86 protein-coding genes and 9 pseudogenes (2 of these 95 only partly in view) are annotated in these 115,343 nt (G+C 57.6%); 28 read left to right on the plus strand and 67 right to left on the minus strand.

What is annotated here, in order from left to right; translation table 11 throughout:
* The 22 genes and pseudogenes from GGD66_RS11540 to GGD66_RS11635 all read right to left on the minus strand — a co-directional run.
* Nucleotides 1–281, minus strand: partial view of an SDR family NAD(P)-dependent oxidoreductase gene (locus GGD66_RS11540; RefSeq protein WP_183257778.1) — the start only. It extends 466 nt beyond the left edge of the window; 281 of the gene's 747 nt are visible here — the first part of the coding sequence; it begins with the start codon at nt 279–281; the stop codon falls past the left edge of the window.
* A gap of 647 nt (nt 282–928) precedes the next feature.
* The gene (locus GGD66_RS11545; RefSeq protein WP_183257779.1) at nt 929–1,930 is read right to left on the minus strand and encodes an ABC transporter ATP-binding protein; all 1,002 of its coding nucleotides are present in this window, start codon (nt 1,928–1,930) and stop codon (nt 929–931) included.
* Nucleotides 1,927–2,940: an ABC transporter ATP-binding protein gene (locus tag GGD66_RS11550; RefSeq protein WP_183257780.1), complete on the minus strand. Its 1,014-nt coding sequence runs from the start codon at nt 2,938–2,940 to the stop codon at nt 1,927–1,929. The genes GGD66_RS11545 and GGD66_RS11550 overlap by 4 nt, the downstream gene beginning before the upstream one ends.
* 8 nt (nt 2,941–2,948) lie before the next feature.
* Entirely contained in the window at nt 2,949–3,782 is an 834-nt protein-coding gene (locus GGD66_RS11555) for an ABC transporter permease (RefSeq protein ID WP_312014109.1), read from the minus strand.
* Between the two features lie 41 nt (nt 3,783–3,823).
* Nucleotides 3,824–4,765, minus strand: coding sequence for an ABC transporter permease (locus tag GGD66_RS11560; protein WP_183257782.1), 942 nt, complete (start codon nt 4,763–4,765; stop codon nt 3,824–3,826).
* A gap of 72 nt (nt 4,766–4,837) precedes the next feature.
* Nucleotides 4,838–6,088 (minus strand): serine hydrolase, encoded by a 1,251-nt coding sequence (locus GGD66_RS11565; protein ID WP_312014110.1) that lies wholly within the window; start codon nt 6,086–6,088, stop codon nt 4,838–4,840.
* A gap of 20 nt (nt 6,089–6,108) precedes the next feature.
* The gene (locus tag GGD66_RS11570) at nt 6,109–7,683 is read right to left on the minus strand and encodes an ABC transporter substrate-binding protein (protein ID WP_183257783.1); all 1,575 of its coding nucleotides are present in this window, start codon (nt 7,681–7,683) and stop codon (nt 6,109–6,111) included.
* A 1,252-nt stretch (nt 7,684–8,935) separates the two neighbouring features.
* Entirely contained in the window at nt 8,936–10,006 is a 1,071-nt protein-coding gene (locus tag GGD66_RS11575) for a dipeptidase (RefSeq protein ID WP_183257784.1), read from the minus strand.
* On the minus strand, nt 10,003–10,380 hold the full coding sequence (locus tag GGD66_RS11580; RefSeq protein WP_183257785.1) for a RidA family protein: 378 nt from the start codon (nt 10,378–10,380) through the stop codon (nt 10,003–10,005). Before GGD66_RS11580 ends, GGD66_RS11575 begins: the two co-directional genes overlap by 4 nt.
* A 436-nt stretch (nt 10,381–10,816) precedes the next feature.
* Nucleotides 10,817–11,752, minus strand: coding sequence for a serine hydrolase (locus GGD66_RS11585; RefSeq protein WP_246788840.1), 936 nt, complete (start codon nt 11,750–11,752; stop codon nt 10,817–10,819).
* 566 nt (nt 11,753–12,318) lie between these two features.
* Complete coding sequence (locus tag GGD66_RS11590) at nt 12,319–13,149, minus strand: ABC transporter permease (protein ID WP_183257786.1); 831 nt, start codon at nt 13,147–13,149, stop codon at nt 12,319–12,321.
* A gap of 4 nt (nt 13,150–13,153) precedes the next feature.
* On the minus strand, nt 13,154–14,404 hold the full coding sequence (locus GGD66_RS11595; protein ID WP_183257787.1) for an ABC transporter permease: 1,251 nt from the start codon (nt 14,402–14,404) through the stop codon (nt 13,154–13,156).
* 78 nt (nt 14,405–14,482) lie between these two features.
* The gene (locus tag GGD66_RS11600; protein WP_183257788.1) at nt 14,483–15,541 is read right to left on the minus strand and encodes an ABC transporter substrate-binding protein; all 1,059 of its coding nucleotides are present in this window, start codon (nt 15,539–15,541) and stop codon (nt 14,483–14,485) included.
* An 86-nt stretch (nt 15,542–15,627) separates the two neighbouring features.
* Complete coding sequence (locus GGD66_RS11605) at nt 15,628–16,722, minus strand: ABC transporter ATP-binding protein (RefSeq protein ID WP_183258058.1); 1,095 nt, start codon at nt 16,720–16,722, stop codon at nt 15,628–15,630.
* Nucleotides 16,723–17,852: 1,130 nt separating this feature from the next.
* Nucleotides 17,853–19,010: an ABC transporter substrate-binding protein gene (locus GGD66_RS11610; RefSeq protein ID WP_210321544.1), complete on the minus strand. Its 1,158-nt coding sequence runs from the start codon at nt 19,008–19,010 to the stop codon at nt 17,853–17,855.
* A 660-nt stretch (nt 19,011–19,670) separates the two neighbouring features.
* On the minus strand, nt 19,671–20,012 hold the full coding sequence (locus GGD66_RS42385; protein WP_409362363.1) for an NAD(P)-dependent oxidoreductase: 342 nt from the start codon (nt 20,010–20,012) through the stop codon (nt 19,671–19,673).
* Nucleotides 20,013–20,035: 23 nt separating this feature from the next.
* Nucleotides 20,036–20,179 (minus strand): hypothetical protein, encoded by a 144-nt coding sequence (locus tag GGD66_RS41370; RefSeq protein WP_246788841.1) that lies wholly within the window; start codon nt 20,177–20,179, stop codon nt 20,036–20,038.
* Nucleotides 20,180–20,387: 208 nt separating this feature from the next.
* The gene (locus GGD66_RS41375) at nt 20,388–20,801 is read right to left on the minus strand and encodes a hypothetical protein (protein ID WP_246788842.1); all 414 of its coding nucleotides are present in this window, start codon (nt 20,799–20,801) and stop codon (nt 20,388–20,390) included.
* A gap of 378 nt (nt 20,802–21,179) precedes the next feature.
* Nucleotides 21,180–21,518, minus strand: a pseudogene (locus tag GGD66_RS42390) (succinylglutamate desuccinylase/aspartoacylase family protein); the annotation flags it as partial.
* A 98-nt stretch (nt 21,519–21,616) separates the two neighbouring features.
* On the minus strand, nt 21,617–23,395 hold the full coding sequence (locus tag GGD66_RS11625; RefSeq protein ID WP_183257792.1) for an ABC transporter permease subunit: 1,779 nt from the start codon (nt 23,393–23,395) through the stop codon (nt 21,617–21,619).
* 21 nt (nt 23,396–23,416) lie between these two features.
* Nucleotides 23,417–24,415, minus strand: coding sequence for an ABC transporter ATP-binding protein (locus GGD66_RS11630; protein WP_183258059.1), 999 nt, complete (start codon nt 24,413–24,415; stop codon nt 23,417–23,419).
* Between the two features lie 219 nt (nt 24,416–24,634).
* Complete coding sequence (locus GGD66_RS11635) at nt 24,635–25,774, minus strand: ABC transporter substrate-binding protein (protein ID WP_183257793.1); 1,140 nt, start codon at nt 25,772–25,774, stop codon at nt 24,635–24,637.
* Between the two features lie 383 nt (nt 25,775–26,157).
* Here GGD66_RS11635 and GGD66_RS11640 point away from each other — a divergent pair, with 383 nt between their 5' ends.
* Together GGD66_RS11640 and GGD66_RS11645 are read left to right on the plus strand one after the other, a co-directional pair.
* The gene (locus GGD66_RS11640; protein WP_183257794.1) at nt 26,158–26,964 is read left to right on the plus strand and encodes an HNH endonuclease; all 807 of its coding nucleotides are present in this window, start codon (nt 26,158–26,160) and stop codon (nt 26,962–26,964) included.
* Nucleotides 26,961–28,181, plus strand: a complete 1,221-nt coding sequence (locus GGD66_RS11645) for a DGQHR domain-containing protein (RefSeq protein ID WP_183257795.1) — start codon at nt 26,961–26,963, stop codon at nt 28,179–28,181. The genes GGD66_RS11640 and GGD66_RS11645 overlap by 4 nt, the downstream gene beginning before the upstream one ends.
* Nucleotides 28,182–28,541: 360 nt before the next feature.
* Here the strand turns inward: GGD66_RS11645 and GGD66_RS11650 are convergent, their stop codons facing one another.
* Together GGD66_RS11650 and GGD66_RS11655 are read right to left on the minus strand one after the other, a co-directional pair.
* Entirely contained in the window at nt 28,542–29,282 is a 741-nt protein-coding gene (locus GGD66_RS11650; protein ID WP_183257796.1) for an HAD family hydrolase, read from the minus strand.
* A gap of 5 nt (nt 29,283–29,287) precedes the next feature.
* Nucleotides 29,288–30,202 (minus strand): hypothetical protein, encoded by a 915-nt coding sequence (locus GGD66_RS11655; RefSeq protein WP_183257797.1) that lies wholly within the window; start codon nt 30,200–30,202, stop codon nt 29,288–29,290.
* A gap of 1,082 nt (nt 30,203–31,284) precedes the next feature.
* On the opposite strand from GGD66_RS11655, the gene GGD66_RS11660 reads away from it, so the two are divergent.
* The 8 genes from GGD66_RS11660 (at nt 31,285) to queD (ending at nt 37,479) form a co-directional block, all read left to right on the plus strand.
* The gene (locus GGD66_RS11660) at nt 31,285–31,767 is read left to right on the plus strand and encodes a hypothetical protein (protein WP_183257798.1); all 483 of its coding nucleotides are present in this window, start codon (nt 31,285–31,287) and stop codon (nt 31,765–31,767) included.
* Nucleotides 31,767–32,906, plus strand: a complete 1,140-nt coding sequence (gene dbpB, locus GGD66_RS11665) for a DGQHR domain-containing protein DpdB (protein WP_183257799.1) — start codon at nt 31,767–31,769, stop codon at nt 32,904–32,906. Before GGD66_RS11660 ends, dbpB (GGD66_RS11665) begins: the two co-directional genes overlap by 1 nt.
* Nucleotides 32,906–34,195 (plus strand): tRNA-guanine transglycosylase DpdA, encoded by a 1,290-nt coding sequence (gene dpdA, locus GGD66_RS11670; protein ID WP_183257800.1) that lies wholly within the window; start codon nt 32,906–32,908, stop codon nt 34,193–34,195. The genes dbpB (GGD66_RS11665) and dpdA overlap by 1 nt, the downstream gene beginning before the upstream one ends.
* Nucleotides 34,192–35,277 carry a DGQHR domain-containing protein DpdB gene (gene dbpB, locus GGD66_RS11675; RefSeq protein ID WP_183258060.1) on the plus strand — a complete coding sequence of 362 codons (1,086 nt, stop codon included), beginning with the start codon at nt 34,192–34,194 and terminating at the stop codon, nt 35,275–35,277. The genes dpdA and dbpB (GGD66_RS11675) overlap by 4 nt, the downstream gene beginning before the upstream one ends.
* Before the next feature lie 4 nt (nt 35,278–35,281).
* On the plus strand, nt 35,282–35,914 hold the full coding sequence (queE, locus tag GGD66_RS11680) for a 7-carboxy-7-deazaguanine synthase (protein WP_183257801.1): 633 nt from the start codon (nt 35,282–35,284) through the stop codon (nt 35,912–35,914).
* Nucleotides 35,911–36,285, plus strand: coding sequence for a 6-carboxytetrahydropterin synthase (locus GGD66_RS11685; RefSeq protein WP_183257802.1), 375 nt, complete (start codon nt 35,911–35,913; stop codon nt 36,283–36,285). Before queE ends, GGD66_RS11685 begins: the two co-directional genes overlap by 4 nt.
* Entirely contained in the window at nt 36,285–36,992 is a 708-nt protein-coding gene (gene queC / locus GGD66_RS11690) for a 7-cyano-7-deazaguanine synthase QueC (RefSeq protein WP_183257803.1), read from the plus strand. Before GGD66_RS11685 ends, queC begins: the two co-directional genes overlap by 1 nt.
* A 61-nt stretch (nt 36,993–37,053) precedes the next feature.
* Nucleotides 37,054–37,479, plus strand: a complete 426-nt coding sequence (gene queD / locus GGD66_RS11695) for a 6-carboxytetrahydropterin synthase QueD (protein ID WP_183257804.1) — start codon at nt 37,054–37,056, stop codon at nt 37,477–37,479.
* Here queD and dpdD read toward each other — a convergent pair whose 3' ends face one another.
* From dpdD to GGD66_RS11750, 11 genes are all read right to left on the minus strand, one after another.
* Nucleotides 37,480–39,729, minus strand: a complete 2,250-nt coding sequence (dpdD, locus tag GGD66_RS11700) for a protein DpdD (protein ID WP_183257805.1) — start codon at nt 39,727–39,729, stop codon at nt 37,480–37,482.
* Nucleotides 39,726–40,265 carry a phospholipase D-like domain-containing protein DpdK gene (dpdK, locus tag GGD66_RS11705; protein ID WP_183257806.1) on the minus strand — a complete coding sequence of 180 codons (540 nt, stop codon included), beginning with the start codon at nt 40,263–40,265 and terminating at the stop codon, nt 39,726–39,728. The genes dpdD and dpdK overlap by 4 nt, the downstream gene beginning before the upstream one ends.
* Nucleotides 40,262–44,812, minus strand: a complete 4,551-nt coding sequence (gene dpdJ / locus GGD66_RS11710; protein WP_183257807.1) for a protein DpdJ — start codon at nt 44,810–44,812, stop codon at nt 40,262–40,264. The genes dpdK and dpdJ overlap by 4 nt, the downstream gene beginning before the upstream one ends.
* Nucleotides 44,809–45,537, minus strand: a complete 729-nt coding sequence (locus GGD66_RS11715) for a hypothetical protein (protein ID WP_183257808.1) — start codon at nt 45,535–45,537, stop codon at nt 44,809–44,811. The genes dpdJ and GGD66_RS11715 overlap by 4 nt, the downstream gene beginning before the upstream one ends.
* Complete coding sequence (gene dpdH / locus GGD66_RS11720; RefSeq protein ID WP_312014111.1) at nt 45,534–47,807, minus strand: protein DpdH; 2,274 nt, start codon at nt 47,805–47,807, stop codon at nt 45,534–45,536. The genes GGD66_RS11715 and dpdH overlap by 4 nt, the downstream gene beginning before the upstream one ends.
* Before the next feature lie 8 nt (nt 47,808–47,815).
* Nucleotides 47,816–48,637, minus strand: a complete 822-nt coding sequence (locus GGD66_RS11725) for an ATP-binding protein (RefSeq protein ID WP_183257810.1) — start codon at nt 48,635–48,637, stop codon at nt 47,816–47,818.
* Nucleotides 48,634–49,536 carry a protein DpdG gene (dpdG, locus tag GGD66_RS11730; RefSeq protein WP_183257811.1) on the minus strand — a complete coding sequence of 301 codons (903 nt, stop codon included), beginning with the start codon at nt 49,534–49,536 and terminating at the stop codon, nt 48,634–48,636. The genes GGD66_RS11725 and dpdG overlap by 4 nt, the downstream gene beginning before the upstream one ends.
* Before the next feature lie 10 nt (nt 49,537–49,546).
* The gene (gene dpdF / locus GGD66_RS11735; RefSeq protein ID WP_183257812.1) at nt 49,547–52,099 is read right to left on the minus strand and encodes a protein DpdF; all 2,553 of its coding nucleotides are present in this window, start codon (nt 52,097–52,099) and stop codon (nt 49,547–49,549) included.
* A complete protein-coding gene (locus GGD66_RS11740; protein WP_183257813.1) occupies nt 52,086–52,757 on the minus strand; it encodes a hypothetical protein in 672 nt (223 codons plus the stop codon). Before GGD66_RS11740 ends, dpdF begins: the two co-directional genes overlap by 14 nt.
* Before the next feature lie 396 nt (nt 52,758–53,153).
* On the minus strand, nt 53,154–55,343 hold the full coding sequence (gene dpdE / locus GGD66_RS11745) for a protein DpdE (protein WP_183257814.1): 2,190 nt from the start codon (nt 55,341–55,343) through the stop codon (nt 53,154–53,156).
* A gap of 277 nt (nt 55,344–55,620) precedes the next feature.
* Nucleotides 55,621–55,905 carry a PilZ domain-containing protein gene (locus GGD66_RS11750; protein ID WP_183258061.1) on the minus strand — a complete coding sequence of 95 codons (285 nt, stop codon included), beginning with the start codon at nt 55,903–55,905 and terminating at the stop codon, nt 55,621–55,623.
* Between the two features lie 766 nt (nt 55,906–56,671).
* On the opposite strand from GGD66_RS11750, the gene GGD66_RS11755 reads away from it, so the two are divergent.
* The 5 genes from GGD66_RS11755 to GGD66_RS42200 all read left to right on the plus strand — a co-directional run bounded on the left by GGD66_RS11755 (nt 56,672) and on the right by GGD66_RS42200 (nt 61,806).
* Entirely contained in the window at nt 56,672–58,075 is a 1,404-nt protein-coding gene (locus GGD66_RS11755) for a glycoside hydrolase family 75 protein (protein ID WP_183257815.1), read from the plus strand.
* A gap of 78 nt (nt 58,076–58,153) precedes the next feature.
* The gene (locus tag GGD66_RS11760; protein ID WP_183257816.1) at nt 58,154–59,191 is read left to right on the plus strand and encodes a hypothetical protein; all 1,038 of its coding nucleotides are present in this window, start codon (nt 58,154–58,156) and stop codon (nt 59,189–59,191) included.
* Nucleotides 59,192–59,199: 8 nt separating this feature from the next.
* Nucleotides 59,200–60,201: a caspase family protein gene (locus GGD66_RS11765; RefSeq protein WP_183257817.1), complete on the plus strand. Its 1,002-nt coding sequence runs from the start codon at nt 59,200–59,202 to the stop codon at nt 60,199–60,201.
* An 86-nt stretch (nt 60,202–60,287) separates the two neighbouring features.
* Complete coding sequence (locus GGD66_RS11770) at nt 60,288–61,031, plus strand: serine protease (RefSeq protein WP_183257818.1); 744 nt, start codon at nt 60,288–60,290, stop codon at nt 61,029–61,031.
* Between the two features lie 55 nt (nt 61,032–61,086).
* Nucleotides 61,087–61,806, plus strand: a complete 720-nt coding sequence (locus GGD66_RS42200) for a CHAP domain-containing protein (RefSeq protein WP_183257819.1) — start codon at nt 61,087–61,089, stop codon at nt 61,804–61,806.
* 2,105 nt (nt 61,807–63,911) lie between these two features.
* Here GGD66_RS42200 and GGD66_RS42395 read toward each other — a convergent pair.
* A pseudogene (locus tag GGD66_RS42395) lies at nt 63,912–64,186 on the minus strand (hypothetical protein); the annotation flags it as partial.
* Between the two features lie 953 nt (nt 64,187–65,139).
* Between GGD66_RS42395 and GGD66_RS11780 the strand changes: the two are divergent.
* A pseudogene (locus tag GGD66_RS11780) lies at nt 65,140–65,935 on the plus strand (SDR family NAD(P)-dependent oxidoreductase).
* A 133-nt stretch (nt 65,936–66,068) separates the two neighbouring features.
* Nucleotides 66,069–67,022, plus strand: coding sequence for a polysaccharide deacetylase (locus GGD66_RS11785; RefSeq protein ID WP_183257820.1), 954 nt, complete (start codon nt 66,069–66,071; stop codon nt 67,020–67,022).
* 52 nt (nt 67,023–67,074) lie between these two features.
* Here the strand turns inward: GGD66_RS11785 and GGD66_RS42205 are convergent.
* Both GGD66_RS42205 and GGD66_RS11800 read right to left on the minus strand, forming a co-directional pair.
* Nucleotides 67,075–68,256, minus strand: a pseudogene (locus tag GGD66_RS42205) (methyl-accepting chemotaxis protein).
* A 49-nt stretch (nt 68,257–68,305) separates the two neighbouring features.
* Nucleotides 68,306–68,647: a hypothetical protein gene (locus tag GGD66_RS11800; protein WP_183257823.1), complete on the minus strand. Its 342-nt coding sequence runs from the start codon at nt 68,645–68,647 to the stop codon at nt 68,306–68,308.
* 730 nt (nt 68,648–69,377) lie between these two features.
* Between GGD66_RS11800 and GGD66_RS11805 the strand changes: the two genes are divergently transcribed.
* Nucleotides 69,378–70,565: a Xaa-Pro peptidase family protein gene (locus GGD66_RS11805; RefSeq protein WP_183257824.1), complete on the plus strand. Its 1,188-nt coding sequence runs from the start codon at nt 69,378–69,380 to the stop codon at nt 70,563–70,565.
* A gap of 391 nt (nt 70,566–70,956) precedes the next feature.
* Here the strand turns inward: GGD66_RS11805 and GGD66_RS11810 are convergent, their stop codons facing one another.
* The 19 genes and pseudogenes from GGD66_RS11810 to GGD66_RS11900 all read right to left on the minus strand — a co-directional run bounded on the left by GGD66_RS11810 (nt 70,957) and on the right by GGD66_RS11900 (nt 94,990).
* Nucleotides 70,957–72,057: an ABC transporter ATP-binding protein gene (locus GGD66_RS11810; protein WP_183257825.1), complete on the minus strand. Its 1,101-nt coding sequence runs from the start codon at nt 72,055–72,057 to the stop codon at nt 70,957–70,959.
* An 11-nt stretch (nt 72,058–72,068) separates the two neighbouring features.
* Nucleotides 72,069–72,869: an ABC transporter permease gene (locus GGD66_RS11815; protein WP_183257826.1), complete on the minus strand. Its 801-nt coding sequence runs from the start codon at nt 72,867–72,869 to the stop codon at nt 72,069–72,071.
* Complete coding sequence (locus GGD66_RS11820; protein WP_183257827.1) at nt 72,859–73,740, minus strand: ABC transporter permease; 882 nt, start codon at nt 73,738–73,740, stop codon at nt 72,859–72,861. Before GGD66_RS11820 ends, GGD66_RS11815 begins: the two co-directional genes overlap by 11 nt.
* 72 nt (nt 73,741–73,812) lie before the next feature.
* On the minus strand, nt 73,813–74,865 hold the full coding sequence (locus tag GGD66_RS11825) for an extracellular solute-binding protein (RefSeq protein ID WP_183257828.1): 1,053 nt from the start codon (nt 74,863–74,865) through the stop codon (nt 73,813–73,815).
* A gap of 645 nt (nt 74,866–75,510) precedes the next feature.
* Nucleotides 75,511–75,846, minus strand: a pseudogene (locus tag GGD66_RS11830) (aspartate 1-decarboxylase).
* A gap of 51 nt (nt 75,847–75,897) precedes the next feature.
* Nucleotides 75,898–76,029 (minus strand): annotated as a pseudogene (locus tag GGD66_RS11835) (biotin synthase); the annotation flags it as partial.
* A gap of 143 nt (nt 76,030–76,172) precedes the next feature.
* The gene (locus GGD66_RS11840; RefSeq protein ID WP_183257829.1) at nt 76,173–76,628 is read right to left on the minus strand and encodes a nuclear transport factor 2 family protein; all 456 of its coding nucleotides are present in this window, start codon (nt 76,626–76,628) and stop codon (nt 76,173–76,175) included.
* 600 nt (nt 76,629–77,228) lie between these two features.
* Entirely contained in the window at nt 77,229–78,410 is a 1,182-nt protein-coding gene (locus GGD66_RS11845) for a M20 family metallopeptidase (protein WP_183257830.1), read from the minus strand.
* Between the two features lie 448 nt (nt 78,411–78,858).
* Nucleotides 78,859–80,038: pseudogene (locus tag GGD66_RS11850) on the minus strand (acetyl-CoA C-acyltransferase).
* 292 nt (nt 80,039–80,330) lie between these two features.
* Nucleotides 80,331–81,038 (minus strand): hypothetical protein, encoded by a 708-nt coding sequence (locus GGD66_RS11855; RefSeq protein WP_183257831.1) that lies wholly within the window; start codon nt 81,036–81,038, stop codon nt 80,331–80,333.
* A gap of 353 nt (nt 81,039–81,391) precedes the next feature.
* Nucleotides 81,392–82,660: a M20 aminoacylase family protein gene (locus GGD66_RS11860; RefSeq protein WP_183257832.1), complete on the minus strand. Its 1,269-nt coding sequence runs from the start codon at nt 82,658–82,660 to the stop codon at nt 81,392–81,394.
* Nucleotides 82,661–83,180: 520 nt separating this feature from the next.
* The gene (locus GGD66_RS11865) at nt 83,181–84,608 is read right to left on the minus strand and encodes an FAD-binding oxidoreductase (protein WP_183257833.1); all 1,428 of its coding nucleotides are present in this window, start codon (nt 84,606–84,608) and stop codon (nt 83,181–83,183) included.
* A 295-nt stretch (nt 84,609–84,903) separates the two neighbouring features.
* Nucleotides 84,904–85,866, minus strand: a complete 963-nt coding sequence (locus GGD66_RS11870; protein ID WP_183257834.1) for a D-2-hydroxyacid dehydrogenase — start codon at nt 85,864–85,866, stop codon at nt 84,904–84,906.
* Between the two features lie 103 nt (nt 85,867–85,969).
* The gene (locus tag GGD66_RS11875; protein ID WP_246788846.1) at nt 85,970–87,058 is read right to left on the minus strand and encodes an ABC transporter ATP-binding protein; all 1,089 of its coding nucleotides are present in this window, start codon (nt 87,056–87,058) and stop codon (nt 85,970–85,972) included.
* Between the two features lie 45 nt (nt 87,059–87,103).
* Nucleotides 87,104–88,783, minus strand: a complete 1,680-nt coding sequence (locus GGD66_RS11880) for an ABC transporter permease subunit (protein WP_183257835.1) — start codon at nt 88,781–88,783, stop codon at nt 87,104–87,106.
* Between the two features lie 77 nt (nt 88,784–88,860).
* Nucleotides 88,861–90,000, minus strand: coding sequence for an ABC transporter substrate-binding protein (locus tag GGD66_RS11885; RefSeq protein WP_183257836.1), 1,140 nt, complete (start codon nt 89,998–90,000; stop codon nt 88,861–88,863).
* A gap of 532 nt (nt 90,001–90,532) precedes the next feature.
* Nucleotides 90,533–91,633, minus strand: coding sequence for a S9 family peptidase (locus GGD66_RS11890; RefSeq protein ID WP_183257837.1), 1,101 nt, complete (start codon nt 91,631–91,633; stop codon nt 90,533–90,535).
* Between the two features lie 482 nt (nt 91,634–92,115).
* On the minus strand, nt 92,116–93,501 hold the full coding sequence (locus GGD66_RS11895) for an aminotransferase (protein WP_183257838.1): 1,386 nt from the start codon (nt 93,499–93,501) through the stop codon (nt 92,116–92,118).
* Between the two features lie 10 nt (nt 93,502–93,511).
* The gene (locus tag GGD66_RS11900; protein ID WP_183258063.1) at nt 93,512–94,990 is read right to left on the minus strand and encodes an NAD-dependent succinate-semialdehyde dehydrogenase; all 1,479 of its coding nucleotides are present in this window, start codon (nt 94,988–94,990) and stop codon (nt 93,512–93,514) included.
* Between the two features lie 186 nt (nt 94,991–95,176).
* On the opposite strand from GGD66_RS11900, the gene GGD66_RS11905 reads away from it, so the two are divergent.
* The 3 genes from GGD66_RS11905 to GGD66_RS11915 all read left to right on the plus strand — a co-directional run bounded on the left by GGD66_RS11905 (nt 95,177) and on the right by GGD66_RS11915 (nt 98,331).
* On the plus strand, nt 95,177–95,653 hold the full coding sequence (locus tag GGD66_RS11905; protein WP_183257839.1) for an Lrp/AsnC family transcriptional regulator: 477 nt from the start codon (nt 95,177–95,179) through the stop codon (nt 95,651–95,653).
* 219 nt (nt 95,654–95,872) lie between these two features.
* The gene (locus GGD66_RS11910) at nt 95,873–96,151 is read left to right on the plus strand and encodes an integrase core domain-containing protein (protein ID WP_183257840.1); all 279 of its coding nucleotides are present in this window, start codon (nt 95,873–95,875) and stop codon (nt 96,149–96,151) included.
* A 521-nt stretch (nt 96,152–96,672) separates the two neighbouring features.
* Entirely contained in the window at nt 96,673–98,331 is a 1,659-nt protein-coding gene (locus tag GGD66_RS11915) for an MFS transporter (protein WP_183257841.1), read from the plus strand.
* A gap of 497 nt (nt 98,332–98,828) precedes the next feature.
* On the opposite strand, the pseudogene GGD66_RS41395 reads toward GGD66_RS11915, so the two are convergent.
* A pseudogene (locus GGD66_RS41395) lies at nt 98,829–98,969 on the minus strand (hypothetical protein); the annotation flags it as partial.
* A gap of 175 nt (nt 98,970–99,144) precedes the next feature.
* Between GGD66_RS41395 and GGD66_RS11925 the strand changes: the two are divergent.
* Entirely contained in the window at nt 99,145–100,239 is a 1,095-nt protein-coding gene (locus GGD66_RS11925; protein WP_183257842.1) for a KamA family radical SAM protein, read from the plus strand.
* Nucleotides 100,240–101,399: 1,160 nt separating this feature from the next.
* On the opposite strand, the gene GGD66_RS11930 is transcribed toward GGD66_RS11925, so the two are convergent.
* Entirely contained in the window at nt 101,400–102,776 is a 1,377-nt protein-coding gene (locus GGD66_RS11930; protein ID WP_183257843.1) for an MATE family efflux transporter, read from the minus strand.
* Nucleotides 102,777–103,068: 292 nt separating this feature from the next.
* Here GGD66_RS11930 and GGD66_RS11935 point away from each other — a divergent pair, with 292 nt between their 5' ends.
* The gene (locus GGD66_RS11935; protein ID WP_183257844.1) at nt 103,069–103,470 is read left to right on the plus strand and encodes a hypothetical protein; all 402 of its coding nucleotides are present in this window, start codon (nt 103,069–103,071) and stop codon (nt 103,468–103,470) included.
* A gap of 1,126 nt (nt 103,471–104,596) precedes the next feature.
* Here GGD66_RS11935 and GGD66_RS11940 read toward each other — a convergent pair.
* On the minus strand, nt 104,597–104,740 hold the full coding sequence (locus tag GGD66_RS11940; RefSeq protein ID WP_183257845.1) for a hypothetical protein: 144 nt from the start codon (nt 104,738–104,740) through the stop codon (nt 104,597–104,599).
* Nucleotides 104,741–104,893: 153 nt separating this feature from the next.
* Here GGD66_RS11940 and GGD66_RS11945 point away from each other — a divergent pair, with 153 nt between their 5' ends.
* Nucleotides 104,894–105,175: a helix-turn-helix domain-containing protein gene (locus GGD66_RS11945; protein WP_183257846.1), complete on the plus strand. Its 282-nt coding sequence runs from the start codon at nt 104,894–104,896 to the stop codon at nt 105,173–105,175.
* A 133-nt stretch (nt 105,176–105,308) separates the two neighbouring features.
* The gene (locus GGD66_RS11950) at nt 105,309–106,244 is read left to right on the plus strand and encodes a LysR family transcriptional regulator (protein ID WP_183257847.1); all 936 of its coding nucleotides are present in this window, start codon (nt 105,309–105,311) and stop codon (nt 106,242–106,244) included.
* 245 nt (nt 106,245–106,489) lie between these two features.
* On the opposite strand, the gene GGD66_RS11955 is transcribed toward GGD66_RS11950, so the two are convergent.
* The 3 genes from GGD66_RS11955 to GGD66_RS11960 form a co-directional block, all read right to left on the minus strand.
* Nucleotides 106,490–107,023 (minus strand): DUF2285 domain-containing protein, encoded by a 534-nt coding sequence (locus GGD66_RS11955; protein ID WP_183258064.1) that lies wholly within the window; start codon nt 107,021–107,023, stop codon nt 106,490–106,492.
* Nucleotides 107,024–107,069: 46 nt separating this feature from the next.
* Nucleotides 107,070–107,264, minus strand: coding sequence for a transcriptional regulator domain-containing protein (locus tag GGD66_RS41400; protein WP_246788847.1), 195 nt, complete (start codon nt 107,262–107,264; stop codon nt 107,070–107,072).
* Between the two features lie 159 nt (nt 107,265–107,423).
* Entirely contained in the window at nt 107,424–107,696 is a 273-nt protein-coding gene (locus tag GGD66_RS11960) for a DNA -binding domain-containing protein (RefSeq protein ID WP_183257848.1), read from the minus strand.
* Nucleotides 107,697–108,316: 620 nt separating this feature from the next.
* On the opposite strand from GGD66_RS11960, the gene GGD66_RS11965 reads away from it, so the two are divergent.
* A complete protein-coding gene (locus tag GGD66_RS11965; protein ID WP_183257849.1) occupies nt 108,317–108,598 on the plus strand; it encodes a helix-turn-helix domain-containing protein in 282 nt (93 codons plus the stop codon).
* Nucleotides 108,599–109,498: 900 nt separating this feature from the next.
* Here the strand turns inward: GGD66_RS11965 and GGD66_RS11970 are convergent.
* Nucleotides 109,499–110,374: a TauD/TfdA family dioxygenase gene (locus GGD66_RS11970; RefSeq protein WP_246788848.1), complete on the minus strand. Its 876-nt coding sequence runs from the start codon at nt 110,372–110,374 to the stop codon at nt 109,499–109,501.
* Nucleotides 110,375–111,178: 804 nt separating this feature from the next.
* Between GGD66_RS11970 and GGD66_RS42400 the strand changes: the two genes are divergently transcribed.
* Nucleotides 111,179–112,132 carry a transposase gene (locus tag GGD66_RS42400; RefSeq protein WP_210321547.1) on the plus strand — a complete coding sequence of 318 codons (954 nt, stop codon included), beginning with the start codon at nt 111,179–111,181 and terminating at the stop codon, nt 112,130–112,132.
* A gap of 147 nt (nt 112,133–112,279) precedes the next feature.
* Nucleotides 112,280–112,375, plus strand: a pseudogene (locus tag GGD66_RS41410) (LysR family transcriptional regulator); the annotation flags it as partial.
* A 144-nt stretch (nt 112,376–112,519) separates the two neighbouring features.
* On the opposite strand, the gene GGD66_RS11980 reads toward GGD66_RS41410, so the two are convergent.
* The 3 genes in view from GGD66_RS11980 to GGD66_RS11990 are tightly spaced (at most 28 nt apart) and all read right to left on the minus strand, a layout consistent with a single transcriptional unit that may run on beyond the window.
* Nucleotides 112,520–112,903 (minus strand): YidB family protein, encoded by a 384-nt coding sequence (locus GGD66_RS11980; protein WP_183257851.1) that lies wholly within the window; start codon nt 112,901–112,903, stop codon nt 112,520–112,522.
* A 28-nt stretch (nt 112,904–112,931) separates the two neighbouring features.
* The gene (locus GGD66_RS11985; protein WP_183257852.1) at nt 112,932–114,041 is read right to left on the minus strand and encodes a trypsin-like peptidase domain-containing protein; all 1,110 of its coding nucleotides are present in this window, start codon (nt 114,039–114,041) and stop codon (nt 112,932–112,934) included.
* Nucleotides 114,041–115,343, minus strand: the final stretch of a protein-coding gene (locus GGD66_RS11990) for an ATP-binding protein (RefSeq protein ID WP_183257853.1). It continues 1,565 nt past the right edge of the window; 1,303 of the gene's 2,868 nt are visible here — the last part of the coding sequence; its start codon lies off the right edge, out of view — the gene reads right to left on this strand; its stop codon occupies nt 114,041–114,043. The genes GGD66_RS11985 and GGD66_RS11990 overlap by 1 nt, the downstream gene beginning before the upstream one ends.

Here is a 115,343-nt window from a genome sequence, read left to right on the forward strand (position 1 = left end):
GCTAAAACGATACCGTCTAATGGACCCCCGACGCGACGTACACCGTTCGCGAGTTCGCGATCATTTCTGAAGTCTACTAACACGCCATTTGTGGCGACCTCTCGGTGACCAATGGGCGCCAGGCACACGCCCTCAAGCGAGAGCCGGTTCGCAATTGCAGAACCGATCCCTCCCTCGCTCCCAGATAGAAGAATCCGCCTACAGATTGTTGATTTTTGCGAAACGCGCTCCCCACTCTTCGCAGCAACCTCCAATTCGAGTCTTTCGGGGTCATCCGTCATGTGCCTACTCGAATTCTTGAACCAAATGTCGTCGTGCATACAAGAATGATGCATGTTGAGATGGCCGCAGCCGAAACTACGTTCTGGTGCACGTCGCGATGAACATAATCGTTCCCTGCTGTTTTCATGAGGAAGTAATTTATTTGGGAATCAAGATTCCGTTCATTGCAGGGAGCGTTGCTATTTGAGGCAGAAGCTGAAAGCCGACGCCGTATTGATCATGGCGAAGCAGCCTAGAGGTTCTTCGGCACAAATTCTCTAAATGCATTCGCCTTGCGTCCATACCGCACTGACAGCACAGCATCGGCTGGCTCGCCGCCGTGACGAAATGCGGATTGAAGCTCTGCCCGTTCTCGGCAAAGCAGGCACGATCGAACTCCCATTTCGGGTAACTTCGTGCGTGTCTGGTGGCATGCGTGGAGAGGCGAAAAACGAGAGGATCGCCAGCAGCAAAGGCCGGGAGGCCAGCCCAGGGCTCGAGTTCGATGGGGATGCAGCCATAGGCATTGCGTGAGGCAGCTAGATCCGGATCATCCGGACGAAGAACTCGTTCGGTTCGGCTCGGGTGAGCCGAAGTTGTTTCTCGCTTGAGAGCGAGGCAGTAAAAAGGAGCACCGGCTGGTTCTTCAGGCCTCGCTTCAACGAGATCACGCGGGCCGCGGCAGCCGCCCGCAATAGCCGTCCTCACGCAGGTGACACGCGACGAAGTGGCCCGGCACCACTTCACGCAGTTGCGGGTCCTCGCTGCGGCAGCGTGGCGTAGCGTAGAGGCAGCGCGTGTGGAAGTGGCAGCCGGAAGGCGGGTTCATCGGGCTGGGTACGTCGCCTTCGATCAATAGCCGCTCGCGTTTCAGGCGCGGGTCCGCGATTGGTGCCGCATCGATGAGCGCCTCAGTGTAGGGGTGCAGCGGCTCGCCGAAAATCGCTTCTTTCTGGGCGGTCTCAACGATGCGTCCCAGGTACATCACCGCGATGCGGTGCCCGATGTGCTCGACGACACCCAAGTCATGGCTGATGAACAGATAGGCAAGCTTGAACTCGTCCTGCAGGTCCATTAGCAAGTTGAGCACCTGCGCCTGCACCGATACGTCGAGCGCGGACACGGGCTCATCAGCGACGATAAGGCTCGGATTTACCGCCAGCGCGCGCGCGATAGCGAGGCGCTGGCGCTGGCCGCCCGAAAATTCGAATGGATACCGCCGCATCGCATCTGAGCGCAGACCCACCTTCTGCAGGATAGCCGCGACCCGCTCTTCTCGCTCGGAGGCGGACAGTCCCTCGAAGTTCTCGATCGGCTCGCCCACAATGGTGCTGGCGGTGACCTTCGGATTGAGTGATGCGTACGGGTCCTGGAAGACCATCTGCACGTGTCGCCGGTGCTGCCGCAACTCCCCTTCGTCAAGGTTCGTTACGTCCTTGCCGTCGAGCCGGATTGTGCCGCCGGTTGGTTTGGTGAGGCGCATGACGAGCTTGGCCACAGTAGACTTGCCGCAGCCGCTCTCCCCGACCAGGCAAAGAGTTTCGCCGCGTGCGACAGAGAATGTGACTCCGGCCACCGCCCTGATCTGCGCAACCTCTCGCCGCAGCAGCCCCCGGTGCACGGAGAAGTACTTCTGAAGGTTCGAAACTTCGAGCGCGGGGGTATTCATGCGGCCAGCCCCCTCACTGCTTCCCAGCAGGCGACGAAATGCGTCTCCCCCTGCGGCGCGAACGGCGGCGCCTCGGCACGGCAGCGCTCGGTGGCATGCGCGCAGCGTGGCGCGAAGGCGCAGCCCCGTATTGGCTGATTGAGCGTCGGCACGATACCTGGGATTTCGGAGAGACGTTTAGATCGCGCTGCGCTGCCCCGCCGCGGAAGCGACGCGATCAGCGCGCGGGTGTATGGATGCAGCGGCTGATCGAATAGTTCATTCACCTCAGCTTCCTCGATCTTTTGCCCCGCATACATGACGATTACGCGCTGGCAAGTCTCCGCGACGACGCCGAGATCGTGGGTGATAAGTATGACGGCGGCGCCGATGCGTTCCTTCACCTCCAGCATCAGGCGCAGAATCTGCGCTTGGATAGTGACGTCGAGCGCCGTTGTAGGCTCGTCGGCGATCAGCAGTCGCGGATTGCAGGACAGTGCCATGGCGATCATCACGCGCTGGCGCATGCCGCCGGAGAACTGGTGCGGGTAGTCCTTCAGGCGCCGCTCGGCATCGGGAATGCGCACCAGACGTAGCATCTCGGCCGCACGCTCCATCGCCTCCGGCGCGGTCCTCTTCTGGTGGATCATCACCGCCTCGGCAATTTGATCACCGATGGTGAGCACTGGGTTAAGCGATGTCATCGGCTCCTGGAAGATCATCGCCATGTGGTTGCCGCGAATTTCGCGCATATCGGCTTCGTTGAGTGTCAGGATGTCCTGCCCCTCAAGGCGCACGCGCCCACTGACGGTGCGCGCGAGCTTAGGCGGCAGCAGGCGCATTATCGACAGTGCTGTGACACTTTTGCCGCAACCGCTTTCGCCGACGATGCCGAGTGTATCGCCAGCTTTGACATCGAAACTCACGCCGTCTACCGCGCGCGTGACACCATCTTGCGTGAAGAAATGGGTGCGCAGATTCTCGACGCTGAGGATGGACGACGTTGCGGGCGTGCTGACAGTTTCAGTCATCGTCTAGCTCACATCCGGCGGGCGAGGCGAGGGTCTAGGCGGTCGCGCAGCCCATCGCCCAGCAGGTTAACGGCGAGCACCACGATGGTCAGGAACGCGCCGGGGAAAAAAATAGTCCAGGGCGCGCGCGCTAGGTAGAGCCGATGCTCCGAGATCATGTTGCCCCAGGTGGGAATCTCAGGCGGCACTCCGACACCGAGAAAGGACAACGCCGCCTCCGACAGCATAGCTGCCGCTATGACGTAGGTTGCCAGCACGACCAGCGAGGCGATCGTGCTGGGTAGAAGATGGCGACGGATGATCTTGAAGTCGCGGCTGCCGGAAGCAATGGCGGCTTCCACGAAGGCCAACTCGCGTGTCGACAGCACAACCGAGCGCGTGAGGCGCACGACGCGCGGGATTTCCGGAATGGTGATGGCGATAATGACGATGGCCAGACCGCCCTTGGTGACGGCGACGAGCGCGATCGCGAGCAGGATCGAGGGGATCGCCATCATCGCATCCATAAACCGCATGATGAAGGCGTCGATCCATCGATAATAACCAGCGATTAGACCGATCATGAGGCCGATGGTGACCGACAGCGCCGCCACGGAAAGCCCAACCGCGAGCGAGATACGCGCGCCATAGACCGTCCTGGCAAAGACGTCCCGGCCGAGCGTGTCGGTGCCAAACCAATGCTCGGCGTCCGGCGCTCGCAAGCGATCGCCGGTGGAGATGGCGAGAGGATCTCCCGTGATCAGGGGCGCGGCGATGGCGACCACGCCGGCGAAAGCAAGCAGCGCCATGCCCAACACAATCGTCGGGTTGCGGCGCACGAAGTCGCCGATGCCGTTGCGCACTTGCGGCGCCGCCGCAGTACCTTCGTTAACGAGCGTGGACATTAGTAACGGATCCTTGGGTCGAACAGGGGATAGGAAAGATCGACTGCAAGATTGACGAGCATGTACACCGCCGAGAACACGAGCGTAACGCCCTGGATGACCGGATAGTCACGTTGGGAGATGGCGTCGACGAGGAGCCGTCCCATGCCGGGGATGTTGTACACCGTTTCGGTGATAACGGCTCCGCCGATGAGAAAACCAAGCCCCATGCCAATCACAGTAACGATCGGCAGCGCCGCGTTCTTCAGCGCGTGCTTCAGCAGCAGCGGCCCACCCGCGACGCCTTTGGCACGCGCCGTTCGCATGAAGTCCTCGCCGAGCACCTCGAGCAGAGTGGACCGGGTAATGCGGGAAATCAGCGCGATGAAGATCAAGCCGAGAGTAAGTGTCGGCAACAGTAGGCTGCGCAGCCAGGGCCCCACGCCGTCTGCGATGGGCGAATAGCCCTGCACAGGAAGCCATTTCAGCTTAATCGCGAAAATATAAATGAGCACGTATCCGACAACGAACACCGGTACCGAGAAATCCAGCACCGCGAACGCCATTACGAGCCGGTCGAACGCTGTGCCGGCTTTCGCCGCGGCTGCTATGCCGAGCAGCAGCGCGACGGTTACTGCAAAGAAGGTAGTCGTGATCGTGAGCGAGAGGGTGGGTTCAATGCGTTGCGCGAGCAGTGTCGTGACGGGCGCGTCCCAAAGGACCGATCGGCCGAGATCGCCCTGCAGCAGATTGAGCGCCCAAACACCGAATTGCCACCAAAGCGGTTCGTCAAGACCCATCTTGTTGCGCATCTCCGCGATGGTCTGCGGCGTTGCGTTATTGCCTGCCATGACTGCCGCGGGGTCGCCGGGCGCGAGATGTACAAGAACGAAGATGATGATTGCCGCGATCAGCATGACAGGAAGGATCGAAAGCAAGCGCCTAATAATATAGCTCAACATGATTTGATGCCCGAGGCTTTTTCTGCTCGATTGCTGTGCGGTTGCTTAGATTGTTGTTGGCGCTTGCCTGACCTATTCGCGCAACCTGCCGGCCAACGCCAGCAGATGTGGCATGAAGTTTCCGTCGCCAGCCCCTCTGTCGAGAGGATGCGACGAGAAGCGCATCGCCACCATTTCTGCTTTCGGTGCGATGTACATGCGCTGGCCGTAGGAACCCCGGCCCTCGAACGCGCCTAACTCGTTGTGCGAGATCCACCACATGCTGCGATACGAGTAACCGGGCAGCAGGGTATACCCCGCCCTCGCGAGCTTGGCCGGATCGTCGCCTCGTTGTATGTCGGACACGACCGAGGCGGGAATGAGCTGCTTGCCGTTCCAGTCGCCTTCTCGCCGCATGAGTTCTCCGAAGCGCGCCACGTCGCGCAGCGTTGCGAACAGACCGCCGCCGGCGCTCGGCGTACCAGCCGGATCCACCGTGATGTAGCCGTCCTGCTCGCAGCCGAGCGGCGCCCACAGGCGCTCCTGAAGCAGTTGCGTGAACGAACGGCCGGTCACGCGCGCCAGCACCCACGCCAACACATCGGTGTTGACAGTCTTGTAGTCGAAGACCTCGCCGTGCACGCCCTCCTTCTTCACCGTGCGCATGTAATCGCATAAGGTAGCCGGCCCAGCGTAGCTGGCCGGGCGCGGCCAGCTGCCGCTCGCGAAGGACCAGGCTTCGATTCTGTCCTCGCGGTAGTTGACTGCGACTTGCATGTCCATCACCTGACGCACTGTCGCGTCCTCCCACCCGGACCCACGCAACTCGGGCACGTAGTGCGAGATCGTCCTGTCGGCCTCAAGCTCGCCTTCATGCAGGAACGAGGCGGCGAGCGTTCCTGCGTACGACTTCGTGATCGACATGCAGTGATGTGGCAGGTGCGGCTCGAGCGCACCGAAGTAGCGTTCATACACGATGCGCCCGCGATGCAGCACCACCATCCCGTCGGCATAGGTGTCGATGAGGGCTTCGTCGAATCTGCGAGTGCGGCCCTCCAAGTCGGTGGACTTCATCTCGTCGATCTCGGCCGACCGATCGTAGCGTTCGAACAGCGAAGGCGCGCCGGGGCCGCGCCACACGTTTACCGTGGGCGCAAGCTCGCGCATGTGCGAAAACGACCAACGCCTCCTCGGAAACAGCCTGAAGTTGCTGCTTTCGAACGAGATACGCTTGTCGGCGGGTGGTGGCGAACCGAGCATCCAGCCGCACTCGCGTGGATCAGACGCTTGTGGATTTGGATACTGCTTGCCGTCTAATTCGAACATCTGTTCAGGAAGATTCACTGGAGCACCAGGTTTGAGTTCTAAACCTTGTCTACGTTCCACCAAGGTATGAAATAGCCCGAGGGGCTCTTGAGCATGCCTTTGATGTTGGCGCGCATCAGCGACGGCTGGACCCACTGGCCGTACCAAACATAGAGCACGTAGTTCCAAGCATTGTCCTGCATCTCACGCGCGATCTTTTTTCGCTCGTCGATCGAGTCGGCTTGGCCCCACTTCTTACGCAGCTCCTCATGCTTCGCGTCGCTCGGCCAACCCCACATGCCTTTGTCGCCGTTCGCCTGCTGAAGAACGCCGAGCGGGAAGGCAGCATCCGCGGCAGCTATCGATGAGGGAAAGATGTTCCAGCCACCCTGGTCCTGAGGCCCCCTCACGGCGCGGCGCGCCACGAGCCCGGCCCAGGCCATTGCATCGAGCTGCACGTTGACGCCGGCGCGGCGCAATTGTGCGGCAAGGATCTCGGCAGCGACCTTTCCATTCAGCCAGTCGGTTGGCTGCAGGATTACAACAGGACGACCGTCATAGCCTCCCTCCTTCAGGAGCTGCTTCGCCTTTTCTACATTGGGCGCGTCCTTAAACCAGTCGGTATTGGCATCGTTTTCCATCGAGGTGCCACAGGCAAAGTACGACGCACAGGCCTTGTAGTAGCCAGGATTGGGGAAATTCACCTTGAGGAATTCGGACTGGTCAACGAGGTGTAGCACTGCCTGGCGACACTTTACATTGTCAAAAGGCGGCTGCAGAAAATTGAATCGGTAGAGCCCGATCTCGCCACCGTAAAGAGCCTCTAGCTTAACGTTCTCGTCTTTCGAAAGCTGGTCCAGCAAGTCCATTGGCGTCTCGGGGAGGAAGTCAACCTCGCCCGCCTGCACTGCGGAGACAGCCGTCTGCGGATCCGGGATGTGCACAAACATGAACCGGTCGATCTTGACAACTTTGCCGCCAGCCATACCACTGGGCGGCTCACTGCGGGGCACATAGTCGGGGTTACGGTCATACACATATTGCGCTCCCGGCTTTGTTTCGGCCTCGTTGAACTTGAACGGGCCCGAACCAACGATCTCCCTGATCTTCACCGTCGGGTCAGTCTCTGCCTCCTTTTTTCGCATGATGAACGGCCACGAGAGCGCCTCCAGCACCAGACCGAAGCGTTCCTTGAGTTCGAGTGTGAAGGTTTTTTCGCCTCTAGGTGTAATGTCCTTTAACGACTCCGACAGCGCGGAACCCAAGCCAGACCGCGCCGCCCAACGTCGGATCGAGGGAACGACGTCTGCCGCCGTAACGGGTGCGTTGTCGTGAAACTTGAGCCCCTCGCGTAATTCGAAGGTCCAGGTGAGCTTGTCGTCCGAGACCTCGTACTTGCCCACCATCTGGGGACGCGGAATTCCTTGCTGGTCAAGGCCGAATAGCGTGTCGTAGACTTGGCAGGCGTGGCGGGACGTGGCGTAGGATGTACCCACAACCGGGTCATATACATCGATCTTGCCGACCGCCCTGATGATCTTGCGACCTTGGCCGATCGCTATGCGTGGGACGGCGGCCGTACCGACAGCAGCGAGGCTGGCTTGAATGATCGCGCGGCGCGTGAACTCGTCCATGTTATCATCTCCTCATGTAAATCTACTATTTCGCGGTCCCACATCAGAGGCTCGAGCCAGTCGGGACTTTGACCAAGCGCCGAATTCCTGAACAATCCTCCAAAGCGCCCAGCGTACGCGGCCACCGTGTTCGGCTACGCGCCAAGGGAGCGGAGAGGTCGAACTACCCAGCGCCAGGCACCAGCCTTCGCCGCTTGTGAGATTTATTGCCGGCTCGACAGCGCCCTCCTGAATGCGCCAACAGCTTCCCGATACGCGTCGCATCCCGCACGCCTGTCAGTAGTCGAGATTACTCACGTGAGGGTGCCCAGCCCACTGCTCCTGCTGTCCAGGCGCCAACTGCCGAGCTCTCGATCTCCGGTGGAGCGCTATTCTTTCTAGTCTTGTGCGCCGCCTCACACCGTATCGTAAAGATCATGAACACCTCGGAAATCACGCCACTGCCCTGGCTGACGCCTGGCCGAGCAGGGCGACCACGTCAGTAAGAGGTTTTATTCTTGGATTATTAGTACCAGCCTCGGGATCGGCATTTGCGCAATATGAAGCGCAGCAGAGCAGTAATTCTGCGCGGAAGACTTGAAATGCGAAGCTTTTGTCTCAACAATTTTCGTTTGGCTCGACGCACGAGAGCAGGCGAGCGACTAGACGGTCACGGTGGAGTGACGCTACAGCTGTCTGAAGTCGCCGAACTTCTTGCCGTCTGTGACCAGCTTCTGGAGCAGGAGGGCGGGCCTAAAATCGTCACCTGGTGCCGCGTGGACTTTTTCAGTTTCCCTTGCCGGTCCTTCTGGCCGAAGCGGCCTGCTTGGCAGAGCGCTCCTCGAACTCCGATTTGAAGTCGCGGTCTCTCCGAGAGCGCAAGACCGGCGTTATCAGCCCCACAAACGGACCAAGCCTAGGAAATTACTACGCGGATGGAGAGCTTCCGCCCAAATGGAACCCACGCCACGCGCGACGTGCGGCGAACGCGAGATCATTGGTTCGCAGCTTGGATGCAACGAAGCCTTTAGCCGCGTTATTTTATGGCAACCTTCTCGCGGGACACCGCCTGATCGACAGCCTCTCATCATCAACACCGCACGGCAAGGTCCTGATGTCCCAGACGCATTCCTTAGCGTAGCCAAGGCTGACGGTGCCTAAACCGCTCGTGGCGTTCGTCAAGAAGGTTCGTACGGGCGGGTGACGGGACCGGGACGCGCTGCGGCCCCGAGGGCTGCCCGTTGCCCATGCCCATGCCCGTGGGATTGCGTGGCTAGTGCGCCTCCGCCACCTGCTCCCAGACACGAAAGAAGTTGCCGCCCATCACCTTTCCCACTTCTTCAGCAGAATAGCCCCGAGTCAGCAAACCATCACTGATGGCGCGGAAATTCCCCTCGAGGCCAAACTCTGCTGTGTGCCAATTAGCGGGTTCAGGTCGGGACTCAGTACCGGTGCCGACTCGGTCGCTACCAAGGCCCAAATGATCGATGCCGACGAGGTGCCTAACATGATCGAAGTGGCGCATCAGGTCGCTAAGGTTAGGCATCCAGCCCGACGGGATGATGCCGATAACGCCACCCTTCGCCGCGATGGCGCGAATTTCTTCGTCGGTGAGGAAGCGATCATAGCGCATCTGCATCCTCTGCTCCGACTCGAGAGGGGGTCCGCAAAGGCTTCTCACGCCCGTGTGGCTGCAAATGACCGGATGCGCGGAGAGGTCAAGGGTGTCCATGATGGTCTCCGTATTGCAGTGCGCCAGGTCGATGATGATCCTAAGCTTATTGCACTCGCGCACGACCTCGCGCCCAAACGACGTCAGCCCCCCGGGTGAGTATGGATGTGTCTGGATGTGCCCGACCTCGTTCGCGCGCATGTGAACCAACTGGAGGAGGCGCAAGCCGCGGTGATAGAGTTTGTGAAGGTTATCGATGCGGCCTTCCAGACCGTCTGCGCCCTCAAGCGCCGGCATCAACGCCAGCTTCCCTTTGCGCTTGGCCGCTCGCACTGCCGCCGGGCTGTCTGCCAGCACCACCTCGTCGTCGTCGATGGTCCTCAGAATCGCCGAGATGCGATCGAGATCGAACGCGAAGACGGCCCCCGGTTTGGGGCGGTAGTTGCCCCAACCGAACGTCCCGTCGGGCTTCACGTAAGTGTAGGTGGCGTCGCCAACGACGTTGCAGACGATAACGTCAATGAGTCCGCGGCGATACCGCGCGAGCTCGTCGGCCCCGATGCGGGACACGTCGGGATAGTGGATGCCGCCTGGGTGGGCGTGCATGTCGACGAAGAGTGTCTGTTGATGGATCTGTTCGAGTCGATCCGAAGAACTCTCATGTACGCTCACGACTTGCGTCCCCGATAAGCCACGCAATCGATCTCAACAAGCGCGTGGGGCAACAGCAGTTGCACCGCAACCGTCGTCCGCGCTGGCGGATTCGTGTGGAAGACTTTCGCGTACTCCTCGTTCATCGCTTTGTAGTCGTCCGCCGAGGCCAAGGAGACGGTGCACTTGACCACATCCGAGACTGTGAGGCCATTCGCTGTAAGCACAGCAACGATGTTCTTCAGCGCATGCCCAGTCTGCGCAGCCACGCGCTCCTCTCGGGTCCTCGCAACGTCGAAGACGGGCCCGGGCCCCGCCGGGCCATTTCCTACACCGAACTGACCCGAAATCATCACCAAATCGCCTGCGAAAACCGCCTCGCGCCAGGTAATCATAGTGCGTACCTTTCTTCAATTTGTTTGAGAGGCCCAACTCGTTGACGTTCGATGTGCGGAACTGGATTAGACGATCAACGCTTCTGTAAACTATTCCGAGCATCGCGCAGCATCTCATCGAAATTCACGTCCTCGAGCAGACTTTGGACGCGAACTCGTATGAATTCGCTTCGGCACCAGTTTATCCTTTCGTGGCGAACGGGCTGTGCTACGTAGGGAACCCTGTCCATTTTGTTTTGGATGACCGCACCAGTCTCTTTGTTTACTTCGACGGGCATTGGGTCGCAGAGATAATGTTGCCGCTAAGCTCTGGCTCGTAGATCGGGCGCACGATCAAACCCCTTGCGACTGCCACGATTAGGAAATGGTAGACACCGTCGTGCTCGTGACCGGTTGTCACTAAGCCAGGACCGACCAGGGGCGGGACGGATAGGCGCTATGACACTGCCGCCGCATACAGGGCATGAACGAAGCCGTCCCGAGCTTGAGGCGCCTCAGGCGTAGTGGGCGCGGGCCAAGCAGAGTTGACGGCGATCACTACCTTGTCCTGCGGATAGACAAAAATTGCTTGCCCATCACTACCGAGCGCCGCATAGGCGTTTTTGTAGATCCACCAAAAATATCCATATCCTACGGCGCCGTGACCGCGTTGTGGCGCCGGGAAGCTGGCCTGGACTTTGGTCGCGTCGGTTAGCCAGTCGGCCGGCAGCACCTGGGCTCCGTCGGCCTTGCCGCCGTCCAGCATGAATTGGCCAATGCGTGCGTAATCACGCAGGGTCATTGAGAGACCAGTGCCTCCTCGATCTCGGCCGAAACGATCGACTACCCAGTCCGCGTCTTTTTCCATACCGTAAGGCTGCCAGAGCTTCTCGGAGAGGTATTCCGACATCGATTTACCAGTCGCGTTCGACACCAAAATTCCGGCGAGGTCCGATTCGCCTGTACTGTAATTATGTTTTGTGCCCGGCTCGGCGGCTCGTGGCAGATGGCGCATGTACGCGACGATTGGGTTGATGCCCGCTTCGTAGCAACATTGCCCAGCTCTGCACACATCTGAGTTAGGATCGAAGTAATCCTCATTCCACTTGACGCCTGATGTCATGGTGAACAGTTGGCGGACGGTCACCTCGTCATAGGCGCTACCCTTCATTTCCGGGATGTAGTCGCGGACCGGCGCATCCATGCTTTTGATGTAGCGGTCCCGGATCGCCGCGCCGGCCAGAATTGCAGTTACTGACTTGGTAACGGAAAAGGCGTACCAGCTATCATTTTCTGTATGCCCGAGGCCATAGCGTTCAAGGAGGATTTCACCATCTTTAAGCACTACGACACCTGCGGTGCGCATTGACGTCATATAGCGGTCCAAGTCCATGGCCTCATCGTGCCAAGTCCAGCGGGGCGAAATTTGGCGAGTAGCAACGGGTAGAGCGCGAGAGTTTACGCCACGGCGGACTATACGAGTGGCATCAAGCTTGTTCATGTTGCGATAGCCGACGGCTCGCTGCTCAGGCATCCACCGCAAGTAAACTGAATCCACCTTCACGCCTGGCGGCAGAGGTTCGGAGCCGCACGGAGAGTTTGCGGTAGGTGATTTCTCCGTTGATCCCATCAAATCTCCTGAAGATCCCATCGTCTTGCGGCTCCTTAGCTTTTGCTGCGAAACCGACTCTGCCAGTGCGCTGCCGCCGGCAGGTTTGCAGCCTTTTTCCATTCTCGTTGACATTTCTCGACCATCGAATAACTGGCACCCAAGTCAGCCATGGCTTCGATCTGGCTGTAGGCCAGGACAGCCCGGTGAGGGGATGATTGCCCCATGATCCGCCGGATCCGGTATCGGTTAGCAAACACTCTGTACGACTTTTCAGAACGTAAGGTTTGCAAGTATCCCGAAATTCCCAAAGGTTTTCGGAGGGCCGGATCAAAGACATTTCATTTCCTTCAGGTGTTGCCGATCCCTCGCAGGCGCTCCGACCGCCGCCGCAGCAGTTCGAGGGCGGTCAGCACGGCGATTGAGAACAGGATCAGCACGGTGGCGGCGGCAGTAATGGTCGGATTCATCTCCTCGCGGATGCCGGAAAACATGACCTTCGGTAAGGTGCGCTGCTCGGCGCTGGCTACGAAAAGGGTGACCACCACCTCGTCAAAGGAGGTGAGAAAGGCGAAGAGCGCCCCTGAGATCATCCCTGGAAGAATGAGTGGCAGGATGATCTTGAAGAACACCGTGATCGGCGGCGCGCCGAGACTGGCAGCTGCGCGGCTCAGTGAGTGGTCAAACCCCATCAAGGTCGCCGTCACAGTGATGACGACGAATGGAGTGGCAAGCAGGGTGTGCGCCAGGATAAGCCCGGCATAGCTGTTGAGCAGCCCAACACTCGCGTAGAAGAAATACACGGCCACCGCAGTGATTACGGACGGGACGATCATGGGTGTGATCAATAGGCTCATCACCGCGGTGCGCCAGGGGAAGTTCGGCCGGCTCAGCCCAAGGGCGGCAAGAGTACCTAGCGCCGTTGATAACGGCGTGACTGACGCTGCGACAAGGGTCGAATTGTACAGCGCGCCCTGCCACCGGCTGGTCAGGAAGAACTCCTGATACCAACGTAGAGATAGCCCCGGCATCGGATAGCTGAAGAAGGGCACGGAGTTGAACGAGAGCGGGACGATCACAAGGATCGGTGCAATGAGAAACAGCAGTACCGCCCCGCAGATCAGCCGGTGCAGATAGTGCCAGCCCTTCTCCATCGGAGATGTATAGGCAAAAGAAGCCATGTTGTCACCCGATCTTGATCCGGTCGGGGCCGACCAGCTTGTTGTACACGTAGTAGAGCAGCACGGTTGCGGTGAGCAGGGTTGCGCCAAGAGCTGAGGCCATGCCCCAATTGAGCTCCTCGTTCGTGTAGTAGGCGACGAAGTAGCTGATCATCTGGTCATTCGGTCCCCCGACGAGCGCAGGGGTGATGTAATAGCCCAAGCAAAGAATGAAGGTTAGCAGACAGCCGGCGGCGATCCCCGGCAGAGTCAACGGGAAGTAGACCTTCCAGAAGGCGTAGAACGGTCCGGCGCCGAGCGAGCGGGCGGCGCGAACGTAGCTGGGCGAAATCGCCTTCATCACGCTGTAGATCGGCAGCAGCGTGACGGGTAGCTGGATATGGCTCATGGCCACAACCGTGCCGAGGCGGTTGAAGATAAGCTCAGCTGGCTGCGATATGACGTGCAGCGCCATCAGCGCTTCGTTGACGACGCCGTGCTGCTGTAAAAGCACGACCCAGGCCGCGGTGCGCACCAGCACCGAGGTCCAGAACGGCATCACGACCATGATCATCAGCAGATTGCTTGTCCTCGGCGGCAATCTTGCCAGGAGATAGGCCACCGGGAAGCCCAGCAGCAGGGTCACGGCGGTCACGCCGATGCTGATGCCCAGCGTGCGCAGGAAGGTGTCGCGGAAGATCGCATTCTCCGGCGGCGAGGCGACGATCTGGCTGTCGGGACCATATTGGTGATCAACCGCACGCAGCAGGTAATAGGCCGTATAGGCCGAGCTTCCGCGCTTCAGCAGACTCCAGACGTCGTGCTGCCCCCAGAGCGAATTAATTTCGATCAACGCCGCCTTGTAGGGGCCGGCGGACAGAGTGCTCGCCTTGCGGGCGCTCGACGTTACCTGACTGCTGGCGCCAGGCAGCTCATAATTCATCCTCTTACCGATCTGGGCTGCGGTCTTCTGCGCCCAAGCCCCTTTCAGCTCGCCTGCAAGTGCGGCATAGACGGTCTCGTCGGGGAGGCCCTTGCCGTCCCAGGCGCTTAGCGCTGCCATCGTCCGCGGCATCAAGGTCAGAAGTGTATCGTCGTGGATCGCGTTAAACATCATCCGGCCAATAGGCAGGACGAAGGCGGTTAAGACGACCAGCAGCATCGGAAGGACGAGGGAAAAGGCCCTCAGCTTGCGCCAGCGCTCAGCTCGCTGCAGCTTGGCCCGCAGCGCCACGCCGCTGGGGCTGCCGGCGATTTGGAGCGCCATTGTCGCCATCTATTCCTCTCTCAGTTCATCCGTTGGATGTGGCGGGGAGAACGGAAATTCTCCCCGCGATTCCTTCTGTCTTGGGTATTACTTCGCGAGCCAGGCGGCAAAGCGCTGGTTCAACTCGTCCCCCTTATCGGCCCAGAACTTGGGGCTATACTGCACCGGATTGTCAGCCGCAGTCGGAAGGCCGGATAGGATCGCCGGATCGACAAGTCCAATCGCGTCCTTGTTGGCGGGATTGACCCATGACAATCGCACCATGTTGGCCTGCGCCTGAGGCGAAGATGCGAACGCGATGAACTTGTAGGCGTCGTCAAGTCGCGGATCACCCTTCGGAATGACCCAGAAGGTCGTGTTCAATATCGCCGAGTTCCACAAGATACCTACATGCTTGCCGGCTTTTCTAATCGCGTCCGCGCTGGTTTGAGGCGACCAATCAGCGGTCATGATAACCTGATCGTCGGCGAGTAGCTGCCTTGACTGGGCGCCGGACACCCACCAGACGATGTCCTTCTTGATCGTATCGAGCTTCTTGAAGGCGCGGTCCACGCCTTCGGGCCTGTTAAGAACCTTGTAGACGTCCTCGGCCTTCACACCGTCGGCAATCAGTGCGTATTCGAGTGTTGTTTTGGGGGTCTTGTTTAAACCCCGTTTGCCTGGGAAGTTCTTCAGGTCGAACAGATCGGCAATTGTCTTTGGACCGTTCGACAGCTTGTCCTTGTCATAGATGATGCCTTGGGGATTCTCTGCCTGCGGCACACCGCAATCAGCTTTGCCGCCCTCACCGAACTTGGCCCGGTCGAGGCCCAGCTTCTTCCAGTCGATTTGCTCAAGGAGGCCCTCGTCGCACAATGCGACTTGCTGTGAGCCGGCGAGGACCACATCCCAGGTCACGGTCCTGGTCTCTACCATGGCGCGAACCTTGGCGAGCTCGGAGCCATTCCACACGTCCTGCGCGATCTTGATCCCAGTCGCTTTCGTGAAGGGCTCGAAATAGACCTTGCTTTCGATTTCTTGACCGGGTCCACCAAAGCCGGTGATCGTCAACTGGTCGCCCGCATTCGCAGGCATGACTTGCCCAACTACAGCGGCTGCCAAGGCGATGCCGGCCAAGGCGCCGGCTGTCGTAGTTATCTTTATCATCTCTCTCTTTCCCTGCTGTGCAGCTCCTCGCGGAGTAGGAGCAATGTTGCTAAACTTCCGCCCACCTTTGACGACGCCTCTGGCCGTCACGGCACATGCAGCGCTCGACAATCCTCAGTTTTCCAGCCGATCGTGATCGCCATACCAGTTTCGATTGGGGTTCGCTCTTCCGAGTTGGGCAGCTTAATGACAAAGTCGTTCTGGCCGCAGACCGAAAGCCGTGCCCGGACGTGGTCGCCTAGATAAATTACTTCCGCCACCCGCGCACTGAAGACGTTGGGAAGCGTTCCGGGCGCTGGGTTTAGTTTCACCCGTTCTGGCCGCAATGATAGCATGGTCGTTCGACCGGCCAGCTCGACATTGACTGTGAGCGCATGGACTATACCCGCGCCTGAGATCTCCACCTGGCAGGTTCTGCCATTTATCGCAACGATCTTGCCGTGCAGTTGGTTATTCTCGCCGATAAATTGAGCCACGAAAGCGTTCTGCGGCTGCTCGTAGAGCTCGGTGGGCCGTGCGAGCTGCTGGACGACCCCCTCGCTGAATACCGCTATGCGGTCCGACATAGTCAGCGCTTCGCTCTGATCATGAGTAACATAGACTACGGTGACCCCGAGCTTTTGATGAATGTGTTTGATCTCAAGCTGCATATGTTCGCGCAGCTGTTTATCTAACGCGCCGAGAGGCTCGTCCATCAGCACGATCTTGGGGTCGAAGACGAGGGCACGGGCAAGCGCAACGCGCTGCTGCTGCCCGCCGGAAAGCTGACCGGGCCGACGCTCACCATGCGAGCCAAGTCTCACCATGTCGAGCGCCCGATTGATGCGCGCCTGGATCTCACCCCGGCCGAGCTTGCGGACCTTGAGTGGGAAGGCGAGGTTCTCCTCCACGGTCATATGCGGAAACAACGCGTAGTTTTGGAACACCATGCCGATGTCGCGCTTGTGCGGCGGCATGTTATCGATCGCGCGGCCTGCCAGTAGGATCGAGCCATGAGTGGGCGCCTCGAAGCCGGCGAGCATCATAAGTGTCGTCGTCTTGCCGGAGCCCGACGGCCCCAGCATGGTCAGAAACTCACCCCGGGATATGTCCAAGTTCAGATTCTTAACGACCAGCGTTTCGCCGTCGTAGGTCTTCTGTACGCCAGAAAACTCCACAAAAGCATTGTTCGCGCCTGGCATTGCCCCTCTTCCCCCCACAGCGCATCCTAGCGCTTCCGCTGCGGCGCCCGTCGAGGACCAGACCACAATGTTCTTTTTGACGGATTCTAGCTTCTTGCGCACGCGGTCTACCCCGCGGGGATAGACCCGCATGGCGCTACTCATTATTCCCTCCCAATCTGCGCTCCGTCCCCATCTGCGTTTTTGCCTCCGCGACCATGTGGTTTGGAGTTTCTTTGCGAAGTACTATTGGGTTGCTGAAGCTGAAATAAATCAATGTGGCCGGTCGAAGGGCCGAAATCCTGCGCCAGATCCGTTACTGGGAAGATTTATCTCAATGGCGCTTCGGCTGAAGCACCAGGTGATGCGAAAGCCCTGCGGGCATTTATCTCGAGCACCTCTCGACACGGTACGCTCTGCAACTTCGAGCTCGATGAAGCCGCCGGTAACGACCATCTCGTACCCTCGGCTAATGATTCGGCGAATAGCCAACGCTTCGCAAACGAGTGTAGCGTTGCCACATTACTGTCTGCTGCGACCAGAACGCTCAATCTTCGAGGGGGCGTCGGTAGTTGGCAGCAGTCGCTCGCAGTCGGCTGTACATCGTCCGAGAGCGAGACCGGTGTGTGCCGCGCGATCCATCGACCCGCCGTTGCGCCCTTTGTGATAGTGGATTCGCAAGTCCTCAATCGCTCGGGGTGACCGGCTACTTCAGGTCTAGGGTCCGTCTCGTCGAAAGCATTGCCTTCGGCAGAGGCCGCTCATATGGCAGCATGGTTTCGTTGCCGATTAAGATGACCAAGCCTCGCGCAGCGTGATCGCGGCGGTCGTGTCGGCGCTGCCTGCCCGACAATCACCAGGGTTGTTTCCGTAGTGAGAGCATAAGCAATCGAGCAACAAAAAGAACGAAGGGCGGTCACCGAGACGCTTATCTCCAGCGTTTTGCGCAACACAACCGACTTGGATTCTCACTGATGCGTAGAGAATTCGCTAGCGAACCGATTTGGAATCCCAAAAAACCAACAGGCGGCGCTGCGAGCGGCACGCGAAGCACACCGCAAGAAGGATGTTTCGTAAGGCAGGAGTGCAGGCCCAGAGCGTGGGCTCCGCCCAATGCGAAGCCGCCGAGAATTCCCATCCCACTTTGCCCGCTACTGTACCCGCCATTCCAGCATGCGTTTTCCGATATGCTCGAGATTCGTCGCGCCGTCGTCGCGCTTGGCTGCAAGCCAAGCGGAATCCTCGTGCAACACCTTCGTCGCATTCTCTGGACTAATGCTGAGCAGCGGAACCAGATCGGACGGCAAATGATCAAGCTGGTGTGTGTTTGGGCCAGGATAGCCAGTTCCCACCGTGTTGCCTGCAGCTGTCGCAGCTCGATTTAAGAAAGCCACCAACTTCTGCGCATTCTTGCTGTTCGGGCCACCCTTGAGTACTGTTATGTATCCGTAATTGACATATGCGCCATCCCAGACAATACCAATGGGCGCACCTTGACGAATTGCGTTGATCGCACGACCGTCGTAGCAGCTTGTAATTGCAAGCTCGCGGTTGATGAGCAACTGAGGTGGCTCGCCGCCTGACGTCCACCATTTCGTGATGTGCGGCTTGATCTGATCGAGTTTTTTTATTGCCCTGTCAATCTTGTCGTCCGTCAGTGGCCAGATGTCTGACCTAGCTACCCCGTCCGCCAGCAACGCGAACACAATATTGTTCTTTTGGGTTGACGCCAGAGCAGTGAGACCGCGCGGTCCCGGAAATTCCTTCACATTCCAGAACTCTGCCCAGTTCTTCGGACCATTGGCTCCAAACACCCGCTTGTCGTAGGCGAGCAACTGCGCAGTTGCAAACACCGCCACTCCGTTCTTTAAACGAACCGCTGCGGGTACGCCCTCCAAGGACTCGAAGTCCCAAAGGCTGTAGTCAATGGGCGCGAATATGCCGGCTGCGTCCATCGGCGGAAATTGCGAGCTTTGAACAAAGGCGATGTCCCAATCGACGCGCCCCGCTTCGTTCATTGCCTTCACCTGAGGCTCGGCAACGTCGGCAATTACATCGACTATCTTGATCCCGGTCGCCTTGGTAAAGGGCTCCCACACGTACTTGCGAATGCCCTGGGTAAAGCCCCCTCCCACGGACTGCACGATGACTTGGCCAGAACCTGCGAGCCTGTCATTCGCAAAGGCCGTCGCGCTACGCGCGATCAGGGGAATTGTCATCGCGGCGGCCGCGACCCGGAAGACGTTCCGGCGAGTAAAGCCGGACCATTGAGAATCCCCATTCTCAAAACCACTCATGACATGCTTCACCTAGTTTCGCCTGCAATCGATCGGGTAGCTATGGGCTCTGGCCGCGACATCATTCTTTATTCCTTGAGATGGCGACGGAGAGACCGCCGCAGGGGCGCCAAATGATCCCAATGGATAGCAGTCGCCGTACACGCCGAATACCGATCGATAGGGACACGCACTGGACAGCTCGGCTGCATCGCACGCAGAAGCAATTGGCTCGACGGTAGTGACGCTATGACAGAGCGTCATTGATGAAGGCAACGTCGAATACCGACTGACGGCATGGTAAACCATGCGATCTGATGGGCGCTAGGGTCATGCCCTTCCCCTTGCCGTCCAGCCACGAGCCACGAGCCACGAGCAGCCCCCGTGAAGCCGCCTCCGTTTGTCCCAGTGTCGAGTGTAACGATATGTCGATACTCATTCCTGCAATTGGGCAGACGCTCACGCTTAAATCCTGCTTCACAGCCGGGACTTCGCTGGAAGTCCTCGCCCGCAGTCCTGAATCCGGAGCAGGCGTTGTGGAGTTCGGTTAGATGGTCGTTCCACCTGAAGTGCGCTGATTCAGGCCGGATTGACCAGGATGGGGCGTTGCCAGAACTTGCCGCAAGAAGCCTGAGACTGAATCAGGCGGCGGAATCGATAGCCGCCCGCGGCGAGAGCGGCTATGGCGGAGCGTCAGTCAACGAGGGTTTTGGGTGCCGCGAAGGCGGTCGTCCTGTACCACCCTTTCGTTTTGAGCGCGGTACGCCTCAGTAGCCTCGAGTCAGGTCGACGACAAGGAATCGCTGCAGGTTGTCCATCGAAGATCTCGAATACGCGGGCGTTATGTTCAACTCGAATAAGCTGAGACGTGGGGGGTGATGACAACGTTAAGGCATCGTCCAAATCGGACTGTCCGCCGGGAATGGTCACGGTAAAAGACATCGAGGAGGTGGCGGCCTGGAGGGCCTCCACGAGTTCGTCTTCCGCAACTACTGATCCTCGGGCAATGTTAATCAGGAAGGCAGTGCGGCGCATAATAGGAAGCCGCTCACGGCCGATTAGTTCGGTAGTTTTGGAACGTGGGGAATAGCAAGCACAGCAATATCGGAGAGCTGCAAAAGATCTCCGAACCCTTCCGGCAGGAAAAGCCTGTCGACGCCGTCGATTGGTTCGGTCACATCGGATTTCGAGCCGACTGTCATTCCGGCACTTTGCCCCGACGAGCGATGGCGACCCCGATGGAGCCGACCCCGACCACTCCGAGCGGCACATGTGCCATTCCCTGCGGGACTGCTCCTGCATAAAGTGCAGGAAGTCCCAGTGCATCATGCCGATGCCCTTTTTAGCCAGTGAATAGAGCTTAGGGCTCGATAAATGTCGAACCCGCTGTCCAGCGTTATTTCGCTGAGTTTAGGGGAAGGGATCGGCACAATCCGAATCCAGCGGGGTCGTGCCTGCTATAGCCGCGAGGGTCGAACCGGGTGCCGCTATCCTGCTTCCGGTACGCCCAAACATAATCCCAGGGGAGCGCACCGTCACAGAAGTTCGCTCACCTGTGGTAGGATCAAGGATTTGCGCGATCTCCTCGCCAGCCGCCACCTTTTGACCGGTTGCCTTCGAAAAGATGACCACGCGATGCGCGCTAGCTGCGACATATTCGACGCATTCGAGCCTGGCGTGGAGTGTGTCCCCGCCCTGCTGCAGCTTGCTTTTGGGCTCCAAAATGCGTACGGCTTCCATAAAACCGATGAGACCCAGTGCATCCTTCACTGCTAGGTCGTCGCTGACATCCGTTGTTCCACGATATTCGAGTGTGGCGGCCAATCGTCTTGTTATCGACGCATCAGTGACAAGCTGTCGTACAGCGCGCCACGGCCGATAACATGAACCAGGGAAAGTAACCGCCTCCGCCCAGCCCCCCATAGTGGCAACACTCCCGATTTGGCAAGACAATAGGGGCACGTCAGGGTGATCTGGGTCAGAGACGAAGGCATACACTACTTCTCCATCGTCGCAGTGGGCGTCCAAAACGTTCGCATCAATCGCAAGACTTAAAAGCGTCTGTTTCAGGCTGTCGAGCTCAGTTTCAGGACTCAACGTAGCGACTGCCTTCCGCAGCGCCAGTCTAACGGCTTGTTCATCCAATACGTGACCTTTGGTCCGGAGCAGTAAGAGATGTTCTTGAACTGGGTCACTGACGTCAGGAAAGTTGCGGTTGAAGTTGCCTCCCACACCGAGGTCAGATCGTCCGGCAATGCGCCCTTGAAACCGTTGGGAAAGACCTAGTGGATTTGCACACGGAACTATGATGATCTCTCCGTTTGGCTCCTCCTCGCGTGCCCGAAGAAGTCTAACGAGATGATATAGTATTAGCATTCCCGGCGGTTCGTCGGCATGCAGCCCACCCTGCAGGTAAATCTTCGGCCCTGTGCGCTCACGGCCAAACCGGCAGACGGTAACGTGTCGGTACGTACCGATTGGTGAGTTTGAAAGTGGGATGTTCTCAGCGTCGACTTTCACGGATTGAAGGGTAGGAAACATCTCATAGGTCGTTCCAGGCCATGTTCTAGCTTACCGACATTGCGCTGATCGATCGAAGTAACCACGTCCGACGACATCCGAACGCCAGGCGCTTTGTTTTAAGGCACGCCGCGGACGAGCGCGCTCTGAGACTTCGATCTCGACCGCCACCATCCCAGGTAGAGGACGATCAGCCAGAGAACGGGCAGCACCGTCAACATCGATCCGACTGCGGCGATCGTCGGGTCAAGCTGGTGACGAATATCCTCCCACATCTTCAGCGGCAGCGTGCGGATCGAAAAAGCGCTAACTAACGACGTGACGACCACTTCGTCAAAGGAGTGGATGAACGCGAACACGGCACTACCGACGATGGCGGGCCGGATCAGGGGCAGCGTCACTCTCATAATGGTCCGCAGCGGTCCGGCCCGCATACTCTGCGCCGCCTGCTCCAAGCGCCGGTCGAAATTCGCAAGAGTCGCCGAGACGATGACGACTACAGTGCCAATGGCGCCGACGGTATGGGACAAGATAAGGCCGAGTTCTGTTCCAATCAGTCCAAGCTTGATTAGCCCGAGATAGATCGCCACGCCGACTACTATTCCCGGAAATGTGATCGGCGTCAGAATCAACATCGTCAGGAAGACGCGGAGTCGCGGGTGGGTGCGGCTAAGGCCATAGGCCGCAAGGGTGCCGATGATGGTCGCCAATATAGAAACAGCAATGCCCAACTGGACACTATTCCAGAACGCGCCGGTCCAGGACGGATCGCCAAAGAAAGAATAGTACCACCGTAGCGAAAGCCCAGAGGGCGGGAATTCCAGATATGGCTCGGGGCTGAATGACGTAATGATTACGATAAGCCCTGGGAACTGCAGGAAGAACATGGCGAGCACGACCCAGACAACGCCGAAAATCGCCCACGAACGGCTGCCGCCGTCGGCTCGGTAGAGCTGCGCCCTCCAGCGCTTTACTCGATAACAAGTGGCAAGCTCATTAAGATAGCGCGCAAGTGGGCCTAATGAGGGTAGTCGGCCCCGTTGGAATGTCTGTGCTGGTTGCCCTGCAAGGCCTTGCTTGCCAGAAAGATCAAGGCCGACCATGGAGAGTACGGCTACGGCAACAGCGAGCAGAACGAAGGATGAAGCGGCGATAGAAGCCAAGCTACCAGCGGCAGCGACCTTGGCCGCTATGAAGGTTGATAGCATCGCGTCGCCCAACCCGCCAAGAGCTTGGGGCGTAATGTAAAAACCGAGACAGAAGATAAAGACCAGCAGCGAACCACTTCGTACACCCGGCAGGCTGAGCGGCAAGAATACGCGCCAGAAGGCGGCAAAAGGTCGCGCGCCCATGCTCCCAGCAGCCGCCACCAACGACCTGTCAATGCCCAGCATGACGCTGATTAAGGGCAGGATCATCATCGGAAGCATGATATGCACCATGCCGATATAAATCGCCATCCGGTTGTAGATGAGCGACAGCGGACTGGAGATTAAACCCAGGTCGATCAACAGATTGTTTATTAACCCGCGGTCACCGAGGATCACAACCCATGCATAGGTGCGCACCAGTCCATTAGTAAGCCAAGGCATGAAGACAAGCACCATCAGCACGATGCGAAGGCGCTTGGGCGCCGCAACGATTAGATAGGCAGTGGGGTAGCCGATAATGAGGCAAAGGGCCGTCGCCACAGCACTGATCTCAACGGTCTGGACGAGCACGCGGACGTTGGCCCACTGTGCGAAGAACGCCTGATAGTTGGCCAAAGATAAGGACGGCGCATTCAGGCTGGCCATGAAGAGTTCAACGATCGGCATGCCGAAAACGGCAAGCAGCATGGCTACGGCTGGCGCGGTGAACACAATTGGCATTCGCCTAAGTTTCAGAAGCGTTTTCATCTGACTCGCTATCACCGTTTCTCACTCGGCGACGAAGCGAACGGCAGACCGCAACCAACCGAGCCGCACCTCGTCCCCGCATTGATATATCTGCTGCCCTGAGGCGACATGCTCTCGTACGATGAGCATGCTGCCCCCGACGCGAACATTGTATTTCCGCAGCGGGCCGGCATAAATCATGTCGTCCACAATTCCCGTTACAAACTGGCAGTGCTGCGCGCCGTTGCGATTTTGTGCCGTAGGAGCGACGATCCGAATGCGCTCGGGCCGCAGCATAGCCACAGTGCCGGACGGTTGCGTGGCATCGGACTCGATCGCAAATTGAGGATTTTCTAGGATATTGGCCTCACCCAAAAAATTCGCCACGAAGCGCGTCCTGGGCCTGTCGTAGAGGTCTTCCGGCGTGCCTATCTGCTCGATCCGGCCCGCGCGCATGACGACAATGCGGTCCGACAGGGTGAGCGCCTCCTCTTGATCGTGCGTAACACATATGGTGGTCTTCCCGAACTCCCTGTGCAGGCTCTTGAGTTCACCCTGCATCTGCTCGCGCAGATTCCGGTCAAGGGCACCGAGCGGCTCATCAAGCAGGAGGAAGGGCGGATCCGCGATCAGCGCTCGGGCAAGCGCCACGCGCTGCTGTTGGCCGCCGCTCAATTGCACCGGCATGCGGCCGCCAAAGTCCCTGAGATGCACTCGCTCAAGCATGCGATCAACGTGCCTTGTCCTCTCGGTAAAAGCCATGCCGCGCATTTCGAGCGGAAATTCCAAATTGCGGCGTACCGTAAGATGCGGGAACAGCGCGTAGCTTTGAAAGACGATGCCCTGATCACGCCTGTACGAGGGCACGGCGGCGACGGATTCTCCGGCGATCAAAATGTCGCCCTTACTGGGGGCTACGAATCCGGCAAGGAGCATCAAAGCCGTGGTTTTGCCCGAACCGCTAGGACCGAGAATAGTCAGGAACTCGCCGCGACGAATAGTCAATGAGAACTCTTCGAGTGCAGCAACCGCTCCATACATCTTGGTCACGTTGCGAAACTCTACCTGCGCGGAAACCAAATCCTTCTTCAATGCTTTATCCTCAACGGGCCGGCGAGATCACTGAAATACAGAGCAATGGCTAGCACTCCCCTAAGCGATCGGCTTGCGCAACGGACCAAGTACGACGCGCGCGCGGGCTTGTGCCGCCGGCGCGCCACGGTTCACTCAGAAGCGTTTCACGGTACGGGAAAATTTGACCTACCGCAGAATCCACTCATTCCAACGCTCAAGGAGCCGAGCGCTATTGGTTAGGCCACTAGACCCTACTTCCGTGTACCATTTCCCGTTTACAGGAATGCCACTCGCCACATAATCCGGGTTGCTGGCGAGTTTAACGGCGATCTTCTGCGGTATCAGTTTGTACGCTTTGAGGTTACTCGGGCCATAAGGGATGAGTTGGGCAAAGGCCGCCTGCCGGTCGGCCCGTGTGGCGAATTCGACAAACCTCTGCGCGTTCCGCGCATTCGGGCTGCCTTTTGCAATCACCCAATAATCCCATGTCAGCTTCGCCTGTTTCCGATTGATATAGAGCGGCGCGCCTTCATCAATCAAATATTGCGCACGGCCATCAAATGAACTCACGACGTCAGCGGCCTTGTCGCGCATCATCTGCTGAATCTCAGACCCGTATCCCCACCACTTGCGAACGTGCGGTTTGATCTTGTCTAGGCTGGCGAAAACACGGTCAATGTCGATCGGATAAAGTGCGTCCGGAGCCACCCCATCGGCGAGGAGAGCTTCTTCCCACGGACCAGTTGCGCCGCCGCCGTTGGTCCCGCTCTGCAGCGCGCGAACGCCAGGAAATTCCTTGACGTCCCAGAACTCGCCCCAAGAAGTCGGCCGCGGCTTATCAGCCGGGAACTTCCCAGTGTTGTAAACCATGACGGTGGAATAGATGAGCGCTGCGACGCCGAACGGCTGTTTGGCGAAATCTACGATCGCGTCCAGTTCGCCCTTCTGATAAATCGAGTAGTCGATCGACTCGAGGTAGCCTTTCTCAGCCGCAATAAACGCCGTTGATTGGCCAATGCTCCAAGTGTCAACGGTTACACTCTTTGTTTTGACCATTAGCTCAAGTTTGGCAACATCCATTTCGTCGGTGATTGGATAGACCTTGATCCCGGTCTCGGCTTGGAACGGTTTCACGTAGGCCTCCATGTTGGCCTTGCCCCAATCGCCGCCGCCCACCAAAACTCTTAGCTCGCCTGAAGATTGCCCTGCGGCCCGTCCAGCTATGGAAGCCAGCACGCCGGCCGCCGTAGCGGAAGAAGTCGCCCGCATAAATCGTCTTCGACTTACATGAAATTCATGACCATCTCCCTCAGCGAGAAACTTCATCCTGAAAATTTGTACCTGTCGGACGTCAATCTTGGACTAACGTAGCTCAGAGCGAAGCAGAGATTCTGCGCAATATTTATAGATATGAAGCTTTTGTCGCACCAATTAGATGCCGACGCAGCAAACGAGCGGTGTAGGAGGTAACGAAGCTCGATGAGCCTCTCGACATCAGTCGACCCGAGCAGACAGACCCGCGAGGACCGGGCGGAGCCGAGGCGCATTAAGAAGCAGATTTACGGATGTCGCGCCTAATGATGCCCTTTACTACTCCTGCTTGCATATCATACAAGCCTCTCTGCTCGGGGAATCACCTCGAAGCAATAGCATGGGGGCCTGAGATCCATGCAAAGCTCAAGCGGCCGCTTCGAAGAGGTGCAAAGTCAATGCTCTGGCGGCCTATGACTTACGGGGAGCGCGCATTTCTACATATCTACGAAGCCCTTGGTCGCCATGTGAGCGTCGATGCATCCTTCGGTGCAACGCTGGACTTTCTGGTGAACGAACGATCGTTCCAGGAGTTCGCGAAGCTTCATGCAACGATTGAAACATTTATCAGATGCATGCGGGCGGCGGTCTATCTGCAGCCGGAGATCGGTCATCTTGCGCCAACTGACTATGGCAAACAACTAGGGAAGCGTGGCTACGTACCTCGCAGTCTTTCGTCAGATCGGCGCTTCTGCGAATTGCTCAAGCAGACTGCAATTATCAGCTTCGAGGCGAAAGCCGCTCCGCCTGCTGTCGCCAAGGATATCAAAGACGGGACCTCGGACGAGACCTCACGATGCTACCTATGTGGCATCAAGCTGACGAAGGCTGGGCCGCAGCGTTCCAGACCAACCGTGGAGCACTTGTGGCCTTTGAGCCTGGGCGGTGAGTCGATTGAGGCAAACCTCATAGCTGCCTGCGAGGATTGCAACACCAAACGCGCGAATTCGATAACCTGGGCTTGGGGGCCGGTGCAGTCCACCGACTACCGACATGATCCGAAGATCAATCCGGACGTCCAGCTACGCATATCGTTGGCGATGGCCAAACTGATGCTAGAAGCCTCCGGAGAGCGCAGAGGTGGACGTTGTTCGCTGAAGCAAGCGGCCCTGCGGCTCGCTCCTCTGTTTCCCAATCTCGACATCAAAGACGGCCGGCATCGGGTCTATTTCGAATTATTAGATGAAGTGAGGAAAGCCGGATGAAGAGTCCGTCAAAGACCAAGACATTTGATTATTACGCTCTGAGCTACTCGCAACGAGGGACAAAGAACTCGCCGAAGTTCATTATGTTTCACGCGCCGGCGGCTGAGATCATCGAATGGGCTGATGTTGATCGGCTAAAGCCTGACAACCTCACCGGAGCGCAGCGCCCACTTCGAGACCTGAAGGTTAAGAAGGTAGCGAAGTTTCTCGACGCAGACCCACGTAACACCATTCCGACCGCCGTTGTCGTCGCTCTCGATGCTGACGCAGTCAGCTTCACTGGGAATGCAGACAAGAAGGATCGCGGACAATGCGGTAAACTCGTCATTTCGTTGAAGGGCACAGATAAGCCCGGCCTCATCATTGATGGTCAGCACCGCGCCTTCGGGGTCGCAAAGCACAGCGCCATGCTTCAACTGAACGTGATCGCATTCATCGGCGGAGATGATGCCGAACGCGCATTCCAGTTTGTCGTGATCAACAATAGCGCGACGCGCGTTTCCAGAGATCACATCAGGGCACTCAATCTCGCCTTCGATAAAGACACGCTGAACGATCGGCTGGTGCAGAGCGCGGGCGTCACGTTGGGAATGAAAGATGCGAAATTTGAAGATTACACGTTCGTAGATAGCATTCCGCCGTTCAAGGGGCTCTTAGACTGGCCGACCAACAAGCATGGATATATTGCCCCGAACGCAATCGAGAGTGCCTTGGCGGAGACAAGGGACAGAGCGACGTTGCTGGGTATCGAAGACCTGGAGCGCGACTTTTTTCTCGCGATTTGGATGCGAATAAAAGAGCGGTTCGGCCCCGCCTGGCGGGCGAATACGTCCGACAAGCCAAGTCATCTCTTGCAAAAAGTCTCCATTATTGTCCTGACGATCTATGTCTTGGACAGCCTTGAGGCTGCACAGCGAATGTCCGATCAGCCGCTGGACTTCGCCAACGAGGAGATTTTTGCGACTTCCGTCGACCGTGTCCTCAAGCGCATTCCACTCGAGTTCTGGACAGTCGAATGGCAGCAGAAAGAACTCGATACCGGCGCAGGGCGCGATGTTTTACTGGAAGCGCTGAAGACAATCGATTCGAACGCTCGCTATGGCCGTCCGTGGTACGACCGTGTCGCCCTCGTTGATCCCGGTGACCTGACCGAACAATACGATCGGCCACACGTCTCTAAGAAGAAGGCCAAGAAGGGAACGAAGAAGCGGGCGTAAGACAAAAAGGCCAGAGAAGCCGGGCCCGCCGGCTCCTCGATTTTCGTACAAGGCAGCGCGTACATCTGGACCATCGCACAGGGGCCCAGGGCGCTGACGCCGTGCCCTCGCCTCTCTGGATCAAGCGGCGGGCCGAAGGCTTCCATGTGCCTGCAACCTGAATTTCGTGTGCATCGTTCTTGGGACATCGAGGGGGAGACCGAAGGTCGCGAAGACTGCGGACCATAATTCATCTGCTCACAACGGCACAATGCGAACTTGCCTGTGATCAGCGGCTGGCGAGCCGCGGTTAGTTCTCATACCCGTCCGCCGGCCACTTGAACTGGGCTCCATCGACCTTGGCGCCTGCGCCGTCCAAGCTCAACTCCCGACAACCTCCGCAACAATTTCGTCGAAGCGGGCTATCCGCCGCGTGCTGCTCGTATCAATTCCCGTCACCCAATAAGGCTCAAAGCCGCCGGGAAAATAGAATGCCAAAAAACCGGCTGCCGTTGCTGACTGCACGTCGCGGTCAAGCTGGTCCCCGACCATGAAGCACCGCTCACATCGAGCTTTTCGCTTCAGGCCCAGGTAAACCTCGACGCTCTTGCGCACCGAAATCACCTCAGTGATCAGGCTCTCGAGCCCGTGCTCGGCGAGTAGCCATCGACATCTTTCGGGCCGCTCCTCCGTCACTATGGTTATAGGAACGTGAGCCGCCGAGATGGCCTGCAGGCCCACGCGCACCCCGTCGCGAAGAGGCGTTATCCGCTTCAACGATTCAAGAAACTGCGCCTGCACCTGCTCAAATTCACCGGAGATCTTGGCATCCGGGCCGGTCACACGTTCCACGACCTCCGCAATATCCTTCCCCGCAAGCACCAGGGCCAGGCCTTGTGCCAACAGACCCGGAGGATATCGCAAATGATCCGAATGAACCGCAGCTATACGCTGATCGACGGTACGCAGGAACGCGAGCCCTCGATCCGCGTCGGCTGGCGCGTTGTGGCCCGTGCGCCGTTCTATTTCTCGCAACATCTCCAATTGAGCAGCCGCAAACACCGCGTCGGTATCCCAAAGCGTGTTATCGGCGTCGGTAAAGAGATGAGCGCGGTTTGCCACGAGGCTCACTTTTGTAGAGTTGGTGGGGCTGCCTGCTCGGTCGGAGAATCCGTCGGCATGGCGGGCGTAGCCGCCGGCGGCACTGTCGGGGCAGCGATCGGCGCCGCCGGCGCCGTGGGCATGACTGACCGCGATGTGGATACCGCCGCCGGCGCCTGGGGTGATGCGGTCGGCTCCGAAGTCGCCGCGGTCAAAGAGCGCGGCCCGCTGACAGCTTGTGGCGAGCCGACGAACATCACGTTTGCGCCGAATAAGAAGAAGAACAGCAGCAGAATGCCCATTGCAATGCGCAGGGCGCCAACTCCGGGACTTAGAACCCGCAGCTTCTCTGCTACCTTTCCGGCGACCAGATAACTCTCCGCAATGTAGCACCTTGCATAGTATGCCTTCAGATCATCCCCGTCGCCGGTCCCCAGTTTGACAAACGCTTCCCCCCAATCCGGAGCAGTGACGTCCAGGATGCGTTCGTAGAACAGCATCGACGGTGGGAGACCTTGACGGGCCGAGTTCGACCAGCTCTTCGGCACGTTGAACTGTGGTTTCACCGCACCCAGGATGAACAACACGGAAGCTGTGACCAGAAGAACATATGCAAAGAAGGCCAGATATGCCGCGATGGTCAGGGCCGACAAGCAATTCGTGGCAGGCGCCTGAAAGCCCGGCCAGGGATAGTCGGTCGCGAAGCGGGTGAAGACTGCTCCCACCACGGCGCTCAAGAACGCAATGATCGTCAGCAGTCGGGATATCTTTCCGTCTTCATATTCCGTAAGGGCCCTTACCTCGGTCAAGCTGGCTTTTGCGCCATCGTGGATCCGGTCCAGCGCCTTGGAGGGAATCTTCCATTCCTGGAGTTTGCGTACCAACTCGTCAAATGCCGCATCCCGGTTGGCCGTACTCGGCGGTGTACCTTTGCCGATCATCGTTCCGCCGCTCCTTAACTATTGTACCACTGACGCTATATCGTTGCGAGCGGCCGCTGCGCAACCAGCACCCGTCCAAACTCCCGCAACTCAAGTCCTATTCGCTGCACTTGCTTCGGCCGCCTCGGTATTAAGGCGCCGGCAAGTTGTGCAGGTCTCCGCTGAAAATCTCGCTCGCAGTGCGTTCGCCGCGTCGAGGCCGCGGCCGCAGCGACCGGCAACCGCATCGGCCGCGCTTCGAGAAGCAACCCACCTGCCCCTTCGCCGTTTCCGGGCGATGCACTGCGAAAGGTCTGCCACCGCGCAGTTCGGTTGGGTTTACCGATGGCACGAGCTGGTCCGCCGCAGAAAAACGGCCGATCGGACCGATGATGGCGTGCGCTTTTGCAAATAACTGCGCCCCCTTTTTTGCAGTTGATCACTCCCTCGTTCCGCAAATCGCAGTTTGCAATTTCTAGGATGACGGGCTAGCTAAGTTGCGAGGAAGTCAATATGTTGCGAATCGTGCGGCCGTTCGACGCTTTTATCATGTGCCGCAGGGTCCTTAGGTTTCGTTTTTCACTCGAAACTGATCCATTCCAGGGCTTCGTGGGGCGCAGTTATTCATGCCAATGAGAGCAAAAAGTCGCTCGGAAAGCGCAGGTTCCATAATACCTAACGACGTCGTGATCACAACCTGCTCCCATCGCAAGTCAGCGAAGCCGACCCGCGCTGCGACTCCATCTTCACTGTCACGCGGAAACCAGTCGGCCGTCGCAGCACAATGGATTACCAAGGTTGCCGACCTCCCAAGGTGCGGGTCAGCAGACACTTTTTACGCGGGTCGCGCTTTCGGGCTCGCTAGAGAAGCCGCAAATCTCGCTCCCGCCCGGTTCTACATTCTTTCGGCCGGCCTTGGCATCGTGCCCGCCTCTCGGCCGATTCCTGGGTACGGATTGACGATTTCGCCGCGGCACGAGCAGTCAGTTCTTCGAAAGATCCTCGGAGAATTCGATCCCGCCGACTGGTTTTCGAGCCTCTTGACGAGCGTTCATTCCGACAAATGGAGTGATGTCGCTGGCCGGACGTCGGGGCGCATTCTCATGGCGCTCTCGCGGCCCTACGCTGAGATGGTCGGGGCCAGTCTCGCCGACGCCCCATCGAAAATGCTCGAAAGGCTCAGGATTTTCGGCACTTCGCTTGAGGCCGCATTGCCGGCAAATTTGCACGCGGCCATCGCTCCCTATGATGAGCGCCTCAATGCAATCTTTCCCGGTACGCGTACGGACTTCGCCCAACGAGCCATGCTCCATTTCGCAAGGTCGGTAGCGATAAAGCCGAGCAAGGGCCGCGAGGACGACTTCGCAGCCGTGAGATCCTCGCTCAAGACTCTGAAGCTGCCGCGCCTCGTCCAGCGTCCGCGACTGACGGACGAGGAGATTCTCGCGGTCATCAAGAGACGGTTGCGGATGCAGTCCGGTGCCGCGCGGATGCTGGCAGCTCTCCGGCATGAGGAGGGAGTTGCCTGCGAGCAGTCCCGGTTCGGTCGATTGTACCGCATCGCCGCCGCAAAGAAGGGGATGTGATGACCCGGGCGAAGAAGACCGATGATCCAGTGCTCGCGGTACGCGCGGTTAGGACCCGGCAAGCCGACAAACCAGTGTATGCCTTCTTCATGGCGGGCGCGGACCTCTTGAAGATCGCGGAGATCAGCCGCGTTCATCGAGACAGCGAGGGCTCGTTGCACGGCTTTCAGCGCAGGGGAATTAGGAGCCACGTGCAGGCCATCACAGATTTTCTGGATCAGGGCCCGGTCCTCTTTCCGAACGCGATCATCCTGGCCATAGCGCCGTCAGCACGCTTCATCCAATCCCGTGGAGAGCGTCCGGAGGGCGACACCCGGATTTGCGAGTCAGGTACGCTACGTATTCCGATGCCGCGAGATGGCACCAAATGCGCGTGGATCGTTGATGGTCAGCAGCGCTCGATTGCGCTGTCCCAGGCCCAGAACAAAGCCTTCCCGGTGCCGGTCGTAGCGTTCGTGTCGGAAGAACTGTCGGTGCATCGCGAACAGTTCATTCTGGTGAACAAGGCGCGACCGCTCGATCCGAGGCTGATTAACGAACTGCTGCCGGAACTGGACGTCGTGTTTCCGCGCGACCTGTCGGCGCGAAAGATCCCGAGCGAACTGGTGCATCTGCTGCAGACCTCGCAGAATTCGCCGTTCAAAGGTCTCATCAAGCGGATATCCGAAGAGTCGTCCGAAGCCGTTGTAACAGACACCACTCTGGTGAAAGCGATCCGCAATAGCATCAACGGGGCACTTGGTGCCTTGGCGCCCTATAAAGCGTCCGGCGGCACTCCGGCAGATGTCGACGCTATGTTCCGTCTCCTCGTCGGATTTTGGTGCGCCGTGCGAGACGTGTTCCCTCATGCTTGGGGTCGCCCCCCAACCGAGAGCCGATTGATGCATTCTGCCGGCATTGCCGCCATGAGCCTATTGATGGACCGTGTGATGTCCCGCGCCGCGCCCAGCACGGATCTGCGTCGGCATGCTGCCGAGGCGCTCACGCGGCTTGCTCCGCAGTGCCGCTGGACCTCGGGCCGCTGGAACGAGCTTCAACGCGACTGGAATGATATCCAGAACGTCAGCAAGGATGTCCGCATGCTGGCGGGATATTTGGTCCGTCTCGATCACGCTCACGCATTCTCGAAGGTGGCGTGATGCGCTTTGTGTTTGCCGATAGCATCGATACCATCGATCCTCTTTACGACTTCGTTGCCGACCGCAATGGTCTCGGCCGCCTGGTCCATCGCGACGACCAATACCCGCACGAATTCCTGGAGAAGGCTCCATACGACGGAATTCTGATCTCTCGTGCGATTGTGGGCGACGCGGCGTTTCCCGGAAAATATTCGGAAGCCCAGATGATGCGCTTCCGGCGGGAGGGGGCGAGAAAATTCCTGCGGTATCCGCTCGCCAAGTTTCCCGACAGCATGCTGGTGGGCGATTGCGGAGCGTTCAATTACAGAAATCTTCCGGAACCGCCCTATCACGCGGACGATACCGCCGAGTTCTACGCTGACGCCGGCTTTACTCACGGCTGTTCTCCCGACCACGTCATCTTCGACTTCGACGAGGCCGGCCTCGTTCGCCGCTTCCGCGACGTGCCGCTCGACGTGCGGCGACGCTTCGAGATCACGCAGCAGAACGCAGTCGAATTTCTCAAGGTGTCCAAGAAGATCGGCAAGGACTTTACACCGATGGGCGTCATCCAGGGCTGGTCGGCTGAGAGCATGGCTGATGCGGCGCTGGACCTCGTCAAAATGGGGTACCGGTATCTCGCGATCGGGGGCACCGTGCCCCTCAAGATTGATCAGATCCAACGGGTGCTTTCCACTTTGAGGAGCGCAATCCCCTCACGCATTCGTCTGCACCTGCTTGGTTTCGGCAAGATCGAGGATCTCGCGGTCCTCGAACAGAACAAAGTGAACAGCTTCGACACCACGTCTCCGCTACTGCGTGCGTTCAAGGATGCGAAGAAGAATTACTGGGTCCGCAGTTCTTCCGGTGAGCTTTCCTACTACACCGCAATACGCATCCCGCAGGCGACAGAGAACAACAAGCTCAAACAGAAGGCCTGCGAAGGCAGCCTCAATCAGGAAGTGGCCCGGCGTCTCGAAAGCGCGGCGCTCGAAGGGGTCCGCGACTACGCCGCACGCAAGGCCGGTCTCGAGGAATGTCTCGACGCCGTGATGGAGTATTGGGTAGCCCTTAATTGGGACGCAGATCCGTCGATGACGAGGCGGTCTCAGGCCGCCCTGCGGCAGCGCGAGGTCTATTCGCGCACTCTTTCCGAGCGGCCATGGGAAAGCTGTGACTGTCGCGTTTGCCGCGAAGCCGGCGTCGAGGCCGTCATCTTCCGTACTTCGAACCGCAACAAACGCCGCGGAATCCACAACCTCCACGTATTCCACACTCACCTGAACCAATTCCGCGAGGAACTTGCATGAGTAAACAGAGATATCTCCACTTCGACGCCCTCGCGCCGATCCAGAGCCCGAATTTCAAGGTTTTTACCTTCGTGGCGAAGGCTGACGAGATATCCAGAATCGCGCGTATCGAACGTGCCGGTCGGGACGCGGGCGGCGCTCTTCAAGGCTTCCAGCGACCTCAGATCGCCGGGCATATTCGCGAGATCCGCGACTATCTGGAGAAGCCGAGCGCCATTCTCCCCAATCCGATTGTCGTCGCCTTCATGGCAAATGCGAAGCTCAAAGGGGGATCTGCCGGTGACCGTCGCCGCCAACTCGTCGTCGACACCGCCAACGGACCGCCTGGCTGGATCGTCGACGGTCAGCAGCGCTTCACTGCGCTCTCAGAACTCCGCGGCCGCGACTTCGAAGTTCTGGTGTCCGGCTTTCTTTGTGAAACGGAAGAGGAACTTCAGAAGCAATTCATTCTGGTCAACAACACCCGTCCTCTACCGAAGGCGCTGGTCTACGAGCTTCTTCCGAAGGTGGCCGATCTGCCGCCCCGCATGTCGGGCCGTTCGCAAGCCGCTCTCGTCACGGAGGCGCTGAACTATCGCTCTGGATCGTCGCTCAAAGGCCTGATCAAGCAGCAGACCAATCCCAAGGGCTCGATCCGCGACACCATTCTTCAGCGCGTGATCATGAACTCTCTGAGCGATGGCGCGCTGCGACTCTACGCCAGCGAGGATCAAATGCTGCTCAAGCACGGCGTCACCATGATGAGCGAGTTCTATCATGCCGTGCAGCATGTCTTCGCCGATGATTGGATCGGCAAGACGCCCAAGACGTCGCGCCTCGTGCACGGCACGGGCATCATCTCGTTAGGCTATGTGATGGATTTTCTCAACGGGGCGACGGGTGCGGAATCGCGCGAGGAATTCGCCCGCGGCTTGAAACTGCTGAAAGGAAAGACCGCGTGGAGTTCGGGCGAATGGGACTTCGGCAGCGAGCGCCGCAGATGGAACGGACTGCAAAACGTACCGACAGACGTGCGCCAACTTACCCTGTATCTCACGCAGGTGCTGAAGCGGCGCCTCGCCGGTTCCGTGAAGGCGGCGTGACGACGTGAGCTACGCCGTCAAAGAGATATTCTATTCTCTCCAGGGCGAGGGACGCCATGCGGGGCGGCCCGCGGTGTTCTGCCGGTTTGCAGGCTGCAACCTGTGGAGCGGACGCGAAGCTGATCGCGTGACTGCCGCATGCAACTTCTGCGACACAGACTTTGTTGGAACGGACGGTTTGGGCGGCGGTCGCTTCGATGGGGCCGCAGCGCTCGCCAACGCGATCGAGAGTATGTGGGCCGGAGTGGGCGGCAAGCGTTTCGTGGTTCTGACGGGTGGAGAACCTCTCCTCCAGGTCGATGACAGTCTCGTTTCCGCTTTGCATGAGGTCGATTTCGAGATCGCAATCGAGACCAACGGCACGCTTCCAGTGGGGTCGCCCATCGATTGGATCACCGTGAGCCCGAAGGGCACGACGAACCTTGCTCAGAAGTCCGGGAACGAGCTCAAACTCGTGTTTCCGCAAAAGAACGTCGATCCCGCCTCTTTCGAGAACCTCGCTTTTGAGTACTTCCTGCTGCAGCCCATGGATGGTCCTCACCGTGATTCCAACATGGCGAGTGCGATCGCCTACTGCCTAGAACGACCGAAGTGGAAACTCTCGCTCCAAACTCACAAATACATGAGCATCCGATGATCTACGAACTCAGCAAGGAATTCCGTTTCGACGCGGCACATACCCTGCATCGCACCGTCGACGTGGAGCCAAGCCTTAGGATCCACGGACACTCGTATCGGGCCGAGGTGGTTCTGCGCGGACAACCCGACACGAGCACGGGAATGCTGATGGATCTGTCCTTGTTCGAGCGAAGTCTCGAGGAAGCGCGCAATGGCTTGGATCACCGGTTCCTGGACGAGATCAACGATCTTGGTCCTGCCACCATGGAGAACCTCGCAGCCTGGATCTGGCGTAGGGTGAAGCCCATTTGTCCCAACCTTTGGCGTGTCACCGTCCGCCGCGACAGCGACGCCGGCGCCTGCAGCGTGTTCGAGCGGGAGGCCGCCTGATGCCCGACAACTCTGCCTTGGTCCTCTTTTCGGGGGGACAGGACTCCGCGACCTGCCTGGCCTGGGCTCTCGACCGCTATGATCATGTAGAGACGATCGGCTTCGACTATCGCCAGCGCCACCGCGCCGAACTCGACGCGAGACATGATTTCCGTCGCGGCCTGGAAGCGATGTTTCCCTCCTGGGCTAGGAAACTTGGCACCGACCGCGTTCTGGATCTTTCCGTGCTCGGGGAGATTAGCGAGACCGCACTGACGCGCGACGTCGAGATCGCAGCGGACGCATCCGGACTTCCGAACACTTTCGTTCCCGGCCGGAACATCTTGTTCCTCACATTAGCTGCGGCCGTCGCCTACCGCCGAGGGTTAAAGCATATTGTGACCGGCGTGTGCGAAACCGACTTCTCCGGCTATCCAGACTGTCGCGACGACACGGTCAAAGCTCTGCAAGTTGCGCTCAACCTTGGCATGGAAAGCCGTTTTGTTCTCGAGACGCCGTTAATGTGGATAAACAAGGCGCAGACTTGGATGCTTGCCCATCGATTGGGGGGAAACCCTCTTGTTGATCTCATTCGCAAGAGCACCGTCACCTGCTACCAGGGAGACATCGCGACGGTGCATGAGTGGGGACGCGGATGTGGCGAATGTCCGGCCTGCAAGCTACGAGAACGTGGATTTAACGAGTTCGCTGAGTCACCGGTTGATTAGCACTCCGGTTGAGCGAGCTGAGGCGCAAGTTTGACAACGTCCTAATCTAGGAGCACTTCGGATGACAACACATGTCAAGCCTCCCCATCTTGAGTCGAGCGCGCCTGCCGGCACTGAACCAAAGTCACGGGCTTCCAAATTGGTCACTCGCATTGGGCGAACTTATCGTTTCGAGTCAGCCCATCACCTCCCGCTCTTGCCGGAGGGGCATAAGTGCAAGAACATTCACGGCCACAACTACCGGGTGGAAGTGGTTATATCTGGAGCCTTGGATGCACGGGGCTTCGTGATGGACTTCGCTGAAATTGACGCGGAGATCATGCCACTCATAAGAAAGGTCGATCACCGGTTGTTGAACGACATCGAAGGCCTTGAAAATCCGACCGCTGAGATCATTGCAACTTGGTTTTTGCAGCGCATCACAGGCTGTGAAAGCGTCAGAGTTTATGAGAACGACGACTGTTGGGCTGAGGTCAAGATCTCCTAACTAGTCTAGATTATCCAACACGGCTCTTAAGATGCTTGCCGTTCCTTTGCCGACAGCCCAAATCGGCTCCCCCTTGGGTAAGGCATCCTTCACGCAATAGAACGCTTGGTGACTGCTGCTTTTCCAAGCGAAGACGAACATGTCGGAAGCTTTCGCTAGATTTGTCAGCCTTGGGGTGCAAACCAAGTCTGAATTGACTTCAACTCTGCAGCCAGGGAACATTCGTTGGAGCGCATCCTTTGCGCGGCTGCCTGCACTCTCAGAAAGGGTGTAGATGCCAAGCGTCTTGCCCGCGAGATCGGGCGGCCGAGAGGCTACTTCTTGAGTTTCGCTGGAGCGCCGAAGGGCGTCGAGCGTTGCTGTCTCGATACCATAGTCTTTGGCGAGGAACTCCATCGGCAGTAAATCCTGCGGACGAAGTCTATGGGAGAAACCGCGCGCCTGTGCGAGAACCTGGACAAAGAAGCGGAGCCTCGCCTCGCGTGCGGATGCCGATGGGCTCGGCGCTATCGCCAATGCTTCGCAAATATCAAGGCTCCAGGGCAGATGCGCATACGAGCCGACACGTCGTTGCACATCTTCCAGGTCGCCGATGAGTGACTGATAGTCCGCGTCAGATAGGCCCATTTCGAGAAGGCGGCCGAGCAATTGAGCGAGCAAGTCCAGATCTGTGCGACTGAGGACCTCCTCCATGGCGATGAAGAGAAACAGAATGTTGGCGATGGAACGCAAAGCAGGCGTTGGCGTACTTTCCTCAGAAAAGAACGCAGCCATTAGATCTGGCACAGACCGGCGGACCAGCACGGCCGCATCCCCACTAGCACCACCTATCAATTCCGCAAACGCGTTCGAGAGCTTTTCGTTCTCACGGAATGGCGCTATGTCCCAGCGGCTCACGGCATCACGCGCCTGGAGTTCGGCTGCCTCCAGATCACGGCCGCTAGCGATTTGTTTCGCCCAGCGCATCCAAGAAATCGGACGTTCATCGGCCGCTGCGGTCTGCGATTTGCTCGAGCGAAGGGTCTCCAGCTTGGCCCGAACGGCGGGAGCGAGATCGCCGACAATGGCTGGAGCAGCGTCGATGACGCTCAGTAACCGGCTCTTTGCATCTTCAGTATCTATGAAAGAGACACAGAAGAGAAGCCGACTGACCGATTTTCGGCTGAGAGGCAGGGCAAGAAAGAACTCGAAAGCTCGGTCATACTGCGCGTCATCGAATGCCTCCTCAGCATTGGCCTCGCTGATCCCAGTATCCGCAGGTGCCTCTGATGCTGACGACAACGCCTGCGCCCAGACACCTTCTCGGTCGGTGTCCGGGAGAAGAGATGAGAGATTGTGGAGGATGTTGATGTCGGGTCGGGTTTGCAGACTCTCGTACAGTAGAAAGGCCTTGATGATCCGCGGCGTCCGGATGCCGCGACGGGACGCGAACAGTCGCGGATAACGACCAGCAATGTGCAGCTCGAACGCCTGAAGGACCTGCGCCAGGGAGCCACCCGGCTCCACTTCCTCAATATAGGTGCGGTAAAGCGCCTCAATAATATCAGCGAGAACCTGAGGCGGCAAAGCAAGGTCCGACATCGTCGAAACCAGCCAATGATCACGCGCAATCTGTGGCCAATAGCCAAGCCCTGCCTTGAGCCGCACATCAAGATAGCGCATATTTTCTTCGTTGAGCCGCCCGGTTCCCCGAAGTTCGGCGATCATCAACTCAGCCCGCGATTCATCCTGTGCAAGTAGAGCACGGTCGAAATCTGCGCGGATGCTGCCGATCGGGCGAACAGTCTGCCTGACCGTCAGCGGGCGCAGCTTAAGCGTTTCGCCATAATCGGCGATCCGTGCTGCAATTCTCTCGTTGCTCTCAGGATCGGGCCCGGCAAACCGATAGACCATGCCGCCGGATAGACAGCGCATCGCTTTCGCCATTGCGTCGTTCGATTTGACCGGTACGACATCGAAGGTGCTTAAATACGTCGGGCCTAGCCAAGCCTTTAGTTCTGCGCCCAATTCAAGGCCGCCTTCTGCGGTTTGGGTTGTTGCGTACCAACCAGCAATTTTACCCCCACGAACGAAGGGCAAGCAAATCGGCGCGCGTGGATCAGTTGCGAGTTTTCGAAGCCATGGTCGAATGTGATTGGCGATGGCGACCGGAGCAAACCCATTTTGAAGAGCCTCCCAATCGACGCCATTCGGGGCGGTAAAAAACGTGCGGAGCCATGCAAGATCGCTGGGAGATAATCCTTCGATCATGCGCCGTCCCCGGCATAAGATTCAAAATTCAGCCGCGCTTCAGCGAGGGTCTTCAAGCTGGTGTCGTAGATGACCATCTCGTCGTTCAGTTCAAGCCCGTTGTAGGTCAGATTCATCGAGCCCGACAACAGACCGCGCTTGAGAAGCACGCCCTTCGTATGCAGATGCTGACGACGCACAATCGTGAGCTTGTCGCTCAGGCCCGCTTCAGCCGCGGCATCGGAGATCGCCGCGATGAGTGCGTCATTATGCTGGTCGAAACTCGTTGCAATGCCTAAACGTGACCCGCGCGCCATCAAGTCCACAGCAATTTCGACAAGTCGGATTTCGCGGCTACTCCAATCGGGGTTGACTGCGTCAAAGCCTCCGGCGCGATTATCAAACAGCACAACGTTGCTGATCCACGGGCCGACCAACCATGCCCTATCGCGATCCGGCGCGAGCAATTCGCCGAGAAACATCAGTTGCAGCAACTCGCGGATAAGGTTCTGACTGGTTACCGCACTCTTGAAGATGCGGCGAGTCTCGAAGGTCATTGAAGCGTCTCCGCGACATCGAGGTCGACCTGAAGGCTATCCGCCACACGTCGAACCGCCTGGACGCGCGCGAAGACTGATAGATAGTTAGCCTGAACCGGATTGGTTGCAATGAAGCTCAAGGCGTCAGCGAGAAGGACTGAACACGCCATGGGGCAAGATAAGGTCACGGCACCCACGTCGGCGAGTCGTTCAAGGCATCTCTCTTTCCAATCGACTTCGCTAACATCGATCGAATACATACCTTCTTCAAAATAGGATCTGAGCAACAGGGGTTCGGGTAATGGGAGGTCGACGTAGGGAGAGTAGAGCCTAAGACCTGATTGCCGAATCTGCGCTCCGCGAGGCCAAAGCAATCCGTATATGACGCCAAAGCGCCATTGGTCGGGACTTATCGTCGGTGCATCTATACCTGCAAAGGCGAGCGCGGCATCGATATCACCCCGTCGAGCAAGTCGATAGGCGATGACACGCGCGTCCAGTTCGACGCCCAGGCGTTGCTCCTGCGCATTCCACTGCCGTATGGCGTCAAGGACGAACGCGTCGCTCTCAGAACTCGACCCCGGCCGGAGTACTCTGTTAGCGAGCGCCACGATGAACGCATGAAAAGTCGCAAAGCCTTGCTCAGCGAGAGACTGACGTAGCACGGAGAAGGCCCTGTAGCTTTCGTCTGCGCCGTAGGCACTGCGAAAGGCCTGCGCGGCCAACGACACGCCGCCGTTAGTATCATTTTCGACAACAGTCTCCAGGTACCGCTGAAGTTGAAAATCGCTTAGCGAGAAGTCGTTATCGCGCAGCGCCGCGGTCATCAGGTTGAAGAACCGGCGCGGATCCTCCGCATATTGACGAAGAGCCTCCTCGATGTGACCGTTGCCTCCCGGCGCCAGTTCGCTGATCCACACCTCCGCGCCTGGCTCGGCAGCGAAGACGTCATCCTGCTCCCGAGGCCCCGCGTCGATGTCGACGACCAGAGCATCACCGTCAATCTCTGGGCACAAGCTTAGGACCGCGCTAAAGGCGGCCGCTCCCGCCGTGGCAGTGAAACGCTCGCGGAGCCAGGGCTCCCAATCGGCGGCGATCGGAGTCCATAGAATAGCGGCTAGGTCAAATAGGCCTGCATTGACTCTTGGGTCGGCAAGAAGGGCTGCAAGATCCTGCCGCAATCGGTCCTGAACATTGGCTTGTGCATTGATGTCGTCGACCACGGCCGATTGAAAGAGTATATCGAGCGTCTGCTGTAGGCTCAGCTCGGCAGTGCCTCCGGCCAGATTAGCCGCGGCCGCTTGCAAGCTGATCGACCTGGCGATTGCCTCGTTGCTCAGTGAGGCTAGGAGCAGGTGCGCCAGCCATTCCCGGGCGAACGGACTGTCCACCATCTCGAGGTAATCGCCGCGCAAGGCTTGGTCGTAAAAACGAGCCGTGCGCATTGCCCGGTAGCGAATATTCGTTTCGTCACCGAGATCAGACCACATGGCTTGTGGAAAGCGCAGCCTGATGCTCAGGGCATCAACCGTCAAGCTAAAGCCCAGCGCAGCCGGAGCCTCGCCTATTTCGAAACTGAATTCCTTTACAAGGGCGGTCCCGTCTTGGAAGTTGATTGTGGCCTCGCTAACGAGCGCCATGCGCCTGAGTTCGATCGGACTGAGGCCCTGGTGCGTGTGGAATCGCACGTCCGCAACATAGCGAGCCCAATGGCCGCTCTGCGGCGGCTCAAGCACAAGTCCTGATTGACGTGCGACGATCTGGGTCCGCCAGCGCAGTCTGGCGTTGGAGGTATCAACAATATTGGGTGGAGGCAACTGCACCGCGACCACCCGCGGCCGGTACACCGGAATACGTTGTGGACCGGCAAATGATTGAATTAACCAATCGCCAAGCCGATCCGCTCGCAAGCAGGCATCAAGCGCAAATTTTTGGGCGCGATTCTGATCAGGTTGCGGGCACAGCCAGTGACGTTCGCGTCCATGGCTAAGACCGAACCGGCGAGACACGCGGCCTGCCGCAAACTCACGCATGGCCTGCCCGATCGGCATTGTAACGGGATCCGGGGGTACACCTCCCACTCCGGGCAAGACGATCTCGACCTCGGGAAGATTCAGATCGCTAAAGAGATTGGCCGGCGCAAATTCGGGAAGTGGGGAATTTCGGATCTGGTAGTCTTCACCGGCCTGGCCGTTGGCACGCCACCCGGTCTCAAGCCGACGAAGCGCCGTTGGCAACACTTGCGTGAGCAGCGGCCGTGGATGTTCCCATAGCAATGATTGCACCTCGTCGCGATCAAGACGCAACGCGTTAGATATGAAAGTCGCATATCGGTCCTGCTCGGAAGCGTCGATCAGCAAACGCCGGATTATGCTCGCCAGGCGCGCCTGCCGCTCGCGTTGGTTCGGTGCTGACGCCGCCCCGACCAGATTTGTCCAAATACTACCCCTTGTACCAGAACCGATCATCTGACTGAGATAGTCAAGCGTTACGTAGACACCTTGGATCCGCTCGACATACCGATTACCAATCGGAAGCGTCCGAACAGGCACTTGGGGATCAAATAGAAGGTCATAGCCTTGGTATGCAATCCGGTCGCGACCGTAATCGGATAGAACCGCGACAGTCCACGGCCGCATGCGCCGCGATCGGCCAGCGCGACCTTTTCGCTGCAGAAACTGGGCGACGTCGACAGGCGCCTTATGCTGGATCACGCCGCCGACGCGCGGATCGTTGAAGCCGACTTCCAGGGACGCGGTGGCGACGATAATGTCGAGATTGTTGCCCACCCCCGGGTCCATGGCCATGACCCGTCCAACGGACTTGCGATCGTTCGGCTGAAGGTTATGGCCGATCTCGACTGGCACTTCCCAGTCCTGCCCATGAAGCTTGCGCTGTTGGCTCGACATGGGCCTTCTAAGAACAGCAAGACCACCGTTTGGGTGACGTCTCATATCAACCGCACCAGTGCTCCGCCGGCCTTCTGCGTCGAGCATCGCGAAATACATTCGATTGATGACGTCGATGTTGTCGGCAAACAGGAATAGGCGTTCGCCGAGAATACCCTCGCTCTTAAGCGTGTCGGGCGCATCGAGTATACGTGAAAGCAGCATTGCGGCTTGGATCGTGGTCGACAGGAGCGCTGTGCGCGAAACCGGATCGCCGCGCAGCGCGATCAGGTATTCGGCCCCTTCCGCGATCATATCGCCAGCGCTCGGCGCGATCTCAATGGAGGCATGTTCGTTTAGACCTGTCAGCCGTCCAAAGAAACGCGCGCCATCGGTGAGCGTCGCTGAAAGGCCAACAAGGCTCACCGGTTTGCCGAGCAGGTGACGCCAACGGCGAAGTAAGAAGGCAACCTGCGCGCCAGAGCCTCCGGAATATGTATGGACTTCGTCGAGGAGCATCATCTCGACCGGTCGTCGGCAAAGGTCGCCGAGCCCAAACAGATGACGAACCCGGTCGTCTCCCATGCGTTGGTTAAGCATCTCCGTCGTCGTGAACAGAATGTCGGGGCTTTCCCGCTCAAGCCTGCTGCGCGTCAGGATGATTTCGTCGCTCTCGATTCCCCTTCCGCATTCGAGACAAGACAGGCGTTCGGTCCCCACGCGACGGTCAGCTTCGCCCCAAACCATTTCGCCGTCGCAACCATCGCGGGGACAACGCAGATACTCACAGACAATACCATCTGTGTGCGACCGCCACCCCTTTGCCTCGTGGGCGATGGCGGCGCTATAGGGAGTCGCTCCAAAGAATGTACCGATCAGAATTTTGCGAAGTCCGCGCCCGACGAGCGAGCCATCGAGCCGTCTGGCCTGGGCATAAACCTCTGCAAATTGGTCCTTCAGCAATTCGTTTCGCGGATAGAGCGCAAGGACTTTGACCCAACGGCTAGTCGTCGCGTCTCGCTGGATATGGGAAGCGATGCGAGCGAGCGCAGGCAGATAGAACGCAAGTGTCTTTCCGCTGCCCGTTCCCGCGCTCACCAGCGTCGCGATCGAGCGGGAACTTTCGAAACCTCCAAGAATGCGTGCGGCAGCGGCGACCTGAAACCGAGCAAGCGTAAATTTGACCCCGTAGCTCTCAATAAGCGAAGCGATCGCCTGGCGGGCATATCCATCGGACGTTACCGCGCTGATCGTGGCTAAAGCCTCGGAGGCATTGATCGCGCGTTTTGGATACCGACGGCGGCGCCAGATAAAGCGAAAATCTGCTACTAGCGTGGGTGCGTTTTGCCATCCGATCAACCCACTATGCTTTGGGAAGAGCTGTCGCAAGCGAAAAAACAGTCGTACAGCCTCTGCCATACGCGAGCGGTATCGCGTGTCGGGCGCCTCACCAATATCGAACAGCAATGCTCGGGCTTTGAGCACGTCGATCACTTGGGAGGCGCGAACGAAGCTCAACCCATCAACGTAGCGAGGATCGTCGAGCAGGGGATCTATGAGGTCGGTGATTTCCTCAGACGCCAAGAATCCGTCGACCAGCCCCCAGGTGAGGAGGCGCGCCTCTCGCTGTTCAATCTGATCGAGCGCCGCAAGGATGATGGTCTCATCGCTCGTCATCCGCGCCCCGTCGCACTTACGCGGTAATTGTCGAAACTATCGTTTTCCTTGAGCCAGTTCATAACTTCAGGCGTGAGCAGCGCAAGCGGCGCTCCGCTGACCGAAAGTACCGACTCGAGAAACTGCTTTACCCCAGCGGGCACCGCAAAATCAAAGTTTTGCCCAACTGCTTCAAGATCCGCGGCCGATTCTTTGACGCGGTCGATAGCTGCTCGATCAGCAGGCAGTGTTTCGAACGCCGCCTTGAGCCGATCAAACAGCCTCTGATACTCGTTGAAAGCGGCATCGTTCGCCCTTGTCCGGGCAAGACGCGACCTGATGACTGCCGGGGCGTCACCCGCGAAAACCTGCTGACGGTATGCCCGCCAAGCGGCTATAACTGCCGAAGCGAGATCGCGCGATGCGGTATCAATTTCATCCAGCATCGACCTCCACGTCTGCGCTCTCTTAAGTGTCGAAGCCTTGGGCTGCGCGCGAAATCTCTCAAGGATGCCTGCGGCGCGTTTACGGGCGGCAAGCAACGAAGCCGGCGGCGGCACTGCAATAGCCGCATCGACTAGTCTGGCCTGGTTCTTTAAGTGAGTGTCCAGCTTCTCAGCTCGTCCAGCGAGATCGCCGCGCAAACCCTCAAGATCACTTGCTTCGGCAACGCTTGAACCCAACTTATCAAGGCGGGCAAGTCGCTCACGGAGCGCCGTCGCCCGAGCCGGCAGCGTAGCTGTCATTGGGCGGCCTCCGCAGTCTGAACAGAACCGCCGACAATTTCGAGCAGGGTCCCAATTTCACGGCAAAGCGTCTCCGGGTCAGCCTGACTGCGATCGGCCTCTTCGCGAGCGACGCTTTTCTCGGCGGCGGCAATGAGTGTGTTGGTGGAAGCGAGAAATTCCATGGTGCGGCCGATAAGCCCGAGATCGAGAGAGCCAAGCGCGTTCAGCAATTTAGGAATTTGCTCGCGATCAGCCTCGTCAACAATTGTGGCGGCCTTGGTAACGAGATCAACGATCGGGCTCGCCTGAAACTCGACAAGGCGCCGTTCAAAATCACGCAAGTTAGTCGGCCAATCGGACGGGAAGCTTCCTGTCGCGCTGAGTAATCGGATGATTTCCTGAAGGTCCGAAACGAAACCTGTTTTGTCGAACTTTTCGTCGAGGAACTCGTTAATGTGAGTTCGAAAGTCGCGCAACTTTGCGACGATTTGCGTCAATTGTCCCCAAAGCCGAGCCTCACCAAGTGGTCGGATGAAGGCCTTGACTTCATCAGGTAGACGATCGACAGCCTCCGGAACTGCGTCTTCGGTAATGACGTCGAAAAGACGCGCAATATCAACCGCAAAGGCCTTGCCGCCGGCACCCTGGAAGCTTGCGACGCGCTCCAGCAACTCGGATTGGAGGACATCGCGGGCAGACTTTGTACCGATGTAGCCGAGTGCCGTGTCACGCATCTTGTCCCAATTGTCTTCGAAGGCTTGCCTTTCCTTTGGCTCCGGCTTTGCAAACAGAGCCGCGAGCGTGGCATCGGCGCCTGAAGGACGAATAGGTGGTGCGAGCCCGGCGATGCGCGATTGAGTAACGAGTGATCGCGCAAGGGCGGCTGCTTCCGCTTTGGCGTCCTCAACGATTAGCGGCGTCATTTGCGAGAGGAGATGATCCACGAGAGCCGCACTTGCGACATAGTCGTCATCAGCTCCTTGATAAGTCCAACGCTTCTCCTTGGCGAACCGGATAGCTCCAAGAATTCCCGCACGAACCGTGCCATTCTCGTCGAGATGATCGTCGCACAGCTTGAGTTGTCTACCGGATTGCGGGTTACCCCGGGCATTGGGAATTGTGATCCAGCTTGCCCGTAGATGCGGCTCGCGCATGCGCAGACTGGGCCAGTTCAGCGCGTCCTTCATCATCGCGAAGAGAGCGCTACGAACATCATTAGCCTCCTTCTGCGGGAACTGTGTACCCGCGGCCCAAGCCTCGAGCCTAGTCCGCCATTTCTCCATTTCGGGATCGACGGTTGGGACAACCGGACTTGTCCAATCGTCACGTTCCGTTTCCAACGGTTTAATCGGATTGGACCCCGGTACTTTGACTCGAGGCGGCTCAGGTACAAACGGAATATTGGCAATATCGGCCGGTGTTGGCAGTCTAAAAGTCGTAAAGACTGCCGGCGGAATATGACCGATCGCAGCGACGTCTACGGGATTTCCACCCCAGACTGCCAGCAAGGTAGCAAGGCGCCGGCTGGTCTGCTCGGCCTGGTGGCTCTGGCGAATCCAGTTAGCAATGGTGGCATTGGGACGGAACTCCTGGAAGTCCGAGGGCGGAAATTGACCTGCCTCATAGGACTGACGCATCAACAGCGTGTGACGCAGAATCTCATTGATGACTCGCCGCGGATTGAAAATCAGCCTGGCGCCTTCAGACAAATGCCGCTCTGCGAGTTGTTCTATGGCATTCCGATTGAAGGGAAACAGAGAAACGCCTTTGGTATTGAAGCCGAATGCGGGGACGGCCTCGCTGCCCTCCTCGCCTAGGTCTTCATCACGCCATACGGGAATCCAATCGGCTAGCGACTGCTCGGAGCCGCGTTGCTTGAATAGCCGCCGCAACTCCTGTTCGCCCCAGCGCGCGGCATTCAAGTAAGCGCCGATCATTTCGATCACGCCAGCCTTGATTTCCCCATCGCTCTGCGCGTGACTGCCGATGACCCATTCTCTCTGAGCGCGGGTTAGAATCGTGTCCCGGAAAGCAAGGTATCCATCCGTGAGAGCGATTGCAGTTCGCATCGTCGCGCGCACCTTCTTGCCTTCGTATTCCCCCTCCTGAATGCAGACCTTAAGAAGGACATCTTGTATACCTGCGAGCGCCTGAAAATCCTCAATCAGCAACACGAGATCTTTGCCGTCCTCGAACAGGATCTTGCGAACCACCAGGATGATGTCCTGAAGCGTCATTCCCCCGGTGCTCTGCTCCAGTTGGAAGACGTTGGCAATCGCTGGGTCCACCGCATCGTTCAGGGGTCAACGATTGGCTTCAAGCGCTCGGCCGGCGCAATCGCGATTTGCACCTGATAGTATTCTCGAACCTGCCTCGCTGCTTGGTTGAGATCGATCTCTCGTGGCAGCATCAGATCTTCTGCGGCAAATTGAGACAACGTCTCATCGTCGCTCTCGGAGCGACCGCCAATCGCCCGAGCTACAATGCGAGTTAGAACGTTGGTTATGAAATGTTGATCGAGCGCCGCATCAGAGAACAGACGGGGCAGCTTTTCCGCATGACCGATCAGCGCCTTGAGATGCGTACGGTTCGGGTGTTCCCGAAGTTCGGCGATCATTCGTTCGCGCCGGGCGCTGAGCGCGTTCTCGAGATGCGCGCGGAACGTGATGACCGCGTCCTTAACGTTGACCTCAGCTACCGCGCGGTTCAGGTCCGCACTCGGTTTGGCATAACGAGGATCGTTGGCAAGCGGTGCTAGGATCAACTCAACGACGGTACGCAGACTAGCGCTCTTCGGAATCCGGATGATATGCAACTGCTTGCTCTTGGGGGAGCGATGCAACTGGGCGTCAAGCCAGCGGATGATATGCGACTTACCGACACCGGATGGTCCGGTTATCGGCACGATCAGGGCGCCCCCAGGCACATCGTTAGTCAGAAAGGCGTCGAGCAGGTCTTTCTCGGTTGCGAGGGTCTCAAGATTGGTGCCAGCATTGCGTTGGACCAGCGGTGAGGGTTGATGGACCGCCAGCAACACCGAGATGTCTGCGGTCTCAGCCTCATTCTTGATGCAAGCATTGACTGCGGCAGCTTGAGGCCAATAATTCGTGAGCATCATTTGCCCTTTTTTGCTTGAATCCGACGGATATGCGTCATGCTGCGCCAGGGCCGCTGATCTACACCTGTCAGCATGATGCCCTCCTCGCTGTCGCTCTTCTTCTCAGCTGCAATGAGACCTTCTCGGTCCAAGCGCTGGATGGCGTGTGAGAATGCCGTCGACAGATGACCCTCGCTCGGGCGCGTCCAGTTCGAATCCTTTAGGACCTCTTCGATCTTTAACCGGTATGCACCGCCGTCCATTACAGGCAGCGCGGTTGCGGTACGCTCGACAAAAATAGGCGCCGGCAATGATTCGTCTCTTCCGAATATGCCAGGAAGCATGTCACGGACGGCATCCGTCGGATCGATCGTAACCTGTGCTCCGCCGCGAGCGAAACCCAGGTAAAGCATCCAGGTGCGAAGCCCGTTCCAGCGCGTGTCGTTCTGCAGCATGCGCTTGGCGTCATCGGCGACTTGCGTGCTCTCCAGCGTAGCAACCCTTTGGTGAGAACTCGTGTCCAGCGCGTAGACATCTTGTGCCAAAATCCAGGAAAGGCCACGACTAAAATCCGCGCTCCTATTTTCTTCGGCCTCCCAGAAGCGGGCGTTGTTGTCGGGCGCAAGAGCTATTTCGCGCGCGACTTTTGGTAGCCGCGCCTCTGCGATATCGGCGTTCCTGCCGAGCAACGATCGATACGGTTCACGTAACGCAATGACGCCGTCGTCGACAGCAAACAGCCCAAGTTCGGTCCACCGCGTGAGCGACTGGCTTAGGTGCTTCGGATCCACCGCATCCAGTTCGGCCCCGCACGCCTTGAGGAGTTCGCTTCGGGACTTCGGACCGAGTCGCACCAGGGCGCGCGTAAGAAAAATCAAGACGTTGAACAGTCCGTCGCTCGGCATATTAAGTATGCTCACGTTCGCGCCCCTAGCTTGAATTGGTCCAAAGAAAGGACATTGGTGCCGCTCTCAGCAAGTTTGCGACCGGCGTACAACGGATCTGGCGTAGACGCGGGCGCCAATACGACATGCAATGGCCGATCAAGGAGAAGGATGTGCGGCGGAACTGAGCCGCCACACAAGAGGGTGGCGCGTGGAACCTATATGAGGATGGGCGAGAGGCTTCCTCCTCGACCGACTGCATGAACAGCATTCCATCGCTGGCTCTTGTGTGGAGCGATCCAAGTTCAGGGGTGGCTGTCCTGAAAGCGTCGGGTGCGGCGATCTCGCGGACTCCGAAAGTCGCAACGAGATCGCCGAGAATTTTGATCATCGACGATGAATCCATAGGTTCTGGGACCGTCAAAATAATAGGCGCAGCAATATTGAGGTGTGGGAATTGCTCGCGGAAGAAACCGATGCTGCAAGGCCCGACGCTTTCGATGCCATAAGCCAACGGCTCCGTGTAATTTAGATCTTTTCTTCCCACTTCGCGGTGCACCGGGCATCCACCGCAAGCCGTAGAAACGATCAGAGTTCGCCCCGGCGTGTGGTTGCGATAAAGCTGATCGAGCAGATGCGATATTTCGATCTTGCCGCCAAGCAGATCGTCGAGAAGTTTGCGGTTCAAAGCGGCTACATCGAATGAGCGAGAGCGTTCATCGCGAATTTGCTGATCAAAGACCGACTTGTTGCGGTGACCAGACTTGAGCACGCTCACGACTGTCTGCCTGAAATATCGCGCCCAATGATCCTCATTGCGGAGGTCAAAGGCGGCCTCGGTCTCATCTTCAGCGCGGGATATCATCTCGGGCGGGCGCGATTCCAACTCGATCATCTTAGCCCTCGCCATCATGATCAAAGTTCGCATATTCCAAGAGGCATTGTAGTCCGATTGCTGGCGCAGTTTTGGGGGCACGACATCGAGATCAAGCTCCAGGAGACGGCCCATGGCGTCGAGGCTTTTGGCGTGAGCGAACATCGTCGACCATCGTTCGAATGCCAACTCCTCACTGATCAGAGCGGGAGCGCTCAAATGGTCTGCTATCTCCCGGTCAGCTTCTGAATAAAGCAGGATGGATGCCGAGGGCCGGCCATCGCGCCCACCGCGGCCTACTTCTTGGTAAAAGCGGTCGACGGTTTCGGGCACGGCGGCATGGATGATCGAGCGCACGTCGCGCTTGTCGATGCCCACCCCAAATGCAGAAGTAGCGACGATGCCGTCGATTGCGTTGCGTGACCACCGATCGATGATTCGCCGGCGGTCGGTGTCGCCGGTCTCGCCATGAAAGCATTCGGTCCGCGCAAAGCCTTCACGTCGTAAAATCGCGAGCCACCGACGCGCATCGTCGCGCTTGGTCACGTAGAGAATGAAAGGACGTGGTGCGTGACGGATTGCCTCAAGGACCTTACGGTCCTTGATCCCATCGACATTCTCGCGATGGACCCAATATTGCGGCTCGGGACGCAAATGAATGGAGGCCACCATCTGGATCGTGTGAGACGGGCCGAACAGCGCGTCAATGGTCTCAACGGTGTCGGGAGTCAGCGTAGCTGACATGAGGATAGTTCGGAAGCCGGGCCCTTCGCAGGCACTCAGCAAGCCGCGCCGGACGCCTGCAAGCATCTGGAAGGCGGGCCGGAAGCCGTCACCCCACTGGCTCACGAGATGGGCTTCGTCCAAGACGAGGTAAGAAAGCAGTCCGTCTCTCGCGGCATCGTAGAGCGCAGGTAGCAGCGCGCCTGTCATAGCCTCCGGTGAGCAATAAAGAATGCCCTGCCGCCCCTCGCGGATTGCCGATTTGATGTTCAAACGCGCGTCGGGAGTGAGATTGGCATGCCAAGCAAGCGCCGGAATCTCACGTCGGGGATGGCGCGCCTTTAGCAGTTCGGCCATCTGACGCGCTTGATCGAGAACAAGCGCTGTGGTCGGCACGACGCAAATGGTCAGGCCGCCTTCAAGGCCGCGAACAAGCACTGGGGCCTGTGCAACTAAGCTTTTTCCCGATCCTGTCGGCAGTGAGACGATGAGCGTCTCGCCAGAAGGCAGCAGGAAGGCGCTACGCACCGCTTCGCGCTGACCTGGCGAGACGTATGCTCCAAATCCACTCGCTTCGGCGAGAAACGGGTCGATCGGCCGTCGCCAATCGAGCCGCACGTCGTCCTCGCCGAAAGCATCCTCGAACAATGGGGAGTCAGTCTCAGCCATCCAGGCGGGTGACCAAGGCAGCGCTTCGATCAAGAACTGGCCGCTCGCGGCGGCTTGCGCGCGAATTCCGAATTCCGCCCAGCGATCGCGCCTCGGCCATTCGCCAGTCGAAGGGACGCGTAGCCTAGCCATGGTCATCGTCTGCATCGAATGGCGGCGCAACACATGCCGGAGCAGCGGCATGAGGTCCCCCATCTGAATTCGCTCGCCGTCAGAGATCGCACGCTCGAGTATCTGGCGAATGCGATCGAACACCCCGTCCGAATTGCCGCTCGGCAGGGCTCGGGATGGCCACGCGGCGAGGGTATCGTAGAGTGCATCAAAGGTGAGCATTGGGCTCACGCGCGGCATCAAGGACGCCGCTGGCTGCCCTGTCACCTGACAGGAAACAGGCAAGAATTGCATCGACGCGAATACTTGGTTCGCGGATGCCGCCGATCAGGCTTTGCGAAAGGGATCGTTCGAGCGTCCATTCGAAGCTGTCTGCGGTGCTGTCGCCTCGTTCGGCACGGGCGCGCAGTTGGCCGAGGCGGGCCCGGTCGACCTCCATGGCATTGCCAACGGCGTTGTCGAGGCTCTCGGTAAGAGACGGAAGGCTCCGCAAATAGGCCTCCGCGCATACGCGAGCCTTGGCGCATAGGTCGGCCCAGTGCTCCAGTTGCGGTATGTCAAGCTCGCCCATCTGTCCCCAACGCGTGGAATTGAGGTTGAAGTCGCGCTCGCTCTTTTTATCGACCTCGGGGCGATAGGCTAAACCAAGTTGCTCAAGCGTCGCCATATCCTGAACGGGGTTAAGCTCTTGATCAAGCCAGACGGTTTGAAAGAAGGGTGGGAGAAGCATGTCTCCGCGACGAACGATGGAAGCGGCGGAGGCATCCGTCAGCCGATCTGCATCAGCGAGAACATTGCATGAGCCTTCAACATCAGCCTCCACGATGAAGTCGAACCGAAAGAAGACGTCAGCGATTCCGGAGCCCCTGTAGTCCGACATCAGCCGCCAAAGGCCACTCGAGCGGCCACGATCGTCCGCTTGCGCTATTTCCCACATCCCCGTGACGAAAGGGTCGCCATAGCGTAGCAGGCGCGTGGCGATCGCACGCCCCCGCCTACTAAGAGCCGTTCGTCTGCGGTAGGTAAATGGTACCGTCCGCACCATACGAGCTAGATGCGCGGCCGGCGAGAGATCGATGGACGCCTGACAGCCTTCATAGAAGGTCTCGAGCGGAATGAGTGTGTGCCGATTTGACGTAAGGTAACGGCAGCGAAAGAGGTCGTCACCTTTGCCCTCTGTGGTTTCTGGTAGTCGAGCGAACTGCAGCGTCCCCTCAATACAAGACGAGGTGTCTCTCTCGATCGCCTGCCAATCGTCATCGATGTCGGTCAGCGTCTACAAGATGTCGCTTGGTGGTGCACCAAGCGCGTCCAGGGCATCTTGTTCATCGATATTACGAATCTCGCGCTCGGTGACACCATCTTTGCCCGCACTTTGCGCGGTGAGATCTACAAGTGCTTCCATACCTTCCGTGAAAAGTGATCCCGCGAGGCGACGAGTCGTGTCTTCGATAAGATATTGCAGGCTCGCGACGGAACGGTCGAAGACGCGTAGGCCGTCATTGAGATAGTCAATCCAGGCTCCCTCGATTGGATTGTCACAGCAGTTCAGAGCGATCGACATGACCGCATCACCTGAACCGTAGCGATCGGCGCGGCCAAGTCGCTGCTCGATCCGGTTAGGATTCAGAGGCAAATCGTAATGAACGACGATCTTGCGACCACCTTGGAGGTTGAGCCCCTCTTCAGCGCGATGATCGGCGACCAGAATTGAACGGCTCGGATCAAGATTGAAGGCCAGCCAGTTATCGTTGCCCGGATCGTGGCGATCGACCACGACTTTCAACCGATTTGCCAATGCGAAAGCGAGTGCATCAGCGGTGCTTGCGTCCGAACAGAAGATGACAAATTGCTGCCTCGGCGCGAGAAGCACTCGCAACTTCTCCACCAGTGCCGAGGTGCGCGCCTCAAAATAGTCGTCGCTTCCTAAGCGCAACAGTACTCGTCCAAAGAGTTCGGGTCGGGAGGTGATGTGCGCGTCTCTCCTAAGCGATTCGACTGCGCCCCTGCTGTTCTGGGCATACTCAAGTATTTGATTCAGTATCCCACTGAAGACGCGCGACCGATTCCCGCTGACCAAATCGCTCTCGGCGCCGTCTGCGCTCCTCACTTCTGCGATGCGCCAGTCTTCGAATTCTTCGAACAACCGATTCACTTCGGAAGACGCATAGTTCACGATCGTCAATCCCGAGCGATCAGGCGTTAACCCGGCGACGCTGCGGCGCCTATGGCGCAGAATTCGTCGATGGAGGCGATACGCCTCGCTGAGATGAGCCCTGACCCGGCCTACGGCCTCGATCAAGGCGGGATCATTCTCGGCAGGCATCTTATCGCTGATCGCGCGGAGAGCTCGCGATTGCTCCTGCAGCAACGTGTCCTCGGGAAACATCTCCGCCAAACAATCGAGCGGATGATCAAGATAAAGAACGTTTCCAGGTGTGAGACCCGCGACGATGCCGGCGAGCGCCTGCCGATTTTCGACCCGAAGCCGAAATCCCTCCTGATCGGCTAGCTTGTAAGTGTCCGGATCCAGGAGATGAAGCATCTCAAGAAATCCGCGCTCATTATGGAGCGCGGGTGTGGCCGAGAGCAGGAGAACACGTTCGATCTTCGGGGCCGCGGCAGCAATGTCGTCATACAGGCCACCCGGATAAATCGTTGGACGATGGCCGGTCAGGTGGTGAGCCTCATCGATTACGAGCATGGCGGCCTTGCCAAGAAGAGGATGTATTCTGTCGCTCTCGTTGAACCCCAAGACATGTATTGTTCTGTCGATAAAGCCCTCTAGGAAGAACTTCGACTGGAGCTCTGATCGCCATTGTGGAACGAGCGCTTCAGGCACGATCACCAGAACCAGCGCGCGATCGCCTGCATCGAGGATGCACTGACGGATCAAAATCCCAGCTTCGACCGTCTTGCCGAGGCCGACCTCGTCAGCAAGTAGATAGCGCTGTACTGGATCTTGCAAAATGCGCCGCACCACTTCGATCTGATGCGCTTCAAGCTCCACCGAGGACGAGGCGAGCGCCGACATGCCCATAGCAGCAGCGCGCTGAGCGATCGTCGTCCGGACAAACCTCCTGCGACCCTCGGCAAACCTCGGCGTTTCGCTGATCTTCGCACCGAGAAAGGCCGTTGGATCCTCGATCGCACGACGCCACCGCACAAAGACGTCCGAGACCTTGAGATATCTGGAAATGCCATTCGGGAACCGGACAAATTGTTTGTCGCCATGATCGTCGAGAAGGCGGCCGATCTCCCAAGCACCCAACACGTCATTAAAATGGTAAATGCGAGTCTGCTCGGGCAGGGTCACGGCTTCAATAACGCCGACGTCCAAATCGATGACGATCGGCTTCGAGACCGGAGCATCAAAATACTCGACCGAGCAGCGTTGCCCGTTGGTAATGAGCTTTTTTCCGATGCCGAGCGATGCCCCCTCGCCCTCCCTAACACGTACGAACACAATTCCTCCGTGCCCCTTTTGTCCTTTTGTTTCTTATACGCGAGTCGAGGGTCTAAGCCAGTCCGGCAAAAGTCTAAGTCCGTACATATAGGTCGGGGTTGGCAGCCAGTTGCCAGTAGCGTCTGGCCAAAGTCCGGGCGGTGGCGACGCAGGCATCTGGGACGCTCGGAACCGCGGCCTGGTTCGACCGGTGGGCACGTGGATGAGTTGATTGGCCTTCGGCCATAGATGCGCGGATGTATTGCCGCTGGACCGGCCTGTCCCGACCGAGTGCTGCTCATGCTCGAACAGTCCTGCTCGCCTTAAACCGCACGCCAACTTCCGCACCGTCTAACCGGACCAACTCGCAGCGGCGGAAGACCAGTCCCATCCTGGAAAGCGACAGGAAGAACTCTCGCGTTTTGAGCACGTCTGGCGATCCCTCTATGCGAAGGCGTGCCCCTGTTTCAGAAATGTCGAGGATAACGCAATCCCGCTGCCATGCGCCATCAGACCCCACAAGAGATGCTCGGTATTCATGTTCAAAGTGAACGCGCTTAGCTTTTCGCTTGTCCCAACTCATTGGCCCAACGCCGAACAGCAGCGCCTTCAAAATGCAAACTAAAAAAGGCAATCCATGAGAGCAACAAAAGCTCTCCAGAAGCAGCACACAAACCAGACCTACTCAAAACGTGGCAATCACGACCCCGGCGGCAGGCACCGACCTGCGATCAGCGGTCGCCTGCTAGCAATTATTGTCATCGTGAGTTGATGGAGGATCAAGGCGAGTGATGAATTAAAAGCACTGTCGAAAATTGGCGAAGGGAGTGTTAGGAGGTAACCAGCGAGATTGAGCGCTCCATTTTTCGGCTTGCTAGCCGGCCCTTGGCGCGAACAACATTAGACACAATGTGACATGCCGGCAGAACGCCCGCACCAGATGAGGATTTCGTCAGAAATAAGCGACGTTCAGAAAAGGTTGCTGCGATCATACCGGTCCTTGCCGACGTATTTCCGTCGAATTCTGGCGCTTGGCCGAAGATTTTCTGCATCCTATCGCATGAAAACGCTATGACTTTGCAGCATGCTGTCGTTCAGCTCTTACAAGAGCACAGCCGCATCAATGCCGTGCCCTTTGATGACTTTAAATGAGACGGCTTCCAAGACTGATGTGAAGACGGTCTCCACCAGGTTCAGACTGGCACTCAGTCCTTAAGGACAGTTGCTCTAGAGAGCACGTGGGCTTGTCACGGTTATGGATCGCGTGCCGAGCACGATTAGTCTGGCTCCGGCCATCAGAAGCAACTAATGGCTGCGCGGGACTTGCAATGCAATTTCAAAACTCTAGAATGGTCCCCGCGAAGGTCTCGACCGATAGCAAAATTGCCAAAACGATCATTTTGACAGTCTATTTTGGTGGACATCCACTGATGAAGCAACTGGCGGCAATAGGGGCCATGGTGCTGGCCTTTGTCCACGCGATTGAACCCCTCTTCGCGTCGGATGACCATCAGCCGAAAGCCCCCGATTTAGAATCGCTTGCAAGGGCGATAGCTGAGGCCGACGAGATTCCGTCTGCGACTTTTTGGCCGTCCATTAGATTGAAGTCGTTCGATCCGAGCTTGAGCGCCTTCGTCGCTCGGCGCGGTGGCCCAGCTTTTGGCGCCGGCGTTCCCACAGACCAAGCATGCGGAATGCAGCACTTCCAAATGAAGCTGGTCGGCAAAGGCGGAGCCGTAAAGAACGAGTTCGCGATCCTCCTCGATCCACAAACGCCGGGCCTTCCCACCAAGCCCAAATACTTAATCGCGCGGACAGCAGTCTTGCATGTGGATGCAGACGGGAGTCCGCGTGCATACCATCCCGAAGACCCCTTTGGTGACAAATCATGCAAGCTTTCGCCCGGTCCCTCTGGTGGCTACGTATCGGACCGGCCTTGCGCGATTGATACGTTCAGCGATGCGGGCGTCCATGTGCTCGACCCCACACAAGAACTGAAAGGCAAAGACCTCCGGAAGGTCTGGCCCGGCCTTTGGCCTCGAATTCGCGATGGAATCGCAAAGCCAATCGAACTTGGCGCGATGCCGGAGAGCCTGAAGGCTGCTTATTACGGGTTTTATGACGAAGAACGCGGAGCCCGGACCTTCTTCAAGCGCGACATCATCCCCTCGACCGCCGACAAGCTACCCTGCATTCGCAAACCAACATCGCGCTTTGGCGGCTATTTTGTTGCTGCGACGTCTCTCACGCACAAGCAGAATGTGCCAGGCATCGACATCGAAGACGCAGATCAAATCGCACCGCCCGAATGTCTACCTCAATCGTGGCTAGATGCCTCGACCATCCCATTCTTCGTCCTACCGGGAAGTCCGTTCGGTCAAATCAAGCCCGGTGACTTGGTCGCCGCCTATGCTGTCATAGGCGGGAAGGAACGGCTGATCTTTGCCGTGATCGGCGACTCTGGACCGACCCAAAGCTTCGGGGAAGCATCTGTCGCGTTGATCCAACTCCTAAGAACTGGAAGCTTAATTCCCATCGCATCAAACCGAGACCTGAACTCCTGGGATAGAAAAATGGATGTGACTATCCTGCTTCTCGGAAATACATTGGATGTTGTCGGGCCTCAATTCACCCACCGAGCGATCCAGACGGCCGGCAGATCGGAGCTAGAAAAGTGGAATGGTGGCACTGGTGACATACTGAAGAGATTGAGGGCGTGCTCCAGCCAGGCCCCCCTCAACAAGGGCGGATGAACCTGTCAAGCTTGGTAGCTGAAGATAGATACTTTCTTGCGACTAGCGCTGTGATCTAGCCGGTTGGAGTCCCCGCTGATGAAGTTTACGACCATCCCACGCCACGGTCTTTTTGCGCTCGCGGCAGCATCCGCTTGTTGCGTTCTCGTCGGAAGCAGTCTCCCCGCATTTGCGGCAGAGCAAGCAACGCCTGAGTTCAGGCAAGCCGCCGAGGTGTTCTCGCAGCTCAAACAGGCCTCTGACATCTGGCGGTTTAGCTCCGACCAATTCAAGGTCGAAAAGACCATGCTGTTTGAGCAAGGCGTCATTGCCGCCCGCACTCTAAGCTTCGCAGGCGACTCCGTCCTCACTATCTCGGACGCGGTTGTGACCGCAGGTCCCATCTTCATCGTGGCCGAAACGATCGAACTGAATGGCTCCGCAAGAATAACATGGTCGCGACGTACGGTTAAGGAAGTGCCGCCCGATCGCCTCAGAGCACCTGACGGAGCTTTCGGCCGTGGTGACGGCAGTCCCGGAGCGCCAGGTGCCGCAGGTCAGCAGGGGAATGTCGGATATCCCGGTCGTGCTGCTCCATCGATTGTCCTGTTTGCAAAGGCCATCAAGGCGGCCAGCGGCGCGACACTTTCGGTGGACTTGGCAGGAGAGCAAGGTGGTCCCGGGGGCCGAGGACAGGACGGAGGCCGCGGAGGCGATGGGGCCAAGGGTAGCCCGGCAAGTCAGAGCGTTTTTGACTGCAAGGCCGGACCAGGACGAGGAGGAGATGGAGGAAATGGTGGCCCAGGCGGCCCGGGCGGCCCGGGCGGGGCCGGCGGTGCGGGCGGCGACCTTCTCCTCGCCGGACTGCGAGAGGATGACGTCAAACTCATTCGACTTCGAGCACCTGGTGCCGATCCGGGTCCTGCAGGCAAGGGTGGTAAGGGCGGCGACCCAGGAGTCGGCGGACCTGAGGGCGAAGTCCAATTGCCATTCTGCAGACCAAGTGGTCGGAAGGGCAACGACGGCGTGAGGGCTGCCGACAATCAGGACGTCGTGGTGTCGGGACCGCACGGAGCTGATGGCCGCTTCATCGTGGTCCCACTATCCGAACGGCAACTGATGGCGGTGTTTCAATAGAGGCTTCGATGTCGGGTCACTTGCTCAGACAGACTTTGCTTCAGCTGATCATGCTGTTCTTGGCGTCCGGAGTGAACGCTCAATCACTTGTGAATGCGGCTGAGGTTTCAGTCCCCAAATATGCATTGGTGATTGGAAATCGAGATTACCGCTCCTATCCGGGGGTATCCCCAGCTGTTAACGACGCGGATTTGATCGCCAAGCAGCTTAGGGCGCTTCACTTCGATGTCATCGTGCGAACGAATGCGAGTTACGACGATATCGTCAAGGAAGTTCAGGATCTCAAGAAGCGTGCCGAACAGAGCGCCAGTCAGGACGTTCGGCCCGTAGTCGTCGTCTACTTCTCCGGTCATGGTTTTGTTCTGTCTGGACGCCAATTCATCGCTGGCATTGACGCCGGCCAGACGAGGGCAAAAGACCCGACATATGAGAGCGCGGCGATAGAATTCATGATTGATCAATTGGCTGAGGAAAGTGCCCTGATCGGTCTTCTGGATGCTTGCCGTTCGGACCTCGCTCTCGATCGCAAGATGGCCGTCTATGCCGCTGTTCCAGAGGATCCGATTGACGGCCAGGGCTCCTCTGAAGTGGGTCTTGGTTCTTTTCGCCGCCCCGCTCCGAAGCCCAGAGAGTATCTGTTCGGCTTCGCTAACAAATTCGGCGTTCCGGTTGCTAGCGGCAATAACGGCGATCCGAACAGTCCATACACCAAGACGCTCAGTCACTTCCTAGGCAGCGATGAGACCATCGTCGAACAATTGCAATCCGTTCAGGATGAAATGCAGCGGCTGATGCCGAATTTCCACCCCGACGTTACGCTCGATATGAGCAGAGCGATTTTTCTAAACTATTCTGATGCCGTACTAGCCCGCATGCGAGAAGACTGGAAGGAAACGACACGTGTCCCTTCAGAGGCCTCGATGCGGAAATTCGTCAAGAAGTATGGAAACAGTCCCCTTACCTATCGGGCATTGCAATGGCTTCGACAGTCGGAAAGTACATCCAACTAACCGCGGCTATCCTTATCATCGTAACCCTTTTGTCATCAGCAGTTGTGGCTGCGCCACGCGAGTATGAAGCGGCCATGCGACATTGGATGGCGAAGGATCGTGATTCAATCAAGATTCTGCAGGGAAGCGACGTCGCACCGGATTCACATCAATGGCAGGTCGCCATTCTGAGAGCCGACATACCGGAGAATTTCTATGCGCAATTCTGCGGAGGAACTCACCTGGGCTCGGGCTGGGTCCTAACCGCTGCACATTGTGTCGTGGGCCTAGCCTCGACTGATATCCAGATTTATGCTGGCTCCGTCGCCTTGGACAGTGGAGGGCAGCGTTACAAGATCACGCAAATGGTGCCCTATCCAAGATACGACGAACAAAGCCTTGTCGGGGACATTGCACTGATCCGCGCTGACGGACTTGCAGTGAGCTCACTGGCTATCGCCGACTCATCATCAGGCTGGTCGGCACTTCGCCCGGATTCCAAGATCCTCGTCTCAGGGTGGGGCGTTACTGATACGGTCGAGAACCGAAAGAGCAACACGCTGAAAGAAGTAAGTCTGCCGTATCAAACGAACAAGACCTGCAATGGACCGGAATCATACAATAAGACCATCAAGTCCGTCATGTTTTGTGCGGGTGAGATGGAGGGCGGGGCCGACGCCTGCACCTATGATAGCGGAGGCCCGGCAGTTGCTGTTATCGGAACGAAGCCGATCTTAGTCGGTATCGTCAGCTTTGGTGACGACTGCGGACAGCCCAAAAAGTTCGGGGTTTACACGCGGGTACTGCCCTATCGCGATTGGATCGACAAGCTCACATCCGCCAAGCACTGACCATCCATTCGATTGTAGCAATTTCCACACCTTGTTCATCTAAAGGAGGCTTGAGGTGAGAATAGCACGCAGGACGTTTCTGACCGGAATTGCGAGCACGCTCCTCGTATCGCCTGCAATAGCGGACGACGATCGTCTCGAGTATCGCGAGTATTCTTTTACAGATTACTTTTCACCACGGCTCCGTGGTCGTTACCCTGTCCGTCCGGAGGATCTCAAGGCAGCAAATGGTATTGTCGACTCGTTGAAGGGAAAAGATTGCTATTCGGTGATGGAAGAACTGTCGCGCATTACTGAGGTCGGCTCGACCGGTGAACTCTTCAACATGCGTTGGAAGACGTTTGCAAACCCGCTAATCGTGCGCTTCTTCCATGACATCGGCTACAAGAACACCCCCTACCCTGGCGATTGCACGCCGTGGTGTGCCGCAACGCTCTCCTGGTGCCTGAAGCGCACCGGAAAGCGCGTTCCATCCGATCCAGCTTCATCACAAAGCTATCTCCGCTATGGAACGCGCATTACCGAACCCCAACAGGGAGACATTTGCGTGTTTGGCGATGTCGGCGATCGCGCTCATGGCCACGTCGGGTTATTTGTGTCCCGCAGCGGCGACACCTTGAGCATCCTCGGCGGAAACCAGGTTGGAGTGTCCGAGACAAATTGCGGTCCTAGTTTTCGCAAGAGCAAAATTGGAATCGCCCAGATTCCGATAAACCCCAAGAAGGACCGAAAAGTTGGCATCCACTATTTGGCTGCCTACGTACGACCCGTCTGATGGCACGATGCAGATGCCGCGGTTTGCGAATCTCTCGCGCGATGCGTTTGTCATTCGTCAATGAACGATACGCAACCGTAACCGCGTCCAAATGGACCGCAACTCGAAAAGAGTCGGCTCACGAAGTGTGGGGTGCCAAGACAAACGCTATACTGCGCTCCGCAGCCATCTTTCGGCGCTTGTCAGATGCGCCTGGCCGGTAATCTCCATGCTTACGACCAGATCTCCGCTCCGGGTGCCAATTTTTGCAGATTGTATCGCCACTGAATACTTGACATCAGATGCTTCAGCGAACTCACGCCCCGTGCTGCTGAATTTCAACCGATGAGGCTTGGATTTCGCTTAATTCCGCCAAAAGCGGCCACTTACAATGCGAGCAGCGGCCTATCGAGGCCGCACATTGTCTGTCAGCCTCCTAGACCACCGCGCGCTCGTTCGGCGCGAATTTCCATTTCTGATCGGACGGGAAATCGCGCAGAAATGCTGCACTAGATGACGGAAAACGCCTTATGCGAGCGCAATGGCAGGACTACGTTTGACGTTACCGACGTAAAGCCAAGGTGCTTCTCGCTGCAGGAAGCGCACTGCTGATACTCAGCACTCAGTCCCAACTCGTCATCAGATCAGGTTCGTGCCACGTCGGCGTACGGAAAGCAGGAAGCCCATCTCGCAATATCGTCAGTAGATTGAAAGAGGCCGAATGGCCAGGGTAGGACGCAGAGTAGACAGACGCTTCCGCTTCCTTTGCGCTGGGTTGCCATTGCAAGATCGCCATCGCATCAGGACTCGGCTTCCACCGCAGGGACATGCACAGTCGACGGCGCAGTGCGCGACTAAACGCCTACACCGATCTTAGGTCCAAAGGAGTTGCGCGACAGCCGAATTCCAAAACGTCAATTTTATACAGCATCCGGTCTGGGGGCTTTCACAATTCGCTGTCGCGCCGCGGCCGGTGACACCTGAATGCCGATCCTGCGATGTCACGTTTTTGTCTATGCCCACCAAGCGCTTGGAAGTCACGACAAGGAACCTTCGGAAGAGGCGACCATGTTCGACGTATACGTAAGCGACAAACATCATTTGCTGGTCATCCCCCAAGGCTCGCCAATACCCGCTAGCGAGGCGCTCCGAAAATGGCGAAAGAAGAAAGCTCGAATGAATGGCGTCAGCCAGGAGATCAGATCAGCCGTTCAACGGCACGGCTACTACGTACGAAAGCTCCGAGATTTTCGCAAGGAATAGAAATAACTCCATCTCCGCGCGCCTTTCACCTGCTTTACGAGATGAAGCGCTCGCGGGACGCCCGAGTTGACCTTCAGCACGATTCCACTTGTCCGGTCGCTAATCGGCGACACCTCTTTCGTCGCGATCTCGAATTGACCGATGACTACACACTTTCGTCAACATCGACGTCGCGCTCGACCTAAGATGCCGCGCTCGATTGACGGCATTTGAACAACAAGGGCACCTGCATTGTGCTAGTCCTGCCGGCAACCATCGCGATGCTGAAAGACAGGTCAGGCACAAAGGATGACAAGCTGCGCGCACTTTACCTTCCCGGTTGTCGGGAGCATCCTTTGCTTGGTGAGCGTATGGCGATCAGGGCGGCAAGAACTGCACGTCGTGTTGCAAACGAAGGGCTCCGAGGACACGGCCTGCACGAAGACAACGACACCCCACAGCATGTGGGACGGCTCTCTGGTCGACCTCCAGCCTATTGTCGGGCCGTTACGCAGACGCGCTCGATGCCCTTCCGCTGCCGACGGGGCAAGCGCCTCTATACGCGACTAAGCACGAATCGCGGCAGGGGGAATGACACGCATGCTTTTAAGATACAGGCTCACGAACTTCTGCCGGCCGGAATGCCAGACAGAACTACGCCAACGTCCCGCGGACATCAGCAATGATTACGCGGGGCGATGAAATCGGATCTCGATCTTGAGCTAGCAAAAGGAGCAGCGCGCCTCAAAGCTATTCTGGACGACGCCGCGGGGAGTTCGTAGGCGACTCTATTTTGTTTGCCTCCGATTAGACATGTCCTTCGTCTTTAGCCTCTCGCGAACGGGGAATCGCGAGCGCTATCTGCTCCTAGCGATTGCTCCCGTTTCCGGCGCCGGTTGCGCAGCGACGGGACGAGCTTCCATCAAGTTGAGAATGGCGCGCCCTTTGGTTGTGATACACCAACCGCCGTCAGTTCGCTAAGCCGCTTCTGCGAGATAATGTCCCGCTCTGGCACGCGAGCTTCACAATCTCTTGGTGCGCTCGGCCCAATCGCGGCCACTCGTGGCCAAGATAGCCATATCGCGTTTGAGTTCGAGAAGTGAAGCGAAGCCCTCAGGAAACTCACTAGGATTTTGAGGACAGTAGCCCGGAAACTCACTTGAATGACAAATTATCACCTGGTCGCGCAGCTAAGGCCACATGGTGGGCGCCTGTGAGAGAGCTTCGCGCCCGATCTGTTCAAGGCGATCCCTTGTCCTCTCGCCGTTGCTGGCTGCCTCTAGAATCCTTGAGGCGACATGGGCACGGATCCCGGTCGCATATGGGGAAAGATTCTTGCATACGTCATCAAGCACTGAGCGCACGAGCGCAGCGGTCGCGGCGTCCAGCATCCTATGGCCCCTCCCATCACGACTGCCGAGAGACGATGATACGGATCTGCCCATCAGCACATCGAAGCCTAACAAAACCCTTGGGAACGAGCGCCAATGACCTAAATCATTGCCAATGCTAACTGCGCAACTTTGTCGAACAGCCGTCGCCACTGTAGCGCGACGTTTCGCCGTTCACAACCCGAACATCTGCTCTTCTCAGTCACTTCCGTCGACGAGCTTTGCCGCCGCGGGACGGAGCGGTCGATCGAGTTCAGATGAGCTGGCCCGACATGCCTGCAGCATTTCTGCGCTTATCCGATAAGAATGCACCTTTTCAGCGAGATCCTGCTTCAGTTGAGAGCCATCTCACCGCAACCATGATGTCGATTGACCCACGAATCACGCGAGCGTAGTTCCGACTGCGTTGGGTGTCGCCGGTCCCGATTTGACCAGTTTCTTTCTGAATGCGCGGCATCTCATTTCTGCTTTTGGCTATCGTGGTGGCGACACGCGGTCACCCTCAAATCAGTTTTGTGCCGCGTTCAACATCGCCGCGTCCAACATCGCCGCTGCCACCATTCAACGTGCCTCAGTCAAGCTACGGCCTCGTGACAGCGCATTGTCATCCGTGCAGCCCCGCAGCGATCCTGCGTATGTCAGCCCTATAACGCCCGATACCGGTACCGACCCGCTCTATAGTACTGGCCACGCGAGCAACGGAAAGACTGGGAGCAGCTTCATGGAGCGATTTGGGGGCAAAGTCGCAGTTGTAACGGCGGCGGCGGTGCAATCGGAGCCGCGATCTGCAGACGATTCGGGCGCGAAGGAGCAACCGTCGTCGCAGCCGACATGTCAGCTCCTAATCTGCAGCCAGTTGTCACCGATATCACTGCATGTAGCGGAGCGGGGGAGGCTGCTGTTGTCGACCTAAGTGATACGAGCACGTCCCGCGTAATGATCGACGGCATCCTCTCAAGACATCGGCGCATCGATGTTTTGGTGAACAACGCCGGGATTTTCCGAGGTGGCGATCTGCCCTCCTTGTCGGATGATGACTGGCGGTTGAGTTTTGCAGTTAATCTCGATGCATTATTTCATCTTTGCCGAGTAATCCTGCCTCGAATGATCGAGCGCTGCTCAGGAGCGATCGTCAACATCTCTTCGCAATGGGGGCTGAGCCCAGCACCTAGCAGCATCGCTTATAGTGTGACCAAAGCTGCCGTAGCCTCGTTTACACAGAACCTTGCTAGGGACTATGCACCTCACGGGATGCGAGTGAATGCAGTCTGCCCATGTGAGACACATACGCCTATGATGGATGAGGGGCTAAAGCGATCTGATCGAACGGTGGAAGACCTCAATAAGCTGTCCCATTTGGAGGCGTTGGTTCTGCGGAGGAAGTGGCGGCTCTTGTGGCGTTTCTGGCTTCCGATGAAGCGCCCTTCATTTGCGGCTCTTTGGTCGAGATTACTGGTGCGCGGGCGGTGCGCCTGAACCACAGCGCAGGCGAGCAGCAACTAGCGCAATTGCTATGACAGCGACAGATGGCAAGATGTCCTGCCGTGACGTCGATGGCCTTTGGCAGAATTACCCGTCCCAACGAGAGTATCCGGGCACAATCCTTCATAGATTTGTTACGGAAGCCAACTCTAAGGAAAGAAACTAGAAATGATTAAGAATCCAATTCCTTGGCCGAACGGCGCACGATGCGCTGTGGCCTTTACATGGGACGTCGATGCAGATAGCGCCGTTCATGCTGCGCGCCCAGATACCGCCGACAATTACGTCGCGACACTTTCATTCATGCGATACGATCCGGAAATCGCGGTTCCTCGCATTGTCGATCTTTTCAAAGTATATGAAATCCCATTGACGTTCTTCGTACCTGGCTGGACGATAGAAAACTACCCTGCGGCAGTCGAACTGATGCTCGAGCAATCGCATGAGATTGCTCATCACGGTTACCTGCACCATGACAACAACGCCATGTCCCGTCAGCAGGAACTCGACATTCTCGGGCATGGCATCGAGATAATCAATCGCGTATCAGGTCGCAGGCCGCTTGGGTATAGAACACCGATGATAGCCTCGAACGGTGTCTCGAGGCATACCATCGACCTACTTATCGAGCAGGACTTCTTGTACGATACCTCGCTTTACGGCGACGATATTCCATACGTGCTGCGAAACGAGAGAGGGTCTTTGATCGAGATACCATGTATCCAAGGCTTAGGAGATTGGTATCACTACATGAGCTGGCGAGATTTTGGCTATAGTACAGCCCTAAAATCTCCTGCTCATGCGGTCGATGTCTTCAAATCGGAATTTGACGCCGCGTGGGAATTCAAGGGAATGTGGATGTGTGTATGGCACCCACCGGTGAGCGGACGACTTGCACGATGTGCAGCCATTGAGCCGCTGATCAAGCACATGATTGAAAAAGGCGACGTCTGGTTCGCTTCGATGTCTGAAATCGCCTTGCACGTCCAGGACGTCATATCCTCTGGGAAATGGAAACCACGCATTGATCAGGTTCCCTACTACGCGGCGCCTGTCCGGGACGCCGTAGTCGCGGGATATCAGGCATCAGACTTAGGGCCGGGTACCCTCTGTCAACCTTGAGGAGTCCCTGTCCAAGAATGGCTGAGTCCGCTCGAGGAACTGGCCTGCCAACCTAAGCAATCTGGATTCTGGCTAGGAAGTCGTCCAACTCGTGCTTCAGCCGAGAGCTCTCTTCTGAGATCAACTCGGCGGATGTGAGCACCTGCTTTGACGCTTCTTCGGTTTGCATTGCTCCGTTAGTGACTTCGTTGGCCCTTGCCGCCACAGAGCTGGTTCTGGCCGCTGCTTCCTGCACATTGCCAGCGATGCTTTTGCTCGTTATTTCTTGTTCCCCGATGGAGTTGACAACAGTTCTGGCGATTTCCAAGATGCTCCCGACAGTCGCACCGATTTCGCTAATGGCGGCGATCGACTCATTCGTCGATGCTTGAATGGCGCTGATGTGCTTATTGATCTCGCCGGTCGCAAGCGCGGTTTGCGTGGCAAGAGATTTCACTTCCTGGGCGACGACTGCAAATCCCCTGCCAAGATCTCATGCACGTGCCGCTTCAATCGTAGCGTTCAGCGCAAGCAAGTTTGTTTGCTGGGCGATCGCGGCGATCAACTCGACAACGCTGCCGATGCGCTCCGCGGCAGCGGCCAAAGCGGCAATGCGCTGGTCGCTCAGTTCTGCCTTGAGAACCGCCTCGCCCGCTACATTGGCCACTTGTTCCACCTGCCGGCCGATGTCGACTATAGTTCCAGCCATCTCGCCTGTCGCTGCGGCGACGCGCTGGACGTTGGCCGATGCGTCTTCGGATGAGGCGGTGACTTCGACCGAGAGCTGCCGGCTCTGGTCAGCCGTGCGGGTTAGACTGCGGGCGGAGCTCTCGAGTTCATACGATGCGGATGAAACAGTATCGATGACCTTGCCGACGACGCACTCAAATTCTCCGGCGAGCCGCACAATATCCGCCTTACGCTGCGCGGCGGCGGCACGATCCTGTTCGGCCTTGGTTTCGAGTCCTGCTTCTGCTCTCTCGCGAGCTTTCCGCTTGAACATCTCGACTGCTTCGGTCATCTCGCCAAGTTGATCTTTTCGTCCAAGTCCCGGCAAAACAACATCGAACTGGCCCTCACCAAGCTGGCGCATTGCCGCGGTCATCGACGTGACAGTCTTTGCTATACGCTGGCCGAACAGCAGCGCCATGACACCTACAAGTATGGTTGAAAGTCCAATCATCCACATCAGCGACCGCCGAATTTCCTCTGATCGCAGTTCCGTAGCCCGCGAGCGCGCATTGGCTGCAGCCATGATTCTCGTAAGCGTTGGGCGGATTCGGTGATATATTTCTCCAAGATCCTCAATCTGATCGCTCAAGGCCTGCTGTGTTACCAAAGGACGCGAAGCTCGATTTATAGACGCGGATCAGCTTGAGAATTCGATATTTTACCTCCGCAGGCAGCTCAGCCTTAGTGAGTACGGTTTCGAATTCGGCCTCCCTCTCCGCCAGTTGATCGGCATATTTGTCATCGCCGCCATGGATGAAATCCTTTTCGTGCCGGCGCATCATCAGCATCGTCAGGCGTGGCTGGTCAAGTTCCGTCAGCCGCTGCTCAATAGCGTGAACGGCATTGCGTAGCTTGCCTTGAAAGCCGTCGTTCTCGTTGAACTCGCACCCAAGCATCACCAGGTTGTACTGCAACCCTCGCCTTTCCTGGAGATCGCGTTTGCTGCGCCAGACGTCGCCGCATACCGGCCCATACAGATTCGGTAGAAATGGCTAAGCATGCTCTCGCCTATGCCGCTGCGCGGCCTTGCGGCTGCTGAGTTGAGGTATTGGCAAGAAGCTACCGCTCCTGAATAAGCGGTGATGCATAGTAGCAGCCGATCGAAGCAAATTGGTGCAATTTGTCGAGCTCCGGCGCAGCCCTTTCCGCGTTCGAGCATCGCTATTCGATAAGTCGCGTCGCCGATCCAGGCTGACCGAATATGGACGAACCGCAATTTTGAATGATAGTGCAATTCCCGCAGGCCGACACCTTTCTCTTCCATCCACGAGGCGGTGGTGTTTCGCCCTTCTAACCAAGCCAGCCGCTGAAATACGTCGACGACCGCCCCACCCTGCGGGATTTAAGCGTGAGCAACGAATTCATTGCACTATATGGTATCGAGACATCGTTACTGTCCAAAGTGACATGAGATCGTGTCTTCGCGCATCCCATGAAGGGGACAAACGGCAGGAGCATGGAGGGAGACAGAGAGCGAGAGCCACATGACCAGACGATTGGTCCGGGCAGGTCGTGTGACGATCCGAGGCGACCTGTCGATGTGTTTCGGATACGCCTCCCGCTGACTTCCGCCCGGGAGTGTTCTATGAATGGCCGCTCGGAGACGATCGGCGACGATATCTTGGTAGACAAAGGAACTAAGTTATGAACCCGACCGGAGATGGAATACCATTCGAAAGAGAGGAATTTTCCCGTCGTTTGGCATTGGTCAAGAAGGAAATGGAACGGCGTGAGATGGATACGCTGCTCATCAGCGAACCATCGAACATCTATTATCTCACAGGATACGAGGCTTATTCCTACTATGTATTTCAAATGCTGGTAGTACATCGCGACCTTGATGAACCGGTCTGGATCGGTCGGTTCATGGATGCGGTGTCGGTACGGCGGATGACACGTCTTTCTGAAAAGGCCATCCGCCCCTATACCGACGAATATGTGCAATCATCAGAACGCGATCCAGTCGATTTCCTCGTTGCACAACTCAAAGAGATTTGCCCAACCCTTAAGGCCATCGGGACTGAGACGGGCTCGTTCTATTATACGGCAAGGGCCCATACCAAGCTCATTGGCTCTGTCCCAAACGTGCGCTTCGTTGATGCCGAACTCCTCATCAATTGGATTCGCATTCGCAAAAGTCCAGCCGAACTCGCAATCCTGCGGGAGGCCGGTAAGATTTCGGACGCGATGATTTCCGACGCTATCGAGGCAGCAAAACCGGGCATCCGGGAATGCGATCTGGCATCAGTGATTTACCAGCGCATGATCGCCGGCACGCCAGAATTCGGCGGTGTTCTACCCTCGAGCCCGACCTATTTGCTCACCGGCTCTCGATCAGGCGAACCGCATGCGCCTTGGACGGATCGTCCAATCGGCACGAATGTTCCTGTGAATGTCGAGACTTCTGGCTGCCGGCGGCGCTATCATGCCCCCATCAGTCGCACGATATTCCTTGGCTCGCCTCCTGACTCGTATCTCAGGCTTTCCAACGCCGTCGTCGAAGGTATCGAAGCGGCATTGGCTGAGGTGAAACCTGGTGTCACTTGTGCGGATATTGAACGGATCTGGCAAGCTACGATTGCCCGGCACGGCTTTCACAAGGAAGCAAGGCTCGGTTACTCGATAGGAATCGGTTTCTCCCCGACTTGGGGGGAACGCACCGCGAGTTTGCGCAGCAGCGATCTCACTGTTCTTGAGCAAGGCATGGCATTTCACATGATGCCAGGACTATGGCTCGGCGAGAACGGCGTCACGATTACACAGTCTTTCATTGTGACTGCAACAGGTCGGGAAGACCTGACAACATTCCCGCGACAATTGGTCATTAAGTAAGAGGACATGGTTACGATGCTGCTGATCCAGGGCCCGCGCAAGGCCGGTCGCACCGCTTACCTGGCACGACTATTCTAGCGTGGTCCCTGCGATCGGCTGCGCGGTACGTCTTCACATGCTCGTCTCCAGCATGTCCGGTTCGGCGGCTTTTCGTTTCTTCAGCCTTCCTGAGACAACAACAAGAGCGAGCGAGTTTGCAGAATGAACTCGCCCTCATGATTGTAGGCGCTGGTATTAGTGCCGTTCACCAAGCTGGCCACGATCACCTTACCGCGTTGATAGCCCCAGAGCGCCAATATCGACCCTGATCCTGGCTCAGGTCCCGGCCACAGGACACGTCTAGCTCGATCGGATGCAAAAGAGGGAGCTCTTCAGAACTGGGCAGATTTTTTCAAGTCTGCCCCTCAATCATCGGAATAACGCGGAGATCGTCCGTGCCAATGGTAATCCCAAGCGCGTCGCCGGACTTGGGGTGACGCCCAAATGAAAAGCGCTCCTCCATTGTCAGTTGCTCTCCCTTGACATCAAGTACAATCCGGGTCGCGCCTCCGCAATAATGCGAATGGAGGACGCGCGCGTCCAGCTTTTGGCCGGCCGCTCCATCGCTCGACAACTTAATGTGCTCCGGACGGATCACCACTGTGGCAGGCCCGGCACCCCAATGGCCCACGATGCGAAGACCAGCAGTCGAGGTGAAAGCACCACTATCGTCCACGGCCCCTTTTAACAAGGAGCACCAGCCGATAAATTTTGCGACGAACGGCGTCGCGGGCGTCTCATAGATCTCGCCAGGCGTTCCAATCTGCTCTACTTTGCCGGCATTCATGACCACGATTCGGTCTGACATTGTCAACGCCTCCTCCTGATCATGGGTAACGAACAAAGTGGTTACGTTGACCGATCTGACCACCTCCTGGAGTTCTTCCCGCATCCGTACTCGCAACTGTGCGTCCAGATTTGAGAACGGCTCGTCGAGAAGCAGCACTGCAGGTTCAATCGCGAGCGCCCGAGCGAGCGCAATGCGCTGCTGTTGACCGCCGGAGAGCTGGCTCGGCCGGCGCTGAGCTAAATGAGGCAACTCGACAAGCTTGAGCATTTCCTCAACACGCTTCGCGCGCTTCTCGCGCGGCCACCTCAAATTCTCCAAGCCGAACGCGATGTTTTCAGCAACTGTCATATGCGGAAAGAGCGCGTAGTTTTGAAACACCATGCCGGTATCTCGTCGATAAGGCGGCTGGTGCGTCATATCGAGCTTATTTATGAATATGCTGCCAGAGGATGGCTCTACAAATCCAGCGACCATGCGCAAAGTCGTCGTCTTGCCGCAGCCCGAGGGACCAAGCAGGCACAGGAGTTCTCCGCGCCGAGCCTGAAGCGAAATGTCGGCGACTGCAGCCGTATCGCCATAGAGTTTTGAAAGGGAGCGCAGCTCCACCACGAAGTCTTTGCTTTCCCGCACGACCTTCTCATCCTTTTCCTGCAATGCGAGCATCTGTCGTCCTACTACGCGAACCGTTCAGCCCCGATCAATCGCTCGACTGTCAGGATGACGGCCAGTGTCACCAGGATCATCAGGCTCGATACGGCCGCAACCAGGGGGTCATAGCTAGTATCCACGTAAGTGAAGAGTTGCACTGGTAATGTTACATGGCCCCCGTAGGTCAAGAACGCGGAGACCGTAACGTTTCCGAATGACGTGACAAATGCGAAGATCGCAGCGGACAAAAGCCCGGGCAGGATGACAGGCAGAGTGATGCGTCGAATTACTCTTAAGGGTGAAGCGCGCAGGTTCATCCCTGCCTCCTCGAGCACGCGGCTGTGCAAGCTCAGGCTCGCTAGAATGGTGCGCATCACATATGGAATAGCCAGTACCAGATGTCCCAGGAGCAACGGGTAGATCGTTTGGGTGAGGTTCAGCGTAGCGAAGAGCTGCAAAAGCCCAATCCCGAGAACAACCGCCGGAACAATCAGCGGTGAGAAGGCGAGCCCTTGCAGAAATGCCTTTCCCGGAAACGAGAAACGATTTATTGCAAATGCGGCGGCGAATCCGATCGCGAGCGCCATGGCGGCAACCAGCACGGCAACATAGGTGCTCGTCCAGAGCGCAGTCATGAATGGCTCATTCTGCCATGCCTCCCGATACCAACGAACGGAGAGGCCTTGAGGCGGAAAACTCAACGTGTCGCCGCTAGTAAAAGATGAAATAATTACCAGAACCGCTGGTAGCGCAAGCATCACGTACACAATTGCCCGGATGGCGGCTCCAGAGAAAGCCATCCCACGGTCAATAGGATCAACGCGCATAATGCGGCCCCTTCGCAAAAAGACGGCATGCAGCGAGCGCATTCAGCATCGCTGTAAGACCAAGACCGCTCACGAGCAAGATGAAAGCCATTGCCGCGCCGGATGGCCAATTCAATTCTGCCATGATGCGCTCATAGATCAGGCTGCCAAGCATGGCGACGCGATTTCCTCCAATCAGACGGGGTGTGATGAACGCCGAGATCGAGAGGACGAATACGAGGTTAAAGCCAGCAAGTATTCCGGGCATGGCGAGCGGAATAACGATCTTGCGAAAAGTGGCGAACCGATTTGCGCGCAGATTGGCCGCTGCGTGTTCGAGTACTGGATCGATTTGAGCAACGACACTCATGATCGATAGAATCATGAATGGAAGGAACTGCTGCACTAAGACGGTCAATACCGCTGGCCGACTAAACAGAAGTTGTTTCGGCGCCGAAGAAATGCCGAGGCCTAAAAGGAGCGAATTGACCACGCCATTTCGACCAAGAATGATCAACCAGCCAAATACAATGACCACAAGGCTGAGCGTCAGGGGCATAATCACGATGATAATGCGCCACCGCCTTGCCGGTGGCGCAAGCCGCGCGAGCGAATATCCGGTGGGAAATCCGATTGCCAAGCAGATCAGGCTGACGATGGCCCCATCCACAAATGTCTCTAACAGCACAGAAGAGTAATAAGAATCCGAAAAGAACCGAATGTAGTGGTTCAGACTAAAGCCGCTACCATCAAGAAGGTGACTACCAGGCAGAAAACTCGCCCTCAGCAATCCAAGGGTAGGCACAATCAAGAATACCGCGAGGAGCAAGATCATTGGCGCCAACAGGAGCGCAGGCGTTAGAGCCCCGCGGTTGGCAAATGGCTCTTTCATACGAGACCTTTGTGATTGTAGCGACTGAGCTATGAGACTGGACCGGCCGAACATCACACCGATAGGAATCAGCTACGTCCGGATTATCTTGTTCAACTCCTCGATCCAAGCACTGCGGTTCGCTATCAATTTTTCCCAATCAACCGTCCTTTTTAGGGCAATACGATCCGGCGAGTTGAACAACAGATCTTGGCGCAGGTCCTCTGGTAAAGTGACATCGGTCGTTACTCCATACCTAAGCGCCTGAGGTACACCGAGCATTCCCTGATCCGAGAGCAACTGCTCAGCATACGCGTATGCGGCCTCTGGATGTTTGATACCCTTGACGACATTGATGTAGCTAATGACCGAATAGACGCCCTTAGGCGGGACAACGCTTACGATGGGAAGGCCCTTGGTCCTTAGCTCGTGAGCGCGACCATCCCAGAATATGCCGGCATACACCTCTTCGTTTTGAAACATCTGGATCTCGGCGACATTCGTCTGCGCGAGTGCAACAATATTTGGCTTCGCCACGCTCATCACTTTTAGCGCCGGCTCGACGTTTGAGATCGAGCCTCCGTTCTCATCCGCCAAGCCGAGCAGGGTGAGAAGACTGCCGTATGTAGCGGAAGCCATAATAACCGCGCGGCCCGCTAGATCGGCGCGCGCAATGTCCGAGTACGACGCAATCGGCTGCTTAATGTACTTCGAATTGTAAACCGGGATTACCGAAGCGACACTGAATGGCACGCCATAATCGCCAAATTCGCGAAATCCTGGGAGGATCCGTTTGACATTCGGAACCTCGGTCGCCTTGATCTCCTCGATAATCCCCGCCTTGGTAAGTTCGACCATGTTCGGGCTGTCGCCCATAAACAGGTCATAAGGAGGATTGTCTCTATTGGCGATTAGCTTTACAAAGTCGGCCGATGTTGTACCGGGAATGAATTGGATTTTGAGCCCGTACTTCTCCTCAAGCGGCGCCGCAACACTCTTCTTTAGGGCTTCGTCGTAAACGCCGCCATATCCATTCACGCGCAACGTGATGCCGGAAAACTTCTTTGACTCGGCATGGAGATAGGGCGCAGCTAACGCGCTGGCAGCAGCTGTAGCTGCGACTTTAAGAAATGCTCGCCTCTTCATTTGCCTGCCTTATCCCTATTCATCCAGCTGGCAAGTTCTGGTTCTAAGCCCAGAAATTGCGCGCAAAGAACGCCACCAAGTGTGCGGCAACGGATCCCGGGGCACGGGCTGAACGCTCCCATGATCACACCTGCGCATGCTCAATTGCGGCCGCCCATTCTGCCCTCAAGAATACGAAGTTCTCGATAGGCATTTCACCGATGATAGGCCTCTTACAGCAGGAAATCTGCGCCACCGAGCCGAGCGCGGCACATTCTGTTCGTGAGTGGCAACAACTCGGTATCGGGGTGATCTCAGCACCGATGGCAGCCTAGTGACCGCCTCACGGCGCGACGGACAATCCGGATTTTGATCAGGCGAGCTAGCGGGGTAGCATATTTCTCGATGAATTTGTTCTGGCCGGCTTCAAGTCAATTCGTCGGGTGCATTCTCACCGAGGTCCAGTTGCGTAACGCACACCAACGGGACCTTGCCATGCCTTCTTGCGAGCGCCGTTACGGTCCGCGAGGGAGCGCGAAATCACCTTCCATGCTGCAAAGACCGCTATCCTCCGTCAACGCATGCTAGGCGGCGGCATACCTGGCGCCTTTGTTGGATGAGTTCATTCTTTTTGGGAGCGCGTCGGTAGACCAGCTACGTAGAGTGCTAGCTCGACACAATGCGATTGTCTCGATCTAGTAGGACGATGCGGTCTAACTCTTTCGGTCTCTGCTGCATTTAATCAGGCGTACGCAATGACGATTATCTTTCCTCCTGGCATAGCAAGTCGCGCGGCGGCTCCGTTCAGATCCATCCGGCCAGACCCTCGAGGCGCCTCGGCTACATACGTCGCGAACCGGTATAGATCTCGAGGCGTTCGTTGACCAAAAAACCTGCCGCCTCCATCAGGGCGCAGTCAATCGATATCGATCCATCATAGTGCAGGTCAGCCTGCGTCACCAAGGCGCAATGGATTTTGCCTTTCATCAGATTCACTTGCATGCGAGACCTACCCTGCAGCTCCGCTGAGCACGTAAAACCGCTCAAAGCATGACCGAGCCGCTCCATAGCTGTCCTGTAGTTTTTGGTTGTCAGGAGCACATCACTGCTGAAGATTGAGTTCGTATCGGCCACAACACACGAAGCCTGCAATTCATCACTCATGTACTGCCGTCCGGCCGGCAATCACCACAGCCGATCGCCTCAGATAATGCAGCACGGGCGCCTGCTCTTTAACGGGCTGGCAGCGCCCTTCAAACAGGACGTGCCGAGCGGGTAAAAATTGCGCCGCGGACCGCTCCATTGCTACTCTTCATCAAGAACGGAAGCTAAGGTTCACAGGCTCTGTCCGTGTCATTCATCCGCGGCAGACGGATCGATCGTCCGAGCGCCTGCTCGACGAGATCAAACGTATCCAAGAGAACATCCATCTTCATAAGCCTGCCGGAGCTGAATTGTGCGAAATGCGCTACGCGGACCGCAATTGGCCTATCGGACCGCCGCGTAGTCATGCAACAGCTTAATATTGACGCGGCAGAGTCGATACCAAGCACGACCGTCTCTCGATCGAAACGGCTGATTCGAACATCGTTGGAGATCCGGCTAATCACGTCCAGTGCGGCAGCCCGCCCATATCGCGTGCCGAGATACGGAAACATGTCGATAGGACCGTAGAGGGCCCAGCGAACATTTTCGTCCATGAGTACCTTGATATCATCAAAGTACCGATCGTTTATCGCGCGAACCAACGTTCTCGAAAATCGCCAGAAACAATGCTCTGTCACTTTGTCTCTCTAAGTGGGATGGGGTCAATTTATGGTCGATGGTTGAGCGATCTAACCCGCAAACCACAGGTCGATATCGACAGCACCCTAGTCGGCCCAAGCGTCAGGTGATGTTGTACTCGGTAGCCCTGGACCTCTGTACGGCCATCGTCCCTGCGAATCAGGACAGGTATAAATTGATCTGTTCATGGGCACTCATCGAAGCGGTTTAGGCGCGAGGCCGATTGGATGTCTCGGGTAGAATAGAAAAAGCGGCCGCCCCAAAAAGGGGCGGCCAGGACGTCCGCCGCGGGAGGAAGGTAACGACGAACGTATTCGGAAAAATGAAGGTTGGGTTTGGATTGCGAGGGGCCGAACTGCGGCGCTCCCTGGAGGGTCATCGCCGCCAGATAGCAGGCGCTGCAAGCCCTCCAACTTCTTGACATGGTGATAGCGCGACGCGCTTGGATAAAAACGCGGGCGAACCCGCTTCTCCACCGAAGCAATGAGCCGAACGATCGTTTGGCAACCAGCCATGGGGCGCCCCCCATGTCAGCATGTTTACTCGCGCGCACGACGATCGCGAGGCGCCTTGCCTCGGCTCTCTTGGTGCGAACCATCTCAGCTATTCAGCAAATCCAGCACGTATTTGACGGCAAGTTCCGTCGCCGGAATGACGAGCTCATCCGAGGCTCCGAAAGTCGGCGTATGGACGGGTGATTCGTTGGCCGCCGAGCGACTACCGAACCAGAAGTAAATTGAGGGTACGCACGCCGAGTAGAAGCCGAAATCGTCGCTTCCTGTGACCTCTTTGTTGGCGTTGAAGCTATCAGGGCCGGCGGTGTCCTGAACGAGTTGGCGGAAGCGCCTCACCAACTCCGCATCGTTGACCACCGGAGGCTCACCCGTTCGAATGACGCATTCGGCTTGGCCACGGTGCATTGCCGCGACGCCTTCGGCTACTTCCCGCACGCGCTGGCACAGTTGCACCCTACGTTCTGGGCTACGAGTTCTGATCGTCCCCTCCATAACCACGGAAGGGCAAATGATGTTGGTCGCCTCGCCGCCATGGATGGTACCGATTGTGACGACCGCCCCGTCATCAGATGGCATCTCGCGGGAGACCACCTTCTGCACCTCGTTCACGAATGCAGCGGCGATCGCGATCGCGTCGACGCCCTTATGAGGCGCTGCGCCATGGGCCATCTTGCCCGTGATGGTCAATCTAAACTGATCGGCCGATTTGGTTACTGCGCCCTCGCGTGCACCAAACTTGCCAGCCGGAATTTCCGGAGCGACGTGGAAACCGATAGCGTGGTCGAAGCCCTCCAGCAGTTTCTCGTCCTGCACAGTGCGCCCCCCGAGCGGCTCGGCCTCCTCGGCAGGCTGGAAGAACACACGTACCTTACCCGCGAAGTTGCCGCGCATACGATGGAAGGCGAGTGCAGCCCCGAGCGCGATTGAGCCGTGCATGTCATGGCCGCAGGCGTGCATAACACCCTTGATCTGCGACTGATAGGAAAGGTCATCGCGCGCTTCTTGGATCGGAAGTGCATCGATATCACCGCGAACAGCTACGGAGCGCTTCGGGCCAGAAGCCGTGCCCTCAATATCAATATACAGGCCGGTTTTGTGGAAGGTCCTCGTGTGGTTGAGACCGAATTTCTGGAGGAGGCCGCGAATGCGTTCCTGAGTCTTCCATTCGGCATTAGAGAGCTCCGGCTCGCGATGCATCACATGCCGTAATTCGATCACTGCATCGCGCTCGGCATCCGACAACAAGCTGTTGGTGCGCGCCATCATTTATTTCCGCCTCGTACCACGTCTTGGCCCCCGGAATTGGGGGAAAACATAGTGCGCTACCGCGAAGAAAATCGACAGGTTTTAGCTCATACGCGCCTGTTTCAACCGATTTCGAGGATTTCGCGTTGAAATTGCACCCGGACGGCAGCGAATCCGCCCGCCCGCCAAGATCCACCCGTTCGCTGTTCCGCCATACTGTGTGACTTCTAACGCGTCCAGCGTGTTTCGCCAGTCGCCCATCGTTGCGCAAAGCCGATCCTATTCACCGGCCGGGCCGGGTGCGCAGCGATGAGCGAACTGGCGAGCTTTAGCATGTCCGGAACGTCGACTGGTTTGGGATCCGTGTTAGCCGACATCTCCCTTCACTAAGAGCCACAGAGCGTGGACATTCAGCGTAAATGAGCATCACCGTAGCCAAGCCTCGCATGCCACCGCATGACGCGACGGACTACTGCAACAACTCGAACAATCCCGCCGCGCCCATGCCGCCGCCGACGCACATGGTGACGACAGCGTACTTGGCCTTGCGACGGCGGCCCTCGAGCAGCGCGTGGCCGGTGAGGCGCGCGCCCGACATGCCGTAGGGATGGCCGACCGAGATCGCGCCGCCGTTGACGTTGATCTTCTCCGGGGCGATGTCAAGCTTGTCGCGGCAATAGAGCACCTGCACCGCGAAAGCCTCGTTGAGCTCCCAGAGCCCGATGTCGTCGACGGTCAGGCCGTGGCGCTTCAGCAGCCGCGGCACCGCGAACACCGGACCGATGCCCATCTCGTCCGGCTCGCAGCCGGCCGAGACGAAGCCACGGAAGATGCCGAGCGGCTTGAGGCCGCGCTTCGCCGCTTCCTTGTCGCTCATGATCACCGAGGCGCTGGCGCCGTCCGAGAGCTGGCTGGCATTGCCGGCGGTGATGGTGAAGCCGTCACCGCGGACGGGCTTGAGGCCGGCGAGGCCTTCAATCGTGGTCTCGGGACGCGGACCTTCGTCCTGCGACAGCGTGACTTCCTTCATCGACAGCGCGCCGGTGGCCTTGTCGGTGACGGCCATCTGTGTCGTGATCGGCGCAATCTCATCCACGAACTTGCCGCCCTGCTGCGCGGCGGCGTTGGCTCTCAAGCGAATATTCGTCCTGGCGCTCGCGCGAGATGCCGTAACGCTTTGCGACGACCTCGGCCGTGTCGATCATCGGCATGTAGACCTCGCCCTTGATTTTGAGCAACGCCGGATCCTGCGCCTGGAACAGGTTCATCTTGTCGTTCTGCACGAGGCTGATCGACTCGCCGCCGCCTCCGACCGCGATCTCGATGCCGTCGAAGATCACCGAGCGCGCGGCGAGCGCGATCGCCTGCAGGCCGGAGGCGCATTGCCGGTCGATGGTGGTGCCGGCCACGGTCGCGGGCAGGCCGGCGCGGAGCAGGGCCCTACGCGCGATGTTGCCGCCGGTCGTGCCCTGCTGGAGGGCCGTGCCCATCACGACGTCCTCGATCTCCTTCGGATCGACCTTGGCGCGCGCAACCGCCTCGCCGATGGCGTGCCCGAGAAGGGTCGCGCCCCCGGTGGCGTTGAGCGCGCCGCGATAGGCCTTGCCGATCGGCGTGCGGGCGGTGGAAACAATGACGGCGTCGGTCACCTAGCAAACTCCCGTTGCGACGTTCTCGTGTAATGAGGATTGTTTCTGCAGCCGCGAGGCGCGGCGTATCCCTTACCGACGGTAAGTCAAGCTGAAGAGGCATCACTCTTGCCCCAATGGAGACCGAGCGGGTCAAGTGCGGGAAGAATAGCCGCGCATAAGGGCGCTCTCTGCTCTCGCCCCGGCATTCATTTGAACCTCCTGCGCCGCTCGTTTCGTCCATGAGGTAAGCGCGCAATGTACACATTTAGGCTACGAGGTCGGCCATAGAAGCGCATCGGTAGCAGGCACATCAAGGAACCGAAGCCATCATAAGCCGGCAGAGACCTACGACGTCGTAGACGGGCAGCCCCGTGATTCGACGAATTGCTGGCGCAACAATTGGGAACGCAGCGCATTCGAACAGAACAGCCGCAATCTGCGGGTGTGTATTGCGAAGACGCGCAATGCAGCTGGCTACATCTGCCTCGATGGCAGCCACGTCGGTTGGCGGCGCCGGCCGCTTGAGCTCATCATGCCAAAACTTGCCGCCTTCAATGCCACCAATCACAATTCTCGCTCGCTCGTTCGGATCGTCAAGTCCGAGCAGGTCTTCGCCGCAAAAATTGGAGTCGTAGGTTAGAACAGCTAGCTTGGTCAGCGGTGGCATCTGCCGAAGCAAAGCTGGCAGTAACAGCAAGCTAGACATCCCGACAGGCACATTTACCGAAGCCGCCACCGCTGCTTGATGGCGGATTGAGAAACCACATGTCGAGCTGATCGCAACTGCACCTTGCTCCACCATGCGCCGCGCAGCGCTAATGAAAGCGGGCTCGAGCGCAGGATCACCACGCACTACGTTCTCGACCCAAGCGCCCTCTACCGTTTCGTAAACCACAGGAAAGTCGAAGCTCGCTGGATTCAGCATCGAGCCAACAGGTGGGGCCGGCGGCGTCACGCCGGGTGGTACCCCGCGCTCAAGCTTGAGAATACCCAGCGCGTGTGGAGTTTTTCCTATCATGGATCAAAACTACCTCGGTTTCGCCTCAAATTGGCACCTCATAGCTGTCCCTGTAGCAGAACTTCTGCGAAAAATGTGTCCAATGTGAACCTTCCCTGCATCCTCTAAATCCAAGCGACCGTGAATCCTAAGCAGCGGCGCCGAGTGAGAACACCTCACCCCGTCCTCCTTCTGTGACGGACGACTTTGAGTTCGTCGAGGTAGCAACCGCCCTCGAGGTCGGAAATCGAGCCAAATCGGCATAGGGCAATGCGTCTCCTGTTCCGAGTATGCTTCGGGCCGGGCTATTCTTCGCCTCTACTGTAGTCTGCTCCCAGGCGATCAATCGCGAGCACCCTTCGAGTCTTCATGAGCTATTTTCTCGCAGAAGCGCGATCTCTCTCGCTGCCATTGCGTTGTTCGCAATGCGACAAATCGTGTTGAAAGCTAGGCTGCTCGTCTTCTAACCAGCGGCGCGACAATTCCACCCAGTATGTCGATCCCAGCGCGAGGATTTCGTCATTGAAATCGTAACTGGTATTGTGAAGGGCGCAGGGGCCCGGCCCGTGGCCCTCCTCGCGGTGCTCGCCATCTCCAGCGCCCAACAATGCGAATGCGCCCGGGCGCGCCTGTAGCATGTACGCGAAATCCTCGGAGCCCATTGTCGGTACAACGTCTGCGTCAACTTTTGCCTCATCGACAATCGATTTCATTACGTCCGCGGCGAAGTGTGTTTCGGCCGACGTATTCACGGTGGGCGGGAAGCGTTTTACTACCAGCTCGGCCCTGCACTCGTGCGCCGCGGAGATGTTTCGGACGATCGTATTCATTCTGGATTCAATTAGATCCAGTGTCTTCTCGTTGAATGCCCTTAACGTGCCCGCAAGTGTCGTCGTATCTGGGACTATGTTTCTGGCCTCGCCCCCATTGAATTGCGTGACAGAGAGTACTGCCGCATCCATTGGATTTTTATTGCGGCTGATGATGCCCTGGAGGGCCGTGACGATCTGTGAACCCGTCAAGATGGGATCATTTCCATCGTGCGGAAACGCGGCGTGCGCGCCGACCCCAATAATCCGAATGTCAAAATTGGTGCATCCCGCTAAAATGGGACCGGGCCTAACGGCGAAACTGTTTACGGGCAGGCCCGGCCAATTATGCAAACCGAAGACGGCGTCGACCGGAAACCGCCTAAAGATACCCTCGTCCACCATCACCTTCGCGCCGGACCCATTTTCCTCTGCCGGAGAGAAGATGAATACGATCGTGCCATCGAACTCTCTCGTGCGTGCCAAATAGCGGGCAGCGCCCAACAACATCGCCATGTGCCCGTCATGGCCGCAGGCATGCATCTTTCCGGGATACTGCGACCTGTGTGCGAACGTGTTGAGTTCCTGCATAGGTAGGGCATCCATATCCGCGCGCAATCCAATCGAGCGCTTCCCCTCCCCGACCCGCAGCACACCAACCACTCCCGTGCGACCAAGGCCACGGTGCACCTCGATGCCATATCCCTTCAATGTCTTGGCAACGAGTTCCGAGGTTTCGGTCTCCTCAAAAGCGAGCTCTGGATGAGCATGGAACCAGCGGCGCAATACCTTGATCTCTTCTGCCGCGGCTTTGATCTCTCGTATGGTTTTCATTTTGAGGCTCCGGTGGAAGAGATCTACGCTTGCCGTCTAAGCAGCGGTGTTTTTCGTCTATGCTGTTCAACCTGGAGCGAGCGCGGCGCGGAAGAAGCTGGGCGGAACTGCACGTCAGCGAAGTCGCTGCCAAGTGTAGCGAACGCCAAATGACTGATTTGTGCGATAAACGTATGCCGGCGCTCTAATCCAGCTTCAAGGCACACGTCTTAGGTGGATTTCTACCCGTCTGTGGTCGACGACGAGATCGGATGACGCGGTACACCGAAGCCGCAGGTCAACGGCCTTTGCTGGCCCTGCCAAACCAATCTGGCTACAAAATCGTTCTGTTTTCTACCATGTGATTGTATTCGGCGATCGCTGCACTTTCGCTCTGAACAGCGAACGCGGCGTCGTTACCTCTCGTCTGCGGTAACTCAGAACTTCTCTCCCAGCAGTCCCCAATCCGCGAGCATAGCGCCACCACCAGAAACGGACGTCTCCGGCTTCGGGCCGCTACTTGGCGAAGAGACAGGAGCTTTCAGAGCACCTTTCCAGGATTCATGATTCCGAGCGGGTCGAGCATCGCCTTAACCTGTCTCATCAGTTCGATGGCCACCTGATCCTTAACGTCGGGCAGTTCGGCGCGCTTCAGCACGCCGATGCCATGCTCGGCCGAGATCGAGCCGCCCATCCGGAGCACGATCTCGAACACGACAGCGCTGACGTCGCGCCAGCGGGCAAGAAAGTCGACTGCATTGGCCCCGATCGGCTGGCTGACATTGTAATGCAGATTGCCGTCGCCGAGATGGCCGAACGGCACCGGCCGCGCGCCCGGGATCAGCTTCACCACGGCGGCGTTCGCCTCCTCGATGAACGCCGGCACCGCTGCGACGGGCACCGAGATGTCGTGCTTGATCGAGCCGCCCTCGGGCTTCTGCGCCGCCGACATCTCCTCGCGCAGCTTCCAGAAATTGTTGCGCTGGGTTAGACTGGCCGCTATCACGGCATCGTCGACGATCTCCTCTTCCATGGCACGACCGAGGATCGTCTCCAGCGGAGTGCGGGCATCGTCACTCGGAGAAGACAATTCCATCAGCACGTGCCAGGGATGCTTCTGGCTAAGCGGATCCCGCACGTCGATGCCGTGGCGAACCGAAAAGTCCACCGCCATCTCCGACAGCAGCTCAAAACTCGTCAGCGCATTGGCAGCTTCGCCCTGCGCGATCGTGAGCAGCTTCAAGGCAGCGTCGGGCGACTTCAGTCCGACATAGGCGGTCTCGACCGCCCGCGGCTTCGGAAACACCCTCAAGGTCGCCGCCGTGATGATGCCGAGCGTGCCTTCGGCGCCGATGAAGAGATTGTGCAGATTGTAGCCGGTGTTGTCCTTCTTCAGCTTCGACAGCAGCTTGAGCACGCGCCCGTCGGCGAGCACGACCTCGAGCCCCAGCGCCATCTCGCGCGCGACGCCATAGGCGAGCGCGGCGGTGCCGCCGGCATTGGTCGAGAGATTGCCGCCGATGGTGCAGCTGCCTTCCGCGCCGAGCGAGAGCGGAAACAGCCGGTCCACCTCAGCCGCCTTCGCTTGCGCGATCTGCAGCACCACGCCGGCCTCGCAGGTCATGGTGTTGGAGGCGGTGTCGACTTCGCGGATCTTGTCCAGGCGGCGCAGCGACACCACGACCTCGCCGCTATGCGGCGTCTGCCCGCCGACCAGCCCGGTATTGCCGCCCTGCGGCACCAGCGCGATTTTATGTTCTGAGGCGAGCTTGCAGATCGCGGACACTTCCGCCGTAGAGCCCGGACGCAGCACCAGCGGCGAGCGGCCGTGGTACAGGTTGCGGTCCTCCGTGATGTAGGGCTCGATATCGGCAGGATCGGTGATCGCGTATTTGGCGCCGACGATGGCACAGAATTTCTCGCTCACCTCTGGTAGGAGCGGCGCTGCGGGAGACCTGCTGATGGTCACGGTTATTACCTTCGAAGTTACAGTCGGTAGCGAACTGACGCAAATGCGACCTTGCGAAATGCTTGATTTAGCTCGCAAGGTACCCGCCTGCGCCACTGCACCGATAAAGTGGAGTACCGCGTTTAGGCTTGGCTTTCCCCCCGGGCAGTCTGACGACGCCTCAATGTTGGTGGAACGTTGCCCGCCTCGCCTCATCAGCATCGGGCTCCCATACATAGTCCGTGAAATTCTGGGCGAATTCGACACGGCCGACCAGCAGCCAGTCGATTGGACCGCTTGCCTTCGCCCAGCCTCCTTAGTAGCCGCGCCCCAAGTCCACGGCGTTCCTCATCGGCTCGTTCTTCAGGAAGTGGCCAATATTGTCGCCAAAGATGGAGAACACCCGCTCCGTATAATTGGTTGGGCTTCCTGCCACGTGAGGCGTCGCAATCACGTTGGGCATGTCCCAAAGGGGGCTATCCTGGGGCAGCGGCTCCTGCTCGAAGACGTCGAGCATTGCTCCAGCGATTGCTCGCGTCTGAAGAGCCTTGATCAGTTCCGCCTCCGCAACGACGTTGCCTCTGGCGATATTAATGAGAAAGGCATCACGCCGCATGAGAGCGAGCTCCGCTACGCCGATGAGACCAACCGTGTCTGCGGTCGCCGGCACGGCGAGAACCACAAAGTCGCATAGCGGGAGCAAGTCTGCGAGAGCATCGGAAGAGAACAGGTGGTCGACCCCCTCCACCGGCGCGGATATATCTCGTTTCGAACCTACAACCGTCATCCCAGCGCTTTTGGCCCGGCGCGCGATAGTCGCTCCGATAGAGCCGAGGCCGATCACTCCGAGCGTCTTCTCGGCCAGCGGAGCCACATAGCGCGGCTTCCACTTTCGCTCGGCCTGCTCTTGTAAGAACCTCCGGAAATCCCAATGCAGCATCGTTACGCCGGCCATCACAAAGTCCGTGATGATGTCACCGTGGATTCCGCGCGCATTGGTGACTGCAATATGACTCGCTCGATCGCGGATGGGCAACATGGAGTCAACACCGGCGTTGGTGCACTGAAACCAGCGCAATTTCTTTGCTCTGTCGAACAGCTCTACAGGGAAGCGAGACGCAAGCAGCGCATCTGCCTCACCTATGTACCGCTCAAGCCGTTCGGGATCGGGCGCGCTGATGGCACGAACTTGCGGGAAACGCTCGCCGATGAGCCGTGCGTAGGTTTCAGCGGCGGGATGGTTGAGGACGACAGTAAATGCTAGACCTTTATCGGTCATATTGATCTCCGAAGTCGGATAGTGCGCACGGTCGCTAATGCATCCTGCACGAATTGCGACGCAACAAATCATTTAGCCAGGGTCGCGAAGCGACCTCGAGGAGCTATTCCTTCAAAACGCTTGCGTCGTTCGCGGCCCAGGTGGCAACGCAGGCATCGCCGATCCCGGGCAGTGTCTTTGCTGAAACATTGAGGACCTTCGACGTCAGCTGCAATCCATAGTCCGAACGGAATTCGAGGATCGTCGCATCACCAACGAATGTCATATCGACGATGCGGCCCTGAACTCCACCTGCGCTCCCGGCGGTTTGGTCGAAGCGCAAATGTTCGGGTCGCACACAAAGCGTCGCGTCCATATCAGCCTCAGGCCGAGGCGCGGCAGCGAGGTTCTCACCGCCAGGCCCATAAAGGACACCGGACTCCACCTTGACGGGGATGAGATTCACCTCACCCACAAAACTGGCCACAAACAAATCGGCTGGCCTGCGATAGATGTCCTGTGGTGCGGAAATCTGCCGTATTCGTCCCTCATGCATGACCGCTATCCGATCGGACATGGCAAGCGCCTCATCCTGATCATGGGTAACGTAGATCATTGTCTTGCCGACTTCCTTGTGCAAGGTCTTGATCTCATTCCTGAGATGCTGACGCAACTTTCTGTCCAACGCACCGAGGGGCTCGTCGAGAAGCAGGACGGGCGGCTCAAAGACCATTGCTCTGGCGATCGCCACTCTCTGCTGTTGGCCGCCAGACATTTGGTGTGGGTATCGCGAGGCCAAGGCGCTTAGGTGCACCTGGTCAAGCACGCGGTGCACACGGGTTTCGATCTCCGCCTTGGGCACGCGTCGCATACGAAGCGGATATGCGATATTCTCGGCGACCGTCATATGCGGGAAGAGCGCATAGTTCTGGAAGATCACACCGAGTTCGCGGCGGTGGGGCGGCAGTCGCGTGATGTCCTTGTCATCCAACAAGATCTGGCCGCTATCCGGCATCTCGAAGCCAGCGATCATCATCAAAGTCGTCGTCTTTCCCGATCCGCTCGGGCCCAGCAACGAGATGAACTCTCCAGGCGATATCGAAAGGCTGACACTATCAACGGCTGTTGCCCGGCCGTACCGCTTGTGGAGGCTATGCAGCACGATGCCTCCAGTCTTCACATCACTGCTGGTCAAGCCGGCTTTCATCAGCATTTGGGCTCCAAGGGCTCTATGCGCTGTTAACGCGCTCTCGTAGTTTCAGACGCTCTTTCTGCGCCGCAGCAGAGCGCTGACAACGATGACAGTGGCGGCCAACAATACCTGCAGCGTGGCCACCGCCGAAATGGTGGGGTCGATGCCCTGGGAGATGCTTTGCCACATAAGCATAGGCAGGGTGGTTATCACACCGATGCCCAGGAACAGCACGTACACGACATCGTCGAAAGAGTGCAGAAAAGCAAAAAATGCAGCCACGATGAAGGCCGGCGTAATCAGTGGAATGATGATCGTCCGGAATGTGGCCGTGGGCCCTGCGCCGAGGCTGCGAGCGGCCCGCTCGTAGGCGGGGTTGAGGTCACGAAGATTAGCGACAATAAGGACCACTACGTAGGGGATCGAGTAGACTGCTTCGCCAAGCGCTAGCCCAAACTCGGTGCCCTGAAGTCCTACCCGAGCGAGCAGGAAATAGGTGGCAATCGCCACCACGATCGTCGGCAGGATGATGGGGGAGAGCACGAGAGCAACCATTGCTCCACGACCTGGTATGCGGCCGCGCGCGAGACCGAAGGCAAGTGTCGCGCCCAGGACAATTGCCATGGAGGTGGCCATCAGCGCCACGCGTATGCTCGTAGATGTCGCATTTATCCATCCAGCATCCGAGATAAACGCTTGATAATTGTGGAACGAATAACCTGGCGCAGGGAACTCAAAGAACGCAGACGAGCTGAACGAGAGATATACAACGACCAAGATCGGCAAGAGAAGAAGGGCTCCCAGCAGGGTCGAAACGATGGATATGCCATAGCCTCCCAGCGAGGGCAGCCAGCCGTCGAGAATATTTGCCGCGGAGCCAATATGCATCAGCCACTGCTTTTGCATACGTGGATTGGAAACCATATCTCGACCGTTCTTGTCGTCGGGCAATCCCAACAGCTGATTCACTGGAAAGAAACGGGATCCAATCCACAGCGTTGCCAGCACCGAGACGAGAAGTACGATTGATAGCGCGGATCCGGAGGCCCAGTTAAGATGGTCAACCACCTCGCTATAGATCTGCATTGTGATTGTGAAATCTGACAAGCTGCCGAGCAATGCCGGCGTGATGTAAAAGCCAAGGCAGTTGACAAACACGAGCAGCACTGCGGCCATCACGCCTGGCATGCTGAGCGGCAGGAAGACCGTCAGGAATGCCGCAATCGGGCTCGCACCATTAGCTCTCGCGGCACGCAGCAGCTTTTGATCAATGCCCGACATGACAGTGTACATAGGAAGGATCATGAGTGGCATGACTATTTGGGTCATGCCAATGATGACGCTTGCGCGGTTGTAGAGCATTGAAATCGGTTGGGAGATGATGCCTGACTTGAGCAGGAGATCATTGATAATCCCCCCGCGCCCGAGGAGAACGATCCATGCGAAAGTGCGAACCAACACGCTGGTGAAGTACGGCAACACAACTGCGATGAGAAGGAATGTGCGCAAGCTCGATGATTTGCGCGTCGTCAACGAGTAGGCGATTGGGTAGCCAAGCACTAGGGCCAGCGCGGTGGCTGATATGCTTATCTGTAACGTGGTGCGCAATACAGCCAGGTGGACCGGGTCGCCGCCGATTCTTACAAAGCGCGCGAGCGTCCAATTGGGCATTCCGAGCGAAAGCATCAGCAGCCCGGCGAGTGGCACGAGAAAGAGCAACGCAAGGAAGATGCCACCCGGCAGCAAGAGCCAAGCCCATGGCGTGGGCCGGGCCGAGTGCGAAACTGCCGAGGACTCTGGCGCGACGTTGCTTGTTGGCATAGTCACTGGACGCGCCATGCCAGCCACCGGTCTCCGATGTGCTCGAGATTGGTTTTGCCGTCGGGACGCTTGGCCGCAAGCCAAGCAGAATCCTCGTGGATCACCTTGGAGGAGTTTTCCGGATTGATGCTGAGCAATGGAACCTGATCAGAAGGCAGATGGTCGAGTTGATTTATGTTCGGGCCGGGATACCCTGTTCCGGTGGTGAAGCCGGCGGCAACTGCGGCTCGGTTGACGAACGCAATCAACTTCTGCGCGTTTTCGCTGTTCGGCCCGCCTTTCAGAACTGTCCAATACGTGTAGTTCACGTATGCCCCATCCCAAATCATCTCGATAGGCGCCCCCTGACGAATCGCGCTGATCGCGCGGCCGTCGAAACAACTCGACATTGCGATCTCTCGGTTGAGGAGCAATTGGGGCGCTTCGCTGCCCGCAGTCCACCATTTGGTGATGTGCGGCCTGATTTCATCGAACTTCTTAAGTGCCCTATCGATCTTGTCGTCAGTCAGCGGCCAAATATCGGATTTCGGGACCCCATCAGCCAGCAACGCGAACACGATGTTGTTTTTTGCATTTGCCGGCAACTGAGTAAGACCGCGGGGGCCAGAAAACGCCTTGACGTTCCAGAAATCACTCCAGCTTTTTGGGCCTCTGTTTCCGAGTGCCCGCTTATCGTAGGCCAACGTCATCGCCGATGCGATGACCGGGACTGCGCTTTTAAGACGAACCGACTGTTCTGTCCCCCTGATGGACTCAGGGTCCCAAAGACTATAGTTGATCGGGAGAAACATACCGGCTTCGTCCATCGATGGAAGGATTGATGCCTGTATGAAGGCGGTATCCCAATCGACACGTCCAGCCTGGTTCATCGCCTTGACCTGAGGCTCGGCAACATCGGCAACGACGTCGACGACCTTGATCCCGGTTGCTTCGGTGAAGGGCTCGTAGACGTATTTTCGAATGCCCTTCGTAAACAGACCGCCCCACGAGAACGCGATGACTTGGCCGCTACCGGCCAGCTTGTCCTGAGCAAAGGCAACTGGCGATCGCGCGAGCGCAGGAACGGCCATTGCGGCGGTGGCAGCACGAAGCATGCTCCGACGGCTGAAGCCGGAGGGTGGATGTTTGAATAAGTCGCTCATAGCTTTCCCCTTCCTGATTCCGCTTCGAGATTATCGCTACGAGAGAATAGATTCTTCGGAAGCGAACCTAATCCTTCGGCCCAAAATGGTCTCCGACAACGCTTGCACAGACCGAGGCGAATGGACCGCTCGTGCGCAAGTCGCAAATCGAGCGGGGAGCCGGGGTTTGAAAGACGAGCAAGCGCCGCACTTGCCGCCTCCTGAATGCCACCTCCCAAGCCTGTCGATGCTTGCAAGCATTTGCCGAAGCCCTCCTCAGAATAGAGGACCATCGGTATGAAAAGCTGCGATAAAATGGCCAAGCTCGCAGAAATTACGCGAAATTCAGTACTGAGGCCTCTTTTTCCTGCGCGAATTGTCCACCTGAAGCAATGATCCTGCCCCGCCTGCATCCGCCGGCGGATGCCTTTGGCGAACAGATTCGGTGAAACGTACGCGACCTGCTCACCTTGCAAACAAAGGGGGCCTGAGCCGCAAAACATACCGATAGGCCCAACATATCGGCAACAGCCGGATTGCAGGGTGTTGCCGATCAGTGACCGAGAAGAAGCGAATCTTTATGCGTCACATCTTTTCGTTGCGACAGCGGACCCGCATTAAACGCGAGCTTCTGCTTCAACCAACCGAATACGCAATCGTCGGATGCCACGAAGTTTTCGATGCCCCCACCAGAGCTTTCGATCATCCGTGGCATGGCCAGATCCAGGCCAATGCGCTCTTCGATACACTCGGTCTGCAGTTTTATCGCCTCCGACACGCTAACGACGCCCCGCCCGCCCGTGACCACTAGAGCTGGGCATCTCAACCGCCGCATCAATTGCGTGCGATGCACCGTGCCCCTTCCCTGCTCCGGTGGGTCTGCAACTCTAGTCATCCAGAGGACAGACGCTTGCATGCGAGTCCAATTCCACAGGCCGCCATCGCAAACCGCCGCAACGAGCCGGCGGTCAGCGGCAGCGAAGTCAGTTGCCAACGCAGCCGACATTCCTTCTCCATAGACGCCGATCCGAGCCACGTCCACGTCAGGACGAGCAGAGAGGAAGTCCAAGCAGGACGACAGCAAAGCTTGCGAAATTCCCCTTGCGGGATTTGAGACGTCGCGGTGAGAAACGACGAGGAGCGACATGCCCCGATCGACCACTGCGGGCAGAAGCCTTGCAAGCAAGGTGGCTTGCGACTCGTCTTCCATGCTAATGCAAATGACTGCGGGTGCGGGCAGATTATGATCACCCACAGGGACAAAATAGGCTAAAAATTCGGTGTCGTCGCAGCTCGCAATCTTTACCCGATCGACTTTCGCCAAGGCCACTTCAAGGTATCGAACTGCGGCTTCAATCTTGGCTGTTACTTCCCCGCATTGAGGATCGTTCTCATCAAGCAGTCGCCTAGCCACTTCAAAAGCAGTTAACGCACAAAGTCGTGCCTCCGCAGCCTGGTTGCTGTCGCCGTTGCTTGCTTCCAAATCGCCCACCAAACATTGTTCATCCCCGATTTTTGTCCACTTGGTGATCCAATTCTGGAGCGTTGTAGGTCGCCGGCCTTCCTCCCCAGTTAAATTGTCAAGAAACGCTGCGGCGTATCGTCTTAATGACGAGAGATCGCCCCCCCTGTGGCTGCAAGCAGCGTACTCCATGCAATGGTCCCCTCGGCGCTGGTCCTCGCATTTGCGCGAGGCTCGTCAGCTATTTTATTGCCAAATGGAGAGGCCAGGAGCTGCAGCGACTGCAGTTGCAGCGACTGCATTGGCTGAGAAGTCCACTTTGGCTTCTGCTCATCCCCATTCTTCAAAAATATTATGGGACGACTAAAGTCGAAGTTCCTCAATGTAGCTGGTTGCAGATTCGAAATTCTGCGCTCGGTGGCGAGAATCTGCATGTTTTCATACGGCGCTTTTGCCGTGCGAATGCGCGCAAACTTTGCGAGCCTACCAAAAATGCGGTCGCGAGAGCGGGACGTCTCGTCTTAAGCGAGAACTGCGCGGGTCCCTTCAGCAAAACAACGCCAGTGGTCCATGCGCAAGGCCATGTGGGCGCTGGCCGACCTGCCCTGCTCAAATAATGAGCAGAGCAGGTGGGGGCGGGCCACATGGGCATATTTTAGTAAGTGCCGGCTGGTTTACTTCGCGAGCTCATCCATGACTTGCTTGGTGGCCTTGTAAGCCAGATCAACGATCTCATCGATTTCAGCTTCGGATACGACGAGAGGCGGAGCAAATCCAAGGATGTCACCGTGCGGCATAGCTCGTGTAATGAGTCCCCGGTCGCGAGCAGCCTTGGAGATTCGAGCTCCGACCTTGAGTTCTGGATCAAATCGGCGCTTCGCCTGACGGTCGGCGACAAACTCCACGGCACCGAGCAAGCCCACGCCTCGAACTTCGCCTACCATCTCCAGCTGTGCAAATTTTTCTTTCAGCCGCTTCTGGAAGTGCGCACCGACGGTCTTGGCACGATCGCTGAGACGCTCCTGCTCGACGATGTCTAGGACCGCATTGGCGGCAGCCGCCCCGATCGGATGGCCGGAATAGGTGTAGCCGTGAGAGAATGCTCCCACCCTGTCCGCCGCCTCCTCCATGACGGTATATACTTTCTGGCCAACAATGGCAGCCGAAAGCGGGACGTAGCCGGACGTCAGACCTTTTGCGACCGTAACCAGATCCGGTTCCATATCGTAAAGGGTACTGCCGAAATCAGCGCCGGTTCGACCGAAACCGCAAATGACCTCATCTGCGATCAGAAGAACATCGTAGCGCCTAAGGACCACCTGAATTTCGCGCCAGTAGCCGGAGGGCGGAGGCGTGATTCCGCCTGTGCCCAGCACGGGCTCGGCAATAAACGCTCCGATTGTTTCTGGTCCTTCCTTAACGATCAGCTCTTCAAGCTCCGCCGCCCGCCGACGAGAAAATGCTTCTTCCGGCTCACCGGGCTCTGCTCCCCAGTAGTGGTGCGGGGTGCCGGTGTGCACAATACCCGGAAAGGGAAGATCCATATGATCGTGGTAAAATGACATCCCGGTCATTGAGCCCGAAATGACTGAGCACCCGTGATAGCCGCGCTCGCGCGAGATGATCTTTTTCTTCTTAGGCTGGCCACGTAGGTTATTGTAGTACCAGACAAGCTTCGCCTGCGTTTCGTTGGCATCCGATCCCGACAGACCGTAGAAGACCTTGCTGGGCTTACCGGGGGCCATCCGTACGAGACGGTGGGACAACGTGGCGAGCTCCTCGGTCGTGTGCGCCGCGTACGTGTGGTAGTAGGCCAACTGGTAAGCCTGTCGCGCAATGGCTTCAGCCACTTCGGTCCGGCCGTATCCGACGTTTACGCAGTAAAGTCCTGCAAAGGCATCGATATAGCTGTGTCCCTGCGCATCTTCGATGCGAATACCTTTTCCTCCAGTGACAATCGTCGGATCACCGCTCTTACCGCTGGCGAAGGCCTTGAGGTCGGTGAAAGGATGCAGAACAGTCGCGCGATCTTGTTCAGCGATAGTCTTTATGTCGAGCATTCTTTTTCTCCTAAGCCGCCAAGTCGCCGAAGCACACGTACTTCAGTTCCATGTATTCCGATAAACCGTGCCGAGAGCCTTCGCGACCAAGCCCTGATTGCTTCCATCCACCAAACGGAATGGGCGGACCTGTAAAGGAAGCAGTATTGATGCCGAGCATGCCGCACTCGATTTTCTCAGAAAGCCGGAGCGCTCGACGTAGATTGTCCGTGTAAACGTAACCGGCCAATCCCATTTCGCTCGCGTTAGCTCGAGTGATGACCTCTTCTTCAGAATCGAAGGGCAACACTGCAGCGACCGGCCCAAAGGTCTCTTCACGCGCGATGAGCATGTCGTCCGTGACTTGACTGAGCAGAGTCGGAACAACGAAGTTCGGGCCAAGCCTTTCATCGTTCCTGACGCTGACGACTTGCGCGCCCCGTTCGACAGCGTTCGTGATCTGCGCCCTGCACTTCTCGGCCACTGAAAGCTTCGTCATTGGCCCGATATCGGTAGCAGAATGCAAACCGTGCCCGACCTTGAGCCTAGCCATCGCCGCGCTCAACGCTTTAACAAACGTGTCGTGGATGCCCCTTTGTACGTAAATGCGATTTGCCGCCAGACAGTCCTGCCCTGATGTTGCAAACTTTGCTTCCATCACTCCGTTAACGGCCTTATCGAGGTCTACGTCATCAAAGATCAGGAAGGGAGCATGCCCTCCCAGTTCGAGCGAAACCTTCTTCACGGTCTGGGCCGAGCCCTCCAGAAGCAAACGGCCAACCTGGGTAGATCCCGTGAACGAGAGAGCTCGTATTCTGGTGTCGCGCAACAGAAGCTTAGATAGCTCGATGGGCTCACCCACCAGCGCCTGAAACACGCCGGCAGGAACGCCAGCCTCCTCAGCCAACCTGGCCAGGGCCAGCGCCGATAGTGGTGTCTCGGGCGCAGGCTTCACGATCATCGGGCAGCCTGCCGCAAGAGCCGCTCCCGCTTTTCGCGTGATCATTGCGACCGGGAAATTCCATGGCGTTACGGCTGCTGCGATGCCGACGGGCTGCATCCGCACCTGAAGTAAACTGTTAGCCTTGTGGCTGGGAATTGTCTCTCCATACGCGCGCTCGCCTTCTGCTGCGAACCACTCGAGAAAACCAGCACCATACTCGATCTCGTAGCGCGCTTCCGCCAGCGGCTTGCCCTGTTCGCTCGTCACCAAGCTAGCAAGATCTTCTGAATGGTCGCGCATCAATGATGCCCACGCCCTGAGGATAGCTCCCCGCCTTGCGGGCAATAAGCTTCGCCAAGCCTGAAAAGCACGATCAGCCGCCTCTATTGCAAGCGCCATATCGTTGGCACCGCAACGAGCAACATCCGCGATAGTCTCTCCCGTAGCGGGATCCACCACGACGTCTCTTTGGCGACCCGCAACCCAACGACCATCGATGAGCGCGGCGCCTGCAACAAAGTCGCGCCGACGCAGCGTCCGAAGGCAAGTTGCAGCAACCCCGACCATCTCCGGATGAACGGTCCGGGCAACTTGAAAGGCCATTTGCAAAGTCCTGCACGGTCGCTTGTTGAAATCCACCAGGCATTCAGGATACTAGTGTCGGCAAACGATTTGCGTCGCATTTTGCCGCGGCCCGTTTGGTTTTCTGCATCACCGTGGCATTTTGCGAAGAATTCCTCTTGGAGCCTCAATATGCAATATGACCGGACAGACGCGCGCATCCTTGAGATCGTACAGAAGAATAACCGTCTAACCTCCGAGGTGATCGGTGAAATGGCCGGGCTTTCTGCGACGGCGTGTCAACGACGATTGAAGAGACTTCGCTCCGAGGGGATTATCGAAGCCGATGTGTCGATAGTTTCCGCTAAGGCGGTGGGAAGGCCGATTCAAATGCTGGTGTTAGTGACCTTAGAACGCGAGCGCTCAGACATCATTGACAGGTTTAAGAAGGCCATCAAAGCGTCCGCCGAAGTCGTCAATGGATTCTATGTCACGGGCGACGCTGATTTTGTCCTATACCTTACTGCACGCACCATGGAAGATTATGAGCAGTTCACCCGACGATTCTTCTATGAGAACTCGGATATAAAAGGGTTTAAGACGTTGGTTGTGATGGACCGAGTGAAGGCTGGCTTTGCAATTCCAATCGAGATTCCAGACGAGGAGTGATGGGCGTCTTTCGTCGGCGAGTTAGCCACTGGTGTTTTCTTCTGACGGACAGCACGTACAATTCCGCCTTTTGCTGCCGAATGCCCGGTTGCTGTTGTGATCGGTCTCGCGACGTGGCCACCGTGATTAGGTAGCCTGCGAATGCATTTTTCCAAGTCATGCCGCCGGTCGCTTTGCTGAGGCTCTGCTGAAGGATACCCCTTAGTCGACGGCAACTATATGATGCTCGATTTGGCGATCGAGATGGCGGATCGCGACATCACGGTCAGCATGACTAGGCCGGGCAATCCCTTCTATAAGGCCAAGGCCGAAAGCCTTATGAAGAAGCTCGAGGCCGAGCAGGTCTCAACGGCAAAGCCTACACTGACCCGGGCGACGCTCGCCGCGACATCAACTGGCTCTATTGGAGTAATCTACAATGGAGAGCGCCTGCACTCGGCACTCGGATACCAGTCGCTCTTGAGTTTGAAGCTGCGTTCGCAGAACAAGGTGCGCTAACGCATCGTGACGCCCCCCACTGTCGCTGAAATTCGTGCCCTTACTTCAGGGGTGCAGTCCGATATCGCGACGAAAACGGATCGGCGGACTTTGATTCTAATGGTCGGCGCTCTGCGAATTGTCCATTGGCGCGCTTTTTCATCGTTCAATCGCACATTATGCACCAAAACGCGCTTTTCTCATGTTTACCATGGGCCGGTTGATGACGCCACTACGAGCCAGTGCAGAAGGCCATACCGAAGAGGGCTGGATGACGCGCCAACCTCGGCTGCATATTCCGTATAGGCCAAACACATGGTGGGCGTTTTGGTCACTAAGCTATCTACACGGACGGGTTCTACTCAGTCGGCTCGAGTTATCGCGCTCAATCCAGGAAACGGCTTACGAACGAATCACACAGGTTTTGATTTGAACTATCTGCAAAGCAGACGCTCTCGGAGAGTCTTGAGACAGCTACAAGCGGCCAAGCTATGAGTCATAGCCATCGGGTGCGGAACAGTGCCTGCAAGGCAGAACCCGATATGACGGATAAGCCTAAGACGTTCAACGCCGACGGCATCACCGCGCCGTTCCGATATACCATCTTCCGTCGTATCTGGCTCGCAAGCCTCCTGTCTAACCTGGGCGCTTTGATTCGGGGCGTAGGCGCAGCCTGGGCGATGACGCAGATGACATCAGCCGCCGACATGGTTGCACTTGTGCAGACCGCGCTGCTGCTGCCGGTGATGCTGATCTCGATTCCAGCGGGCGCGATAGCCGACATGTATGACCGGCGCAGCGTGATCCTTTTTTCCCTTGGTATCTCACTGACAGGCGCGAGCGCACTGACAGCGCTCGCTTGGCTCAATCAGATCACGCCAAACCTCTTGCTGGCGCTGTGCTTTGTGGTCGGTAGCGGTGTAGCGCTACTGGATCCCGCTTGGCAATCCTCCGTACGGGAGCAGGTGCCCTCGGACGCTTTGCCGGCGGCAGTAGCGCTAAACGGCATCAGCTACAACCTCGCGCGAAGCGTCGGGCCAGCGCTTGGTGGGATTGTCGTCACAGCCGCCGGCGCAATGGCTGCGTTTGCCGCTAACGCGCTGCTTTATCTGCCATTGATGCTTGCTCTCCTTCTATGGAAGCGCGCCCCGGAGCCGTCGCGCTTGCCCCCGGAAAGCCTCCACCGCGCAATCGTGTCAGGCGTACGCTACATCATGCATGCGCCATCCATCAAAATTGTGTTGGCCCGCTCTATGGCGATGGGCATGTTCGGCGGCGCGATCATCGCTCTCATGCCGCTCGTAGCGCGCGACCTCCTGCGTGGAGGCGCGGAAACTTATGGCATCATCCTCAGCGCCTTTGGCCTGGGTGCCGTAATTGGTGCGTTGAATGTCACAAAGGTCCGCAAGTGTATAGCTGGGGAGGCTGCGATCCGCGCCTGCGCCTTATCCATGGGCGGTGCTCTCGTGGCGATAGCTATGAGTCGAGAGCAGGTTTTGACGGCCGCCGCGCTGATCTTGGGGGGAGCCGGGTGGATGATAGCGTGGACGCTGTTTAGCATTGGCGTGCAGTTGTCAGCGCCACGCTGGGTTTCGGGGCGCGCGCTTGCGGCATATCAGGCGGTCAGTTCCGGTGGCATTGCCATGGGTAGCTGGGCCTGGGGCCAGGTAACTGACGCCGCCAGCGTCGATGTGGCGCTCCTCTTGGCGGCTTCCATGCTGCTCGTCTCGCCACTGCTCGGGTTTTGGCTGCCCATGCCGCGTGTCATCGCAGGAGGTGAAGAACCTGAGATGCTCGAGGATCCCAAGGTGCGGCTAGCTCTTACCAACCGCAGCGGGCCGCTTGTCGTCGAAATCGAGTATCGGGTCTCCCAAGAGAACGCACGTGCATTCCACACCTTGATGCAGGATGTCCAACTCTTCAGGCAACGCAACGGAGCCTATGGTTGGTCGATTTCCCGAGACATTTCGGATCCAGAACTATGGACCGAGCGTTATCACTGCCCAACTTGGCTTGACTATTTGCGACAGCGTAACCGCGCGACCAAATCGGAGCGCGCGCTGGACGAGCAGGCAACGGCCTTCCATATCGGCCTGGAGCCCGTGCGGATCCGACGCATGCTCGAGCGCCCGTTCGGATCGGTGCGCTGGAAAGAAGACGCGCCTGATTGCCCTGCGGATCGGGACCTGCGCTTCAAATGAGAGTACTGCGCGCGAAACCTGTCGAACGACCCAGTCGGTGCGAACAAGATCCTTTTCCATGCAATGGCTCGAGCCAAGGCGTTCAGTTCAAACCCTCTTGAGAAGACAGGACCTCTCGCGAGCCGGCGAGGCTCGCCGAGGCGAGCGTGAACTGCCCGATCCGGACGTAACCCGCGCCGCTAATGCTGACCAACTTCCTCGGCAGGACAGCACCGCTGAGTGGCGGCGTCCCGATCAAGTCACACAGCCATCATAAGGATGTGGAGCACAAATGTGATTCGGCTGCAATATTGGCTCGCAATCTTGGTGCAACTCCCTTCATTCTGCGCCGATTAGCCGCGCTTGGAGTAGGTCGATTTCCCCGCGGCCAGTGGGACGGGACGCGCCTCGGTCTTGGATCGCCAGGAAATTCGGCGATGAACTCGCGGGGTCTCGACCAGAGTTGCCATCCGCTGCGGGCCGTGACTCCGCCTTGACGAGCAAGTCCCATCCGATTGTCATGAGGCGAGCGATGTTTCTGGCCATTGGAATCCTCTGAAGAAGCTCCAGTTCTTCCTTCCTGCGGTGACAGCCCCTAGCTCACGTTCGGCGGGCTTCGACGCAAAAAGGCCACCATCATCAAGGAAGCGGGTAAATGCATCCCAAAGTCGGTCTCGCGCCTCAGTCCTCCTCGGCGCGCCGCGATCTGCCGAGCATCAACGCCCATTGGTCCTCACCACACTAGGTAGGTATAGATCCATTGTTGATGCTGTACTTTAGACAACGAAGATCGCGCTCAATCAAACGCACTGAGAAGGGCGGACGAGGTGCCCAATGGAAACGACAGACAATCCGACGGACTGCAGAGCACATGTGTTGAAGTTCATCGAAGAAACTCGCGTCCTTAGCGAGAGTGAACTGCAAGTCAACAACATCACGCCTTATCATGTCACAAAGTTTTATCGCGAACAAATAATCCGAAGCGGTTACTACGATCAGCTGAAGCACATTGTCGAGCCCTCAATCAAGGAGTTCGAGAGCGTAGGCACCTTGGATACGAGCGGCGAGCACGACAACACCGTCGTGCCGGGACTCCAGCATAAGTACGCCCAGACCGGTTTATTGCTGGTGACCGAACGCTGCGGCTCATATTGCCGTTACTGTTTCCGCAAGCGCATCGTGGGCAGGGTTTCGGATGAAATCGCGACGGACTTCGCTCAGGCCGCGAAATATATTGCGCGCCATCCTGAGATGACGAACGTACTCCTTTCTGGGGGTGACCCGTTCGTGCTCAGCACCGCCAATCTGGGCAAGATCGTTGACCACCTGCTACCGATAAATCATTTGAAATCGATCAGATTTGGCACAAAAATGCTGGCCTATCAGCCGAGGCGGTTTGACGATTCCGCTATACTGGCGCTCTTCAAGCGCATCCACAAAGCGGGTAAAACCCCAATCATCGTCAGCCATTTCGATCACGTAGGTGAGATCTCATACGACGCGGAGCACAAAGTTCGCGCTTTACGGGCACAGGGCGTGCAATTCCTTAACCAGTCCGTGCTTCTCGCCAAAGTCAACGATGATCCCGAGATATTGGCCGCTACCTTCGCCAAATGCCACGAAATCGGAGTGCGACCTTACTACTTATTTCAAGCTAGGCCTGTGAAGGGTGCGTCGCACTTCCAAGTTGCACTGCGGCGTGGACTAGAAATTGTACGCGGCATCAACCAGCGTCTGAGCGGGATCGAGAAGACATTCAAATACATCATGTCCCACTACACAGGAAAAATAGAGATATTGGACTTAGGACAGGATGGCCGCGTGTATATGCGATACCACCAAAACAAGGCTCCCGAGAAGATCGGTAAGATCTTTTCCCGACCGCACGTCGCGACAGCCTGCTGGTTCGATGATCTGCCCGAACAATGAGATCTCCCGCACAGTATCGGCCAACGATACTCGGAGCGGTGCGGTGCCCCCGCCGCCCAAAAAGCGCATTCAAGGTGAGCGGCCGGCGGCGCGCCCTGGTCTCAGTGGTAGAGAGGCTCGGATGCCCGCCCGAGTGTCTCGCCGGACTGAACCTAAGGACCTGTAGAGCTCCCCTGTTCCTGGACTAACGGGACAAAAGGCCTATGCGCTTGGCGCAGGCATGGGCTCAGATTCGTTGAAGGAGGAGGAGCTACAATTTGTCAGGAGGGCGCTTGCATCTTTACGCCATTTATAGGTGATCCCGACGTTTGCTGCCGTCCGCGCTCGGGGCGCAGGCCTCGAAGTCATCGTTGATCTCAATCGAGTCATGGTCGTTGACGGCGAACGCGCGCATGACGTTTCAACAATGACCGTCCGGCGAACGTCTCCGGGGGACGGCAAGATCGCCACAATCGTTTCGTCGACCTTCGCGAGGAATGACAGCGGCTTTGGGGCGCGATCGGACGGGTTTGCCCTAACCGCACTAACTGCTGGCCAAGCAGCAGCCTGGAGAAACACGACCGGATAGCACTGGGTTTCTGATCGCGCGCATGGAGCAGTTGAATTTCTTAGCAACATTCGGGGCTGAAGAGCCTCCGCCGTGGCGTCGGCGCTGCCACGCCGCTTGGACCGATCAGAATCTATGTCAGCGAGCACATGCCGCATTTCTCCATTCGTTCCGTGGCGACCTCGGCTAGCCGACAAGACCGGTCACTGCTGCGACAAGCCGCGCGTGTGAGCGCCGCATTTGTCATCATAGCAATGTCAATCGCACAGCACCTGTGGCCTACCCAGAATCGCCTTCAAGTCCTGGCGCCGACATCCAAGATCGAGTCCGACTGTATGCCGAACGCGGAACAATGCCGTCAGCGCCTGCAGCGCCGAACTGCACCGCGCCGACGTAGTGGTGTGCAATCAAGCACGCTTCGTTCTTTGAACCGCTCGGATCCTGGTCAGCGTCGATGCGCTGTGCAAACCTTGCGTCTGCCTTCATCGCGAGTGCAGGAGATAAAGACGATACATAGCTCTACTCGCTCCTACACATGACACTCGTCATCATCTTGGAACGACCACGCCGGCCATGCAGGCCAAATGCTGACCCCGATGATAGCCTCATCAGGTTAAGGAGCACTCTCGATTCCTGGCTGAATGTGCCGCCCCCGACGTCTGAACTCAGCGAATTGGCGAAACATGACAAACAGCGCGATCAATCCGGCCCCCAACTCAGCGATGGCTCTACTCGCCAGCACTCCACTGAAGCCGGATATAACAGGAAATAAAAGGACCGCCGGTATGAAGAGATAACCCTGCCTGGCGAAAGACACCACCGCGCTAAGGCGTGCTCTCCCCAGCGCCTGAAGCATTGTCGTCACGAAACTCTGAATGCCGTAAAGTCCAAAAAACAGATGAAAGATGATGCAGGTCGAGACGGCAATATCCGTGACCTTATCGCTATCGCTGAACAGCCTGACCAAAGGTCGGACAAAAATCATAACGCCCGCGGAATAAGCAAAGGAAAACGCGACCGTGATAGAGAGCATAAGCTTCCCAACCTTCAGTACACGCGCGAAGTCGCGGGCGCCCCAACCGAACCCCAGGACAGCTTGACAGCCGATACAGAATCCGGTGACAGGCAGCGCCCCGATTGTCAAGATTCTTACAGCTATTCCCACGGCTGCGACGAACTCGTCACCGAATGGCGCAGCAGCTCCATACAAGAACATACCGGCAAAAGCGGCTAAGATACTTGTCATCGTCGCTGGTGCACCAACGAACGCGAGCTGCCTGATGCGATCTGCTCGCAACGAGACCTGAGATATCCTGACAAGGACGATGCCCCGCCGGTGGGCAAAATAAGCGATATAGAGGCAAATTCCGGCGGCCTGGGACAGTAGCGTTGCCAATGCTGCTCCTCGGACACCCAAGTCCAGTAGGAATATAAAAAGAGGATCAAGCAGGGCGTTCAATATGAACGCGCTCAGCATCGTCCACATGCTGAATCGTGTGTTGCCTTCCGCTCTGGCGATGAAGCCACTGACGATGTTTAAGAGCATCACAGTAGAACCCGGCAATAGGGTCGTGGCGTAGTCGAGCGCGATTGGCAGAACAGTTGGACTTACCCCGAGTACAACGAAGGTGCCTCGTAGACTTAGAAGCATGGCGACGGTCATGATGACACCGATCGGGGCGGCGAGCGCGAGGGCGGTACTCGCACCTCGACTGGCCTCCAACTCCCTACCAGCACCTAGATGACGAGATATGAAGGAGGCGGTGCCAACACCGATCCCCTCTCCTGCCGCCGCGAGCAGCACCACGATCGGCATGGTCATGCTGACAGCTGCAATCGCTTGCGCGCCAAGTGAGCCAACGAAGATCGCGTTGAGGAGTTGCTGTAAGGCGTTGATCGACAAGCCCACAACAGATGGAACTGCGAGCCGTAAGAGAAGGCTCGGGAGATTTTGGTCCGATAGATCTATGTGCTGGTTCTTCTTCGGCATCGCATCACGATCGCTCGAGGGCGACCTCCGCACCGCGCTCATTCATGGTTCACACGGTCGTGAGTGTTGCCGATTTCCGCTGATCATTTGCAACAGCTCCTGTTGCAACACCGTTCAAAAGAGTGGCGCGTCACCTCGTCACCGATCACGCTCGGATCATACCCCGTTTCATTCTGTAGATGGCCGGATTGATAACCGACATCGAACCAGGAGAGGTGAATCGCCGTCGCTTTATCCATGTCTTAGCCGGTCCAAAGTGGAGAAGGGTCTGTGTCTAGGAGGCGGCGTGGGAATGATGATGCAAATCGCCCAAGGGCTCGCGCCGCCGCAGCAAGCGACTGCAGATATTCAACAAAGACTGCCAGCATGGACGGAACGAATTGAACAATGGCGGAGGCGACCCCTGCCTAGAGGAGGGATGACGACGATCTCAGAAGCGAGCGATCGCCCTGATCGCGTCAACCGGATTACGTTCCACCGATATGAATTTCGTTTGATTGGTTTTCTGCACGCACGTGCCCGCCATCCGTCGTCCGTTTTGCGGCGCTCGATCGGAACGCTGCATTGCGTGGCCGCGCTGATTGCGCACGTCATGAAGTTTTGTCCTTATGAGCTTCTCGCTCAGTGTGTTCGCTTCTGGCTCGATGATGAGCAGAGCAACAAGGGAGACGCTACGACTCCAAGTTCACCGTGACACCTACCCACTCTTGTAGCGGACTTGCGATCGTCTGCATGGCACCCGCAATTAACGCTCCCACCGTCTCGTTCCGGCTTGTGACTAGCGCATTTGGCACCGCCGGTTTCTCGGAACTTGAGCCGGCAACCACCCACCCTGTCGAGAGCTAGTTCGCGTGATAGCTCAGCCAATTCTGTCCACAATTGAATGGCGACTTCTAAATGACTATGGATAGCGAGAACGACACCCACCCGCTCTATCCAAGATTGACCCATATGCTGATCGAGCTATGGGGAGCGAAGAAACTCGACGGTCCGGCCCTTACAGAAATCGCAATCCGAAAGTCATTCGCGCAGCGAGGGCGACACTACTTCGCCTTCATGTCCATAAGTTTTGTCCAGTCACACGTCTCCGCAGCCTCGTGGGCTGAATCGCACGTAACAAACGCAGCGGACCAGCTAAAAAGCAGAAGACGATCTGACCAATTCAGGTAGGTATTTGGCAGTCGTTCTGGGCTTGAAAGTTGGCAGCGCCCTACGGGGGCAAAGTGTCAGCATTGATACCGGATGGGGGAAGGCTTGCGCCAAGGTTTGGCTGCGTGGCAGGGACAGCGCTTTCCAGGACTGAGCGCCGAGTCATGTCGCCGCTAACCTTTGACGTCGCTTGTCCGGAGCGTCGTCTTTGAAGGCTTGCTCCGCAGTCCAGGTAGGTGCCTTCGGCATCTCTCAAGGACACCACTTGGTAGCACCGTGAGGGGCTTGCCCCCACGGGAGCAAAGGTGGCCAGCTTTGGTTGACGACAAAGGCTTGCGGCATTTGCCAGGATCTGCGCCGGGTTCACAACGCGAGCGCTGAGCTACTACCGCTAATTGTGGGCTAGCAGGGGCAGCATCGGATTGCCTCACTGCCCCCAGCCGCGTCTGCGCTGCTTCCTCTCTTCTGCAATAACTCTTTGCTGATACTGTATCGGTAGAGGTAGTCTTCAGCCTAAGAGAATGGAGGGGATAAGGCATCTGAAGCGCGCGCTGATCGAAGGCTAAAGGCCCCTCTAACATTGCCTGAACGACTGTTACTGCGATCTTCCGCCCGCTCATTCATCGGGGCTACGACTTGCATTTCCTTGAATGGAGGACAGCGGCTCCCTCTCAGCCAGCATTTTTGCTTTTAGCTCGAGGCCGTTCGCGAAAATGGGCGAGCGGAATCGAGCCGCTGTCGAGCCAGCGGAACGGCCGTGCTCCGGTCAGCGGCCACAACAGCTGCGACGGCGGAAGTTGATAGTTGATCGACATTAACCAGCCCTCGCTCAACCACCCTAGTCGCGCCGAGGAACAGCGATTCGATGACACGCATCGAATAGTTCGGTGGAAAGCTCCAATTTCGTGATGCTTTTAGGTCGGTTATAGCCAGTGGTTTGATGACCATCGAAATGGCTGCCTTCGCGCATGAGAGCTCGTGCGCTTGTGGCTTATAATGTGCGCCGGATCCGCGTCGAGCGCGGTATCCCGCAAGAGCAATTGGCCTACGATGCAGGTGTTGATCGCTCCTATATGAGCGGACTTGAGCGGCAACAGGCGAACCCGACAATCGATCTTCTCGATCGCCTTGCCCGGACCCTCGGCGTTGCTGTCTCCGAGCTGTTTGTTCGACCATCCAAGGGTGCGCCACCACCCGCAACCTTGCCTAAAGGTCGCAAGCCGAAGACCACACGCCGCAAAAGCACCTAGCCCCCTGACAGCACCGAGCTGTTGACGCAGATCTTGTGAGCACCGGACCAGCATCACTGGCTTCGCGCGGATTTTATGCGCAGCCCCCATTTATACGCGGCAAACCTCCGGTGGAGATCGAATAATGTGATGGATGTTCATTCTGGCGCCGGAGCGGACAGTGGCGGCTCAAGACGATGAAGTTCCATTAAATGCCATTCGCGCTTTTGTGACTGTCGCACGCGAAGGCAGCGTCACGCGCGCGGCTACCATTTTGGGGACAACACAGAGCTCGGTCAGCCGCTATTTGTCCGTGCTGCGGGACTATCTGGGTGCTGACCTCGTCGAGCGGCGTGGACGGCGCAGTGATTTAACGGAGTTCGGAAGGCTATTCGCAAACGCAGTCGCTGAACCGCTCGAAACCGTCAGCTTCACCGCGAAGAGAATGCGACGCCGCGCAGGCGCAGGAACTAACCGGATTGTGGTCCGCACATCACTATCAACCTTTGCTTTCTCTCTTCTTATTCCAAATCTGCAGGCTTTCTCTTCTGAAGCGGGTGGCGTTATCGTGGACATCGTCAGCTCGCTGGCGCCGCCGACATCTTCGGATGATTTCGATGTTTTGATTACACGGGATCTTTCCGTCATCGAACCCGCCGACAGTTGGGAGATTTACAAAGAGGAGCTGGTGTGCGTCGGCCCGCCAAATCTGGTCGGAGCCAGAGAGCTCTCGATTGTTCGCTCAACGCCTATACTGAATGTTACATCGCGTCCCGACATCCTGCCGACATGGCTGAGGGCCATGAATCTGTCTTCGAGCGACATACGAGTGGGCGCCCGGTATGATCATAACTATCTTGCTCTGCCGGCAGTCATGACGGGAAAATGCCTTCTTGTCGCGCCGGAAATCATCGTCGGAGATCTGGTGAGAGGGGGCGCTTTGCAAATCATCCCTGGCACCCGAACTCCAAGTGGCATGCAATATCGCGCTTATGCCGTAGATCGCAGCGAGCACCCCGAGATCGCACGTTCTTTTTGCCGATGGCTGGCTCGTCTTTGCAAGAAGGTCGTACTTGCGCAGGCTGCCTGAGGTCTAGCGGTCCCTCAATTCGGTGCAGGGAGGGATCAATGTTCAGGTCGAGGGCGCTAAAATTAAGAAAACCATTCAAGCGTAATCCGCAAAGCCTACGGAAATAGCGCCCCTCTGTTGCAGCAAAGACGCCAACAATGAGAGAGCGGAACGCAAAGACTTTATCCTATATCCACCATCGTGCTAGGCAGGAGAAGAATTGGCTGGCAGCACGGAAGGTAGGCCATTTATCGCGCCGCAGCCCACTACTTGTCATCCCTGTCCCTGCGTTTGTCTAGCAATGCTCGCCAGCGTAGGCGCATGAGGCGCTGCCCCAGCTTAACAAGTCGAATAGTTCGGCTGCGCAAATCGTCTGTTTTCCAGGCGCGCTCGGCAATACGATGACTTCCGAACAGGCCTTGCGCGATTTGGCGATAGCTATTTCCTTCCTGCCATCCATCCACTGCGCGCAACGCCAGGATCAGCCGACGCCGCTTCAAAGCAGGCAAAGCAAGTGGCGAATCTCCGAGCGCCCGACGCTGAAGGGCAAGCCAAAATCGACGTGCGGCCCCCAGGCGAAACTCGAAATGGGCATCGAGCGGCAGATCAACGACGACCGCATATCCGCTCGCCGGAAACTCTCTTAACCAAAGGCGATGCTTCGTGCCCCCGAGCGGTACGATCGCATGCCATCCATCCGGCGCACGGCGAAGCTCGCCGGGCGGCAGATTGTCGAAATCGACGTAATTTTTAGGCGCAACGCAGCTCGTCGCCCGCACAGCCAGTACGGTCGGCAGCACCTCAGGTGCCCAAAATACTGCTTGCTTGTCGAACGTCTTTTGCGGATCAGCAGGAAAACGAGAGCCCCCACTTGCGTCGGAACTCGCCCGCCGCTGCGCTTGAACGTTCGCGGCGAGATAACCGCTTATAATCCTCTTGGTAGTCGTTATCCCGGCGCAGCCACTCCCAGGCGAGGTCGGCAGCATCTGCCGTCTTCAGGCCGCTGTACGCTTCCTCGGATCTCCAGTCAGTATTCGGCATCGCACCTTTCCCGCATAATCTTCAGACGCGGCGAAATGCAGCCGATGATTGTGGCGCTTTCCGGCTGCTTGCTTATCCTGGGCGCCTCTTCCACGCAACAAATCGATGGAACAATCAACTTTTGCGATTGCGACGACCTCGACATCACATCCGCGCTGATCATTGTTTTGGCCAGCCGCTGCGCAGCAGATCACGATAGCCCTTCCCTGCTAGCCACTTGGCCCGCGTCAGATGACTTTCGAACGTGCGTCGCGCTCGATCCGGTTCAGCGGTCGGGTCAAGCCCAAGCACGATGCGCGCAATTTCACGCCAATCTGCCTTTTCAGCGTCGGCATCAAGAAGTCGCATGTAGGCAACGGCGTGCTCCTTGTCATAGGACGTGAGCTCGTCGACGCTGGGCGCCAATTCTGCGATCTTCGGCTCGGCTGGCACTGCTTCAACTCCTACCCAGCTGAAAAATCTACCGAAATCAGAGCAACGATAACCAATCTGAGGTCGTTTTGGTACCTGCTCAATGGTCGCACGCCGATCTCCTTTTTCGCGGTGAGATGGCACTCTCGTATCGGCTCACATTGATCGGGCGGCTCCATCCTGCGCTTTCTCTTTTTCATCGCCCTCCATACTGCAAGCGATTGCAGATGCGTCCTGTAACTCGGTTGTCGTTGCTGTTTCTGGCGGAAGGCATGATGGTCGTGGTGAGGAGCCCCGGTCGCACTCGTGAAAGGCAATAGCCAGAACCGGTCAACTGGAGAATATTTGTTTCCGTTTCGATCCACAGTTGAACATTCGTCCTATATGGACGCGGTCTTGGGAAAACGCCGCACGTACCTCTGAGCGCCGTTTTTTCTCTGCCGCCAATGGCAAGCTATTGCCCACGAGAACGCTTGTGATGAGTCAACGAGAAGACGGGCACGCACTAGCTACCTATGCATTCACCGTTGCCTGATTTTCTCGAAGCAATAGGGGAGGACAGCCAAAGCTGGTGCGAGCTTATCGTAATACTCTGGCTATAACCAGTGGTTTCATAATCGTCGGAATGGCTGCCTCTGCGCATGAACGCTCGTGCGCTTGTGGCCTGGAATGTGCGCCGGATCCGCGTTGAGCGCGGCATTCCGCAAGACCAATTGGCCTTTGATGCCGGGATCGACCGTTCGCACATGGGGCGCATTGAGCAGAAGAAAGAGAACCCGACTATTGATCTCCTGGAACGCATCGCCAAGACCTTGGGTGTTCACATGTCGGAATTATTCATGCAGCCGGCTAAAGGCGCAATGCCCCCCAAGCCGATGTCCAGGGGGCGCAAGCCGGCACGGCTTCGCCGAACCAAGACGTAATTATTGACGAGCCATGTTTCAGCCGGGAAGGAGCGAGCCGAATCGGCCCGCATGCTTCATCGATCTACAGCCGACGCTTCCGATCTTCTGCTCCAGCCGACGTCGTCCCAGAAGAGTTGCGCTCTTAGCGAGCCCCAGGGCAGCCTGTCGTAAAGCCGCGCATCGTCGAAATAAACTTGCGCCGCTCGCCGTAACCCTACTCGCGGTCGCTTAAACAGAGGTTTTCGAAGGGCCTGTTCGCAGCCGCGGTCGGTTTGTCGGGTGGGGTTCGGATGATCGCAGAGCCCCAACCAAGAGACTTCCGCGAAAGTGGCATGGAGGACTTGTTACCCTGGTGAGCAAGAGCAAGAGCATGAGAACAGATCTGTCGTCCAGAGCTGCCGCACGGAGGATCAAGCTCACGTGTGGCTTGAGGATGGGACCTTTCCGCTGGACGAAGATCGGGCGAGGTGTGGCGCCCACGCAGGGGCGCAATTTAGGCGCTGCTGGAAAGAGGGACACGTAGGACGTGGGGACGATCGCGAGCGAGATAGTTCACCCGACGCCGGGCGTTGTGAATCAAGCCCAATGCCCTCATCGCGAGATGGTGGCGAATATGTTCTGAATTGGTGTGCGCTACGCCGGGCGCGACTATCCCGATAAGGTGAAGGGGATGCTGCTCGCGGGGCGAGAGCCAACGGCTGCATGAGATCATCAAAAATGCAGCGTCATCGGTTTGACCGCGAGCAGAGACGATGCCTGAAGATTCATGCTGTTGGGCCTGGAAGAAGTTAAGCAGGTGGCAGCTGCGCCCGTCAGCCCGTCCTTGCGCGTAAGACCGGCCGCTCCGCTCGACATTGTAGGACGCAACTTAGTCTTGGGCTTGCAGGCGTTAACGTGGTCCAGGAGGTGCGGACAATGTCAGGCGGCCTTTGCGGCCCTTGATTTTGGCCTCTTCACGTGCGGTATGCGGGCGTCAATCGCAAGCTGGTCCATCATCCAGTGAGGGCTGTTGGATTTGCTGACTGGATACGGCTCCGTCGCGCGATTGTCCCAGATTACGACGTCGCCTGATTTCCAGTTCCAGCACACGGTGTTCCGGGGCGCAATGAGGTAGGATTGCAGCCGTTCAAACAGTCTTTGGCTGGGATAGCGCTGCAGGCCAACGAAGTTGTTCACCGAAGGACCGAGCGATAGCATGCGTTCGCAGGTCTCGGGATGAACACGAACAATCGGATGTGTCGTTTCGTAGATCGTTCCGGTGGATACGCCGTACCAAGGCCGCTTGTTGCCATCGGTGACCCTTTCTGACGTAGTAAGATCAGATGCGACGAAGCTCGCAGCCCAAAGGTTATCTGCGAGCATCCGCAGGGGATCAGGAAGATCAAGATAAGCGGCGGCCCTGCTAGACCAAGCAATGTCGCCGCCAAAAGGCGGGGCCGCTGCGAGCCGCAGCACCGAAATGGCCGTGCGGACCCGTTCATCGTTCATCTGGTTGAGATGACTGCAGGCGAAATCAGACAGTTCCTGCCGGATCGCTAAACCGCCCATTGTATCCGCCATTGTGGGATTCAGTAGCAGCGAGCCGAGCCGGAGCACAAAACGCTGCTGCTGTGCATCGTCGAGATGTCGCTGGTCACGGAAGAAGATGACCTTATGCTCTAGCAGAAGCCGCTTGAACGCTATGATGACATTGTCAGGCAAATCGTCCGAGAGCGCAATGTTCTTGATTTCGGCACCAAGCCGCTCCGCACGCTTCACGATATCTGCTCGCGGAATAACATCTTCAACAGCCATTGTTCCACTCATCACGGCGCCTCTTCTGTGCATGTCTAAACAGACTCGGTGGCGGTCGCATCTGGCGACAAGCCCTGCAAAATCATCTTGATGCTACACACCCGAATTGTTTGAGCGCGGGTCAACGCGCCGCTCCATTAGGCGGCTGGATTCCGATACACACCGCCAGCACCTTAGAATCCGACTCCCTCTGCGTGTCGACGCGCCTAGTGCCGTTCTCATCTAAGGACACTCGCATGTGAGGCCACCAGATCGATTTGCAGCCTGATTAACAGCGCAGATCATAGACGCAATCCATGTCCAGTCCATGAAACGAAACCAGCTTTCTTTTCGAGCTCGCGTAACGTTCTCCTCGTCTCAGAACTCAGGCTTGGAAAATGCCCGAACAACGACCGCGTCGTACCTCATTCATCCCGCACGGCGTCCTGCACACGATGAAGTTCGGAACTGGTTCGCGGCATGCACTCGCGAAGCGGACAGGACCTGCCTGCCAGAAAGCAAAATCTATCTCAAGATGTATACCAATGTTCACGCTACTTCAACGAGTTTACAATCATATTTTTGCGACTTGTTGCTCAATCCGCGACTTGTTTCATCAGCTGATCACTTGCCCTCAGCGATTGGCTAGCGGTGAAAGCGCAAAACAGGAACGCTGCAACTTCCGATGCAGCTTAACAACGGACTTAATCCCTCGATTTTCGAATTTGCACTTGGCACGAATGCAGGTGTCCCGGGTAACCTGACCTTGCCCCTCAGACCTAATCCAGGTTGAAGTTCGCTCTGGCCCAAGACAAGGACCAGAGAATGAAGCGCAGCCGCTTTTCGGAAGTGCAGACCATCGGGATTTTGAAGGAGTACGAAGCTGGCGTTGCAGTCGCCGATCTGTGCCGGAAGCCCGGCGTCAGTGACGCGCAAGCCCCTCCTATCTGTTCTACCGTGATCTTTGCAGGACGCGAGGGAGCGTCCTTTCTGGATCCGGTGGCGACTAACATCCATGCCTCGCGCTACCGTGATACGCGGTTGGTCGTCCGCGTGTTCTTCGCGGCGCGATGTGTGAGGCTTCGCGCCCTCACTCTTGCCCAGTCGCTGCCCGTCGGCGACCCTGCTAGAACTTGCGCAGCGGTCACGTCCCGCTGCTCGGGAAATGTGACGATGTCCAATCTACTCTGCCACGCGGAATCTGGTGGTGCAGCTCGTTCTTCTGGCGATCGCCGTCATTCTGACGGTCGGGAGCTGTCGGGGGGTTCGTTGACATGTGATCGGTCCTCTGAGGATGATCCGCGATGCCACCATCGAGCTCGCCCAGGGCAATCTTGCGTAGACACGCCCTTCGTCGACCGCCGTGACGAAATCGGAGCCCTCGCCGGCGCGCTCTCCACCTTCAAGGCGAATGCGCGCGAGAAGACCCGCATCGAGGAGGAACAGCGGCAGCACGGGTCGCGGGCTCTGGAGCGGCAACAGGCGATGGAACGGCACATTGCGAGTTTCGAGGCCGAAATACTCCGCGCGCTTTCGTCGCTCAACGCAGCTTCGGAGCAGACGAGGGAGACATCAGGCCGGATGTCGGCGGTCTCCATCCAGACAAACGAGCAGGTCAAGTCGACCGAAAGGGCCTCGGGAGAGGCATCCATGAACGCACAGAGCGTGGCAATCGGCATCCGAGGAATTGAGCGCCACGATCGCGGATATCGCGCGGCAGGCGGTTCGAGACGCCGACGTCGCTGCCCGCGCTGTCGAACAAGCCAACCGGACCGATGAGATTGTCCAAGGGTTCCGTATAAAAACATCATGCTCTAGCGGCGCCCTCAGGACTGAGTACAAAAATTCTCAAGGGCCTCAACGCCACGCTTACGATCAAGTACACGATCGGAAAGACGGATTAGGACTAGCAGGGAGCGGAAGGGGTGTCCGTCGTTCTCTGGCTATCCCCTCTACTATCCGTGCCGGCGGCAGCCCTCGCCGGCCTTCTCGCTGCTGGTCGATGCGCTTCGGTACAGCGGGGCGTTGATATCGGTCGAAGGGTCAAGCGCCAGCCAGCAGAAAGCCGCCCGACCGTGGACCGAGTCTCGATGGCACGCAGAAGCCGAAGATTGCGAGTATGACTTGCGGCCGAAGCGCTGCAGAGCGCAGGCAAAATGGCGAGGACTAAGGGGCGTTCTTCTTCCCCACTGACCCTTGAAGTACGACCGAGCCGCTGCGCGTAGCGACGCCGACCGCCGTAGGGAGGCTTTCGGCGAGCAGCTCCGCCGCAGATTGGGCCGGAATACCGAGCGTCATGGCAACACGTCCGATATTGGCCGCTCCGAGCGCGGCCTCCACTTCTTTCGCGGAAAACGGCGTCGGCGCCTTTTCTGCCCAGCTCGACACCGTTTCGGCCAGGCCCTTCTTCTCGAGTCCGACGACCACCGACTGTAGATCGCCAACCTGCGACGTCTGCAGGGCTGCGCCAATGAGCCTCGGAAGAGCGGACTCGTCCACTCGGCTTACCAGGTCACGGAAAGTGCCACCGAAATCGTCGAACGGGCGCATATGACTTCCTCGAAACTTCGCTCGACTACTATATGCCGAGTTCCGGAACCTTGCCACGGTAGCGCTGAGCCAGATCAGTCTTTATGGCACTTAGTTGTGTCCCGACGTTGACGTACGCAACATCCCGCCCATTGAATTTGACCCCGGTTACACGGGTGGCTCCCCGGTGCAGCCCAACAGCCTCCCAAAGGTCATTAAGAACAGGCGAGCCCGAGGATCCCGCCATCGTATCCGTGAAATACCGCAGCTCAGTATCCGTTGCGGCCGTTAACAGATTGTTTCTTATGGCGAATTTCTTGGGGTCTCCATCGGGGTGCTGGATGATGTTCAGTGCCAATCGGTCTTCCTGGCTGCTTGTGGCCGCAAGCCTTTGGCCATGTGATAGCGGCTTTCGGGCTCCGCTGTCTATTCTCAAAAGCGCGTAATCCAGTCTTCGGTCGCGTGCTATCAATTCGATGGCAGTGGCGCTCGAACCAGCAGCTCCGTCCGCGTCGTAGTCGAACAGTGCGACCGTCGACTTCGCCTGCAATTCGAAATCTGAGTCCGACGCCGGCGGCTCGCCTTTCTCGCGCGCATTCACAACGTGGTTGTTCGTCAGCATAAGTCCTGGCGCTACCAGCCAGCCCGTACCCAGGAATTTGGATGGGTTACCCGATGAATTCTTTTGAACTTCGTCGTTCAAATACCGCGTCACCAAAAGCTTTGCCACCGCCTCGCCGGCCGACACACCAGCTTTCATATATGCGTAGGGCAACATGTCGTCGTGATGGACTACGACTTCCTGGAGTTCAGTAAAACCTACCGTCTTGATGGGTGGACTGCCTGTGACCTTCTCGTCGATCGCTTCATGAAATCGGCGGAGCGGCTCTGCGTCCGCCCTACCTGCTCCGAGCCAGGACGCATTTCTCAGCCAACTCTTCAAGGGTATGTTGCCGTCATCGAGACGCGGGACGGTGTTCAGATAATCCAGATCCAGTTTCAACCCGATCGTGGGCGCCGTCATTCCCCCCGGCAGCAACCCAGCGAACCGGCGCGGCATGCCTTGAAGCAACGCTGCCCTGACGGGAGGATCGTACCCGAAGACTTCCATCGTCACCTCGGCGATCTTCTGGATCTCTTCTTGGCTGAAATGCTCCATCAGATCGCAACCTCCGTTACGACATTCAATTCCCAGGATTCGCGGTATTCATCAAGACCGCCGAGATTTGCACCGGACAACGATGCCTCCTCCAATCGAAGCAACATAATAATGGCTTCGACTAATTGGGGTTCTTGTTCCCCCTCAATCAGCTTCGAGATGAAGTATTCGAGGATGCGCTGGAGTGCTGCAGTCGGCGGATCGTTTGGAAGCCCGTGAGGTGCCAGGTTTTCGATCACGACTGGGGAACGCAGAGCCTTTTCAATATCGGCGCGCGAGCGCCGCATGAGGTAATAGAAATCGTGGACGACAAGGGGCAGCAGCTTGGCGATCGTCTGCGGATACTCAACGCCGAGACTTACGAGCGCCAGGCGGATCAGAGACCTTTCTTTATCGATCTCGGCTGGCCCCAATAGGGCCAGCTTGTTCACCAAGGCAAGCCGCAAGCTGGCCTTGGCGGATTCCGGGCTACGGATGATTGTCTCAGTCAGCGTCTGAATGCTCGGCAGAGGGGAGCGCAATGTGTCGCTTACTTCGCGCAAGCGAACCAGCAGATCGAGCGCGTCGTCGGCTCGCCTGCGCTGAGAATTGACTTGGATCTGGAGCCAAAGGAGTTCGGCCAAGCGGCCCCTGTTGGCCATAAGTGGATAGCCGTCAAGAGCTCTTTCGAGCAACCGTTCCGCCTCATCGGTTCTATTCAAAGCCAGGAGGGCTCGGGCTTCGATGGCAAAAAGCGGACTGTCACTTGTGCGCTCGGACCGCTGCCTGACGAGCGCAAGAACCTGGTCCGGCGCGGCAAACCGGAATGTCTCGAGAGCCTTCCTTCCGATCAGCCGTTCCCAACTCGATAAGTCCGCTTTGTCGTAGACGTCGGCCGGCAGCTCGATACTCATTCTTTCCGCCAACCAGATTTGCTGCTCAGGCTCGAGATCGGCAATAGCCGATGTGAGATACTGCTCGACCCCAGATAGCCACCTGGTTGCTATGACTTCAGAATCTTCGTGAAGCATGAGACGGTGATAGATCTCTTCCGCGCGTTCGACGAGCGTTTCGCCTTCCGTTTCATAGTAGTGCACAGCCGCCGACTGCAGTGTTCTGACCTGATCGGGGCGCTGGTTCTTCATCAGAAGCAGAACGGGGCGTCGAATTTCTTCGCGGTAGCGCAACGCATCGTCGTCCTCGATGCTGACCAGGGTATGCTCTCTTCGGAGTTCCTCGAAAAGTTCTTCGGCTCGTTCGTCGTTCAAGACGGTAACTTTGCACAGCGGCGCGAGCACGAAGCGTATGATCTCCTTGGTGACA

Origin of the sequence: Bradyrhizobium sp. CIR48, from assembly GCF_014198315.1 — a bacterium.
Taxonomy (GTDB): domain Bacteria; phylum Pseudomonadota; class Alphaproteobacteria; order Rhizobiales; family Xanthobacteraceae; genus Bradyrhizobium.

Bases quoted from the DNA above. Each gene is read 5' to 3' on its own strand.
- dpdJ (WP_183257807.1), bottom strand. From the start codon at position 44,812: ATGACGAGCGATGAGACCATCATCCTTGCGGCGCTCGATCAGATTGAA.
- GGD66_RS11925 (WP_183257842.1), top strand. From the start codon at position 99,145: ATGGAAACGACAGACAATCCGACGGACTGCAGAGCACATGTGTTGAAG.
- GGD66_RS11765 (WP_183257817.1), top strand. From the start codon at position 59,200: ATGTCGGGTCACTTGCTCAGACAGACTTTGCTTCAGCTGATCATGCTG.
- queD (WP_183257804.1), top strand. From the start codon at position 37,054: ATGACAACACATGTCAAGCCTCCCCATCTTGAGTCGAGCGCGCCTGCC.
- GGD66_RS11560 (WP_183257782.1), bottom strand. From the start codon at position 4,765: ATGTTGAGCTATATTATTAGGCGCTTGCTTTCGATCCTTCCTGTCATG.
- GGD66_RS11885 (WP_183257836.1), bottom strand. From the start codon at position 90,000: ATGAGCGACTTATTCAAACATCCACCCTCCGGCTTCAGCCGTCGGAGC.
- GGD66_RS11725 (WP_183257810.1), bottom strand. From the start codon at position 48,637: ATGATGCTCACGAATTATTGGCCTCAAGCTGCCGCAGTCAATGCTTGC.
- dbpB (WP_183258060.1), top strand. From the start codon at position 34,192: ATGAGTAAACAGAGATATCTCCACTTCGACGCCCTCGCGCCGATCCAG.
- GGD66_RS11890 (WP_183257837.1), bottom strand. From the start codon at position 91,633: ATGGAGTACGCTGCTTGCAGCCACAGGGGGGGCGATCTCTCGTCATTA.
- GGD66_RS11595 (WP_183257787.1), bottom strand. From the start codon at position 14,404: ATGGCGACAATGGCGCTCCAAATCGCCGGCAGCCCCAGCGGCGTGGCG.
- GGD66_RS41370 (WP_246788841.1), bottom strand. From the start codon at position 20,179: ATGACAGTCGGCTCGAAATCCGATGTGACCGAACCAATCGACGGCGTC.
- GGD66_RS11815 (WP_183257826.1), bottom strand. From the start codon at position 72,869: ATGCGCGTTGATCCTATTGACCGTGGGATGGCTTTCTCTGGAGCCGCC.
- GGD66_RS11915 (WP_183257841.1), top strand. From the start codon at position 96,673: ATGACGGATAAGCCTAAGACGTTCAACGCCGACGGCATCACCGCGCCG.
- GGD66_RS11870 (WP_183257834.1), bottom strand. From the start codon at position 85,866: ATGACCGATAAAGGTCTAGCATTTACTGTCGTCCTCAACCATCCCGCC.
- GGD66_RS11570 (WP_183257783.1), bottom strand. From the start codon at position 7,683: ATGGACGAGTTCACGCGCCGCGCGATCATTCAAGCCAGCCTCGCTGCT.
- GGD66_RS11715 (WP_183257808.1), bottom strand. From the start codon at position 45,537: ATGACAGCTACGCTGCCGGCTCGGGCGACGGCGCTCCGTGAGCGACTT.
- GGD66_RS11825 (WP_183257828.1), bottom strand. From the start codon at position 74,865: ATGAAGAGGCGAGCATTTCTTAAAGTCGCAGCTACAGCTGCTGCCAGC.
- GGD66_RS11845 (WP_183257830.1), bottom strand. From the start codon at position 78,410: ATGATGGCGCGCACCAACAGCTTGTTGTCGGATGCCGAGCGCGATGCA.
- GGD66_RS11545 (WP_183257779.1), bottom strand. From the start codon at position 1,930: ATGAATACCCCCGCGCTCGAAGTTTCGAACCTTCAGAAGTACTTCTCC.
- GGD66_RS11580 (WP_183257785.1), bottom strand. From the start codon at position 10,380: ATGATTACCTGGCGCGAGGCGGTTTTCGCAGGCGATTTGGTGATGATT.
- GGD66_RS11980 (WP_183257851.1), bottom strand. From the start codon at position 112,903: ATGCGCCCGTTCGACGATTTCGGTGGCACTTTCCGTGACCTGGTAAGC.
- GGD66_RS41400 (WP_246788847.1), bottom strand. From the start codon at position 107,264: ATGCCGAATACTGACTGGAGATCCGAGGAAGCGTACAGCGGCCTGAAG.
- dpdF (WP_183257812.1), bottom strand. From the start codon at position 52,099: ATGCTCACCTTTGATGCACTCTACGATACCCTCGCCGCGTGGCCATCC.
- GGD66_RS11935 (WP_183257844.1), top strand. From the start codon at position 103,069: ATGATGATGCAAATCGCCCAAGGGCTCGCGCCGCCGCAGCAAGCGACT.
- GGD66_RS11685 (WP_183257802.1), top strand. From the start codon at position 35,911: ATGATCTACGAACTCAGCAAGGAATTCCGTTTCGACGCGGCACATACC.
- GGD66_RS11820 (WP_183257827.1), bottom strand. From the start codon at position 73,740: ATGAAAGAGCCATTTGCCAACCGCGGGGCTCTAACGCCTGCGCTCCTG.
- GGD66_RS11875 (WP_246788846.1), bottom strand. From the start codon at position 87,058: ATGCTGATGAAAGCCGGCTTGACCAGCAGTGATGTGAAGACTGGAGGC.
- GGD66_RS11900 (WP_183258063.1), bottom strand. From the start codon at position 94,990: ATGGTCGGGGTTGCTGCAACTTGCCTTCGGACGCTGCGTCGGCGCGAC.
- GGD66_RS11945 (WP_183257846.1), top strand. From the start codon at position 104,894: ATGAGAGCTCGTGCGCTTGTGGCTTATAATGTGCGCCGGATCCGCGTC.
- GGD66_RS11910 (WP_183257840.1), top strand. From the start codon at position 95,873: ATGATGCTCGATTTGGCGATCGAGATGGCGGATCGCGACATCACGGTC.
- GGD66_RS42400 (WP_210321547.1), top strand. From the start codon at position 111,179: ATGAAGCGCAGCCGCTTTTCGGAAGTGCAGACCATCGGGATTTTGAAG.
- GGD66_RS11760 (WP_183257816.1), top strand. From the start codon at position 58,154: ATGAAGTTTACGACCATCCCACGCCACGGTCTTTTTGCGCTCGCGGCA.
- GGD66_RS11905 (WP_183257839.1), top strand. From the start codon at position 95,177: ATGCAATATGACCGGACAGACGCGCGCATCCTTGAGATCGTACAGAAG.
- GGD66_RS11855 (WP_183257831.1), bottom strand. From the start codon at position 81,038: ATGATAGGAAAAACTCCACACGCGCTGGGTATTCTCAAGCTTGAGCGC.
- dpdA (WP_183257800.1), top strand. From the start codon at position 32,906: ATGCGCTTTGTGTTTGCCGATAGCATCGATACCATCGATCCTCTTTAC.
- GGD66_RS11600 (WP_183257788.1), bottom strand. From the start codon at position 15,541: ATGATAAAGATAACTACGACAGCCGGCGCCTTGGCCGGCATCGCCTTG.
- dpdD (WP_183257805.1), bottom strand. From the start codon at position 39,729: ATGATCGAAGGATTATCTCCCAGCGATCTTGCATGGCTCCGCACGTTT.
- GGD66_RS11640 (WP_183257794.1), top strand. From the start codon at position 26,158: ATGCTCTGGCGGCCTATGACTTACGGGGAGCGCGCATTTCTACATATC.
- GGD66_RS11550 (WP_183257780.1), bottom strand. From the start codon at position 2,940: ATGACTGAAACTGTCAGCACGCCCGCAACGTCGTCCATCCTCAGCGTC.
- GGD66_RS11860 (WP_183257832.1), bottom strand. From the start codon at position 82,660: ATGAAAACCATACGAGAGATCAAAGCCGCGGCAGAAGAGATCAAGGTA.
- GGD66_RS11585 (WP_246788840.1), bottom strand. From the start codon at position 11,752: ATGGACTTGGACCGCTATATGACGTCAATGCGCACCGCAGGTGTCGTA.
- GGD66_RS11930 (WP_183257843.1), bottom strand. From the start codon at position 102,776: ATGCCGAAGAAGAACCAGCACATAGATCTATCGGACCAAAATCTCCCG.
- GGD66_RS11655 (WP_183257797.1), bottom strand. From the start codon at position 30,202: ATGATCGGCAAAGGTACACCGCCGAGTACGGCCAACCGGGATGCGGCA.
- GGD66_RS11625 (WP_183257792.1), bottom strand. From the start codon at position 23,395: ATGAAAACGCTTCTGAAACTTAGGCGAATGCCAATTGTGTTCACCGCG.
- GGD66_RS11755 (WP_183257815.1), top strand. From the start codon at position 56,672: ATGGTCCCCGCGAAGGTCTCGACCGATAGCAAAATTGCCAAAACGATC.
- GGD66_RS11940 (WP_183257845.1), bottom strand. From the start codon at position 104,740: ATGTCGATCAACTATCAACTTCCGCCGTCGCAGCTGTTGTGGCCGCTG.
- GGD66_RS11895 (WP_183257838.1), bottom strand. From the start codon at position 93,501: ATGCTCGACATAAAGACTATCGCTGAACAAGATCGCGCGACTGTTCTG.
- GGD66_RS11645 (WP_183257795.1), top strand. From the start codon at position 26,961: ATGAAGAGTCCGTCAAAGACCAAGACATTTGATTATTACGCTCTGAGC.
- GGD66_RS11590 (WP_183257786.1), bottom strand. From the start codon at position 13,149: ATGGCTTCTTTTGCCTATACATCTCCGATGGAGAAGGGCTGGCACTAT.
- GGD66_RS11660 (WP_183257798.1), top strand. From the start codon at position 31,285: ATGGCGCTCTCGCGGCCCTACGCTGAGATGGTCGGGGCCAGTCTCGCC.
- GGD66_RS11630 (WP_183258059.1), bottom strand. From the start codon at position 24,415: ATGTATGGAGCGGTTGCTGCACTCGAAGAGTTCTCATTGACTATTCGT.
- GGD66_RS11785 (WP_183257820.1), top strand. From the start codon at position 66,069: ATGATTAAGAATCCAATTCCTTGGCCGAACGGCGCACGATGCGCTGTG.
- GGD66_RS11805 (WP_183257824.1), top strand. From the start codon at position 69,378: ATGAACCCGACCGGAGATGGAATACCATTCGAAAGAGAGGAATTTTCC.
- GGD66_RS11985 (WP_183257852.1), bottom strand. From the start codon at position 114,041: ATGGAGCATTTCAGCCAAGAAGAGATCCAGAAGATCGCCGAGGTGACG.
- GGD66_RS11970 (WP_246788848.1), bottom strand. From the start codon at position 110,374: ATGGCTGTTGAAGATGTTATTCCGCGAGCAGATATCGTGAAGCGTGCG.
- GGD66_RS11635 (WP_183257793.1), bottom strand. From the start codon at position 25,774: ATGAAGTTTCTCGCTGAGGGAGATGGTCATGAATTTCATGTAAGTCGA.
- GGD66_RS11770 (WP_183257818.1), top strand. From the start codon at position 60,288: ATGGCGAAGGATCGTGATTCAATCAAGATTCTGCAGGGAAGCGACGTC.
- queC (WP_183257803.1), top strand. From the start codon at position 36,285: ATGCCCGACAACTCTGCCTTGGTCCTCTTTTCGGGGGGACAGGACTCC.
- dbpB (WP_183257799.1), top strand. From the start codon at position 31,767: ATGACCCGGGCGAAGAAGACCGATGATCCAGTGCTCGCGGTACGCGCG.
- GGD66_RS11605 (WP_183258058.1), bottom strand. From the start codon at position 16,722: ATGCCAGGCGCGAACAATGCTTTTGTGGAGTTTTCTGGCGTACAGAAG.
- GGD66_RS11810 (WP_183257825.1), bottom strand. From the start codon at position 72,057: ATGCTCGCATTGCAGGAAAAGGATGAGAAGGTCGTGCGGGAAAGCAAA.
- GGD66_RS11950 (WP_183257847.1), top strand. From the start codon at position 105,309: ATGTTCATTCTGGCGCCGGAGCGGACAGTGGCGGCTCAAGACGATGAA.
- GGD66_RS11965 (WP_183257849.1), top strand. From the start codon at position 108,317: ATGAACGCTCGTGCGCTTGTGGCCTGGAATGTGCGCCGGATCCGCGTT.
- GGD66_RS11750 (WP_183258061.1), bottom strand. From the start codon at position 55,905: ATGAGTTGGGACAAGCGAAAAGCTAAGCGCGTTCACTTTGAACATGAA.
- dpdK (WP_183257806.1), bottom strand. From the start codon at position 40,265: ATGACCTTCGAGACTCGCCGCATCTTCAAGAGTGCGGTAACCAGTCAG.
- GGD66_RS42385 (WP_409362363.1), bottom strand. From the start codon at position 20,012: ATGCGCCGCACTGCCTTCCTGATTAACATTGCCCGAGGATCAGTAGTT.
- GGD66_RS11740 (WP_183257813.1), bottom strand. From the start codon at position 52,757: ATGTCGGACTACAGGGGCTCCGGAATCGCTGACGTCTTCTTTCGGTTC.